Raw genomic sequence first — 115,343 nt, forward strand, 5'->3', positions numbered from 1 at the left:
CGAGATGTATCTAATGAGGCTAGTAAAATATACGAAGTCGAAGTCGTCGTCAGCATCGATATGATCGTCTGAATACGTTTCGGATTTACACGATTTCCTTTGACATTAAGGACGGAGCTTTGCGTCATGGAGCCGCCAAGTTTATGTACACTCGTAGCAGCCATGTCAGCGCCAGCATCCATAGCAGACATCGGCAGCTTCTCGTGGAAATGGATGAGCACACCATGCGCTTCATCTACAAGAACTGGCATGTTGTAGCTGTGAACCAGATCAACGATTTCTTTGAGGTTCGTACACACGCCGTAATATGTGGGATTGATGACAAGTACGGCTTTTGCATCTGGATGCTTCTCGAGAGCTCGACGAACGGAGCGGGTCGGGATGCCGTGATCAATTCCCAGATTTTTATCGCGAGCAGGCTGGATAAAGACTGGCTTTGCTCCAACGAAAATGATCGCGGCTAGTACGGATTTATGGACATTCCGCGGCACAATAATTTTGTCGCCTTCGGAACAGACGGTCATTATCATTGTCATAATCGCTCCACTGGTGCCTTGAACAGAGAAGAACGTATGATCCGCGCCAAACGCATGTGCAGCCAGCTTCTGAGCTTCTTCAATGACCCCCATCGGTTGGTGAAGATCATCTAGCGGTGCTATATTGATAAGATCGATGGACAGGGCATTGTCGCCAATGAAAGCACGAAACTCCGGGTCCATGCCGACTCCTTTTTTATGGCCAGGAATATGAAACTGAATAGGATTTCTTTCCGCATGCGCAAGCAATGCAGAGAACAGGGGTGTACGGGTATGATCCACCTGATTATCGCTTCCCTTCTATCGTGGATTGCTTGTTCTTAAGTTGCAACAAACAAAATGAGTATATCAAACTAGAGATATGATGCAAGTTAATTTTTTCAAAATAGTTTGCACAAAATGGGGTCAAACTAACACTGAGATGGATAAATAGGCAAAATAAAGGAGAAATCGGATGATTTGGATGCAAAAATGGCGGAAAAATCGGTTGTTTTCCCCATTTGTGATGGAACTGTTAATTATTATGTTTGTTGTCGAATTTGTAAAGGGTGCTTTGCTAATAACCATTTTACCGGTTTATATGACAACAGCGCTCGGAGCTTCTGCTTTTGTTATCGGATGGACGCTAGCTGCTCAATATATTGGCGATAATGTATTACGTACACCTGTTGGGTGGATTATTGATCGGCTCGGCTATCGAGTGACTATGCTAACTGGGGTTTTGTTGACGTTCCTTTCGGTTATCATTATGGCAATAACGACGCAATACATATGGATGATCGTCGGCTGTGCGCTGCTCGGATTTGGTACGGCCCCTTTATGGCCTTGTGTAATTACCGGAACGACAGAGGTAGCGGGTGATGAGGGCAAAGCAACGATCATGAGTGTGGTTTATATGGCGTGGCTGTCTGGGGTCGGACTAGGTCCCGTTGTGATTAATTTTTTCGTAGGTGAAAATAACTATGCTTTTGCCTTCAAATTGCTTATCGGCTGTATGACGTTAGTCGTCCTGGTCGCTCTCATGCTTCCACGTAAACAGAAGGTGAGCGTAACCAAGGATGCTCGGGATGAGGAGAAAGTCGCAGTCAAGTCGCATCAAGCCAGAAGGCACGCTTGGTTGCAAAGCGTATCTACCTATTTAAGCGAGGTTCGGAAATCGATGTCAGTTAGCCCGCTGATGTTTCCAGCTATGTTTGCTCAAACATTTGCACTAGGGATATTAACGCCGATTCTAACCCTTTATGCCAAGGAAGTATTGATGCTATCTTCGTTTCAGTACAGCCTATTTTTGGTCGCTGGAGGAGCGGTAACGGTTATCTTTCTGATACCAATGGGCAAAATGGTAGACCGCATTGGGATTCGTCCGTTCTTGCTCATTGGGTTTACGCTTAGCGCAGCAGCGCTGCTGCTCTTTACATTTGTGAAATCAATGGGGATGCTGTACTTCTTGGTAGCGGTACTTGGCGTGGGCTATGCGTTTATTATTCCATCATGGAATGCACTGATTGCTTCTGCAATTCCTCCTGAGAAAAGAGGGGCAGTTTGGGGGTTTTTCCTCACGATTGAAGGGTTTGGGATGATTGTCGGCCCTATTGTTTCTGGGAAGCTTTGGGATGTATATGGGTATCACGCGCCATTTTTGACGAGTGGATTTGTACTTATCGGGCTGCTTGTTCTTCAAATGTTCATTTCCATCCCCAAAAAAGGTATGGTACGATAAGGAAAAAGAAATGGTTTGGAGGCTTAACGCATCATGAACAAACAGATTGGAATCATCATGTTGTTGCTGATGACGATCTTTATCGGATTCGGAATTATCATTCCTGTGCTGCCAGAAGTTGTGAATGGAGCAGGAGCGAAGTTTCATAACGCATTACTTTTATCGGTGTATTCCGCCGCTTCCTTCTTGATGTCTCCCATCTGGGGAGGCTTATCGGATCGTATCGGCCGTAGACCAATTATCTTAATCGGACTGCTGGGATTTAGTATAAGCTTCTTGATTTTCGGCTTTGCTAATGATGAATTATGGATCATGTATGTATCCCGTATCTTAGGTGGTTTATTCTCAGGAGCGGCAACGGCATGTGCTGTTGCCTATGTCGCGGATATCACAACCGCAGAGAATCGGACGAAGGGCATGGGCATGGTAGGGATGTCAATTGGGCTTGGCTTTATCTTCGGACCAGCAGTTGGCGGGATTGTCAGCAAATGGGGAACCTACACGCCATTTTTCGTAGCTGCTGCGCTATCCTTTGCTTCGTTCCTATTCGCTGCTGCGATTCTCAAAGAATCCTTAACGGTGGACAAGCGCAGATCCTCGCAAGAAAAAGCGCCTTCGCGTTGGACCGCATTCGATGGTGCTTCTAAGTATTTGTACGTGTTATCGTTTTTCGTCTCGTTCACTTTGGCAGGACTTGAAGCAACGCTTCAGTATTATCAAATGGACAAAATCGGCGCCACGCCGTTTGACATCGGCATGATGTTCCTCGCGAGCGGCATCGTCGGTGCCTTGATCCAAGGCGGCGTCGTGCGCCGCCTGGTGAAGCAAGGTGCCGAGCAGTTCGTCATCGGCATCGGTTTATTGCTCTCAGCAGCTGGCTTCTTCCTGCTGCTCTACTCCAGCAGCGTCGTAACCGCTGCGATTTACTTATCGGTCTTCGGCGCAGGGAACGCGCTGATCAGACCGTGTGTGACGTCGCTGATTACGCAGCGCACGAAGGTTGGACAAGGCGTCGCGACAGGGCTTAGCTCCTCCATGGACAGCTTGGGCCGCATCGCGGGCCCACTCCTTGGCGGAGCGGTGTTCGCGATCGCGCATTCGCTGCCGTTCATTATCGGCGGCGTGCTCTGCCTAGCTGCAATCTTACTGCTGCAGCGTTTCATTCTGGTAGATCGCCAAACTACCGCGCAACGAGCGGTCTAGTCTAACGTAGAAAAGCTGCACATCCACTTCTCCAAAAGGAGAGGGATGTGCAGCTTTTTGTTTACAACAGCGAAGATAAACCTATTCATGCTCGTTCTACGCTGTAAGCGTGAAAAACATCGTTACAGCATAGAACAGTGCAGAACATTCCTTGAGAACTGACTCTTCGGCATATTAGCGTGGCGACAGACCATACATAATGAACTTAATCGTATAGTCGATTTCTTTCTCTTCATCCCACTCGGCATCGGGAACAAGGAGAAATCGGGTGATAAGAAATCCGATAATGGTGGAAACAATCAGCCGCATCGTTGTGGGTGTAGGGAGGTCAATGATTTGACCCTGCCCCTGGAAATGTCGAATGGCTTTATAGGCCTTTTCCAGCACTAGCACAGCAACCGTCTCTTTAAATTGCTCACGAAGCTCGTTGTGAAAGGGGATTTCGTGCATGAAAATTTTGATTATTGGAAAGTGCTTGCGGGCAAATTCCAATCGATTCACGATAATCGCGCGTAAGAAGGACTCAACACTTGGATAGTCAGCTTCTAAAACTTTAGTAAAATCTTTAACCGCGAACGGTGCAATGAGTTTGGTCATCATAGGCGCTACGATCGAGAGGAGCAGTTCTTTTTTCGTTTTGTAATGACGGAAGATCGTGCCCTCCGCTACGCCAGCCTTCTGCGCAATCTCGCTCGTAGAGGAGCCTGCAAAACCTTTCTCAGAGAAAATCTCCACAGCCGCCTGAACAATCTTAATCTGTTTATCGGTCATTTTCTCTTCTTCGTCGTTCAGACGCAGCAGCTCAGTTAACCATGGCTCGATATCGGACATTGCATTCACCTCTTTATCAGTTCCTAAACATCCATCCATTATAACTTACGGTGCTTCTTCAGTGCCACAATATTCAAGATCATAAAGACGAGTGTAAATGACACGAGTACGAGAACATCGAGCCAGATGCGGTCCCAGCCGGCGCCGCGAATCATAATATTACGCAAGGCGTCAGCTCCGTAATAGAGCGGCATCAAATGCCCAATCCAGCGAAGATAAACCGACATTGTATCCAAACTGAACAAGCCTGAGAAAAACACCTGTGGCACAATGATGAGTGGTATGAATTGAATCATTTGGAACTCATTGTTCGCGAATGCTGAAATTAGCGTTCCTAAGGAAAGGGCAGCAAGTGCAAGTAATAGCGTTATGAGCAGGACGTACCAGAAGGAACCAACCATCATGAGGCCAAGGACGCTGGTTGCAAACCAAGCAATGAGCGTTGCCTGCAAGGTGGTGAAAATCCCAAAGCCAAGGATGTACCCAACGACGATCTCCCATCGGCGTAATGGTGTAGCGAGCAATCGCTCCAAGGTGCCACCCGTACGTTCTCTTAGGAAGGACACACCAGAAAGCAAGAAGACGAAAAAGAAGACGAAAAATCCAATGAGTACCGGTCCGAAATTATCAAAGGCAGCCATATCAGCCGCGCCGTGCAAATACGTAATCGCAGGCGTAAGAACTGATGCAGTCCCAGCGGGGGAAGCACTTTGTAACGCCTTTTGAAGTAAGAATAGAACAGCTTTGTTCTTACTTGGATCACTGCCTTCCAATGTTAGTTGCGGCGTTGTTCCATTCATGACAAGTACAGCATCTAAGTGAACATTGTCCAACTCCGTTTGGGCTTCCTCAGCTGTGTATACCGTGACCTCAGCTTTCAAATCCTGTAATTTCTGAATGAGCGGGGCAGGGACATTTACAGCTCCCAGCTTAGGAACGTACGTGTTGCCATTGAAGACTAAGGACATCATGAACAAGATGAGCATGGGGGCAACAAGCATCATCATGAGTGTGCGTTTGTCGTGGAAAAATTGGCGTAAAATGCGAATGACAATGGCTCGAATTCTCATGCTCCAGCACCTCCATACACAAGGAATGCTTCTTCAATCGTAGAGGAGGAGGTTGCTTTCTTTAACTCCTCTGGCGTACCGATTGCGGTGAGACTCCCATCACGAATCATACCAAGCTGATGGCACTTGTCTGCTTCATCCATGACATGTGTGGTCAAAAGAATGGTGGTTCCCTTATGGCTCAGATTGGTTAGCTCCTGCCATATAGATTTTCGTAAGACAGGGTCAATCCCGACTGTAGGCTCATCGAGAATGAGAATGCTTGGCTCATGCAGCAAGGAAATGGCAAGTGATAAACGTCGCTTCATTCCTCCTGAATAGTTGCTGACCTGCTTCTTCATATGAGCACTTAAATCAACGAGCTCCATAACGGCCTGAATGCGCTGCTTACATTTAGCTCCTTTGAGTCCATACAGGGCTGCGAAGAATGCAAGATTCTCCTGCGCCGTTAACTCGGTATATAAGGCGTCTGATTGTGCCATATAGCCGATCTGAGAGAGCATTGCAAGCTGTGGCATCTTCTGTCCAAGTACATGCACCTGACCGGATGTAGGGGCGTCAATTCCTGCAATCAAGCGAACAAGTGTCGTCTTACCCGATCCTGATGGACCCAGCAGTCCGAAAATCTTTGCACTAGGCACAGCAAGTGTAATGTCTTTCAAAACGGTTTTCTCACCAAATTGCTTACTGACCCCTTGCACTTGAATCGATGTGTTGGACGTCATACCTGCACCTCTTTCGAAGAATTAAAGTGAGTAATCACTCATTTTGCAATCTAAACCCATCATACGACATATGTATGAGGTTGAGAAGTGAGTAATCACTCATTTTCAAAAAAAGAAGTGCAAACAAAGAGAGGCATTCGATGGAATGCCCCTCTTGTTACTTCTCACAATTACTTTTTAGCTTTCGGTTCCATTTTGTGATCTACCCATTTCTCGATAGAAGGGGTTAGTTGATCTTTGATGGATACCACTAGCTTGTCTTTGGAAATCCCTTTTGCTTGGGCAATTTCAGTTAATGATTTACCTGCATGCAGCTGCGTACGAAGCTCGTCTTTACTCATGCCGAGCGATTTTGCGAGTTTTTCGGTATCGGGTTTTAAGCCGAATTTGTGCTTACCGTGACCAGGATGGTGAGCTAATAGGTTCTTCTCATTAAGGATGAACTTTAGATGCTCGCCAAGCTTTTGCTTCATGTGATCGCCTTGATCAGCAGTTAGCTTACCGTCTTTCACGGCGGTCTCAATCTTGGTCGTCCGCAATTGCTGGAGCTTGGCTGTCAGATCAGCTTCCGAGATGCCTTTTTCTGCAGCGACTTCAACAATACTTTTACCGCTCTTCAGCGATTTGAAGAGAACTTCTTTGTCTACACCAATCACCGTGGCTGATTCTTCAATAATCGGCCATTTCCGTTTATGATGTCCACTCTGTTCCTTCTCATCAGCTTGTTGCCACCCAGCGGTTGGCTGCTCGTCGGAATCAGGATTCTGCGCGATAGCAGTCAGGCTTCCACCTAAGATACAGGTGAGTGCGATAGAGCTAATGAGAAGCTTTCTTAGTTTCGTTGTTTCCAATGGTTTCGTGGCCTCCTTCCTGTTTTATTGGGAATTACAGGACTTAGTCTGCGCAGGAAAGCCTCGTTTTAGTTGAAATTAACCTTAATTTAACATAAATTTTTCATGAAATTAGAAGGACGGCGTGTCCACAGCAAGCTTGTACAAAGGAAGCAGCTTCTGGAAGGTTTGTTCAATTAAGCTCTCCAGCTCTCCGGGGTTAGCTAATATAGGATCATCGAAGCTCAAGTTTCTACCGATGAGGAGCTCAGCCTTTTTGACATCACGGAAACGAGTTAGGGCTTCGTTCCACCCCTTGGTGTCGAGCGTAGACACAGGTGTTGTATCTTTTTTCATATGGTCAAAGGATATAAGGAAGTCGTTAGGAATTTCTGCTTGAATCTGCTTTAAATTATTCATATACGTTTTGGCGATATTGCCTTTGTTTGGAAGTTCATAGATGAGTGCAAGCCAAATGAAAACGCGGTCGTCGAAAAGACCAACTTGGAAATGGGGCACCTGTTTGTAACCACGTTTATTAGGACAGATGGCCATCCATGTGTCGACTGGCGGATTGATTTTGCGTCGTAAATGTTTGGCAATATGGAGGTGCATCTCGGTTCCAGATTGTACGGATAAGTCGGCTGTCAGCGCATCGCCAAGTGCTTTGAATTTAGGCTGAATACGCTCGCGAATCGCAGCCATTCGACCGTCTAAGCCTTCAATGGCAAAGGTGTCGAAATCGTGTTGTGTAAATCCAGTAAAACTCATTATGTAAGGTCCTCATTTCACAATCATGTTTTTCAACTATTCTAAAGCAATTTCGTACATCTCGCAATGAATCACAAGTTTCGTTGACGCCTTCCTATAGGTCATTAGATCCATATTGTCGAAATAAGCAGGGAAAATTAGGTATTTGTCGAATGTTATATTTTACAAGCATGGACAGGTACAGGAGGAATAAGGATGAAGAAGATGCCGAAATGGTCAAAAGTGGCAATCATAGGAACACTAATGGGGACTTGTTTTGGGGCAGGTGTATACGCACAGGATGTACTTCAACGAGTCGATGCGTACATTCGTAATGATTTTAAGGTCGTCGTCAATGGGCAGGCCGTTCAGCTTGCGAATCCACCATTAATTTATAATAATACGAGTTATTTGCCAGTCAAAGAATTAGGTGGCTATTTGGGAGCTGTAGTGAATTGGCAGGAGAGCACGAAAACCATATTCGTCAATCCGCGTGTAAGCCTGAGTCAAGCAACCGATTTAAATCAATCGAGTTATACGGATATCGTACTTCAATATCCATATGCGCAAGTGATGGAGTACCGAGGGGCTACCGCTCCCGTTCTTTTGAACATGGCGGATCAGACATATTACCGTTTGGCGGATCTTGAGCGGTTGGGCGTTCGTACGGATGCCTTGCGGAAGTCGAAGGAGAAATTCACAGGTCAACTCTACGTAAGTGAGACAGAATTGCGCAATGTTTGGGGGAGCCAGCCTCCGAATGTGTCCTATTCCAACTATGAGTCGGTCATCGTGACAGGTGAGACGGATCCACTTAAGTTGAAAGCCTTAAAGGCCTATGTCGAACAATACAGGTATTTTGTAATGGATTCATTGAGTTACTCGTGGAATCCTGTCATTATTGATAAATTGTCGACAGAGAATAGTTACAGTTATTTGTTGAATAATAACGGGCATTATTTCCGCACGACCCTAACGTTAACACCTATTAAGAGCGCAGGGGATGCTATTTTAGATTACATGCTTGCCAGCTCTTCAATGGAAGACATTGAGGCAGGCAAGGTTGCTAATTAGTTGACTATCACTGCTGCCTCTTTAGATAGAAAATCGCAATTTGTGTTCGATCACGCAAGGTTAGTTTACTTAAGATTTCTGTAATATAGTTTTTAATCGTACCTTCGCTCAGGAATAGCTCCTGGGCGATTTCTTTATTTGACAAGCCTTCAGCGATTTTGGCAACAACTAGTTGCTCGTTTGGTGTTAAGCCATATTCGATCAGGGGATTAGACATAGGTGGGCTTGCTACCGGAGTTGTTTGTATGAATGAAGTCAATTTCTTTGCAATCTCAGGATGAATGAGTAAATTTCCTTGATTAACTGTTTTGATACCTTGAATAATGCGGTCAGGGGAGATGTTTTTCAGCAAATAGCCACTTGCGCCATTCCGTAGAGCTTGAATGATGTAGGCATCATCATCAAATGTGGTCAGAATCAAGATTGCGATATCTGGATAGGCTTGTTTGATTTGTTTCGTTCCTTGCACGCCGTCGCAAATGGGCATTCGTATATCCATAAGGACCACATCTACTTGTTCGCCACCGTGAATACGTGCTAGAGCTTCATCCCCGTTCGTGCAAGTCCCAACTACCGTAATTTCCGGATCCAGACCAATAATTAATTGTAAGCTCTCACGAATAAATGGGTCATCGTCTGTGATTAGAACATGGATCATTCTCATTCAACCTCTCTTTTGTCAGAATCAATGTGGCGAAAAGTAGGCAAAATCGTCGTCACTGTGAACTTACCCTCATACGTAATATGCAGCCTTCCTCCGATAAGCTTACTCCGAGCTTCCATCCCGGTAAGTCCTAAGCCCTTAGCTGTGGGCCCAAAAGGAACGATACCATTGTTGGAAATCTGCATGGACACTTGGTTCGTCATATAGACCAAAGCAATTTGAACCTGCGTAGCTGACCCGTGACGTATCGCATTCGAAATCGCCTCTTGTGCATTGCGGTAAAGAATGAATTCCATACTGGGGTACAAATCATAGGGCATGCCTTGGATATCCATATCTATATGGATGCCATTCTCCTTTGGCAGTCCTTCAATCAGCTTGTGCAAGGAGTAAATCTGCATAGACTGTTCAGGAGGCTTTATTCGCCTAACGGTTGAACGGAGGAGATCCATGCTCTCACCAAGCTGGTCCCGTACGGAAGTTAGCATCTCTGTTCCTTTCGCTGGCTGAGAAGGCAGGATACTTAGCGATGCCTCCATCATCATTTTCAGACGTATGAGTTTATGTCCCAAATCATCATGGAGATCGTGTGAAATTCGGTTCCGCTCTTCCGTTTGGGCGATATGCTCGACTTTGCTTGCATAATCCATTAACTGCAGGCGCGCTTCATCTAGGGCATAATGCTGCTTGCGAAGTTGATCATAAAGGATTTCAACCTCATCTTTGTTTTGCCTCGTTTGCTGCAATTGGAAGAGTATCAAGATAAACGCCAGGGAAATGGCATTGGCAATTACATAATAGCTTAAAGGCTGTGTTTGCAAGGAAAGATTCAGGGTACCAAGCTGTAGGAGTAAGACGGGAAACCAGGTTCGCCCTGTGGTGCTTTCACTGTAGGTAATCAATGTTGAGAAGAAGGCAATAAACCATATTCCTTGATAATGATAGGTCATCCAGCCTGTGCAGCCAATTTCAATGAGGAGCATCCAAACAGAACGCGGGAAGCGTGTACGCCTCATTTCTATCATCGCAATGAAAAGTAAGACGAAGAGGGAATAGCTGTCATTCGAAGTGTACGTTTCCAAATACATGGAGGCGATCGCTGGAATCAACACGAGTAAATACCGTGTAAGTTGAAGTGATTGTGTCAAACCGATTCCCTTCCTTTTATAGGGCGTATACACGAAAGTATATCATACTTTTCAAGTGGGTTAACACGATTAGGTGACTTTTGTCACCTCAGATCATGACTTCTTCTACCTGTAGATATCCCTGCAAAGATGTAAGATAACGGTAATAAGTGATGTGGAGAAAGGGAGAGGAAGCCATGAGCTTTGTCCAATTGAAAAATGTCGTAAAGAAATATAACGATCGCATTTCCGTCGATCATTTAAATCTTACAGTTCAAGAAGGGGAGATTTTCGGTCTGTTAGGTCCTAACGGAGCAGGTAAAAGCACGACAATTAAAATGCTGAGCGGGCTGCTGAAGATCGATCAAGGCGAGGTGCTTGTGGATGGACGTTCCGTGGCCAAAGATGCCTTAGAAGTGAAGCGTAACATCGGTCTTGTACCTCAAGAATTAGCCATTTATGAAAATCTAACGGCACGCGAGAACGTCACTTTTTTCGCGAAGTTGTATGGTTTAAGAGGTAAACTGCTGAAAGACAGAGTAGAGGAATCATTATCCTTTGTTGGATTGCTGGATCGTGTGAATGATAAAGCAAGTTCTTTCTCTGGTGGGATGAAGCGAAGATTAAACATCGCTTGCGCGATTATGCACCATCCCAAGCTCATCATTATGGATGAACCTACGGTGGGGATTGATCCTCAATCGCGTAATCATATTTTAGAGTCGGTACGTGAGTTAAATCGAATGGGTTCCACGATTATCTACACTTCGCATTATATGGAGGAAGTATCGGCGATTTCATCGAGAGTCGGCATCATGGATCACGGTCATCTCATCGCTTGTGGAACGCAGGAGGAGCTTCGCAGCAAGGTTGCGCAAGATAACAAAATTATTCTGCAAGTTACCAATCTGGTTATCGAGGCTGTTAATGAGTTAAAGAAGTATCCACTGATTAAGAGTGTCATCGTAAGTGAACAAACGATTGAGTTGATTGTGGGAGCAACGCAAAGCTATTTACAAGATATTTTGTTTATTCTTTCTAAACATGGCGTTAAGATTCAAACGCTTTCACAGGTGGAGCCTGACCTAGAGGCTTTGTTCCTGTCATTGACGGGTAGAACCTTGAGAGATTAGGAGGTGATCATGATGCCAATGTGGATAATAGCGAAGTATGAAATCCAGCGGATGCTGCGGATGCGATATGTTTTCTTGATTCAACTGTTAATGCCGCTCCTACTCATCTTTATCTTAGGCTCTGCACTCTCAGGAGCATTCCAAACGGAAGATAAGACGCCTAACCCTGTGAAGGTAGACATCGTTCAAGATGATTCAGGGGTACTGCGTGAGAGCTTTCAAGGTTTTCTAGCAATGCCAGAAATAAATAAACTACTGCAAATAAACGTAATTCCAACACGGGAGGAAGCCGTAAAAAGGTTGCGAGATGGAAAATCGGAGTTTGCACTTCTTATTCCAAGCGATTTCAGCAGTCAAGTGACCACAGGGAAATCAGCTCATTGGGAAATGGTTCTTGGTCATGATTATTGGCAGAATCTAACGGCTCAAATGGTATTTCGTTCATTTCTAGATCAAGTGAATCAGAAACAGGCGATAAGTATGATTGCGAGTACGAGTACTCCGAGTGCTGAAACGAGGGTTCAAAGCAATCCTACGGATGATTCTGCTCAAAAGATGGCCTCAAGTGCGTCTTTTGTGCGGGTAGGCAAGGTAACTGGCTCCAATGCCAATTACACAGCCATGCAGTACTACGCTGCGTCGATGTTAATTATGTTTTTACTATACTCGGGAATGATCGCGGCTTTTAGCCTGCAAGGTGAGAAGGAAAACCATACGCTGTCTCGATTAAATGCCATGCCTATTCAGGAATATCAAATTTTATTGGGCAAAATACTCGGTAATATCATTATTTGCATCGGTCAAGTAGTGGTCATCGTGGGAGCTACAAAACTGTTCTATGGGGTTGACTGGGGGACGAACTTCGTGATGCTATTCCTCATTTGCATTAGCGTAATTGCTGCTTCAATGGGTATAGCCATGGTAATTATGTTCATAACTAAAACACATAAAAGCATCGCTACCTCCTTTCAAATCGTTATTATGATCATGACTTTCTTAAGTGGGGGCTTTACGCCGCTTCCTGATGGCTTCATTAAGCAGTTAGGCGCGTTTACGTTGAATTATTGGGGAATGCAAAGTATGTTTCACCTTATGCTAAGAAGCGAATCCGCTATTATCATGCATCATCTAGTGATTTTAGGTTGTATCAGTATTGGTACGTTGGGACTCGCACTGCTGCTATATCGAAAAGGGGGATATCATGAATAGCTTCACGATCGCGATGAACATGCTGCGGCGTTCACTCTTTCAGCGGAAAGGTTTTCTCCTGTATCTGGTTATTCCGGCTGCCGCGGTTTCACTTATTATCGGTGTTTTTGGCAATCAAACAGAGAATCGCGTAGACATTGCCTACCTTAATTTGGACTCGGGTTCAATCAGCACTCATATTTCACAAGAGCTAAGTGCTTTGCCAGACTATCGGTTGAAACAAGCTGATTCAGAAGCTGATCTTAAGAATGACGTGATCAAACAGAAGGTACATGCTGCGTTTATCATACCAGCTGGTTTTAGTGAAGATTTGCTATCGGGTGCTTTACCCCAACTAGAGATGTACCAGCTTAGTATGAACGAAGCAACGATCACACTCAAAATGAATTTGGATAGTATCTTATCGGGTTACCATGATGCGATTGCATTATATAGCAAGCAAGGGCTTCAAGGGGCTTCGTTGGGGGATGCAGTAGAGAAAACAATTCTGCAGATCCAAAAGCATCAAGTAAAGTCGCAAATCACGGATTACAACTTGTATACGAATCCCAATTCGCGTCTCGTCGTAGGTTTTATGTTGATTTTTATGATGTCTTTAATCAGTAGTACCGTTTCACTCGTTATGGAAGATCGCCGACTTCGCACGATGGTCAGAACCTATACAGCACCTGTGCGCTCCTATGAAATTGTATTTGGAAATTTCTTGGGCAGCTTTGTTGTAGGAACACTTCAAGTGTTGATTATCCTTTTGATTACGAGATATGTAGTTCAGTATGAATATGGACTCCCGTTCCTGTCGCAATTTATAATTTTGGAATTTTTCTTATTGGCGTGTATGGGCATTGCCAGTACAGTCGCGAGCATTGTTAGGAATGCAACAAACTTGGGCGTGGTTAACTCACTCGTCATTTCGCCAACTTGCATGTTGGGCGGATGCTTCTGGCCGATAAGTCTGATGCCGGAATGGATGCAAAAGCTGGCTAACTTCGTACCACAAAAGTGGACACTTGAGGCGATTGAACGTATGGCGTCTGGACAGTCGCTGTCACAGATGTGGATGCATATGGGGGTATTGGCCTTGTTCGCACTTATTCTAATGAGTGTTGGAGCGGCCATCCTCAAGCCGAATGAGGAAGCAATCAGTTAATTTAACAACAAGGGCAGCCCAAATTAGTCTGGGCTGCCCTTGCGTATTGGATAAGGATTAGATAACGAACGCGCTAGTGATAATAACCAACAAGATGAAAAGAACCAAGATTGCTGCAGAAGATCCATAACCGCCGCCACAGCCAACTCCACCAACACCTGCTACGCCATAACCCATATGATTCACCCTCTCTTTCTAAGACCTGTCATTGACTTTCGACATAGCATATGGAGTTATGAAGGGGAAGGAATGGGCTTTTTACTTCATCCTAAGTGATTGTGCTGGTGTCCCTAGTCAGGTGCGGATTTTGCAAGGATATGTGATATAATGCTCGAATGGACAGTGAAGGGAGAATGGTTAGAGAATGGCAGCGAACGAAATTGCAGAGTGGATGCTTAATGAATTGAAATCGGCAGGTATTTTGTATCAAAAGGATGCCGTTGACTATATTCTTAAGAATTTTGGGGAATCATTTATTTATGTGAATGACAATGGGAATCAAGCCATTTCCCAAGAGGTCAAGAAAATCTTCAAGAAATTACATGGCGGTAGAGCAGCATGGGAACGAGATGGATTTTTCTGGGGCTGGCATTAATCATAGGTTTGAATGAACATGGGCTGTAGCTGATGGCAAACAGGCATCGGCTTTTTTGTGCGCTTTCTTTTAAAAAAATATCCATAATCCAAGTTGCTAAAACATAGAATTCATAATAAGATAACTGTAAGAACACAAGTTGTCTGAATATTTAAATAAATGATTATGCACCAATTATGGAGGGGATTGCCGTGAGTAAGAGTCATGAAGTGGAGTATTGCAACCTAGAGTTACGATTTGATCGCCGGCTAATCCGGAACTTCATTAAAGCGCTCATTCAAGAAGGATATTCACTCTATTGGAATGAAAGTGAACTGCAGTTTATCATTTCTATTCGAACTGGACGCAAGCTGATTAAGCTGAAATTCGAACGAATTGGCGAGAAGTATAAGATTGTTGGCAATTATTCATTTAAAGATGAGAAGCTCGCTGAAATGATGGAGAAGCTGATCGGGGATACACGCGGTCATGCTGTTGTTAAAAGATTTAAGGATCGGCAAATTCTCATTGAGAATATTATGTTCGGAGAAATCATCCGCATGGTGGAAATTAGCGGAATTGAACATAAGGTGCTGTATCAGAAGGAGCCTGCTGTGACCGTAGAAGAAGTCATGCAAGCACTAAGATCGAAGAGGACGGATGAACGCATCCCTATTTTGCGAATGGAGCTTGATTATGAATTAGCTACGCTGCAAGATGCACTCTCGTCCGGGGATACCAAGGCCGCGATGGAAAGTAAAGTTAAACTGATCGAGCTGAGACAAGAAATGCTTCTATTGGAGATGTGAGAATGAATAGTGTGCTGGGATGAAAGAGAGCCTGTATGAACGTATACGGGACTCTCTTTTGTGTGTTTATAGGGGCTAGGAATCGATACTTGTGCACGGAAGTTGCTTCGTTTATACTTATTTCAAAAATGTTAAAGCGCTTAAACTTTTGTTTGGGCAACAGGAGATGAAGCCTTGAAAGTTAGTATTTTTGATGTTGCGAAGAAAAGTGGACTTTCCGTGGTCACGGTCTCCCGCGTAATCAATCAAGCGGGTACGGTGCGCGAGGGGAATAGGCAGAAGGTGCTGCAAGCTATGCAGGAGCTGGATTACCACCCGAATGCAGCTGCACGCAGTTTAGCAAGAGGAAAGACAGGCATTATAGGCGTAGCTGTGTCGAATCTGAATGATTCTTTCTTTGATGCGGTAGTGCAGGAAATGAACGCTCAGTTGGCAGCACGTGGCTACTTCTTAGCTTTGTCGATCTCCACGGATGTGTTCGCCTCATTCGAGAAATCATTATTTCAAGAAGATCGCGTGGATGGATTAATTGTCCTATCCCCAACCAACGAGGAGGCTTACGTAAGCGAAATTCGGAAAAAGAGGTTGCCATTTGTCTTAATTGATAACCAACAAATTCATGAAGCTGCCTCGTCGCTTATCGTAGATAACTTCAAGGGTGGATATGAAGCGACAAAACATTTGATTGAGCTAGGACATACGGAAATCGCTCATATTCGAGGCCCCAAGCCTTTTTTAAGTAGTGCTGAACGGGAACGCGGGTACATCCATGCGATGCAGGAAGCGGGATTACACGAGCTATGGATTCACCCTGGTGAGTTTAGCATAACATCGGGATATGAGATTGCAGACAGCTGGATGAAAGAAGGAAAATTGCCTTCAGCTGTTTTTGCGGCGGATGATTTCATTGCGCTGGGTTTGATGGATGCGCTAAAGAATGCAGGCTACCAAATACCAAGAGACATGTCGATCGTTGGGTTTGATGATCAAATTCTAGCTTCCGAATTTCGTCCGAATTTAACAACGGTTCGTCAGCCAGCACAAGAATTAGGGCGATCTGCGATAGACGAATTAATACGTTGGATCGACGGCAGTACAGAGACACACCAAAGAATTATACTGAACCCTGAGTTAGTTATTCGAGAAACGACAGCGAGGAAACAGTAGGGATGAATTTCAAATAATAATGCGTAGACTCCCTGAGAAGGGAGCTTTTTGTATCATAAAATGACTATTGTTAACGTGTGCATAGATGTGATATGCTTCAGATAGAGGTGATGGCATGAGCGTAACGATTAAGGATATTGCGAAGCTCGCTGGTGTATCGCATACAACCGTTTCCAGAGCGCTGAACAACAGTCCGCTCATCCAAGAGGAGACCAAGGAGCGCATTCGCATCATCGCTGAACAACTGGATTACACGCCGAATTACAATGCAAAGAGCTTAGTATTGGATCGCTCGTATAACTTGGGGCTATTCTTTACCACACTAAGCAATGGAACTTCCGCAGGCTTCTTTTATGAAGCTATTCGTGGGGTCAACTCAGTAATTAGAGATCGCTATCAACTGATTGTCAAAGGTATCGACGATTACACGAGCTTCCATTCCATTACGAAAAAAAGCTTTGATGGCATTATCATTGTCAGCCAAAGTGATGACGATCAACCCATTATTGAGCACATTGCAAACAAAGGAATTCCGCTCGTCGTATTGAATCGGCCCGTGGACACCGCCGGTGTTCTAAATGTTCTTTCCGATGAGGAGCAAGGAGCCTTTCATGCAGGTGCCTTCCTTGTGAAACAAGGTCATCAGAGAATTGCCCTGATCGAAGGGCGTAAAGGCTTTAAATCCGCACAAAATCGTAAAGATGGTTTTGAACGAGCCATGGGGCATTATGGGATCACGATTCCAACTGCTTATCGCATGCCAGGACTATACGATTTGGAAAGTGGTCATAAGGCGATGCAGCAGTTTTTGAGCCTTGATGAGAAACCTACAGCTGTTTTTTGCTGTAATGATGAGATGGCATTAGGAGCCATTAAAGCCGTGTTTGAGGCTGGTTTGCAAGTCCCTAAAGACATATCCGTGGTTGGCTTTGACGATACGGTTTTCGCGGCATATGTGACGCCTGCGTTAACAACCGTACGCAGACCGATTGAACAAATTAGCAAAGAAGGCGCACTGCGTCTCCTAGGTAATATAGAGAACAAATTGCATGCCACAGAGCAGCTGCTCTTGCGAACTGAATTAATTGTTCGTGAGTCTGTGCAAACATTACAAGCCTAAGGAAGTGGGAGAAGTCGATGAGTATTCTAAGAGAGTTGTTACAAGATATTCCGATTCCGCAAATGGTCAAGATTCGTCAGAAGTTTGATCGTACCATCTTGGAAAATCCTTTACAGGAGCTTGCTGATAAGCTCGAAAGCAGTGGTGTAATGCCGAGCATCCTTCCAGGTCAGCAAGTTGCAGTTGCTGTAGGAAGCAGAGGGATTGCTAACATCGCGGGCTTTACGAAAACAACCTTGGATGCCATTAAAGCTAGAGGTGCACATCCATTTATCGTACCGTGCATGGGCAGCCATGGCGGGGCGACCGCAGAGGGTCAGACTGAGGTGCTCCAGCACTTTGGTATAACGGAAGAAACGATGGGAGCGCCGATTCGTTCTTCGATGGACGTAGTTAAAATCGATCAACTGCCGAACGGGTTGCCGGTTTATGTAGATCGCATTGCATCAGAAGCTGATGCCATTGTTGTTATTAACCGTGTGAAGCCGCATACCGCCTTCCGCGGACGCATTGAGAGCGGCATCATGAAGATGATCGCGATCGGTCTCGGTAAGCAAAAGGGCGCTGAAGCTTGTCATCAGTTGGGCTTTAAATACATGGCTGAGAATGTGCCTGCAATGGCGAATCTAATGATTGAGAAGTTGCCGATCGTCTTCGGCGTTGCACTCGTTGAGAATGCTTACGATGAGACATGCCAGGTCGAGGTACTGCCTGCCGCGGAGATCGAAGTACGTGAGGAAGTTTTATTAGTAGAAGCGAAGTCCCGTTTGCCCAAAATTTTGTTCGATGAAATCGATGTCCTTGTGATTGATTACATTGGCAAAAATATCAGCGGTGACGGCATGGATCCCAATGTGACTGGGCGTTACCCTACGCCGTATGCACATGGCGGCCCAGAGGTGTCGAAGATGGTTGTCCTTGATTTGACGCATGAAACGAAAGGGAATGCCAACGGTGTAGGTACAGCTGATTTTACTACCCAACGTCTCGTAGATAAGACAAACCTAGAGTTCACTTATGCCAATGGTTTAACTTCTACGGTATGTGCGCCTACCAAAATTGCGACTACCTTAGAAAACGATTTCTACGCGATCAAAGCAGCTGTGAAAACTTGCAATATCTTGGATTACACAACATGCAAGCTAGTTCGTATTCAAGATACACTTCACCTAGGTGAAATTGAAATTTCAGTTAATCTCCTTGAAGCTGCTCGTCAGCATCCAGATATCGAGATTTTATCGGAGCCATTTGAGCTATCATTTGATGCAGAGGGGAATATTAGCAAATGACGGACAGTCAGAAGCCATATATCATAGCAGCCGATATTGGAACAACGAGCACCAAAACGCTTGTCATTGATCGCGACGGACGTGTCCTTGCTTCGCATTCCATCGAGTATCCGTTATTTACGCCTGCTTCAGATCGAGCAGAGCAGGATCCAGAACAAATATTTGATGCTGTGGTGCAAGGGATCGGCGCAGTCGTTCGCAAGCAAGGCATCACTCCGGAACAAGTGTTGTGCGTTTCATTCAGTTCAGCGATGCATAGTCTCATTGCCGTGGATGAGCATAATAAGCCACTCACGCTATGTATTACTTGGGCAGACAATCGAAGCAGCCAATATGCCGAGGAGTTGAAGCTCAGCGGTCTTGGACAACAGATTTATGCGAGAACAGGCACACCGATTCATCCGATGTCGCCGCTTCTGAAGCTGAAGTGGTTCAGGGACCATGAGCCTGAACTTGTTCGAAACACCCATAAATTTATTGGGATTAAAGAGTATGTGTTTGCAAAATTGTTCGGTCAATATCTCATTGACCACTCGCTGGCAAGTGCAACAGGCTTATTCAATTTAGAGCAATTAGATTGGGATGCAGGTGCACTGGATTACGCTGGCGTTACGCCTAAGCAGCTATCCACGCTAGTCCCGACGACGCATCGCGTTGAAGGATTAAGCCAAGCGAGTGCTTCTGCGATGGGCTTGTCCACGGACACGCCGTTTATTGTAGGCGCATCAGATGGTGTGCTTGCCAACCTCGGCGTGGGTGCATTCGAACCTGGCGTTGTCGCCGTTACAATCGGCACGAGCGGTGCGGTTCGCAGTGTTGTTAATAAACCGCAAACAGACCCTGAGGGGAAATTATTCTGTTACGCGTTAACAGAAAATTTCTGGGTCGTTGGTGGACCGATTAATAACGGAGGAATTGTCTTCCGCTGGGTAAGAGATCAGATCGCCACAGCGGAAGCAGAGGAAGCACGCCGCATGGGCATGGATCCTTACGATCATTTGACAGCTCTTGCTGCTGAGGTAGGGGCCGGATCAGATGGTTTACTCTTCTTGCCTTTACTATCTGGTGAACGAGCACCTTATTGGAATGCCAATGCGCGCGGTGTTTATTTCGGACTTTCGCTCAGTCATCAGAAGAAGCATATGATTCGTGCTGCCCTTGAAGGCGTCATGTTCTCCATTCAAGCCGTTGCCACATCGTTGGAACGAATGATGGGACCTGCTACGGTCATTCGCGCATCCGGCGGATTCGCTCGTTCGGAGTTTTGGCGTCAGATGATGACTGATATGCTCGGCACCGCCGTTACTGTTCCGGACTCTATTGAGAGCTCAGGGATTGGCGCAGCCTTGCTGGGACTACTCGCGATGGGCGAGATTGAAGACTTATCACATGCACACAAATGGATTCGTGTAGGCAAGGCTCACGAGGTGAATGAAAACGATTATCGCGTATATCAACAATTGACATCTATTTATACGAGCGTTTATCATCAGTTAAAAGATCAATTCGACGCGATCACCGCTTTTCAAAGTCAGCACCTACGGAGTCCTCAATTATAATTCCTAATAGACAAAGCAATATTATTCGAGAGGATGACGACAATGAACTTATTCGATCTTTCTGGGAAAACAGCAGTAATTATTGGCGGTAATAGTACACTTGGTGGCTCAATGGCCCTAGCCCTTGCTGGACATGGTGCCAAAGTAGCGATTGTCGGACGTAATCAAGAGAAGTGCGAGCAGGTTCGTGAGAGTATTGCAGCTATTGGCGGCGAAGCGAAGTCGTTTCAAGCCGATGCAACGAAACGTGAGGATTTAGAGCAAGTTCTCCAAGATGTTATTGCTTGGTCGGGCAGTGCGGATATTCTTATGAATTGTCCAGGTAAAAATAGTGCGACACCTTTCTTTGACATTTCCATGGAAGAATGGGATTCTATTATGGAGGTAAATTTGAAAAGTGTCGTGTTAGCCTGCCAAGTGTTCGGGAAATACATGGTTGAACGAGGTGAAGGCGGAAGCATTATTAATATTTCATCCGTTTCCTCGGATCCACCACTTTCTCGTGTGTTCACTTACTCCGCTTCTAAAGCAGCTGTGAATAACATCACACAGAACCTAGCTCGTGAGTTCGCTCCGAGTCGCGTACGCGTGAACGCAATTATTCCTGGCTTTTTCCCAGCAGAGCAGAATCGTAAGATTTTGTCGCCTGAACGGATCGAATCCATTATGCGTCATACGCCAATGAATCGATTTGGTGAAGCTGCAGAGCTTCAAGGTGCTGCGGTGTACCTGGCTTCAGAGAAAGCTTCAAGCTTTGTGACAGGAACAGTTTTGAGAGTAGACGGCGGTTTTGGCGCGATGACGATTTAACTATTTATATATCGGAAGGGTGTATGAGAGACATGTCTAAGCAACAAATAGGTGTTGTAGGTTTAGCAGTAATGGGGAAAAACTTAGCTTTAAACATTGAAAGCAGAGGCTTTACGGTATCCGTATTCAACCGTTCTGCTGAGAAAACGAAGGAGCTTCTTCAAGAAGCATCAGGCAAACAACTTGTTGGTACATATAGTGTTGAAGAATTCGTTCAATCCCTTGAAGTGCCGCGCAAAATTTTGATCATGGTCAAAGCTGGCGGACCTACGGATGACACAATCAACCAATTGCTTCCGCATTTGGATAAAGGCGATATTTTGATCGACGGAGGAAATGCATTCTTCCCGGACACGCAACGTCGCAACAAAGAGCTTGAAGCTCACGGTATTCGTTTTGTTGGAACGGGTGTTTCCGGCGGTGAAGAAGGCGCGCTTAAAGGGCCTGCGATCATGCCAGGCGGACAAGAAGACGCTTATAAATTGGTAGAGCCTATTCTAACAGCAATCTCAGCTAAAGTTGGCGAAGATGCTTGCTGTACGTATATCGGACCAGATGGTGCGGGTCACTATGTAAAAATGGTGCACAACGGCATCGAGTACGGAGATATGCAATTGATTTGTGAAGCTTACCAATTGTTGAAGGATGTACTTAACGTAAGCACGGAAGAGCTTCATGAGATCTTTACAGAGTGGAACAACGGGGAACTTGATAGTTACCTAATCGAAATCACACGTGATATCTTCACGAAATATGACGCTGAAACAGGTAAACCAATGGTCGACGTGATTCTAGATTCCGCTGGACAAAAGGGAACAGGAAAATGGACCAGTCAAAGTGCTCTGGACCTTGGCGTGCCGCTTTCCATCATCACAGAATCCGTATTCTCCCGTTTCATCTCTGCGATGAAGGAAGAACGCGTAGCAGCAAGCAAAGTACTCAAAGGACCTGATGCTCCAGCATTTACAGGGGACCGCAAAGCGTTTATTGAGGCTGTTCGTCAAGCTCTTTACGCCAGCAAAATTTGTTCTTATGCACAAGGCTTTGCTCAAATGAGAGCAGCTTCTGAAGAATATAAATGGGACTTGAAATACGGCAGCATCGCGATGATCTTCCGTGGTGGTTGTATCATCCGTGCTCGTTTCCTTCAAAATATCAAGGATGCGTATGATCGTAATCCTGAATTGAAAAACTTGTTGCTTGATTCTTACTTCACAGGTGTAGTAGAGAACTATCAACAATCATGGAGACAAGTCATTGCAGAAGCGGTTACTCGCGGTATCGCAGTACCTTCTTTCGCATCAGCACTTGCTTACTATGATAGCTACCGTACAGAAAGATTACCGGCTAACCTATTGCAAGCACAACGTGACTACTTCGGTGCTCATACGTTCCAACGTGTGGATAAAGAAGGATCATTCCACTACAACTGGATGGGTAACGAGTAGGCGTTAAGCCTCTTCTTGCAAGCCATAAGCGGCTTCTCTAAGCCACATCTTCAGTCGGTCAGCTTCTTGATCAAAGCCATTGCGGCGGTGGATGAGCATGAGGGAAACTTCGGCAAAATAACGGAAATTTCTTAATAAACGTGGTTGAGTAAGACCTTGCACCAGCGGGTCTTCTTCAGCCACTTTTTTCTTAATAAATTCTAGAATCCAGACGACATCCTCTTTGCATAACGTATAGCTTGGGTGCAAAATCTGCTCTAGTTTGCGCTGTGTGCGATTCGTAAAGGCAATCGTGTGGTTAGTTTTCAAAACAGTAGGGTTCAAAGCTCCATCTCTCCTTATCGGCGTGGTCTCTCTAAAATCTTGACTGTTTGTGCTAGAATTTATTCACACTACTATATGATTTTTTGATGGATTGTATTCATGCTGGAAGGGCTATGGTATGATGTTGGGAAAGTTTGTATGACTAGTATATGGGAAAAGGGGATTAGTGTGACAGTCAGAAATATTGTGCTTGTTGGATTCATGGGGACTGGGAAATCAACGGTAGGTAGGAAGCTGGCAGAGCGTTTAGGATGGAGTTTTTGTGATTCTGACGTTGTTTTAGAAGAAGTACAACAGACCAGTATTTCCGAATTATTTCGAAATCATGGAGAAGCTCATTTTCGCGCTTTGGAAACGGAAACTTTGACACGGATATTAGATAGTGAAGGACAAGTTGTCGCAACAGGAGGTGGAGCTGTCCTAGCAGCGTCCAACCGAGCTTGTATGCTGCAGTATGGATTTGTCGTCGCATTGCGTGCAACAGCAGAAACGATTATCCAAAGAGTTAGTGCAGATACGAATAGACCTCTGCTGCAAGGTAATCTGGAAGAACGCGTACATACGCTTATGGAACAAAGAAAACATGCTTATGATTTCGCGCATGTGTCCATCGATACGACGGAACTAACAGAGGATGAAATTGTAGATCGTATCATTCAATACGCAGCTCGCCACTAAAGCGAGAAGACAAGCTGAACAGCTTAGTCTTCCCACTCCAGCATGCCGCCGGTCATGTTCTTGAGTCCTTTATAGCCATTGGCTTCTAAATAACCTAGTGCGCGTCCACTGCGATTTCCACTACGACATATTAGAATAACTTCGTCGACTTGCGGGATCTCGCTTAAGCGATCTGGTAATTGACCTAATGGAATATGTATAGCGCCTTGAATCATACCTTCTGCTACTTCCTCATCTTCGCGAACGTCGATAAGTGTTAGCTTTTCACCTTGCGCGAGTCTTGCTTTGATCTCGGATGGTAGAATTGTATCCATGATGTGCCTCCATGTTTGTAATTTCGGGAGAAATCTCCTTACTTAGTATGATAGAAATATAACGCTGAGATGTCAAACGAAGCGTTACTTTATCTAGCTTTTCAACGATTGGCCTGCAAGGGAAGAAGGTTTCCAAGTTAGATTTCGTATGGTACACTGTCAATAAATCTTAGATCTCTATCATCCTGCTGATGCTTGGTTTCATGGCATTCATTTTGCTGGATATACATATAAACTACTTGCGAAGGAGTTAACAAACGACATGAAAGCCATCGTAAAACCAACCTCCCATCTTGAAGGGGAAATTAATGCGTTATCCTCCAAAAACTACACAACACGCTATTTGCTTATCGGTGCACTAGCGAATGGGACAAGTACAATCTATTATCCAGCTCATAGTGAAGATAGTGACGCCATGAGACGCTGTGTACGTGATCTAGGTGCGATTATAGAAGAAGATGACGAGAAGATTGTAATCACAGGCTTCGGTAAGAACCCTAAGCATGTGTCTGAGTTGAATGTTGGCAATGCGGGCGCTGTACTTCGCTTTTTGATGTCTACGGCTGCTTTCTGTCCGGAAGTAACTTTCGTTAATACCTATCCAGAATCATTGGGTAAACGTCCTCATGATGATTTAATTGATACTTTGCAGCAAATGGGAGTAGAAGTACAACATAATAACGGTCGTTTGCCGATAACTATTAAAGGGGGACAACCTCGGGGCGGTAAAATCGCCGTTTCTGGAAATGTGAGTTCGCAGTTCTTGAGTTCCCTGCTGTTTATGACTCCTTTACTTGAAGAAGATACTGAAATTGAAGTTCTACATGATTTGAAGTCCAAAATTATTGTGGGTCAAACGCTTGAAGTATTGGCGCAGGCAGGTATCGTCGTACATGCAAGTGAAGATTTGATGCACTATCGTATACCAGGCAGACAATCCTATGAAGCAAAAGAATATGTTATCCAAGGTGACTACCCGGGCTCTGCAGCTATCCTTGCTGCTGCTGCGGTTACGAACTCGGATGTACGTGTGCTTCGTCTAGAAGAAAACAGTAAGCAAGGCGAGAAGGCATGTGTCGATGTTCTGAAGGCAATGGGAGTCGATTTAACGCACGATAATGGTGTCGTGCATGTGCGAGGGAATCAGCGCCTAGTTGCTGGAGAATTCGATGGTGATCATTTTACAGATGCTGTTCTCGCAATGGTTGCAGCAGCTGTGTTTGCAGAAGGCACTTCGCGGTTCTACAATGTTGAGAACTTGCGGTATAAAGAGTGTGATCGTATCACAGATTATTTGAATGAGCTTCGTAAGGCTGGAGCTGATGTAGAAGAGCGTCAGAGTGAAATTATTGTTCATGGTAAGCCACAAGGTGTTGAAGGCGGCGTAGAAATTAATGCGCATTTCGATCATCGTGTGATCATGGCATTAACTGTAGTTGGTCTACGCTCTGAGAAGGGTTTAACGATTCGGGATGCCCACCACGTGGCAAAGTCTTATCCACAATATTTCGACCACCTGCGTTCGATTGGCGCACAGGTTGAGCTTGTGAGTGAGTCCTAGAATCTCAATTACAATGAATGGGTGAGTCAGCATGAGGATTATTTGGCAAGGATTGAAGGTGACGTTTGGATTATTTCTCGTAGCTGGCCTTACATTTGCAAGCAGTGTATTTGCTGTACTGCTGTATGCGAAGGCAACAGGGAAAGAACCAGCCTTATTCGCGTCTAGTCCAGTAGTCTTAGCAGTTGATAAGCCCGCCGCTACGGTAAAGGCCACCGTGAAGCCAACACCGTCACCCACGGTTGCGCAAGTAAAATCAGCGATGCTGGATGTTCCCATTTTTGAGCAACTGCCTGAGCTGCCGGCTGGCTGTGAGATCACAAGTCTCACGATGCTGCTGCAGTTCTATGGCGTGAACAAATCGAAGATGGAGTTAGTTGCTGAAATGCCGACAGATTCCACACCGGCAACGCTTGATGCCTACGGTAACATCGTTTATTGGGGCAATCCCAATTCTGGCTTCGTTGGTGACGTAACCCGCAAGAAACGAGGCTTCGGCATTTATTCGGCAGGATTGTTCCCTCTCTTGAAAACCTATATCCCTCAAGCTATTAATATAACGGGGGAAGCTTTTGAATTGTATGAGCAGCAAGTGGCCCACGGTATTCCCGTTATCGTCTGGACGACGATTGACTACAATCTACCGTACAAATGGGTAACCTGGGATACACCAATCGGTCCACTCAAGACGACATATTCGGAGCATGCGGTTGTACTTGTTGGATTTGACGAAACCAATGTTTACTTAAATGACCCATTGAGCGGTAAAAAGCATGTGCAAGTCAACAAAGCTCATTTTGTTGAAACTTGGACAGCAATGGGGAAACAAGGTCTAACCTACTTGAATAAATAGGAGAGCGATCCAAATGACATTTGAAAATCCGTCCAGGGAACATATCAAAGAAATACTTGCAAAAGCAGGGAACATTGCTGTAGTTGGCTTATCGGATAAACCAGATCGCACATCCTATATGGTTTCAGAAGCGATGCAAAGCCGTGGTTATCGGATCATCCCTGTCAACCCGAATGCCGAAGAAATTCTTGGCGAGAAATGCTATGCCTCTTTATCTGATATCCCAGAGCCTGTTGATATCGTGAACGTGTTCCGTCGTGCCGAAACAGTGGTGCCTGTGGCCGAAGAAGCGGTCAAGATTGGCGCTAAGGTGTTTTGGCTGCAATTAGAAATCGTAAATGAAGAAGCTGCACGTATTGCTAGTGATGCTGGTTTAGAAGTTATTATGGATCGTTGTATCAAAGTGGAAGATGCTATTCTGAATCCACGTAACAATTAAGGTAAGCATTGAAACCAAATAAACCGCTAATTGATCGCCTTTGCAGGCTATCGATTAGCGGTTTTCTTATCAATGGGAATTAAGCTTTCAGAACGTCATGATCGACATAGCGAGCCCCATTAAGCTCACTGATGACATTGATGGCAACCTTAGCGCCGTCACCTGCAGTAATGATCGTATGCATGCTGACACCAGCTGTGGTTCCCGCAGCCCATACACCTTTTAGGCTTGTATTGCCTTGCGCATCGCAGTCAACGATTGATTTGATTCTCGGTTCTGTTCCTGCTTTCGTCGTGATGCCAGCTGCTTCAGCTAGCTCAACGGACAAGCCAGTTGCAAGAATCACATGTTTCCCAGCATAGGTGCCAGTTTCTGTGGACACTTGGAAGCCATCATCGCTTTTAACAAGTTTTGTTGCTTGGCCATGGACGAATTCGGTTCCAAATTTTGCGGCTTGCTTTTTACCAATTTCAACTAAATCAGGTCCGGCAATAGCTTCCACACCATAATGATTCTCGATCCATGCTCGCTTCGTAACGCTTTGCTCATTGTCGATCACGAGCGTCTTCTTGCCGGCTTTTGAGGTGAAAAGTGCTGCACTTGCACCAGTAGGTCCGGCTCCAATAATAATAACATCGTAAGACATAATTGTGTTTCCTCCTTGGATCATGAAATAGGGTACAGGTAAAGTATGACAGCTTTTAAGTGACTTAGTCAACTTTTGCGTTTACTATGTAGAATAACCCGATAGGAATAGGTGATTTGCTTATTTTTTTTGACAAAAGGACGAACAAGCTTTACGATTTGATAAGAGAATCTTATGATTAAGAGGGGATACTCTTCGAATTTGCTAAGGAGGTAGCATTCGTTTGAACTGGATGGGGAACTTACAACAGCTTGGCCGCTCCTTAATGCTGCCTACCATTGCGCTTCCTATTGCTGCTGTGCTGCTTTGTCTAGGGGATTTACCTTGGGATGTCATACATGCTTCAAGCTTCGGGGATATGCTGTCATTGGCTGGAAATACAATCTTTGATTATATACCTATTATCTTCGCTGTCGGTGTGGCATTAGGCTTAACAGAAAGTGCCGGAATAGCTGGTTTATCTGCGATGCTGGGGTATTTTATGTTTACCCGACTCATCGAGCATGGGCTGGGCACGCAATTTCAATTAGGTGTTTCTGGCGGGATCTTGATTGGCTTACTGTCCGCAATCATCTATCATCGCTGCAAGGAGATCAAGCTTCCGGAATACATACAATTTTTCGGTGGACCACGGATGGTGCCGCTCGTCATGGGCCTTGCAACGCTCATCGTATCTTATGTCATGATCGGGATTGGTCCATATTTAGAGACGGTTATGAGCAAAATATCAAGCGGATTGCTTGGATTAGGCGGCTTTGGTGCTTTCATATATGGCATTGCGCATCGCCTGTTGGTACCTTCTGGTCTACATCATATTTTGAATAACTTCTTTTGGTTTCAGGTAGGAGCATATGAGACGCCAACTGGACAATACGCTTACGGTGATTTACCGCGATTTTTCGCAGGTGATCCGACAGCAGGCATGTATATGGCGGGGTTGTACCCGATTATGATGTTTGCCTTGCCGGCCATTGCATTCGCTATCATAGGCGAAGCTAGGGAGGATTTAAAGCCGAAAATCAAGGCTACATTCTTAACGGCCGCGTTGGCATCCTTCTTAACCGGTGTGACAGAACCGATTGAATTTGCCTTTCTTTTTGTGGCTCCTTATTTATTTGTTATCCATGCTATCCTTTCGGGCGTAGCGATGTGGATCGCTTATGAGTTAAATATTCACCATGGATTTTCCTATTCGGCAGGGGCTATCGACTACATCATTAACTTGCACTTGTCTACCAATGGCTTATTATTGATTCCGATAGGACTGGTCTACGGTTTACTTTATTATTTCTTATTTCGATGGGCGATACAGAAGTTCCGAATACCTACTCCCGGCAGGGAAGAAGGCTCTTCGTTAGAAGAGTGGGCAGGAGACATACCATATCGTTCGCCGTTAATTTTGCAGGCACTTGGTGGGAAAGACAATATTAAGAAGATTGAAGCCTGTATTACTCGATTGCGACTTACACTTGTTAATGATCGTTTGATGGACATCACGGCATTACGACACTTAGGAGCAGCAGGCGTCATACGTCTTGGAGGAGGCAATGTTCAAGTCGTGTTTGGAACATTTTCAGAGCTTATACGTGAAGAAATTATGAAAGTATTGCGCAAAGATATTCATGTCGTATTGTTTACTTCTCCTATGCAGGGACGTATGATCCCAATTGAAGAAGTGCCAGATCGAATCTTTGCCTCCCGACTCGTCGGGAATGGTGTTGCTTTTATTCCTGAAAAAGGCGAGTTAGTTTCCCCTGTTGCAGGTACCATCATGCATATTTATCCAACGATGCATGCGCTAGGGATTTTAACGGATGAAGGGCTTGAAGTTCTACTGCATATCGGAATCGACACGTCCAGCTTACCTGGTAAGTGCTTTAATGCGGTGGTGAAGGAAGGCGATCGTGTGGAAGCAGGACAGCTGCTAGTGAAATTTAATTATAATAAAGTCAAGAAATTCGCTTCTTCCTTAGCAACACCGATGATTATTACGAATCCAGATATTGTGAAGTCTTGGAGCTTTGCTCCGTTTAAGCCAGTTAAGAAAGGCCAAGGCTCTGTTATGTCCGTAGTCCTTAAGCCAACTAAATCCGAGGGGAGGACGAACGGATGATTAGAGGTGTAGGCGCGTCTTCGGGAATAGCGATGGGGCAAGCTTTTGTTATTCCAACTTGGGAATGGGATTTTCCAGAGAAAATGATTGATGTGACGGATTTAGCTTATGAATTCGAGCGATTATATGATGGGATTCGTCATTCCAAGGATGAGTTAGAGCTAATTAAACAAGAGATCAAAGAAGTCGTAGGACAAGAACAAGCGTATATTTTTGATGCACATTTAGCGATCTTGGAAGATCCTATTTTCATGAATGAGATTCAAGGGATTATTGAACTGCAGTATAAAGCCGCAGAAGTTGCAGTGAAAGAAGTCATTGATAAATTCGTAGGTATGTTTAATCTAATCGATGATGAATACATGAAAGAACGTGCACTGGACATTAAAGATGTTGGTAACCGTCTCTTGAAGCATTTATTAGGGGATACAAGCACAACGGTGCCGCCTATTGACCACCCTTATATTTTAGTTGCTAAGGAGCTCACACCTTCACAGCTTGCTCATCTAGACCCTACGAATGTGTTAGGACTTTTGACCATTCTTGGTGGCACGCATTCACACGTTTCGATCATGGCTAGAGCGATGTCAGTTCCTTATGTACTTGGTCTAGAAGGGAAGCTGCTTCGTCCCATTCAAAATGGGGACTTCTTGATTATTGATGGGCAAGAAGGCACTTTGTATATTAACCCGGATAAGCTCACCATCGAGCGGTATCAGGCACGTAAGAAAAACTGGCTGGAATTCAAAGAAAGCTTGCAAGAAATTGCGGATGTGGCTCCGCTGACGTTAGATAAGAGCTTGGTCAATTTGCACGCGAATATTAATTCTGTCATGGAAATTGATCAAGTGCTGCGCAATGGTGCCTCCGGAGTGGGGCTGTTCCGAACGGAATACCTATACATGGATCGGGATTCATTGCCTAGTGAAGATGAACAATTCGAAGTCTACCGTCACGCTGCGAAGCAACTTAAAGGTCGTCCCATTGTGATCCGAACACTGGATATTGGCGGTGACAAGAAGCTTGATTATATGCCGCTTGCCAAAGAAGATAATCCATTCCTAGGGTATCGGGCGATTCGTATCTCTCTGGATCGAACAGATTTATTTTTGACGCAGCTAAGAGCGATCTTACGAGCTAGTCATTATGGCAATGTGAAGATCATGTATCCGATGGTGACCTCCATTGAAGAGGTGCGCCAAGCGAAAGCACATTTGGAAAGAGCGAAGTTGGAGCTAAGTAGTCTAGGTGTGCCTTTTAACGCAAATATTGAGGTTGGGCTTACGATTGAAGTGCCAGCTGCCGCTATAATTGCGGATGTACTTGCGAGCGAAGTGAACTTTATGAGTATTGGTACGAATGATTTAGTCCAATATGTGTTGGCAGTCGATCGAATGAACGAGAATATCGCGCACTTATATAATCCTTATCATCCGGCCGTTATTCGGTTACTGAAATTGGTGATCGACGCAGGTAAGCGTGTTGGCATTCCTGTAGGCGTGTGCGGGGAAATGGCTGGAGATATCCGGGCTCTGCCGATTTGGCTAGGACTTGGTATTGAAGAGCTGAGTATATCCGTACAGACGCTCTTGCAGGTCAAACACAGGCTGCTAAGCAGCGATGCCGCGACATGCAAAGCATTAGTGGATCGCATTTTAATTTGTAAAACCAGTGACGAAATCTTAGAACTGCTTGCTCAAACCGAACAAACGGAATCCATTGTAGGAGGTAATTAGTATGGAATTAACAGGCCTGAAGGTTCTTGCTTTTGTTGATGAAGAATTTGAAGATTTAGAAATGTGGTATCCGGTCTATCGCTTGCGCGAAGCAGGAGCCATTGTAGATATCGTGGGTCCTAAAGCCAAAACCGTATACCATGGGAAATATGGTGTGCCAATTACGACAGATTATGCTTTCGATGAAGTGAAGTCTTCCGATTATATCGGACTTTACGTCCCTGGCGGATGGGCGCCTGATAAGCTCCGTCGCTATGCCGACGTTCTCAGACTGACGAAGGAGTTTCATGCGGACGTGAAACCAATCGCGCAAATTTGTCACGCAGGCTGGGTTTTAATTTCAGCGAAAATCGTGAATGGCTACACGATGACGTCAACGCCAGGAATCCGCGATGATATCGAAAATGCAGGCGCTACATGGCTCGATGAAGAAGTGGTTGTTGACCGTAATATCATTTCTGGGCGTAGACCACCAGATCTTCCGGCGTTTTCCAAACGTTTTGTAGATGAGCTTATCTCGTTCAGCAAGCAAAAGGCAAAGTAACATTTCGCTTCCAAAGGTGGCAAAAACTACTATGCATAGATCAGAAGGAAATCTGATGACATCGTAGAATAACATAGTACAAGCAACTTATGTACATGCCGCCTGTCAGTGAAGGAGTGTTAGAATGCAAAAGTATTGTAAGTGCGGACGCACGATGAACCTTCGTCTGCGCACGGTTATTTATCAAAGTAAAGTAGATATTGAGAATGTTCCTATCTATTCCTGTGAGGCCTGTGGACGGAGTGAGGTTGTGCCTCACGTTAAACCTGAACTTACCGGTCTGATCGGTAGACTGGGAAGTAAACCAGAGAAACAGCAATTCTTCTTTCATGAAGTTTCGGAGATTGCCTTTCTGCTATTGAAAGTAACAGAAAAAGAGCGTATGAATGATTCAATGGAGAAAATTGTGGAGGAACGAATCAATGAGCTATTGGACATCTTGTTGCTAGCACAATCGCTAGGTGATGAGCCATGGGCTGAGGAAATCCGTAAACGGTTATCACAAATTACTCAAAGCGCAATTTCTACTTAAAAAATGGCGGCCAATCTCGATAAGAGGTTGGCTTTTATTCTATTTGTGTCCCTTTTGAAAATAAAATGAAAATTATTTTCAAAGCATTTTCATTTTGCATTGCAAGATGGATTAATTTGTCGTATCATAAACGATAATATACTAGGTTCGCAGAATACTTGTGAAAATGGAGAGAGTAACCGTGACCGTAACCATTTATGATGTAGCGAGAGAAGCAGGCGTTTCCATGGCAACCGTATCTCGGGTCGTTAACAATAACCCGAACGTGAAGCCGCAAACCCGTAAGAAGGTTTTTGAAGCCATTGAACGATTGGGTTACCGTCCAAATGCGGTAGCAAGAGGTTTGGCAAGTAAGAAGACAACGACCGTTGGCGTTGTTATTCCTGATATATCCAATTCCATTTTTGCTGAGGTAGCACGTGGGATTGAGGATATCGCGAATATGTACCATTACAATATCATTTTGTGTAATGCGGACAAGAAGAAAGAGAAAGAAATTCGAGTAATTAACACGTTGCTCGAGAAACAAGTGGATGGACTGCTCTTTATGGGTGGTGTTGTAACAGAAGAACATATTCAGGCTTTCCGGACTTCATCCGTTCCAGTTGTACTATGTGGAACCAAGGATGAGAACCAAGCGATGGCTTCCGTCGATATCGATCATGAGATGGCTGCATTTGATGCAGTGAACGTGCTTATTGAAGCAGGACATCGCGATATAGCTATGATCTCGGGAACGTTGCAGGATCCTGCAAATGGTTTCGCAAGATATCAAGGTTATAAGCGTGCGCTTGAAACGGCTGGCATTCCAGTACGTGATGAGTATGTACGGATTGGTAACTATCGATACGAATCAAGTGTGGATGCTGTGAATTATTTCTTGGAGCTTTCACCAAAACCATCTGCGATTTTCTCTGCAACAGATGAAATGGCGATTGGGGCCATCCATACCATTCAAGATAATGGTCTTCGTGTTCCGGAAGATATCGCCGTCATCAGTGTGGATAACATCCGCATGGCTTCTATGGTAAGACCGACATTGACGACTGTAGCTCAACCGATGTATGATATCGGTGCTGTGTCGATGCGACTTCTGACCAAGCTGATGAATAAAGAATCAACGGATAATATGCAAGTTATTTTGCCGCATGAAATTATTAACCGTCATTCGGTTAAAGCTTAAATGAAAAATAAACCTCTAATCGTGTCTTTCCATTGTGGAAGCGGCGCGGTAGAGGTTTTCTCATGTAGAAGAGAGAGAGGATATTCATATGACTTGGAATAAAATTGCCTTGATCGGCGCGATGAATGAAGAAATTGAGCTGCTGGTAGCTCATATGACAGATATAAAAGAAACGGTGAAAGCCGGCATTACATTCCGAGAAGGTATTTATTTTGGTAAAGAAGTTGTGGTATGTCGCACCGGTGTGGGCAAAGTGAATGCTGCGGTTACAACGCAAATCCTGATTGATCAGTTTGGTGTTGAAGCTGTTATTTTCACTGGCGTCGCAGGTGCGCTAGATCCTGAACTGCAAATTGGCGATCTCGTTATTTCCACGGAATGTGTACAGCATGATATGGACGTGACGGCACTGGGATATCCGCGCGGCGTCATCCCTTATGCAGAGAATTCTGTCTACGTAGCGGATCGCAAACTCGTTGATCTTGCTGTAGCTTCTGGTGAGAAATTGTTTGCAGGCAAAGTAAAGCAAGGTAGAGTATTGTCAGGTGACCAATTCATTGCAAGCAGAGAAGTGGTTGCTAGCCTTTATCAAGAGCTGAATGGGGTATGCGTCGAGATGGAAGGATCATCAGTGGCTCAAGTATGTGCGATGAACAGCATTCCGTACGTCGTATTGCGCTCCATGTCCGATAAAGCGGATGGCTCTGCTCATGTGAATTTCGCGGAATTTACAGTGATCGCTTCGGAGAATTCGTATAAAATGGTTGAAGATATGGTGAAGCAGCTGTAAATTTACTTCAAATGAAAAAAGCTCAGAGCATCGCCGAATGGCGGGTTCTGAGCTTTTGTTGTTAAGAGAGTATTATTTCAAATACATCATGGCTAGTTCCTTGGTCTGCCGATTCTTTTCGGTGATCGCCTGGCGCCGTGGAATCGGCGCCCAAGCCTCAACCGGGTCGAGCCACGTCTCCACGAGTGGGACTGGGCTCTTGCCCTGCCAGGCGTCGAGCCACGCCTGGGGCAGCCTCAGCTGGGGCTCCGCCTCCAGCTGGCTCAAGATCGCCTGCTCGCTCATCACGAGCCAGAGCAGGCTCCAAGCGCGCGGTACGACACGCCAGATGTCGTACCCACCGCCCCCGAGCGCGACCCACCGACCTTCGCACCATTGGTGCGCAAGTCGATGGATGAGCTCGGGCATGGCCTTGTACACGCGCATGGAGCAGTGCACATGCGCGAGCGGGTCGAAGGCATGGGCGTCGCACCCATGCTGCGAGATAATAACGTCCGGCTGGAAGCGGGCGATCAGCTCGGTCAACACCTCGCTGAAGCATTCCAGCCAGGAGTCATCCTCGGTGTATGGCTCCACCGGGATGTTCACGCTAGTCCCGAACGCGTCGCCTTCTCCGCGTTCATTGACAGCCCCGGTGCCGGGGAATAAATATTTCCCCGTCTCATGAATGGACAGCGTGCCGACCTGCGGATCGGCGTAGAAACTCCACTGCACGCCATCGCCGTGATGCACGTCCGTGTCGATGTACAGCACCTTGGCGCCATACTTCTCTTTGGCGTAGGCGATGGCTGCTGACGCGTCATTATAGACGCAGAAGCCCGCGCCTTTGGCCTGCAGGGCGTGGTGGAGGCCTCCGCCTAAGTGCAAGGCATGCGGAGCTTGGCCAGACATAACGAGGTCTACGGCAAGGATAGATCCACCAACAACTTTTGAAGTGATGTCATGCATCCCCGGGAAGTAGGGCGTGTCGTCCGTATCGAGCCCGAACCGGGTCGCCTCACGCACCCAACGTTCGTCAGGCGCAGGTGCACTTAATGCCTTCACCGCTTCGATATAAGGGGCTGCGTGCACGCGCAGCAGATCTGCCTCTGTCGCTGGTTCAGCTGTGAGCAGAGCGCTGTCAGGGAGCGCACCAGACTTGCGCAGCAGATCGACCGTCATGATGAGACGATCCTGATTGAAGGGATGGTTATCATTAAATTTATACTGAATTTCTTGATCATCATAGATAAACACAGGATGCGTAAACTTCATATTCATTTTCCAAATTCCCCCGAATTGGCTAACAATTTCGTTTGAAGTACTGCTGCTACCTACATCTCCTGAAGCTAATACATAAAACGCTGCTGAAACCGCACCCGATCGAATTGCTCGATCGAGGAGATGGGTACTTGTTTCCCGATTCTCACCATGAGACAGTTGGCGGGATGTGAGCATATTTCAGGATCATCGGTTGCGAACCAAATCATATCGACGCTTTTCATCAGCTTCTCCATCATTTGACGATATTCCCAAACCGTTAATTTACTGGTTTCCAAATCCCAATGCCAATAATATTCCGTTGTGAAGCATATGACATTTTCCATTTGATCGCCTTCAAAAGCGAGCTGGATCATCTTTTTGCCTAAACCAATCGATCTGTAATCATCAGCGACCTCAATGGCGCCGAGTTCAATTAAGTCCTTCATATTTCCTTGCGACCATCGCTCAATTTCATCTGCGTAATGGAAAGTGACGTAACCGACAATGGTGGATCCGTCCCTTGCAAGTATGATTCGCCCTTCGGGTAACCCAGCAATCTCTATAAGGGCTTCGAGCTGTTCTTTGGGTCGACGGAATGCGTCGAGTTTCGTGTGCATCGTAAGTTCCTGCAGTTTTTCAGGTGGAACGGGGCCCTCAATAATAATCTCAGGTTGATCGGGAGCACTGCGCAAGCTTTGTGAGTGGTAAAGTTTGATATGCTGCATAACCTTGGCTCTCCTTCTAAAAAACAGCATGATGGGCGTTTCCTTTACTAAGATTCATAGTATTTTTATACCAAACTTTTGTTTGAAATCATAGCAAAACTTAAACATAGGCGAAATATTCTGAGTGTGTTATAATAGAACATGTCAAAAATCGATCACATTTTGCTCGAATTCATCAGTAAAGTGAAAGCGGTTTATTTCGTGAGGAGGGTTTTACGTTTATGGATCAAATAAAAGATGAACTCATTAAATCGGTATCCCTTAATCCAAACATGGCTAATTACGAGCAAACACATGCGACATTTGATTGGGCAGACATCGAAAAAAGCTTTTCCTGGTACGAAACAGGCAAAGTGAATATGGCATATGAGGCCATTGACCGCCATGCGGAAGGCGCGAAGAAAGATAAAATTGCTTTATATTACAGCGACAGCACGCGTGATGAAGCGATTACTTTTGGACAAATGAAAGAAAGATCCAATCAGTTCGGTAACGTACTGAGAAATTTAGGCATTGGTAAAGGCGAGAGAGTTTTCATTTTCATGCCGCGGACACCTGAGCTGTATTATTCTTTACTTGGATCCCTCAAAGTAGGAGCTGTTGTTGGGCCGCTTTTTGAAGCATTCATGGAAACAGCGGTTAGAGATCGTTTGGCGGATAGTGAAGCTATTGCCATTATCACGACTCCAAGCCAACTATCACGTGTGCCTTACAATGAGCTTCCACACTTGAAACATGTGATCCTTGTTGGGGAGAACATTGGGCTTGGCGAAGGACAAGTTGATTATCATAAAGAAATGGCGAACGCTTCCACAGAGCTTGAAATTGAATGGTTGGACCGTGAAGATGGATTAATTATTCATTATACATCCGGATCAACAGGGAAACCGAAAGGCGTTTTCCACGTTCAAAATGCGATGATTCAGCACTATTACACAGGACAAATTGTACTTGATCTTAAAGAAGATGACATCTATTGGTGTACAGCCGATCCGGGTTGGGTAACAGGAACGTCCTATGGAATCTTTGCTCCATGGTTGAATGGCGCAACGAATGTGATCCGCGGAGGACGATTTAGCCCACAAGATTGGTATAATACACTTCAGAAATATAAAGTAACGGTATGGTACAGTGCCCCAACTGCTTTCCGGATGTTGATGGGAGCTGGCGACGATGTCTCGGCTGGTTACGATTTGTCAGCGCTTCGCCACGTATTGAGTGTTGGAGAGCCGTTAAATCCAGAAGTAGTTAGATGGGGAATGAAGGTCTACAACCAACGTATTCATGATACATGGTGGATGACAGAGACAGGCGGACAGTTGATTTGTAACTATCCATCCATGACAATTAAACCAGGTTCCATGGGACGTCCAATTCCAGGTGTTGATGCGGCTATTATTGATGATGCGGGTAACGTTCTGCCTCCGAATCGGATGGGGAACCTTGCCATTAAAACACCTTGGCCATCCATGATGCGTAAAATTTGGAACAATCCTTCCAAATATGAAGAGTACTTCCGTTTGACAGGTTGGTACGTTTCCGGAGATTCCGCGTATCAAGATGAGGATGGCTACTTCTGGTTCCAAGGTCGTGTTGATGATGTTATTAACACAGCTGGCGAACGCGTTGGTCCATTTGAGGTTGAAAGCAAGCTTGTTGAGCATCCTGCTGTTGCAGAAGCAGGGGTCATTGGGAAACCGGATCCTATGCGTGGAGAAATCATTAAAGCATTTATTGCGTTGCGTGAAGGCTTTGTTGCTTCCGATGAATTGAAAGCGGAAATTTCGAAGTTCGTGAAGGAAGGGCTTTCTGCTCATGCCGCACCACGTGAAATTGAATTCAAAGACAAACTGCCAAAAACACGCAGTGGGAAGATCATGCGCCGTGTTCTTAAAGCATGGGAGTTAAACCTACCGACTGGTGACTTGTCTACCATCGAAGATTAATTAGTTCCAATGAAAAGCTTTCTCCGCACCCTGCGTGGTGCAGAGAAAGCTTTTTTGTATGAAACAAGGTGGTAAAACAAAAGAACCTGGCCGCAGCCAGGTTCTTCCTCAACTTTACTATTTATTATAAGCAATTGTGGCAGAGAATTTAGACTCGCCGGCATCATTAATGGCTGTAATTTTGTAATAGCCATTGTAAGCGGCCGCGAAGTAGTGGAACTCCGTACCATTCTCAACAGTACCTAACTTCGTATATGTGCCTTTTTCTTTGTCGCTAAAGTAAACCACGTACTGTTTGACCTTGTCTTTAGCATCATTGGCTTTCCAGGTCAGTACAAGAGAAGCTACTTCGGGCTTCGCTTTAATACCTGTTGGGGCAGCTGGCGCATCCTTCGAGACTGGTTTTCCATTACCAGTACCTGTTCCACCATTCGGTGTTCCTGGTGAAGGTTGTGTAAGATCTGGCAGTATGTTGCCATTGCTGTCGACGCCTGGAATGATCAAGGAATCTAAGGAGCTTCCGTCCGTATAGGAGGAACGGCTTGGGCTAGATTCTTTGCCCGCAACATCGACTGCTGTAACGTAGTAGCCTGTTATAGCTGTCGTTTGAAGTTGATCTACAAACTTCGCTTCGGCGCCTGCAAGCACGACTTTTCCTCCCATGAGCTGGAACTTGCCTTGACTATCCGAACGATAAATGCGATACCCTACGATATCGGCATCCGTGTTCGGTTGGAAAGTAATTGTTGACGTTTCACCAGATTTGGTTGTTACGACGTTGACTGGCGCTGGAGGTACTTTCCCATCATCAACCCTTGGATCGACTTCGGAAGGAGCATCTACGTCATAATCAGTTGGCTTATAGAAGTCGATAGGCTTTCTGCTTTTCTCAGGAAGCTTCTGCATCGCTTCATCGATTTCTTTTAATAATTGCGTGATTGATTTTTGTCGTTTAATCACGACCTTCTCTTGCACGAAATCAGCAGGTGTAGTTTCTTTAGCTACGTAATTGAGCCCATTTAACGAACTGATTTTCATTTTAACCATGACGTTATCTGTTTGTGTAGGCAAATATTTTTTGTTGAAAATATCGGTTACCAGATGTTCCGAGCCTGTCGTTAGTTCACTCGGTAGCATGCCCGATAAGCTGGAGACGGTTGCTGAAACGATACCATCTGGTTTTGCAAATGTTTTGTTCGGGAAAAGATCTGGCTTTTGCTCAATTGTTTTGTTCAAGATAAGCGCCCAGATATCTTTTGCATGGTTGGTTTGACCAGTTTTAGATGACAGTTTATTAATCGGTTGATCATAACCGATCCACACGCCTACGGTTACATCAGGGGTGAAGCCCATGAACCAAGCATCGGCATCATCCTGTGTGGAGCCTGTTTTTCCAGAGATTTCGATTTTGCCATATGATTTGAATTTTTTCATGAGATCAGTAGCCGTTCCTTGGCTAGCATTGCTAATGACGGTTTTCATCATATCCGTTATTAGGAAAGCAGTTTGCGGTGAATACACCGTTAGCGGCTTCTGCTCATGAGCATAGATGGTTTTGCCATTCGAATCTTTAATTTCACGTATTAAGTACGGAGCATTAAATACGCCTTTGTTCGGAATAGAAGTATAAGCACCAGCTAATTCCTTGACCGAGGTTCCGCGGCTTAAACCACCAATAACACCGGTTTGTGCGGCATTGTCTTCTTTGGTAAGAGACGTAATGCCTAGTTTCTTGGCGAAATCCCATGCTTGCGTGATACCAACTTTATTGAGGAACACATCGATAGCTGGGATGTTATAGGACTGATTTAAAGCTCTGCGTGCAGTCATCAAACCATGGAACTTATGATCCCAGTTCTCTGGTAGATGGAAGCCTTTCACGCCGTCTTTGAGAATGATTGGGATATCATCCACAATCGTGGCTGGTTGCAGGACACCTTTCTCGAGAGCAGGGATGTAAGCGGCAATTGGCTTCATTGTGGACCCTGGCTGTCTAAAGGCTTGCGTCGCATGATTAAGCTGCTCATCGAAGAAGTCGCGGCCTTCAATCATTCCTTTAATGGCTCCTGTTTTGGAATCAATCATGATGGCGCCGACTTGTTCGATGCCGCCTTTTTTCTCATCCGTTGGCGCGAAATTCTTTTCGTTGCTCGAAATTTCATGCATGGAGTCATAAATCGTTTTATCAATGGTGGTGTAAATTTGATACCCGCCGCGCAATAGTTGTGTATGTATGTTTTTGAGCGCTTCATTATAGGCGGTTTGGTTCGTCTTCGGATCTAGTTCAGGATGTTGAAGCTTCAATAAGATTTCGGCTGCTTCCTGTTCGGTTTCGATCATCAGATAAGGATAAGTAGTGTACGCTTTCTGTGCTGCTGCCGGCATAGAAGCTTTGAGATCAAATTTCAAGGCATCTTGATATTGATCATTCGTAATTTTATTTTCTTCCATCATCCGCTTTAATACTAATTGCTGACGAGTCACTGCTTTTTTGTAGCCTTCCTCGTCGAAAGCAGGCTTACTTGTAAACGCCGAGTATTGGGAAGGGGATTGAGGCAGTCCAGCTAAATACGCAGCTTGTGCAATATTTAATTTGTCTAATTCATCAATGTTGAACAGACCTTTGGCGGCGGCTTTAATGCCATATAGATTATAGCCAGTCGCTCCATTGCCATAAGGGATTTTGTTTAAGTAAGCAAGTAAAATTTCATCCTTCGACATGATGCGTTCCATCCGAAGTGCAAGCAGTAACTCTCTCGCTTTACGGCCATCATCGCGATCTAGTGTAAGGAAAACACGTCTAGCTAGCTGTTGTGTGATGGTACTGCCGCCGGTTTGCACTTCTTCATTCAGAAGCTTCTGTGTGACCGCACGGTAGAGTCCGCGAAAATCGATGCCGCGATGATTGTAGAAATCTTTGTCCTCAATGGAAAGGACTGCGTCTAGCAAGTTTTGCGGGATATCGGCAAGCTGTGCAAGACGTCGATCTTCTTCTGTTCGCAATTGTCCAATGACAGCATCATCATTGAAATACGCGAATCCCGTGATTGCATTCTCTTGCATTTGCTGGCGGATCGCTTCTTCACTGCGGATCGGATCTTTCTTGACAAGTGCGCTGACATATCCGAAAGCGGCGAATCCACCCAGTAGGCCAGCCAAAAAGACGCAGATGATGGCCCATTTTAAGGTAATTCCAGTTACTTTTAACGTTGTTCTAACCCAGGGACGATTCCATTTCGCGAAAAAATTGCGCATAAGTTCCAATATCCTCCTTACATGAACCCTAATAGTATACCATAATTGCACCTTTTGCGGTAATGCAGATAGGAGAAAGGTTCCTTTCTAGGTTTGACAAGCATCGGAATCCTGTGTTATAACAAGAACAAATGCGTAGATGGATCAGCAGTAGGTAGCTTGTGAATGCTTTCAGAGAGCCGGTGGATGGTGCGAACCGGTACTTGCAGGTTAGTGAATTACGGTCTTGAGCAGTAAATGGGAACCTGCAGGAATTGCCTGCACAAGTAGTATTTACCGATTAAACCTCGTTATCGGTTCTTGAGTGAAAATAGCACATCGTGCCTACGACTTATGTTATAGATGTACGTAGCTGCTGTTTTAATTAGGGTGGTACCGCGAGTCAAGTCTTCTCGTCCCTTTGGGATAAGAAGGCTTTTTTTGTTTTTCATTTCATAACAAAGGATGGTTGTACATGAGTATTTTGAAGGATTTAGAGTTTCGTGGGTTGCTGCATCAAATTACGGATAGAGAAGGTTTGGATAAAAAGCTGAGCGAAGAACGCGTTGTCCTCTATTGCGGTTTTGATCCGACAGCGGATAGCTTGCATATTGGCAGTTTGCTCCCGATTTTAACATTGAGACGTTTCCAGCTTGCTGGGCACATTCCATTAGCACTGGTTGGCGGTGGGACGGGGCTTATTGGCGATCCAAGTGGTAAGGCAAATGAGCGTACGTTGAACGGGCCTGAGGTCGTTGAAGCATGGTCACAAAGTATTAAAAATCAACTTTCTCGTTTTCTTGATTTCTCAACAGAAATTGAAAATAGCGCGGAGCTGGTGAACAATTACGACTGGTTAGGTTCTTTGAATGTCATTGAATTCCTGCGTGATGTGGGCAAAAACTTTACCGTGAACTACATGCTAGCTAAGGATTCGGTGGATTCGCGTATTACGAAAGGGATTTCGTTCACGGAATTCAGCTACATGATTCTTCAATCCTATGATTTCTTGAAGTTAAATGAAACGAAGAACTGTTCCGTACAAATTGGTGGAAGCGATCAATGGGGGAATATTACGGCAGGGCTTGAGCTTATTGGCAAATCAACCGATCGACGCGCTTTCGGTGTGACATTGCCGCTAGTTACGAAGAGTGATGGGCAGAAGTTTGGTAAAACGGAAGGCGGAGCCATTTGGCTGGATGCTACCAAAACATCACCGTACCAGTTCTACCAATTCTGGTTGGGGACAGCGGATAATGACGTGATTCGATTCTTGAAATATTTCACTTTCGAAACGCAAGAAGAAATTGAACGTCTCGAAGCTGAAGTTCTAGCTCAACCGGAGAAGAGAGAAGCTCAAAAGGTTCTAGCTCGTGAAGTGACGAAGCTTGTACATGGGGGAGAAGCGCTTGAGAGCGCACTTAACATAACAGCTGCTTTGTTCAGTGGTGACATCCAATCGCTATCGCGTACCGAGATTGAAGAAGCTTTCAAGGATGTACCTTCAACGACATTAGAACAAGATGACGTTGCGTTAATTGACCTTCTTATTTCAGTAGGTGCTGCACCGTCCAAACGCCAATCGCGTCAAGACATTGAAAGTGGTGCGGTAACGGTAAATGGTGTTAAGGTGACGGATCTTGAAGCGACTACGCAACAATTGGGTCGACTTGGCGAATCCTATCTCATTATTCGCCGCGGTAAAAAGAATTACTTCCTCGTCAAATTTGCTTAAGCTAACGTAACAAAATAACCCCCTTAGGGAAATCCCTAAGGGGGTTGCTTTTATTAACGGCTGTAGAACTCGACGATTTGTTTCTCGTCAATTTCTTGTGGAAGCTCGGAACGTTCTGGTAAACGGATGTATTTACCTTCTAGGCTTGCGTCGTTAAACTCAAGGTAAGTAGGAAGGTAGTTACGGTTAGCAAGAGCTTCTTTCACAGTGGAAAGGCCTTTGCTTCTTTCACGAAGTGAAATCACATCACCAGTGGATACGATGTAAGAAGCGATATCAACTTTTTTGCCGTTCACTGTTACGTGACCATGAGCAACGAGTTGACGTGCACCTGCACGGGAGTTGGAAAGACCAAGACGGTAAACCAAGTTGTCTAGGCGGCTTTCAAGCAATACCATGAAGTTCTCACCGGAAATACCTTTAAGTTTGGAAGCTTTGTCGAACAAGTTGCGGAATTGTTTTTCGTTCAAACCGTACATATGACGAAGTTTTTGCTTCTCGTTCAATTGTACACCGTAACCGCTCATTTTTTTGCGTTGTCCTGGGCCATGTTGACCTGGAGGGAATGGGCGTTTCAAGTCTTTACCGTTACCGCTCAAGGAAATACCAACACGACGGCTTAATTTAAATTTAGGTCCTGTATAACGTGACATTTAGGGAAAACTCCTTCTCATGACAATTAGTTTTGTAAATAGCATCTAGATGTCAGGGTGAAGACAAGTGCCCGATTTTGCTAATGAATCATCCTGTGATTCCCTGTCAAGAGAGTTCAGCCGCTGTCTTGTCAGGAGCAAAAGCAGTGAGGGTGATCACAAATGGCATTCACCGAAATCATGGTGTTACTCGACTTCTAATTTTATTAAAAACAGGAGCAAGTGTCAAGTCTCTCATCGTCCCAATGAGAGGAAAATATCGTGCAATAGACGAAAAAAAATAGTATGATAGAAGAAAGTTGTTTTAAATTTGGTACTTCAGGACTATTGTTAGTGAGTGAAGGAGAGCCTATGAGTGAACTTCGCAGTATACCAAAGCATAGTCGTGCAGAACACTTTGACGTGTTTCTTCGGCAAGGCTTTATACTTTCTGGCAACTTTTCTTACGAGGGTTTGCAGGCAAACCCAAACTTACACCAAGCATTTGAAAACTGGAATCAGCAATTCGGTCCGAATATGCTCCCTTCGCAAACGGCGCTGCTATGCGCAAATGAGCACCTGTGCGTAATCGACTCGTGTTCGAATGACACGCCTTCGATTGGCAAATACCTGGAACCAGGTATTTCGTGGCACGCTGCAGAGCGTGGAGATAATCCGCTTGCCCGCTGTGAAAGTGCAGGTCATTTACAGTTGTTAACTGGCGATGACTGGCATGTACGAGAGCTTAAAGGGTATTTAATTGCATTTACGCCAGTTTTGGACAATTATGGTAATCTTCAATTTTATTTAGGACTTTTTACCCAATCTCGTTTAAATATGGAAAACTTGGCACAATTGCTATATAGTCTTGCACTTTCCTTTCAAAGTTCCATTCAACATGTTGAGGAACGTAGGAAGTATGATCGCTTAAATAACCTTCATCATATGAAGGAAATGGAATCTAAGAAGCATGTGATTCTGTTCGAAGCTTCTAAGAAACTCCTTGCGAAGATTGATGTACATTCCGTGTTGACAGAAGTTATTGATTGTATGGGGCGGGTATACCCCAACACACGTGTTGATTTACTGCTTTCCCAAGATAATGATTCTACGAATCTATCCGTCAAGCCTTTGAATTTTCAAAGGACAGAGTCAGATATTCGAACACGAGCTTTTATGGAAGGTCAAGTCATCTTTGAACCAACCACAAGGGGCAGCGCTTCGAGTTCTGGTAACATCGCGGCACCTTTGTCAGGGAAGCAAGGCGTGTACGGCGTCCTGTACATGGAGTTTACGGATGAACTGATCGATGAGTCGGATTTGCAATTCATATCGCTGTTGGCAGACTCAGCAGGTACAGCTTTTGAAAATGCGAAGCTTTATGAACAATCGAATCTGATGATCAATGAACTGCGACTCATTAATGAAATTACCAAACAGCTTAATCAAAGTTTACGTCTAAATGAAATTTTCAATTCAGCTTCTAGTGAAATTTTAAGCATCTTCGGTGCTGATTATAGCTGTATCCTTCAAAACTCGAAGGAAAGTGATCAACTTATTGTTCAAGCGACCAACTTACCTGCTATGTTTCATGAGACATTTACACTTGATCAAGGTTTCTCAGGTCTAATCTACTCATCGAAGGAACCGATTATTATTTCCGATTATTGGAGTAATGATAAGGTAAGCTCAAGCTTGATGCAACGAACGAATTCGCGATCACTCATTGGTTCACCCATCCTTGTGAATGGGAACGTAGAGGGAGTAATTCTCATCGTGCATCGTTTGCCGAATTACTTTTCATATGACAACTATAAGCTCTTACAGGTGTTATCCAGCCATATTGGACTTGCCATGACGAACGCCTCCTTACATGCAGAGGTGAAGCGAATGGTCATTACAGATAATTTAACTGGACTCTACGCTCGGCATTATTTGGATGAACAAGTGAATCTGATGCAGAAAAAAGATTTCTGTGGATCCCTCATTGTCGTTGATATTGATAACTTCAAGAAGGTAAATGACACATATGGTCATCAAATTGGTGACAAGATCCTCATTCATGTGAGTCAGATCATTAAGTCTAGTATTCGAGAGATGGATATCGCGGCTAGATGGGGCGGAGAAGAGCTTGCTGTCTATTTGCCTCAAGTATCCAAGGATCAGGCAATTCGGATTGCTGAGCGTATTCGCAGGCGCGTGATGGACGAGACACAACCACAAGTGACGGTGTCCTGCGGGGTTTCGGATTGGAATTGGGAAGAAGATAAGATCAGTGTGGAGTCGCTCTTCTACCGAGCTGATATGGCTCTTTATCAGGCCAAGCATAACGGTCGTAATCAAATTCAAATCGGTTGACGCATAAAGGTGCTTGTCTTCGGACGAGCATTTTTTTCTTTATAGCGCAGCTAGGTGACGTGGAGAATACAATCGATTGTATCTAGTGGATCTTATTTGTCATTTCAGTGGGAATAGGGGAGGATAACGATCACCTGTTTGCTCTTCCTGAACCTGTTGTAACATGTTACAATGATTTGGTCTAAGGGAGGATGGTCGAATTTTGTCGGCATTAAAAAGTAAACGTACAGGACTGCTCATTTGTATTTTTATTGTGCTCGTTGGCTTGCTTTATTTCTTCTTTTTTAATCCTGTAGGCATCAAACTTGCACATAGTAATATGCGTCAATTGTCCGGACATTTAAGGGACATTGGCTGGCCTGGTAAAATAATTGGAATGAGCTTGATTTTCTTCCAAACGTTCTTTCCGTTTATTCCGTTTGTTCTTGTAGCGGGCACTAACGTTGCGATATTTGGGATTAAAATGGGCTTTCTTGTGAACTATGTGATGTCTTGCTTAGGCGCCGTTGCCTCTTTTTATTTTGCACGTTATTATGGACATGCTTGGGTAGAAAAGAAACTAGAGCGGTTTCCAATAGTTACGCAATTCAGCAAGCGAATGGAAAGGCACGGCTTCTTCTATGTCTTAATCGGGCGTCTCATTCCGATTCTGCCGTCTTCTGCAATTAATTTCTCCGCTGGTTTAACTCGAATGAAATTTCGGGATTTCCTTTGGGGCACCTTATTAGGGAAGTTTCCAATCGTTTTCTTGGAGTCGATGATCGCTCATGATTTATTTCATTTTCAAAGGTATAAAGGGAGATTGCTTTTGTTATTAGGCATATTGGTCCTATTAGTGTTCCTTGGAAATAGTGTGAAGAGAGCGCTCGCACCGAAGACGAAATAAAGGGCTTACATGGAGAATGCAGGAAATTTTGTAGTTGCTTTCCCTTCCTATTCCAAGTTATCATAGAGGGAGTAAGATGACCAACTCATATGCGACTATAATGGAGGAATGAAATATGCCAAGTGCTAATAATGCAGCAATTGTTGAGATTTCCCAAACAGCTAATAAATTCAGATCATCCATCGTTCTTCAATACGACAATAAGTATATCGATGTAAAAAGTATCCTTGGCTTGTTTACTACACTACTTAGCTCCAGCAACTATGATCTGCATGTTCATGGTCCAGATGCTGAAGAAGCGAAAGCAGCTATGGCTGAAGTATTCGCTAAGCATAATCTAGGTGTAAACGTCGTTCAAGATTAGTTTTCAAAGAAGAGAAGGTATTCTCAGAATCTCTGAGGGTACCTTCTCTTGTATATTACGGCAATTTCGCTTAATATAGATCATATAGGGATGACTTTGCGTATAGGGGGAAGTTGGGAATGTCTTCATCTGATTTATTGCTGGATATGAATCAAAAGGCGCTTAATCTTCTTCAAGAAGATGCAGATAAAATCGAAAAGCTGATCGAAGTACAGATGGAAAACTTGACGACGCGTCAATGTCCACTATACGAAGAGGTATTAGATACGCAAATGTACGGACTATCGAGGGAAATTGATTTTGCTATTCGCGCGGGGCTGATCTCCGAAGTGCCAGGCAAACAAATTCTCAATAAGCTTGAACGTAATCTTGCGCAGCTGTATGAAGCGTTGAACAATAAAAAGTAACCCCGAGGGGTTACTTTTTTTGTTTAGCTGCATGCAATTTATACGAGGAAGAACACAACACCAAGAATAATGTAGACGAACAAGAGAAGAAGTCCTTCATACCAGTTCGTAGATCCATCCTGTGTGATGGATTTTGTAATGAAGACGGCGACGCCGATGGCTGCGATCTCATAGGTGGTAAAGACAATGTTCATTGGCGTACCACTGATGAAGAAGCTGAGAAGGATTAGTACCGGCGCGACGAATAGGGCGATTTGTAACGAGCTTCCGATCGCGATTTCAACGGCTGCGCCCATTTTGTTTTTCATAGCCATCATGACCGCGGCACTATGCTCAGCTGCATTCCCGATAATGGCAATTAGGAATGCGCCCACAAACAGGTCGGATAGACCGAATTTATCTTTAACTTCCTCAATTGTTCCTACTAACCATTCACTTGTAAAGGCAACCATTGCAGTCGCTACGATGAGGAATAGAATTGAGGTGCCTTTGGACCATGCTGCCTCACCGTGTTCAATCGCTTCATCCGAAAGCACGCTTTTGTGAGTGACCATGGAGAAGAAGAGCCAGAGCAGATAAGCTACAATTAGGATAATAGCTACAATCATACTCATAGAGGAAGTTTCGTCAGTAGTCAAACCACGGGCAAATATCGCAGGTATGAATAGTGCGACAACACCTAGAATCATCAGTGAAGAATTATGAGAAGCCAGTTTAACGTTAAAGGACTGTTCTTTGAACTTTAGTCCGCCTGCGAATAGGCTGAGTCCAAGTACGAGTAACAAGTTCCCGATGATGGCACCAGTTAGACTGGCTTTGACAACTTCGAATAGCCCATCTCGGACTAAGAAGAAGGCAATAATGAGCTCAGCAGCATTCCCGAAGGTTGCGTTGAGGAAGCCTCCCATACGGTCTCCTGCATAATGAGCTACACTTTCTGTCGCTTTTCCTAAGAATCCAGCCACGAAAACGATGGCAACACAAGCGATGACGAATTGCAACGTTGTATTCAGGTGCATGTAATGCGTGATACCGGCTGCTACGAAAGAAACTAACAAACCTATGTAGAACAATTTTCCTTTCAATGGGAACCCTCCGACTCTAATATATTGGAACTTTTTAACTTCTTTTAATATACCTACTTTGCTTACCAAAGTAAATTAAAATGGATACAATCAGTCAGTTCTTGCTTTAAGCTTTTGTTCTTATTACAATAGATTTATACCAAGTTTAGGGAGTGATCCGTATGTCCGAAGACAATCAAACCGGCTTAATTCGAATTTCTGATGACGTAGTATCGACAATTGCAGGGCTTGCAGCCTTGGAAACAGCAGGCATAGCGGGCATGTCAGGTGGTATCTCAGAAGGCTTAGCAAAGCGTCTAAGCGGTAAAAACGTGCAGCGCGGCGTTTCTGTTGAGGTAGGACAAGTTGAAGCAGCGATCGATCTGCGAGTGATCATTAAATATGGTTCTCGAATCCAAGATGTTTGTAGGGACCTACAAGAGAACGTGCGGGAAGCCGTTGAAAATATGACCGGACTAAATGTTGTGGAAGTCAATGTGAAGGTGGAAGGCGTTGCCTTTACGGAAGAAGAAACAGAAGATCAGCTTCGAGTTAAATGAGTGCAACATAAAAAGACCCGATCGACGTTATATCATGTCGATAAGGGTCTTTTTTTATGTGTTTTTTGCGTTTTTTGTGAAGATGGTAATTCTTTCAAGGATTGTTCACGAGAAATCCCAAGGATAACTCCCATGCTGATGAGGGAGACCATCATAGACGAGCCGCCTGCTGATATGAAGGGCAGTGTCACACCTGTGAGTGGAATAGTATTCGTAACACCGCCGATATTGATAAAGGCTTGGATGGCGAACATGACCATGATCCCTACACCGGATAGCATCCCAAACATGTCTGGACAACGAACTGCAACGAGGATTCCTCGCCAAATGAAGATCAAATAGATAAGAAGGAAGAGTGAACTGCCAATGAATCCGAGCTCTTCACCAATAATTGCAAAGATGAAATCGTTATGTGCTTCCGGTAAATAGTGAAGCTTTTGAATACCTTGTCCGAATCCGGCGCCTGTTAAGCCGCCATGACCAAAGGCATACAAGGATTGTACAACTTGTAAGCCAGAGCCTTGCGGATCAGCGAAAGGATCCATAAATGACGTGATTCGATTGAGCCTAAAGTTAGAATCTGTGTCACCTAAGACTAAGTACAGTAGAATAGCTATACCAAGAACAATTGAAAGAATAGTTCCTAGATAGAAAATATGCTTGAGGTTAGAACCGCCGACCATGATGACAATGGCTGAACACGTCAAGAGAATCATACAGGATCCAAAATCGGGCTGTAAGAGGATCAAGCCGCACACGAAACCCACGATCATGATGGCAGGGAGCAATCCCTTGCGAAAGCTCCTGAATTTCTCTTCTTTATTACTAATCAGCGAAGCTAGATACATTATGACTATTAATTTGGCAAACTCCGTCGGTTGTATCCCGTATCGGCCGAGTGAGTACCAACTGCTCGCGCCATTGGCTTTACTCGTAAAGACAACGAAAATTAAGCCGAGTACAATGAAAAAGAAAGCTGGGATGACGAGCTTTTTTAACTTCGTGTAATGGACATTCATGCAAAATAACATGCCAATCGTGCCGATCCCAACAGCAACAATTTGCTTTCTCGTAAAGAACCAGGGGTCGTCCCACCGATAGGCACTTGTCATTGAGCTTGCACTGAAAACCATGACCAATCCAAAGCAGACCAATACAAAGGTTAATAAAAGCAGCAGAAAATCCGGCGTTCCTCTTCGAGGGGGATTCATGCTGGTTCCTCGCCTATTCTGCCAATAATTTTTGCAGTTGGTCTAATTTTTGCTTAGAGATTTTGAGTACATTCTCAGGAATTGGTGAGTTGTAGTCCAAGCCATGCGGGAATGTTTCTTTGCCTATGTAAGCTTCTTCTAGATATAATACAGCATAAGGAGATTCTAACTTGCCTGTTTCTACTCGTGCATTTACACGTAAGAAGTAAACAGCTTTGCTTGCTTTATCTTCCATTTTAAAATCGTAAGTAGCACGGGTGTATTCCCACTGCCAGCGAACGAAACCAAGTTTAGTTGTTACTTCGTCCAAGTGAGCCAAATCGCTTTTTAGGCCTTTTAAGCCAGTTGCTTCAATAATCAATTTTAACGCCTCCATATTGTACGTATGCATTCTTTTCTCATGATAGTATGTTTCTAAAGGTTCTGCAAGTCGATTACCCTGTGTAAATTCTAATATTTGATGGCACTTTAGAGATGAAACCATGGTTGATATTTGATAGAATAGGTTTCAAGAGAAATTTTTTAGATAAAAGTTAGTGATCGAGAACAGGAGGTGGATGTATCTTATGAACCATTTTCATGAAGATCTCCAAGCCATATATGAAGAGATGGTGGGCTGGAGACGTTATTTACATCAGAATCCTGAGCTTTCCTACCATGAATATCAGACAGCAGAATTTGTAGCGAAGCATCTGCTCAGCTGGGACATTGAAGTGCGTACAGGCGTAGGTGGAAATGGTGTCGTTGGTTTGCTGCGCGGCAGTGGCGATGGACCCACGGTTGCCCTTCGTGCAGACATGGATGCTCTTCCAATTCAGGATGAGAAGAACTGTGGGTATACATCAACTAAGAACGGGATTATGCATGCTTGTGGTCATGATGCACATACATCAACTTTGCTCGGAATTGCCAAGGTTGCCAGCCTACACCGCGCGGAGCTCAAAGGAAATCTGGTCTTTCTATTCCAGCATGCAGAAGAAATTTCTCCCGGCGGTGCTGACGCCATGATTAAAGCAGGCGCGCTGGATGGGGTAGACGCTGTATTCGGCGTTCACTTGTGGACACCATTCCCTGTGGGGCATGTATACACGCGATCTGGGGCTTTCATGGCCGCACCAGATGAATTCACCATTCGCATCCAAGGGAAGGGCGGACATGGCGGTTTGCCTCACCAAACGATCGATAGTGTATACGTTGCCTCCCAATTAGTCGTTAATTTGCAAGGCATTGTAAGCAGACAAGTTGATCCTGTTGAACCTTGTGTTGTTAGCATTGGCTCGTTCCATGGCGGCACTAGCTTTAACGTAATCGCTGAAACAAGTGTGCTTAATGGTACTGTACGAACCTTCAATCCAGAGTTAAGACAAGATGTAAGAGCACGTATTGAGAGGATTGTGCAGGCAACTTGTGACATGTCTCAAGCCACTTACGAACTGGAATATAAGCTGGGCTATCCGACAGTTATCAATGATGCCAACGAAGCAGCACGTTTCTTTCAAGTAGGCGCAGCTTTGTTTGGTGAAGAGGCCGTACACGAATCTCCTCTTATTATGGCCGGAGAAGACTTTTCCTATTATTTGCAAGAGAAGCCAGGTTGCTTCATGTTTGTAGGTGCTGGGAATGTGGAGGCAGGTATTGTGTATCCACATCATCACCCGAAGTTCGATATTGATGAAAGATCCATGCTGAATGCGGCGAAATTATTAATGTCTATGGCCTTGGATTATATGGCATGAATGCCCTCGGAGATTTGGTGAATGCTAACGTAGCAATTATTTGTTGCTTAACATGACACTAGGAGGATGATGAGTATGCCAGATAAACAAGTGAAGGACATCATGAGTAAAGATTGCGTGACGGTCACCCTACTCGATAATGTGTTCGAAATTGCCTTGAAAATGAAGCAACATGATATTGGATTCGTTGGGGTAATTGACGGGGATAAATTCATAGGCGGAGTAACAGATCGTGACCTTGTTATTCGAGGCTATGCGGAGAAGCATTCGGGGTCAACGGCGGTGGAAACCGTAATGACGAAGAATATGACAACCGTATCTCCGAATACGTCTGTTGACGAAGCCGCGGAGCTCATGGCACAGCATCAAATCAGACGGTTGCCTGTTGTCGATAATGGTAAGCTTGTCGGGATTGTGGCGATTGGCGATTTGGCTATTAGAGGCAACTTTGAAGATGAGGCTGGCGAAGCGCTAAGCCAGATTTCTCAAGAACGAACGCTTGTAGGAAGTCATTAAATAAACATATCTTTATAAAGCAGCTTTTCCCATCCGAGGGAACGCTGCTTTTTTTTCGTATATTCTCTTTACGAGGTGCATCCAAGTAAGCGATAATAATAACGAAATGATGAAGGGGGTCCGTATAGAAAAGATGAACAAGTTTGAAGATAACGCTTACATTGGACTTATCATTCTAGATTCAAACTGGCATTTTATATACGCAAACGACTATGGCGCAAGTTTATTAAATCGATCACCAGAAGAACTTCTTGGTAGAATGGCTTGGGCCGAGTTTCCTGCTGCGATACGGCATGCTACCTATAGTCATTTTCACCAAGCTCGGAGAAGTGGCAAAGAAATTGCTTTCAAAGAATATGTCAAGCCATCCAATCAATGGATTCATGTACAAGCATGTCCAGTCGGTGAGAATTTACATATTATTCTTCGTAAAACGGAAATGCTAGCGAATCATTTTACCATTGAAAATGAGCTTACTCAAAAATATACAAACTATGTTCAGGATTTAATTACACTGACTTCCGAAGATGGCATTCTACTTTATGTATCTCCCTCGATAAAAGACCTGCTAGGCTATGAACTTGAAGATATGTACGGAGCGAACATATTGGCTTTTTGTCATCCGGAGGACATAGATGGTCTGAAGAAAATTTTCATCAATGAAAACGAGTATGCAAGGAATGATCAAGGAATAATAACTTGTCGCTTTCTTCATAAAAAGGGTTGGTACGTATGGTTTGAAAACAATTTCAAGTGGTTATTGGACGCTCAAGGCAACCGCAGTCAGAAATTAGGGATCTGGCGTGATATTTCAGAACGCAAGCTTGTTGAAGAACGATTCATACAGGCGCAGCGTTTAGGTCAATTCGGCAGCTTTGAACGAGATTTGGACGAAGATTCAATTACGTGGTCGGACGAGATGTTTAGGATTCATGGTCTTGAACCTGCTTTAAGGATTGATTTGAGTAAAGCAATTGATCCCATCATGTTAGATGATCGGGAGAAGGTGGCGCTTTCAATCAAGCAAGCAGTACTGCGTGGAACGTCAGATATAGAATACAGAATTACACGTGAAGATGGGGAAGTTCGCCATTTACGATCGCAAATTGAACGAGTGGCTCTAGATGGGGGGCGCATGGCAGTTCGGGGACTGGTTCATGATATTACCATTCACAAGCGAATTGAGCATGAGCTTCTCCAAAGTAAAGCTAAATTGGAAATTGCACAAGAAATAGCAGGTTTGGGCCATTATGAGTGGGATGTCATCCATAACATGGTGTATATATCAGATGAATTGACTGCATTATTTGGTTGTAAAGATGCTGTACAACAGTCGTCTATAGAGGCACTTCATGAAAGTATTCACCCTGAAGACAGTTTGAAAATGAAGATGGCAACAAAAAAAGCTCTACATGAAGGATCTTTGGATATCATTTTTAGAGTTATCGTTAATGAGGATGTACGAATTCTGCATACCTTAGCAAGAACTACGTATGACGAGTGGGGAAGAGCCCTATGTTTATTCGGTACGGTCCAGGATATTACGGTCCAGAAACAGACAGAGGAGCTGCTCCGTAAAACGGAGAAACTACATGTTGCTGGCCAGTTGGCGGCTGGTATTGCACATGAGATACGCAATCCGCTGACGGCGCTTAAGGGCTTTGTGAAGCTGATGTGTCATGCCAATGAAGAAAGTAAACTACGCTATTATCACATTATGCAAGAAGAGTTTAATCGGATTGAGCTGATTCTAGGAGAGCTTCTGATTCTAGCCAAACCGCAAGCCGTTGCTTACATGCCTCATGATCCATTGACGATACTTGAAGAAGTGATTCAACTTTTAAATACAGAAGCAATTATGAATAATGTAGAGATTACGCTGAATGCCAAATCGATGCTTCTATCAGTCAATTGTGAGCGGAATCAAATCAAGCAGGTTTTTGTAAATGTGATCAAAAATGCGATTGAAGCAATGCCTTCTGGCGGTACTTTGAGCATCACAGCAGAGAATCAAGCTAGTGAAGTGAAATTGCAGTTTGCTGATCAAGGCCAAGGCATCTCAGAGGAAAGACTGCCGCGAATAGGTGAGCCCTTTTATACTACGAAAGAAAAAGGGACAGGTCTTGGTATGATGGTGAGTTTTACGATCATTGAAGAGCACCATGGTGTAATTCGCTATCAAAGTAAGCTTGGTGTTGGAACAACGGTCAGTATTCAATTGCCTGCATCCGAATAGTAAACTTTGTCCTCACGGCGTGTAACTGTCAAAGTTCGCAATAAGGTAGTCAATCTGCGACAAGATGCCTCCTCTTAAATATGCTAAAGTGAAAACGTGCTTAATAATTGTGAATCTGACAAGAAAAAGGTGACGTACAGTGGAGAAAGTAAGGATTGGTATCGTTGGTCTGGGGAACATGGGAACTGGACATGCCAAATATTTGGTGAAAAATGAAGTGAAGGGCGGCGTACTAACCGCTATTTGTGAACCGCGAGCAGATCGTCTAGAGTGGGCAAAAGAAAATCTAGGTGAGGGTGTTCAATTGTTCGACAACCTTGACGATTTTCTGGCTTCAGGCTTGATTGATGGGGTTTTGATCGCAACACCTCACTATGATCACCCTGAAACAGCTGTACGGGCATTCCAAGCAGGTATGCACGTTATTTGTGAGAAACCTGCAGGCGTATATACAAAGCAAGTGCGTCTAATGAACGAAGCAGCAGAAGCTTCAGGTAAAGTATTCAGCATGATGTACAATCAACGTACAAATCCTTTATATACAAAACTAAAGGATCTCGTTTCTTCTGGCGAACTAGGTGAAATTCGCAGAACGAACTGGATTATCACGAACTGGTATAGATCACAAAGCTATTACGATTCAGGCGGCTGGCGTGCAACTTGGGCTGGTGAAGGCGGCGGCGTACTCATTAATCAAGATCCGCACCAACTAGACCTTTGGCAGTGGACGATCGATATGATGCCGAAGCGTGTTCGCGCGTTCTGTTATTTCGGTAAACACCGCAATATCGAGGTCGAAGATGATGTAACGGCATTTGTTGAGTATGAAAATGGCGCTACAGGTTTATTCGTAACTACTACGGGTGAAGCGCCAGGAACGAACCGTTTCGAATTGTCCGGTGACCGTGGGAAAATCGTAATTGAAGACGGCAAATTGACGTTCTGGCGTTTACGCGTTTCAGAAAGAGAATTCAATGAAACCTACAAAGGCGGTTTCGGTTCCCCGGAATGCTGGAAATGCGAAATTCCAGTTGAAGGTAAGGAAACAGGCCACATGGGGATCACGCAGAACTTCGTTGATGCGATTCTTCATGGCACACCATTGATTGCTCCAGGAGCAGAAGGCATCAAAGGCCTAATGATTTCCAATGCGATCATGTTGTCAACATTTACTGACAACTGGGTCGATTTGCCGATTGATGAAGATCTTTTCGAGCAGCACTTGCAAGAGAAGATCAAAAATTCCAAAAACAATAAAGAGGCTGGCTCCTTTAAAACACTTGACGTCTAAGATGATGGGGGAAATTCGAAATGCAAAAGAATGATGGCATGAATTATGCGCCAAAAGGAAAACCGAACCTTGTTGTTCAAAAAGGGGAGTTTACCTTCGCGGTCGTCGCGCTGGATCATGGTCATATCTATGGCATGAGCAACGGACTTCTAGAAGCAGGTGCTGAGCTGAAATGGGTGTACGATAAAGATCCTGCGAAAGTAGCGGCATTTGTCGAAAAGTTTCCGCAGGCGCAGGTTGCTGCTTCTGAAGAGGAGATCTTTCACGACCCTGAAGTCAAGTTAATTGCTGCTGCGGCTGTACCATCTGAGCGTGGCCCATTGGGTATTCGTGCGATGGAGCATGGTAAAGACTATTTTACGGATAAAACACCCTTTACTTCCCTCGAGCAGCTTGCTGCTGCGAAGGCAGCGGTTGAAGAAACTGGACGTAAATATGCCGTCTACTATAGTGAGCGACTTCACGTAGAAAGCGCCGTTTTCGCGGGTCAGTTGATTGAAGAAGGTGCGATTGGTCGCGTGCTTCAAGTTATTGGACTAGGGCCACATCGTTTGAATGCGTCAAGCCGTCCTGATTGGTTTTTCGAGAAGGATAAATACGGCGGTATTCTGTGCGATATCGGCAGTCATCAAATCGAGCAGTTCCTCTTCTATTCGGGCTGTAAGGATGCGACGGTCGTTAGCAGTAAAGTAGCGAATTATCATGCGAAGGATTATCCGGAGCTTGAGGATTTCGGCGATGCGACACTGATTGGGGACAATGGGGCAACGAATTATTTCCGTGTAGACTGGTTGACACCAAATGGCTTGGGGACATGGGGAGACGGGCGTACATTGATTCTAGGAACAGAGGGCTATATCGAGCTACGTAAATATATTGATATTGCTCGCGATCCGCAAGGGGATCAGCTGTACCTTGTCAACCAACAAGGGGAAAAGCACTACAGTCTGCATGGACAAGTAGGCTTCCCATTCTTCGGTCAGTTGATCCTTGATTGTATCCATCGTACAGAAAACGCTATGACACAAGCGCATACGTTCAAAGCGGCTGAATTGTGCTTGATGGCTCAAGAGAAAGCTGTTCGTGTGGAGTAGGTTCACACAGCAGTTGGATGAAGTTTTTCAAAGGTACGGATAATTGCCGTTTGGCATGATAACATAATTGCACATTCAATTTAAAATTCGGGTAGTTTAGCGGTAAAATCGCTAGCTGCCCGTTTTGTGTTTCTGTGGTCACTGTCGTTCTCGGCAGTAAGCAAAGTCCGAGCCCATGCATGGCGCATTTTTTAATCGTTTCATAGTTATTGATCTCATACGTGAGCGTATACTGCACATTGTGCTTGCGCAGCATCGTTTCAAATAATTTCCGGCAACGACCTCCCGAGATGGACATTAGAATCTCGGCGCCATTCAGATCCTCTGGTACGATGGCAGATTTCGCTGCTAAGGGGTGATCTGGCGCGGCCACGATGACAAATTCCTCTTCTTGTATCGTCTTGTAAATCAAGTCAGGGTCGCTCAGCTCACGATCGACGATGAATCCTAAATCGCATTCGCCTGCCTTCAACGCGCGTGACGTATCATTTTCCATTAACTCATTTATCGTAATTGTAATGTTCGGAAAGCACTTTTTGAACGCTCCGAGGAATGGAGGCAGCATATACGAGAAGAGCGTTGTTTCGTGCGTACCGATCATGAAGCTTCCTGTCGTCTGACCAGCCACATTAATTTTGGATTCCTCAAATAGCTTCAAAATCTTCGCTGCATAGCGCAGTAAAATTTCCCCCGCAGGCGTCGGTCTCATCTTTTTATCAATGCGTTCAAAAATTTCGACCCCGTACTCAATCTCCAGCTTTTGAACCTGGGAGGTTACACTGGACTGGGCATAGCCCAATTTTTCGGAAGCCTTTGTGAAGTTTTGCCATTTCGCTACTTCGAGCAGTGTTTTATATAACGTGAGATCCATCTGCCTCCACCCCTCAATTATCACTTTTTTCGATCGAAACGATCATTTATTATAGATAACTCTGGTACTTCCTGCCATGTTAAAATCAATTCCAACCAAAGGATGGGGGGAATTACCATGTGGAACTTATACGAGATAGAGAAAAAATTTGAGGCTCATGTGAAAGATGTTGAAGCGCGCGCGAGGAAAGCACATTGGTACTCGAAAGAGGCGAAAACGAGTCTTAGCCATCGTGAAACGATCCGTTGGGTGTCTCTATTCGCCGTACTTATTATCGGGATTATCACGGTGTATGAACTCTTTTGAGATACGTTAGCATGGAGACCATGTTTAAATCAAGTACTTTCCCTTCATACTAAAGGAAAAAGGAGGGAATATGCGATTGACTATGGATCCTACAAAGCCTCTGATCGTTCAGAGTGATTTATCTATCCTCCTCGAAACGAATCATCCTGAATTTGAAAAGCTCCAGGGTAAGCTGGCTCGCTTTGCAGATCTAGTGAAAAGTCCGGAACATCTTCACACTTATCGGGTTACTCCGTTGTCTTTATGGAATGCAGCTGCAGCAGGCATGGGGTTGGAAGAGATGACAACTTGCTTGCAGCAGCATGCCAAATTCGGTGTACCATCTGCTGTTCTAAGCACGATTCGTAAATATACAAAGCGCTATGGGATTTTACGCATGCTGCATGTGGGGAAGGAACTCTTCTTGGTCAGCGAGGATACCGTCGTTTTCAAAGAAATTTGTGCCTATGATTCCTTGCAAAAATATCTTAAGGATACCCGTGGTGAACGGGCTATTGCCATATCTCCGAGCTATCGCGGGATTTTGAAGCAAGAACTGATGAAGCTGGGCTACCCGGTGGAGGATCTGGCCTCTTATCGCAGCGGCGAATTTCTGAATATTCCTTGGCGAGAGGAAGATCAGATGGATGAGCCGTTCCAGCTGCGTGATTATCAAAAGCAGGCCGTAGATGCCTTTCAGCAGGTAGGCCATGGTGGGAGCGGCGTACTGGTACTTCCTTGCGGAGCTGGTAAGACGGTAGTTGGGATCGCCGCAATGGCGAAAGCTAGCTGTGCAACACTGATCCTAACCTCGAATGTAACGTCTGTGAAGCAATGGAAGCGCGAAATATTAAGTAAGACGGGGCTAACGAGCGATCAAGTAGGTGAGTATAATGGCACCACGAAGGAGATTAGGCCTATCACTATTGCCACCTATCAAATCCTAACGCATCGCGGGAGCAAGGATGCCGATTTCTCACACTTGCGGATCTTTAGCGAGAGGGAGTGGGGCCTTATCATTTATGATGAGGTTCACCTTCTGCCTGCCCCGGTCTTTCGTGCGACTGCAGAGATACAAGCTACACGCAGGCTCGGATTAACAGCTACACTAATTAGAGAAGATGGCCTAGAAGGTGATGTTTTCTCCTTAGTCGGGCCCAAAAAGTATGACATGGCGTGGAAGCAACTAGAAACTATGGGGTGGCTGGCGAAGGTGACTTGCCAAGAAGTGCGGGTACCTCTGTCAACGGAGGATCGTGATCGTTATTGTGCCTCTGAAGCTAGGCATCAGTTCCGAATTGCAGGGGAGAATGAAGCGAAGCTGGATGTCATTGATCACTTGCTGAAGCTTCATCCGGATGAGCCGACGCTAATTATCGGTCAATACATTGATCAGCTCGAACAGATTTCAGCGCATACAGGTGCACCCATGATATGTGGCAGCATCCCGCATGAACGGCGAGAGGAGCTCTATGAGCGATTCAAAAAGGGGCAACTTCCGTTGCTCATTGTTTCTAAGGTAGCTAATTTCGCAGTCGATCTCCCAGACGCGGCGATTGCTATTCAGGTTTCGGGAAGTTATGGCTCTAGGCAGGAGGAAGCTCAGAGACTCGGTCGTATCCTCCGGCCAAAACGAAACGGTGAAAACACAGCCGTCTTTTATTCACTCGTAAGCTCGGACACCAAGGAGCAGGATTTCGCCATGAAGAGGCAGCTATTTCTTGTGGAGCAGGGCTATCAATACGAGATTACAAGCTGGAATCAAGCGGTAAATGTGGAGGTAGGTATCGAATGAAGTACGAGCACATGGAAAGGAAAATGCCGGTTTCGTTAAAGGAAGTCATTTTAAGACAACCGTGGTGTTCGGCATTTCCTTCGTCTAATCCATCATTAGGCGAGGTGCTGACGCACCCCAATCAATTAATTAAACTCTATAAGGAGCTCACACTGGATGAGAAGCATACGCTGCGTCTTGTGCTGTCAACGTTCGGTTGCGTTCCTTTTACTAGTGAGAGGTTGGAAAAGGAAGCGGTGCTCCAAATGGCTGGTGCTCAGGTAAGTTTGGGCTTATGGGGACTTCGTCGATATGGGGTCATTGTCGCTTTCCGCAAGTCATGGGGAGATCAGCTATTTATTTTACCTGAGGATGCCTTTGCGGGGTGGCAACAGGTGTTATTTCCTATACCGCTAAATTCCATAGGGGAGTCCGAAAGCCTGCTTGAGCCTCTAAGTTCAGGGGATATCGGTGAACATATGGGAGAAATGGATGATGAAGAAAGCTGCCAAACGAACCCCAGAGGATTAGCTCAGCAATTATTTCTTTTCATGGTTAGTTGCTCGCGGCAGCCAGCACTTCCCCTTACGAATAAAGGTACCTTACATAAAAAGATAATACAGAAGCTTACTGAAGATGTGAGCCTGCCTAAAAAAATTATTACAATGTCTGGACTTACTTATGCATTCACTGACGTTTATGAGGAGTCCGCCGCGTTGATGCTTGAAATGGCCTTGCGGATGGGCTTTCTTTATAAAAATGAAGCGGGTGACAGTTTCCTGATCCATCAGCGGCACTTTGAAGAATGGCTTCATGGCACCTATGAACACCAGCAATTGCAGTTGTATCGCATTTGGCGGCAGGCTTTAATTCCCGCACCAGTTTGGCTAGAGCATGGCATTGCCTTCATGGAAAGGGGGACTGCCTTGCAGTGGTATAATTTAAATGAGCTGATCCAAGCCATCCTAGCTTGTTGTTCATTCTTCCGTACAACACTTGATGAGACCGCTCTACGCCAGGAATTGCTTAATGTATGGATCAAGCCTTTGACATATTTTCATTTTATCGAAATAGCAGAAAACGAGGATGGGGTGCTATGGTTCAAATGGCACATCAACCCGCAACGTATTTTCGATGCTGTAAATCAAGACTCGCACCTCGAGCCGTCGCTCAAGCTCATGCAGGCCCCTTCGCTTTATGTTCAGCCCGATTTCGAAGTCCTGCTGCCCCCTGATGTCTCTCTTTATCTGGAGTGGAAGATTGCGGCGTTCAGTGACCTTCTGAACTCCGATCTTGTACGTACCTATCGAATAACCAAAGAAAGCTTTCAACTGGCGCTGGATCATGGGTTGAAGAGTACTGATGTGATTCAACTTTTGCAACAGAATGCCTACCACGAAGTACCAGAACAAGTGATCATTACATTACAGCAGTGGGAAGAACAGAAGGACAAGCTCTATATGGAAGAGGTTACGTTGCTTCGCTGCCAAACCACGGAGGTGGCGGAAGCTTTGCTTCGTAATGAGAAGTGCCGCAGTCTGCTTGGAGACCGCATTGGCGAAACCCATTTTATTATTTCTCGCGAGAATGTTAAACATGTGACCAAGTGTTTGGAAGCGATGGGCTTCCATCCAAATCAAAGAGCAATTCCGAATGTCTCAGCGGAAAAGGAGGATATGCTTCCAACATTTTTGGAACCATCCATAGGCCTTTGCTACTCGCGAGATACGATTCAATTATATGAAATTGATCCCTTTCTGCCGCAGCGAGAGGATATGTATCCGGATATGCAGCAAATCCCTGTGAGCTGGATTAAGGAACTCCGAGACTACCATGCCTCTACACGGAAGGATATGATTCGTAAGGCCATCGAATGGAAGAGTGTGCTTCAGTTGAGGAAGGAGGGGCGCGACTGCTTCATCATCCCTCGCATGCTACGAGAAGATCGGACAGGTTGGATTCTGGATGGTTGGGAACAATATCAGGAGATTTCTTGGGCGGGCGAGGATTGGAAGGAGATGAAGCTCATATTGCCAGGAATCAACGATGGTTGTGTGAGAGAAAAGGAAGAAACTCTTGGCGAACTGTGATATGATAGAAGTGTTATAGACTTTTTCGCGAGGAAGGATGGGGTTGTCGTAATGTTACAAACAATGGAAACAGAAACACTCGATATGTCGGCTATCCTTATGCAGGCCTACGATATGGGGGATATGATTAATTCTTCTGCGGAAGTTGCAGATTATTTATATTGGAAGACCGCGGTTGAGAACAGCAAGGAAGTTAAAGACTTGCAAGCTGTCTTTGCTAGAAAAAAAGATGCTTTTGAGGAATGCGAGCGTTTCGGGCATTACCACCCAAGTTATCACGATGCACTTGCCGCTTTGAATGACGTGCAAGAGAAGCTTCTAGCTGTTGAGGCTGTACGCAAGTACAAAGAAGCAGAAGATCGCTTGGACGACTTGTTGTTTAGCGTCTCAACGACGATTGCTCACGCCGTATCGGATTCCATTAAAGTCCCTAGTAATAATCCCTTGCCAACCGGCAAAGGCTGCAGCTCCGGTGGAAGCTGCAGTGGTAATTGCGGTTAAGCTAGGTTACAGGCAGAAATCGGGGCGGATCTGTCCGACCTCGGTTCCCTGCCAGTTGTGCACACTTGGTGTGTGGAAAGCTGCAAGCTCGCTGACCTCGGCTTCCGAGAGGTAGCCTAACTGCTTCAGCGCCTCAGTTACCGCGGGATACAAGGCACGAACATTTCCGTCTTCTACTTTTAAGACGAAGCCTATAGCTCGTTCGGGTATAGAAATCGCGAAGATGCCTTCAGCGCCCATTTTGCCTATGATTCGCCCTTTAGTTACCTCGATTAATCGCGTATCGAAGCGATCGCTTCCTGCGAGGAATTGAGGATATTTTCGCACAGCCTCGACAATTCTCTGGCAAGCGTTTGCACGCACTGTAGATAGCCCTTCAGGGCTGCCCAAACGGGCAAATGCAAGGGCGAGGCGGTTGATAGGCATACCGAACACGGGGACGCCGCAACCGTCGATACCTAGCTCTATCTGCTCCTTAGGCACATCTGACATGGCGCTCACTGCATCTAACATTAAGACTTGAACAGGATGCTCTGGGCTCATGTAGGAATCTGGTGAAGCACCAAGATGGCTGCTAAGGGATAGCATACCCGAATGTTTGCCCGAGCAATTGTTGTGCAAGGTTGAAGGGGACTCTCCCCGTTCACGCATCGCTTGTGCAGTTGGCGCGTGGTACGGTTCGTGCGCACCGCATTGCAGGTGCTTGGCATGATAACCAAGCTTGCCCAGGATACCGCGGGCCGTGTTCACATGCTCGGCTTCCCCGTTATGGGAAGCACAACACAAGGCAATTTCGGCCTCGGTCAGGCCGAAATGATCAGCGGCGCCGGATTCAATGACCGGCAGCGCTTGAATCAGCTTCGCCGTAGAACGGGCGAAGGTGAGCAGGGACGGATCGCCTGCACCGTGCAGGAGCGTTCCTTGGGCATCCACGACAGCGAGGTGGATGCGATGTATACTTTCCGTTATATTTCCGCGAGACACGCGGACAATAGTGTCTGATGGCTTCATGTTGTAAGATCACTCCATACTAGGATTATTGAAAAGAGGTTGCAATCATGATGATTGAGCGAAGCGGGTTAATCATTTGGGTGAACGATATCAAAGCCGCCAGAAATTTGGAGCGGTTCGGTTCCCTTCATTACATATCAAAGAAAATGAATTATGCAGTTCTTTATATACATGCGAGCAAATTAGAAGAGACCACACGCAGCTTGCTTAAACTGCCTTACGTCAAGAAGGTAGAGAAATCGTACCGTAATGAAATTAAAACGGAATATAGTAGTGACGTGCCTGACAAAACTAGATTTTACACGCTTTGAGGCTGTAGTGCAAAATGAAAGCTTCGTGAGAAGCTTTTTTCTTTTTTTTGACCATATGAAACGCTAATCGTGCTAGTTTGAATGACATTAGCGTAAGTTTTCTCAATTTTCCGAAAATTAGGCATAGTTTTTTGTCTTCATAAATACTTATTAATAATTTTATATATTCTTCCATGGGAAAAAAAGTTATAATACAGTAAAATATAACTTACAGAACTTCAGGGAGTAGGTATTAGGTCCCATTTAAATAGGAAAGGGGATGTGATCATGAAAGATAAGGTGATGGGGAGATGGAGTACTTACGAACCATTTTTCGTACAGCTAGGCGACAAGAAAGTGGCGGATATCGTGATCACGAATCATGCAAAGCTAAGATGGAGTGATCGTATTTCAAGCGATAACAATTCACTCGAGGAAATTTGCGCTTTTCTTTGGGAGAAGCTTAAAAATGATAGCATGGTCCCTTATTATCGGAATGAAGAAGACGTCTATCTGATTGATGATGATCTGGTGGTTGTAGCCGAATTCTCACATTTGGAGCATGAGACGGATCTGGTAGGCAATCCTCTGCACAAAATGATAATTGTTACCTTTCTAGGCAAAATGTCAGAGACCATGGAACTGCGTGATTTAAAATCGTACTATTCCTGGTTGAGACACTCTCGTCGTATGACATTGATTAAGAATAGTCGCAAGCGTCGCTAATCTTGCAATTGATCAGAGTATGTCTGGGGCAGACATACTCTTTTTTGTCGTCTTGATGGACTGTACGGGTTCGATTTCATATAATGGAGCAAAGAGAGGCGGTATACCATGGCACTTAATTTTCATCAATTACACATTTTCTATACCGTAGCGGAAAAAGGCAGTTTCTCACATGCAGCCGGTGCGTTACATATGACACAGCCTGCCGTGACGATGCAGGTACAGTCGCTTGAGGATTACTTCGGCGTGAAGCTCTTTCATCGCAGCACCAAGAAGATCGAATTATCCGAGGCGGGACGAGCACTGCTGCCTTTTGCCAAAAATAGTATTGAACTTATTCGTGACACCGACGTCGCGATGTCTAAATTTACAATGATGATCGAAGGACGGCTTCAGTTAGGCGCCAGTTTAACGATGGGGGAATATATTTTGCCTCGTCTCCTGGGACCATTCAGCAAGGATTATCCGAACATTTCCGTCTCGATGAAGGTGATGAACACGGCGCAGATCTTGGATGAGGTGCTCAGTCATCAACTCAATTTCGGTCTTGTAGAAGCTCCGATTCATCATCCGGATGTTCATACCGAACCGATTCTCAGCGACGAGCTGCGTCTAATTGTTCCGTCGGATCACCCGCTTGCGGATGTTGAGGTTGTTACTTTGGAGGAGCTGTTGAAGTATCCTTTTGTTCTGCGTGAACAGGGCTCTGGCACGAGAAGGGTCATGGAGGAAGAATTTGCGCGCTGCAACATGGATTGTTCTTCGATGAAGATCGTCATGGAGCTAGGAAGCACTGGAGCCATCAAATCAGCGGTTGAAGCGGGATTGGGTATATCTATCTTATCGCAATCTTCAGTGAAGCATGAGGTGACGCTAGGACTCTTTAAAGTGAAGAAAATCGAGAATATCGTATTTGAGCGCAGCTTCTATGCGATTTATTTAAACTCGACCTTGCTGCCTATATCGGCTGTAAGCTTTATGACTTTCTTACGACAAGAAGATTTAAGTCGTTTTCTATAAATGGAGGAAACTATGGGGAATCGAAGGGAAGCAGACTTACATTCACATACAACGGCTTCGGACGGGACGCAATCACCGAGAGCGAATGTCCAAATGGCGCTAGATGCAGGGCTAGGTGCGATAGCGATTACTGATCATGATACCATTTCAGGGGTAGCGGAAGCGCTGGAGGCAGGCTTGGAGCTTGGCATTGTCGTTGTCCCTGGGGTAGAAATATCAACGGTTGCGAATGGCCAAGATATTCATATTCTTGGTTACTATATGAACATTGAAGATGAACGATTTCTACAGCGATTGTCCTCTTTAAGGGAAACAAGGGATACTCGTAATGAGATGATTATAGCGCGGTTACAGGAGCTGGGCATCCAAATTACGATGGAGGAAGTCTTGAAAGAAGTTGCGAATGTGAAGCGCAAAGGGGACACGGTAGGGCGACCGCATATTGCTGCTGTGCTCGTGAACAAAGGCTATGTGAGTACGATCACGGAAGCTTTCGATCGCTATTTGGCCACTGGAGCTGCTGCATACGCCAATCCACCTCGTATTGAGCCTGCTACGGCGATTACTTGGATTCATGAGGCTGGAGGCAAAGCTGTGCTTGCACACCCTGGCATTTATCATGATGACGCCTTGGTTGAGGTCATTACCTCACAGGGAGTAGACGGGATTGAAGTGTATCATGCCGATCATTCTTCAGAAGATGAAGAAAGATATAGGCTTCTTGCTGAGCGCAAGGGGTTGTTGATTACCGCAGGCTCCGATTTCCATGGTGTACGTGGTGATGTTGCTTTCCACGCAGCTATCGGTTCGAAACGCATCGGAATGGATGTCGTGGAGCTTTTACAGTCATTGAAGGAGGAACGTTCATGAAGAAAATTCGGAAAGCCATTATTCCCGCGGCGGGACTAGGTACTCGTTTCTTGCCCGCAACCAAAGCGCAGCCCAAGGAAATGCTGCCCATTGTGGATAAACCAGCGATTCAATACATTGTTGAAGAAGCGATTGAGTCCGGTATTGAGGATATTATCATTGTTACAGGGCGTAACAAGCGCGCAATCGAGGATCATTTTGACAAATCCGTCGAGCTTGAGATGATGCTTGAAGAAAAAGGGAGTACCCAACTACTGGAGATTGTGAAGTCGGTATCTAACCTAGCGGATGTTCACTACATCCGTCAGAAGCAGCCGCTTGGCTTAGGTCATGCCATTCTCTGTGCGCGCAAATTTATCGGAGATGAGCCGTTCGCCGTTCTGCTTGGTGATGATATTCTCCAATCTTCTCCGCCAGGGCTTAAACAGATGATGGATATTTATGAGCAAACGGAAACCTCCGTCATTGCGGTTCAAGAGGTGCCTTGGGCCGATGTCAGTAAGTACGGTATTATCTCTCCTGCGACCAGCTACGCGAACTATCGCTTGATTGAGGATTTGGTAGAGAAGCCGGATCGTGATCAGGCGCCATCGAATTTAGCGGTAATCGGCCGTTATATTATTATGCCAGAAATCTTCCGCATACTTGAGCGTCAAGAGCCAGGTCGCGGTGGCGAAATTCAATTAACGGACGCTTTGCGTGTACTGAATAAGGAGCAACAGATGGCTGCCTATCTTATGCAAGCGAAGCGGTATGATGTAGGGGACAAGCTGGGGTATATTGAAGCTACGATTGAGCTCGCCTTACAGCGTCCGGATTTGCAAGAGCAAGTAAAGGCCTATTTACTTTCATTAATTAAGCAATGGGACGTGTAATAGCTTAGAGTAAGTTGAAAAACCTATCGAGATCTAGGATCCCGATAGGTTTTTTGGCATGTTTATTTGATCGTTACTTTCATTTGCTTGATTTCTTCCTCTTCCGGCGTTACATAAAGGGTCTTCTGATTCACGTAAATCACAAATCCGGGCTTCGAGCCGTTTGGCTTATGGACATGCTTGATCGTTGTGTAATCCACAGGAACTTGACTGGAATTTTTGGCTTGACTGAAGTAAGCGGCTAACTGCGCTGCTTCAAGCAAGGTGGTGTCACTGAATTCGCCCCGTATGACGACGTGAGAGCCAGGAATATCCTTTGTGTGCAGCCATGTATCCATGGAAGAGGCAAGGCGATTCGTCAGATATTCGTTTTGCGTATTATTTTTCCCTACATAGATAGGCACGCCCTCGCTGGATTCGTAGCAGGCTAAAGCGGGCTTATCTTTTTTCTTTTTCTTGCGCTGCTTCTTGTTGCGGTCACGCACATAACCTTGCTCCATAAGCTCATCGCGAATCTCTTCAATATCCGGCAAGGATGCGACACTCAACTGCTGGAGCAGGGTTGTGAGGTATGTAATTTCTTGATGTGTTTGGGTAATTTGCTCCTCAACGATTGCCGTGCTGTTCTTCAATTTACTGTATTTTTTAAAATAGCGCTGTGCGTTTTCCGCAGGTCCAAGGAGCGGGTCCAAGGTGATCGTGATCATAGCCTGATCCTCATCGTAGTAATTGATAGCTTGGACTTCCTTGTCGCCTTTCTTAATCGTATGTAGGGAGGCGGTTAATAGCTCACCTTGGATTCGAAATTTATCCGCATCTTTGGAGTCTTCAATCGTATCTTGGAGTTTTTCCAGTTTTTTAACATTTTTATTTACTTCATTTTGTAAAAATTTCAATAGATCGGATACACGTTGCTTAACCGTATCTCGTTCGGCCTTGTCGCCATAAAATTGTTCCAAACACGCGCTTGGCGTTGGATAAGATTTCGTCGTACCGCTGATATGCGTGAGTGGTGTCATCGCAAAGCTCAGCTTGCCGGTCGTTTCTTGCTCTACAATAACTGGTTCGTAGCGATCCTCACGTATGGCCGTCATGAGTTCGCTGAATGCTTGCCATAGTGAGGATGGGTCAGCTGCCGCTTTTCCCTTCATGCTGCGATACACAATTTCCTTGGCGATCAGCGGGCTAAGTCCGCTGAATGCTGCAACCAATTGTTGCTCAGGTTTAACTGGCGGTGCATTTTCCTCATCAGACTGCGTATCAACTAGCGCTTGCGCAAATGCTTCAGCATCGACCTCTAGTGGATTTTGCTTATCCTGCTCCGGTGGCGCCACATATTTGCTTCCTGGCATGACAACGCGATAGGAGCTAATCGCAGGTGTGACATGATGAATGCCATCTAGTATCGTTTCTGTTTCAGGGTCGAGAAGAATGATATTGCTGTGCCGCCCCATGATTTCCACAATAATATACTTGAGGGAGACATCGCCTAATTCGTCACGATGACGAATCTGGAAACGAATCACCCGTTCCATACCAATTTGCTCTACGGCCTCAATGACGCCGCTCTCGCAATACTTGCGAAGCAGCATACAGAACATGGGAGCATCCATAGGATTTATAGATACTTGTTCTGTTGTTTGAACCCGTGGATATGTAGGGTTAGCAGAAAGCAGCAGCTTCACGTTCTGCCTTTGGGTGCGAATTTGCAGTACGATGTCATTTTCGCTAGGTTGATGAATTTTATTAATGCGGCCTCCCACATACATTTGAAGCTCGTGAACAATTGCATGAAGGACGAGTCCGTCTAAAGCCATGATGCATACAACTCCATTCTTTGGGGCTAGTTGTCATTTGCGACTTATCTCGCAACCAGTTCCGTGGTTGACAACGTTGCTAATCTCTATGATGCCATACTTTTCACAAAAACTTAAGGGGCTCTGGGAAGGAAAGATGATTTCAGGGATATTTTCCTGCTTGTCTGAATACAAATACGTATAAGTGTGAGACAAGATCAAGTGGATGTAGGAGGGAGAAGGGCGGATGAGTCAGAATAAGTGGTACCAGTTGAACTCGGAGGATGTCTTGCAGTTACAGCAGGTGAATATGCAGCAAGGATTGCCCTGGGAAGAAGCTTGGAAACGACAAGCGGAGGTAGGGCGAAACGAGCTCTCAGAAGGGCAGCGTGTATCGCCAATCACACTGCTGTTGAATCAATTTAAAGATTTCATGGTGCTGGTATTATTGGGGGCTACTCTAATTTCCGGCTTGCTAGGTGAATATTTAGATGCGATTACCATCGTCGTCATTATTGTGATGAATGGGATTTTGGGTTTTACACAGGAGTTTCGAGCGGAGCGATCCTTACGTGCACTGAAAGAGCTGTCTGCGCCTAATGCGAATGTTTGGAGAGAAGGGGCTGTACATCAAATTCCGGCTCGTGATCTGGTTCCAGGTGATATTGTATTTCTGGAGAGCGGCGATAGAGTCCCAGCGGATGTCCGCTTTCTGGAGACGAATGGCGTCTATATCGAGGAGTCTGCGCTAACCGGGGAATCGATTGCCGTCAGTAAAACCACGGCTTCAATTCCTCACGAGGAAGTTCCGCTTGGTGATCAACGCAATTTGGGCTTCATGGGCACGATGGTTTCTCGGGGCACTGCGAAAGCGGTTGTTGTTCGAATTGGGATGAGCACAGAAATGGGCAAAATCGCGGATCTCATTCAAAATACCGAATCCATGGAAACCCCTTTGCAGCATCGCTTGGAGCAGTTGGGTAAAATCTTAATTATCGTTGCCATTGCCTTGACGATTCTTGTTGTTGTAGCTGGTATTATGCATGGACAACCACCATATGCGATGTTCTTGGCAGGCGTCAGCTTAGCCGTTGCTGCTATCCCGGAAGGGCTCCCAGCGATTGTTACCATTGCGCTAGCTCTCGGTGTGCAACGGATGATTAAGCGGAAAGCTATCGTTCGCAAACTGCCTTCGGTTGAAACTCTAGGTTGTGCTTCCGTTATATGCTCTGATAAAACAGGAACGCTGACGCAGAACAAAATGACAGTGACTCATTTGTGGGTTGGTGGTGATGTGCTAGAGGTAACTGGAGACGGTTATGCGCCGGTTGGTAACATACTAATGGGTGGTCAACATACGGATGTGCAGAAGCATCCTTCCCTCTCAAAGCTGCTCCATGTGTCTGCTCTTTGTAATAACGCAACCTTAATCGAAGAGAAACAAGAAACGAAGCGAAAGAAAGGCAAAGAGGGCACAGAGGGACCTGCCTCCATTTGGAATATAAAAGGGGATCCAACTGAAGGAGCCTTAGTGGTTCTTAGTGCAAAGAGTGGGATTACCCAAGTTTCGCTAAGTGAAAAATATAAACGAATCGCCGAATTCCCTTTCGATTCGGAGCGTAAACGGATGTCCGTACTGGTGTCCTCCGAGAATGGCCGCATGGCTTGTACGAAAGGGGCACCGGATGTATTGCTGCAGCATTGCAGTTACATTTTGTGGGACGGTAAGGTCATTCCATTCACTTCAACGCTGAAACAAAAGGTCATCTCAGCAAATGAAGGCATGGCCAAGTCGGCGCTGCGTGTATTGGGTATTGCTTATAAAGAGCTGAAAGCAAGTGATCGGTTTGACGATCATGAGGATGTTGAAAATGGCTTAGTCTTCGTAGGATTAACCGGTATGATTGATCCTCCGCGCAAGGAAGTGCGTGAAGCCATCTCCAAATGCCGCAAAGCGGGCATTAAGACCGTTATGATTACCGGCGATCATCAAACGACGGCTGAAGCAATTGCGAAGCAGCTTGGTATGATCCCAACCAATGGTGTCAGTATGAGCGGTCAGCAGATCGGACAGCTTTCGGATGATGAGCTCGATGCCAAAGTCAATGATACTTACGTCTATGCGCGGGTATCCCCTGAGCACAAGCTTAGAATTGTTAAATCGTTGCAACGCAATGGACACGTTGTTGCCATGACAGGTGATGGTGTCAATGATGCGCCAGCGATTAAGGCAGCGGATATCGGGATTGCTATGGGGATTACGGGAACCGATGTATCCAAAGAGGCCTCATCTTTAATTCTTAGTGATGATAATTTCTCAACGATCGTTGCGGCGATTGAAGAGGGACGCAGTATTTATGAAAATATTCGTAAATTCATTCGTTACTTGCTGGCGTCTAACGTGGGCGAGATTATGACGATGTTTATCGCCATGATGGCGGGACTTCCGCTTCCGCTCGTGCCTATTCAGATTTTGTGGGTGAATTTGGTCACAGATGGTCTGCCAGCAATGGCACTTGGTGTGGATCAGGCAGAGAAAGACTTAATGCAGCATAAGCCGCGCTCGGCGAAGGAAAGTATTTTTGCAAGACGTTTAGGCTGGAAAATTATTTCCCGAGGCATGCTCATTGGTGTATGTACATTGGGGGCTTTCTGGCTCATATTACGCGTGAACCCATCGGATGCAGATACGTTATTGAAAGCACAAAGTGTCGCATTTGCGACCCTCGTTATGGCTCAGCTCATCCATGTGTTTGATTGCCGCAGTTCAAGATCGATATTCCACCGCAATCCTTTGCAAAATAAATACTTAGTTCTTGCTGTTTTGTCATCGCTCGTTCTAATGCTCGGCGTTATGTATGTTGACGCGCTTCAACCAATCTTCAAAACCGTTCCTCTCGGCTGGAAGGACTGGATTCTCGTTCTCGTTGCAGCGGGTATTCCGACGTTCTTTATGGGCTTAGGCAGCGTGTTATCGCCAAAACGCACCAAAGGTTCAAGAGGTCCGAGCTCATCTGTGTATAATAAATCTTCTAAACCTAGCTTCAGATAAGGGACATGGAAAGAGCTGCCGTGAGGCGGCTTTTTCTCTGTCTTTTTGCAGATAAGCAAGATATGGCGATTTAGAGACTATGACGTACTGTGGGCTCGTAGGGCTATGCATGCTGACGATTTTACGCTATGATAATGGCTAAACCGCACATAGGGGTGCTTGACATGAATTTTACGAAAATGCATGGACTTGGCAATGACTTTATCGTCGTAGCCGGGGAGAAAGAGTTGCCTGCCGGGGCTGACCAGCTGGCAATTCAGCTGTGTAACCGATTTTTTAGCATCGGTGCTGACGGCGTCGTCTTTATTCTTCCTTCGGAGAAGGCTGATTTTCAAATGCGCATTATCAACTCGGATGGATCTGAGGCCGAGCAATGCGGCAACGCGATCCGCTGTGTTTCCAAATATGTGTACGACCATAAGTTAATTGATGCAACAGAAATTACGATTGAGACCATTGGTGCTGGTGTACAGAAGGTTCAAGTACATGTGAAAGATGGCAAAGTTGTGACCGCTCGTGTGGACATGGGAGAGCCTATTTTGCAAGGACTTCAGGTGCCAACGACAGTAGATGCCAACGAAGTGATCGATTACCCGATAGAGGTAGATGGCAGATCGTTTCGTTTCACAGCGGTGTCCATGGGGAACCCGCATTGTGTCATTTATGTCGAGGATGCTGTGAATTTTGACTTGGCAACATGGGGACCTAAGCTTGAAGCGCATCCTATGTTTCCACGTAAAATAAATGTCGAATTCGCAACCGTTCGCGATCGTGCTTACACGGATATGCGGGTTTGGGAGCGAGGCGCTGGGCCAACGCTTGCTTGCGGAACGGGCGCGTGTGCTACGCTAGTTTCTTCTGTGCTTAATGGTTTATCGGATCGTGAAGCGACCGTTTCACTCAAGGGTGGAGATTTGTTCATTGAGTGGCTGGAAGAGGACAATCACGTCTATATGACGGGACCTGCGGAAGAAGTGTTTGCAGGCAAACTACATGTCGGTTAGATAGGGGAAATGACGCATGAAATTGGATCTTCGTGCAGCGCTGCAGCGGGAAATTTTGACCGGTGACGGCGCTATGGGGACATACTTATATCAGATGGGATTTCCCGTCGGCATTTCATATGAAGAATTGAATTTGCTTAGACCCGAAACGGTCGCTGACGTGCACCGCCGTTATTTCGAGGCAGGTGCTCGTCTTATTGAAACGAATACGTTTTCGGCGAATCGCGAGAAGCTTTCGAAGTATGGATTGGAAGGCGACGTTGAAGCCATTAACCGTGCTGGTGTTGAGTTAGCTCGGAATGCTGTTGGAGACGATGCTTATGTGGTGGGTGCAATCGGCTCTATTCGTGCTGGTAAGCGCAAAAATGTACGGACTGCCGATGTGGAGGCGTCGCTTCGGGAGCAAATCGGCGTCCTGTTAGACTCACCTGTGGATGGGTTAATGCTGGAAACTTTCTATGATTTGGAAGAGCTGCAGCTAGCTTTGCGGATTATCCGCAGTATGAGCGGAATTCCTGTGATCTGCCAGTTTGCCAATGAAGGCACAGGCAGTACGCAAGATGGCGTACCGCTGCAAGAAGCCTTCCTTCGGTTGCGTGACGAAGGCGCTGATGTGATCGGCTTTAACTGCCGCGTCGGCCCGAACGGCATTTTGCGTTCGATGGAGAAAATCGCGCCCATTCCTGGCGTTCCGTTCTCTGCGTTTCCGAACGCAGGATTGCCCGACTACGTAGACGGGCACTATACGTATGCGGCGACGCCGAAGTACTTCGCTGAAAGCGCGCTGCGCTTTGCGGATTTGGGCGCGCGCATCATCGGCGGCTGCTGCGGCACGACGCCAGAGCACATCGCCGCTGTAGCGAAGGCGCTGCAGGGCTACGTGCCTGCTGCGCCGGGCGCAGCCCCAGCGGGAGCTGCTGCGATCGTGATCGAGCCGGCACCGGCGAAGCCTGCGCCGCCGGCGGGCATACCATCGCTGCTGGAGATCGTGAAGCAGCGCAAAACCGTCATTGTCGAGCTGGATCCTCCGAAGGATCTCGACATCGAGAAGTTCATGCAGGGGTCGAAAGCCCTGCAGGAGGCGCATGTCGACGCCATTACGATGGCCGACAATTCCCTTGCTGTGACGCGCATGAGCAACCTGGCCCTCGGCTACCTCGTGCAGGAGCGTCTGGGCGCGCGTCCGCTTATTCACATCGCGTGTCGTGACCGCAACATGATTGGGACGCAGTCCCATCTCATGGGCTTGCACGCGCTAGGGATAGACCACGTGCTGGCCGTGACCGGCGATCCCGCCAAGTTTGGCGATCTCCCCGGGTCCAGCTCTGTGTACGATCTCACCTCATTCGAAATTATTCGGATGATCAAACAGCTCAACGAAGGCATCGCCTTCTCCGGTAAACCTTTGAAACAGAAGGCTAATTTCGTAGTAGGTGCGGCGTTCAATCCAAATGTGAAGCATTTAGATAAAGCTGTTCAGCGCTTGGAGCGCAAAATTGAGGCAGGCGCAGATTATATCATGACGCAGCCCGTGTATGACGCAAAGCTCATTGAACAGATTTATGAAGCGACCAAGCATTTGCAAATTCCTATTTTCATTGGTATCGCACCGCTGGCTAGTGGTGGCAATGCGGAATACCTGCACAATGAGGTTCCCGGTATTCGATTGTCCGATGAAGTGAGGGCACGAATGGACGGGTTGAAGGGTCCTGAAGGTCGTGCGATGGGTGTGGAAATTGCCAAAGAACTATTGGATACGGCGATGCAATACTTTAATGGTATTTATTTAATGACTCCCTTTTTGGCCTATGAAATGTGCGTAGATCTGACGAACTATGTGTGGGAAAAGTCGAAAAGGCATGATTTCCACTTGTACCCACTTTCAAAATGAATTAAAATAGGGTAATGGATGTGATTAGAATGATTTGCAGTATGACCGGGTTCGGACAAGCGAATCGTTCTTTTGCGGGATACAACGTGTTTATCGATGTGAAATCGGTCAATCATAGGTATAGTGAAGTGTCGATTCGTTTGCCTAAGGAATGGGCGGCTTTCGAGGACGCTTTGAAGAAAACGGTATTGCAAGCTGTGAAGCGAGGACGTGTAGACGTCTTTATCACGGCAGAACGTGAAGCGGCTTCCCCGAAGAACGTAACGGTTAATTTTGCTTTGGCAGATGCTTATCTGGAAGCAGCTGAGCAGTTGAAGCAGCGGTATGGGATCGCGGGCCAGGTGGAGCTCAAAGATTTATTGAGACTTCCTGAGCTGATTCAAATGAAGGATGTTCGTCAAGAGCCAGATGACGAGATTGAACAGGAGCTATGCGCCTGTTTACAGGAGGCTGTCGCGCAGCTCTCCGCGATGAGACACCGCGAAGGTGAATTCTTAGAGCTGGATATTCGTGAACGGCTAGCCGAGATGAAGCGAATTCATATCGAGTTAGAAGCACTTGCTCCTCAAGTGGTTCAGGAGTATGCGACGAAGATGACAATTCGCATTCAGTCCCTCGTTCTCGATGGGATACCTGTGGATGAGCAGCGCCTAGCGACTGAGATTGCTCTCTTCGCAGATCGTTCGAATGTGGATGAGGAATTAACTCGTCTGAAGAGTCATTTTGGGCAATGTGAAGGTTTACTTTCAGACAAAGAGCCTGTTGGCCGAAAGCTGGACTTTTTGATTCAAGAAATGAATCGGGAAGTGAACACGATCGGATCCAAGTCGAATCATGCCGAGCCTACGGCGAGAGTGATTGCGATGAAAGCAGAGCTTGAGAAAATGCGGGAACAAATACAGAATATCGAGTGAAGCTTGCATGCGCTTCGCGAGGAGGAAGTCCTAGATGGCTATCAAATTAATCAATATCGGGTTCGGCAACATCGTATCGGCGAACCGAATTATCTCGATTGTGAGTCCAGAATCGGCTCCGATCAAGAGAATCATTCAAGAAGCGCGTGATCGTCACATGCTGATTGACGCTACATATGGTAGAAGAACCCGTGCCGTTATTATCACGGACAGCGATCATGTGATTTTGTCGGCAGTACAACCAGAGACGGTAGCGCATAGACTTTCGAATAAGGACGATGATCATGACGAGTAATACGAACACTCTTGAGCGTGAGAGAGGTATTCTGATTGTTTTATCCGGACCTTCTGGTGTCGGCAAAGGCACGGTTTGTGCGGCACTGCGTAAGGTTGCTCCGGATATTGTCTATTCGGTATCTGCGACAACACGTTCTCCTAGACAAGGTGAAGTAGATGGCGTTAATTATTTTTTCAAAACGCGTGAGCAGTTTCAGCAGTTAATTGAAACCGATGAAGTGCTGGAATGGGCTGAATATGTAGGGAACTTCTACGGAACGCCAAGACGTTTTGTTGAAGAAACACTGCGTTCAGGTCACGATGTTATTTTGGAGATTGAGGTGCAGGGTGCACTTCAGGTCAAACAGAAGTTTGACGAAGGTGTATTTATCTTCTTGCTGCCGCCATCTCTGGATGAGCTTGAGAATCGCATTGTAACACGGGGCACGGAAACAGACGAAGTGATTCGCAGCCGGATGTCCGTGGCCATCGATGAAATTCGTTTAATGGAACACTATGATTATGCAATTGTAAATGATCATGTGGATACCGCATGCGCTAAGATTCAAGCCATTTTAGCAGCTGAGCATTGCAAAAAAGATCGTATGTTTCCCAAAATCGTACAATGGATGGATGAGGTGAATTGAATGTTATACCCTTCAATTGATAAACTGCTTGATATCGTGGACAGCAAGTACTCCTTAGTTGTTGCAGCTTCCAAAAGAGCTAGATCCCTTCGTGATGGTGCAAAGTCCGATTTGAAAGGCCAGAAGGCCCACAAACATGTTGGTGTTGCGTTAGAAGAACTATACGGTAATTACATCGGTTACGAGAAAATTAACACAAACGAGAGCGAGAAATACGCGAAGAAATAAACAGCCTTACCCAACAACCCTCGTGGTTGTTATTTTTTTCTCATTTGGCATTTCGAAAGGGGATTCCCATGGGTGTATTGCAAGGCAAAACGATTGTGCTCGGTGTCTGTGGAGGCATTGCGGCTTATAAGGCCGCGGCGTTAACGAGTAAATTAACACAAGCTGGGGCTGTTGTGCGGGTGATTATGACACGCTCTGCGGTGCAATTCGTTGCGCCGTTAACGTTTCAAACCTTGTCGCGGCATCATGTTTTTGTCGATACCTTCGATGAGAAGGATCCCGCAGTCGTGTCTCATATCAATTTGGCGGACAGTGCGGATCTCGTGCTGATTGCCCCGGCTACGGCCAATACGATCGGCAAGCTAGCATTAGGGCTAGGCGATGACATGCTAAGCACCACATTGCTTGCAACTATGGCACCGATCTGGGTGGCGCCTGCGATGAATGTACATATGTACGCGAATCCAGCCGTACAGACGAACATGGAGACATTGCTCCGTCGCGGCGTACGTTTCATTGAGCCTGGCGAAGGGCAACTAGCCTGTGGGTATGTGGGCAAGGGGCGTCTTGCCGAGCCGGAGGAGATTTTTGCCGCGGTTGAGCGGCATTTTCAAGGGGAAGCAGGCCGCTTATCAGGTAAGCGCGTCTTAGTGACGGCCGGAGGTACGGTAGAACGTCTAGATCCCGTTCGTTATTTGACCAATGACTCTTCAGGCAAAATGGGCTATGCGATCGCGTCAGAAGCGGTTCGCATGGGAGCCAACGTGACGTTGGTATCGGGGCCCTCGGCGCTACCTGTACCCGAAGGTGTGCAACTCGTGCGGGTGCAGTCTGCGCTGGATATGCGTGAAGCGGTGATAAGCCGGCTCGCAGAAAGCCAACTCATCATTAAAGCAGCTGCAGTTGCCGATTACCGTCCGGCAGTTGTCGCCGAGCAGAAAATCAAAAAGAAAGCCGATTCCTTGACGTTGGAGCTGATTAAGAATCCCGATATTTTGCAGGAAATCGGAACGCTGAAAACAGCGAATCAATTCGTCATCGGGTTTGCCGCGGAGACAGAACGTTTGGATGAACATGCGATGGACAAGCTGAAGCGCAAAAACTGTGATCTTATCGTAGGGAACGATGTGTCTCAAGAGGGCGCTGGCTTTGGCGGGGATACAAATGTCGTTCGCTTCTATGATCAGAACGGGCTTGTACAAGCATTGCCTATACAAAGCAAGTGGGATGTTGCACGCAAGCTGCTGGAGCTTGCTGCAGAGCGAATGGCTGCGGCGGCGGGGGAATCCTGATGTACGCCAAAGTCATTGTCGATGTCCCAGCTAAGCAAACTAATCGGGCTTTCGACTATGAAGTGCCGTCTTCTCTAAGCAAGTGGGTCGAAGTCGGCAGCCGAGTAGGCGTACCTTTTGGACCTCGTGTTCTTCAAGGCTTTGTGGTTGCACTGCAAGACGAAACGGAAGTAGACGCGAAGCGCATCAAGCCGATTCAAAATGTGTTGGATCTCGTCCCGCCCTTGACGAGTGAACTTGTCAGTCTTGGACGCTGGATCAGTCGTATGTATATGTGTCATGAAGTAACTGCTCTGCAGGCGATGCTTCCTGCAGCACTTAAAGCGAAATATGAGCGTGTGATTATCGTAGGGGAAGAATCTGAGGATCAATCCTTTCTAGACATGCCAGATATTGAAGCTATTATTAGCTTTGTGAAGAGTAAAGAATCGGTTTCCATGGACGTCTTGTTGGAGCGTTTTTCGAAGGAAGGCGCTCTGATCAAAGAGCTGTTGTCAACGGGTAGGCTTGCAGAAGTGCAGCTAGTGAAGGATCGGATGAATGCCAAAAAGGCGTTAACCGTATTTCCACCAGCAGGTGGTCATGGCTTGGAAGAGGCGCTTGCCGAGCTTCCAGCCAGAGCGAACAAGCAGAAGGATGTACTTCGATATTTGATCGAGCATCCGCACACCATTCGATTGACGGAGCTGATGGAAACAGTCGAGGTCGGAGCGAGCACGGTTAAAAGCTTAGCGGATCGCGGCTGGATTGAGCTGCGCGAGGTGGAAGTGATGCGCGACCCGTATATGGGGCGTGCTTTTGAACGGACGAAGCCGCTTACTCTGACGGAGGAGCAGAGCGGCGTGTTTGCCCCTATTCGCGATGCGGTGGCTGAAGATCGACATGAAGTGTTTCTGCTGCATGGCGTGACGGGAAGCGGCAAGACAGAGGTATACCTGCAATCCATTCAGCAATGCTTGGATATGGATAAGGAAGCCATTGTGCTTGTGCCGGAAATTTCATTGACGCCGCAAATGGTGGAGCGGTTCAAAGGGCGTTTCGGCGACCTGGTTGCGGTTCTGCATAGCCGATTGTCCAATGGCGAGCGATACGATGAGTGGCGTAAAATTACACGCAAGCATGTAAAGGTCGTAATTGGCGCACGTTCGGCCATTTTTGCCCCTTTTACGAACATTGGCTTGATCATTATAGATGAAGAGCATGAATCCTCCTATAAGCAAGAAGAGAGTCCCAAATATCATACGCGTGATGTGGCTGTTCAAAGGGCGAAACAGCAAGATGCCGTAGTTGTACTGGGCTCGGCTACACCGTCTTTGGAAAGCATGGAGAAAACGAGACGGAGGAGAGATCGACCTAAATCTCTTTTTACGTTGCTGACCATGAAGGAGCGCGTTGCAAGTAGACCGATGCCGCCTGTTACGATTGTGGATATGCGTGAGGAGCTGAAAACCGGCAATCGGTCGATGTTTAGCAGATCTTTGTATAAAGCGATCGAAGAACGGTTACACAAGAAAGAACAGACGGTATTGTTGCTGAATCGACGTGGCTACGCGACATTCGTGATGTGCCGGACGTGTGGTTTCGTTTCACAGTGTCCGCATTGCGACATTTCATTGACGTATCACCAAAGCTCACGTGCGTTGCGTTGTCATTATTGCGGTTATGCGGAGCGTGAGGTGACGGAGTGTCCGAGCTGTCAATCCGAGCATATCCGTCATTTTGGCACAGGGACGCAGCGGGTTGAGGAAGAGCTTAGTAAGATTTTTCCTGGCATTAGGGTCATCCGTATGGATGTGGATACAACGACTGAAAAAGGCTCACATGAGAAATGGTTGACGATGTTTCGCGAGAAACAGGCGGATGTTCTTTTGGGGACGCAGATGGTGGCAAAAGGGTTGGATTTTCCCGATGTTACCTTAGTTGGGGTAATCGCGGCGGATACCGTGCTGAATATACCTGATTTTCGCTCCGCTGAGAGGACGTTCCAGCTCTTAACACAAGTTGCAGGTCGAGCGGGACGGCACGAGAAGCAAGGGGAAGTGTTTGTACAAACGTACACACCTGAGCATTACAGCGTGCAATATGCGAGTCATCATGATTATGTGGCTTTTGCGAACCATGAGATGGATATTCGTGCTAATTTAGGCTATCCGCCTTATCAAAGATTGATTTTAATTACGTTCTCACACGAACAAGTACCGCTCTTGGTGCGGATGGCGGAAGCCTTTGTTACAAGGTTGAAAGAGATTGCCCTCCCTTACACGAGACAGCAGGTAGATTTGTTTTCGGAAGCCGTATCGATGGATTCATCCTTTCATTTTGATGTGTTGGGACCTGTTGCATCGCCTATTTCCCGAATCAAAGATAGATATCGATTCCAATGCGTGGTAAAATATCGTGGGGAAGATTTAGCTGCAGAGATCGTAGGGAAGACAGTAGCTTGGTTTGAGGAACGCTCAGCCAAAGAAAAGCTGCTAATAAGCGTGGATGTTGACCCGCAATATTTGATGTAATACCCCCTAATCGAGACGACTTAAAGGTAGGTGCACATTCATGGCTATTCGTATTATTGTTAAAGATCCAGATCCTGTGCTGCGCGAGAAAGCAATCACAGTTACGAAATTTAATGCCAATCTGCATAAATTGCTTGATGATATGGCAGATACGATGTATGAAGCGGAAGGCGTGGGTCTTGCTGCTCCACAAATCGGTATTCTGAAGCGTGTAATCGTGATGGATTGCGGCGAAGAGCACGGCGGATTGATCGAAATGGTGAACCCAGAGATCGTCGTATCCAGCGGTGAGCAAATGGGCCCTGAAGGCTGTTTGAGCATTCCTGGTCTTCGTGGCGATGTGCTTCGTGCGATGAACGTAACGGCGAAAGGGCAAGATCGTGATGGAAATCCGATTGAAGTGACGGGCTCTGAGCTATTGGCACGTTGTATTTTCCATGAGATTGACCACTTGAATGGCGTATTGTTTACGGATCTTGCCGTCAAAACCTATACAGCCGATGAAGAGGAAGAAGAAGAGTGAACATAATTTTCATGGGCACACCGGATTTTGCAGTACCCTCCTTGCGGGCACTCTTGGAGGAAGGCTATAACGTGACTACGGTAGTCACACAGCCGGATCGGCCGAAGGGACGCAAACGCGTCCTTACGCCGACACCAGTGAAGGTAGAGGCAGAGAAGCATGGCATTCCGGTGCTTCAACCAGTGAAGCTGCGTGAAGCAGATTCCGTAGAGCAGATCCGCCAGCTTGCTCCAGATTTAATCGTAACAGCGGCTTATGGTCAAATTTTACCGAAGTCGGTGTTAGATTTGCCTAAGTATGGCTGCATCAATATTCACGCATCGCTGCTTCCGAAATATCGGGGGGGAGCGCCGATTCATCATGCTGTCATGCGAGGTGAGGCTGAAACAGGCGTTACCATCATGTATATGGCGGTTGGACTGGATACGGGAGACATGATCTCGCGTGTTGAACTTCCGATTGAGGACACGGATACAACAGGGATGTTGTTTGACAAGCTGAGTATTGCTGGGGCTGATTTGCTGAAGCGGACGCTGCCCGATCTATTGGCTGGCCAGATTGAGGCTGTTCCTCAGAATGAGGCTGATGCCATCTATTCACCTAATATTCGTAGGGAAGATGAGCTATTAGACTGGTCACGTTCTGCAACGGAGCTGTGGAATCACATTAGAGGGTTGAGCCCAGATCCTGGCGCTTACACGTTCTGGAATGGAGATGTGCTGAAGGTAAGGGCGAGCTTGAAGCCGACGCTAGCAGGCCAGGAGCGGTCTGGCGCAGCGCCAGGAACTGTGCTTAGCTGCAGCGAGCAAGGGATTGAAGTCATGACGGGAGCAGGCACATTGTGGCTAACGGAGATTCAACCTGCTGGTAAAAAGGCGATGCCTGTATCTGAATTTATTCGCGGAGCGCAAATTCCTGCGGGTACGGTACTGGGGAACGGGTAACGAGGTTTGGCTCGTTTAAAAAGGAATTACGTGTAAATCAATTAACAATGCCACGAAAAAAATGAGGTCTTTGATTTTGTCTACGACTAAACCCAAGCGTCCGCAAAACGGACATACGAATTCGCAGAGAGGCAGCAAGCCCTCTGCACCAAAATCATCCTCGGGCGCTGCGAAGAGCAGCGCTGTTAAGCGTTCTGCCCGTGATGCGGCACTGGATGTACTTATACGAGTTGAAGAAAATCAGTCTTATAGTAATCTGCTTCTGAATCAAGTATTACAAAAGCATGCGCTGGAGCGAGCGGACGCCGGTCTGGCTACTGAGCTTGTGTATGGTACGATTGGACGGCAGAATACGATCGACTTTTTCTTAGAGCGATTCGTCAGCAAAGGGCTCGCGAAGCTGGAGCCCTGGGTGAGGTGCCTGCTGCGGCTGAGCTTTTATCAGCTGCATTATTTGGACCGCATCCCTGACCATGCGGTTGTGAGCGAAGCGGTCAATATCGCAAAGCGCCGAGGCCACCAAGGCATCTCGGGCATGGTTAACGGCGTGCTGCGCGCGATCATCCGCAGCAAGGACGAGCTCACGCTGCCGGCTGCGCTCGGCGACGTAAAGCGCATCGCACTGAGCCATTCTCATCCGGAATGGCTCGTGCGCCGGTGGATCCGTCAGCTCGGCCCTGAGCTGACGGAACAGATCTGTGCGGCGAACAACGAGCCGCCGCACGTGAGCATCCGCGCGAACGCGAGGCGGCGCAGCCGCTTGGAGCTGCTGGAGCAGCTCCAAGCTAGCGGCCTCAGCGCGGAAGCGTCAGAGCTGGCCCCGGCCGGCATCCTTGTGCAGGGGGCCGGGAACATGGCGTTAGTCCCCGGCTTCCAGCAAGGGGACTTCTCGATTCAAGACGAGAGCTCGATGCTCGTCGCCGAAGCTCTTGATCCGCGTCTAGGCATGAAGGTGCTGGACTGCTGCGCCGCCCCTGGCGGCAAGACCGCCCACATCGCGGAGAAGATGGACGATGTGGGTCAGATTTGGGCTTGTGATCTGCATGAGCACAAGCAGAAATTAATCGCAGATCAAGCGGAGCGTCTGGGACTATCGTCGATTCAGACGCTCGTGATGGATGCTGCGAAGCTGGATGAGCATTTTGCGGCCGAGTCCTTCGACCGCATCCTTCTTGATGCACCTTGCTCTGGCCTTGGGGTTATTCGCCGCAAGCCGGATCTCAAATGGGCGAAGCAGGAGGCGGAGATCGAAGCGATCAGCGAAACGCAGTACGCGATTCTGAGCCGTATACACCGATTGCTCAAGCCAGGCGGTGTGCTTGTATACAGCACGTGCACGATTGAACAAGCGGAGAATGAGGGCATGGTCGAGCGCTTCCTCGCGGAACGCAGCGAGTTCGAGCTAGCTCCGCTGCCAGCGGATGTATTCACGGGTATTGACCCGGAAGCTGCTGCGTCGGGTATGGTGCAAATTTTGCCGCAGCAGTTCCATTCGGACGGTTTTTTTATCGCTCGGCTGCGTAAGCGTGACGTGTAACAGACAGGGACGTGTGTTCGTTCCTGCTTTGTGTTAAAATATTTTAAAATAGACGAAATAACAACAGGTTGTGATAAAAGTGGGTTTGAAGCCGTATGAGAAAGAGAAACCATTTGTTTATGATTTAAATTGGGATGAGTGGCAAAGTTGGGTCAAAGACAACGGGGAGTCCGCGTTCCGTGCCGGTCAAATTTTTGACTGGTTATATATTAAACGCGTTTTCAGCTTCGATGAGATGTCGAATTTACCGAAAACACTTCGTGACAAGCTGAAGGATCAGTTTGAGTTCGTTACGCTGTCCGAGATTGCCAAGTATCAATCCCAAGATGGCACGGTCAAGTTCTTGTTTGAGCTTGAAGATAAGAACGCTATCGAAACCGTTGTGATGAAGCATAATTACGGCAACAGTATTTGCGTGACAACCCAAGTTGGCTGTCGAGTTGGCTGTACATTCTGTGCATCCACCTTAGGCGGGTTGAAGCGGGATTTACGACCAGGCGAGATTGTCGCTCAGGTTGTGAAAGCGCAGAAATTGCTTGATGAGACGGGAGAGCGTATCTCCTCCATCGTGATCATGGGGATTGGTGAGCCTTTCGAAAATTATGAAGCGACCATGAATTTCCTGCGTGTCATGATTCACCCGAAAGGATTGAATATCGGGCAGCGTCACATCACGGTATCCACGAGTGGAATCGTACCGAACATTTATAAGTTCGCGGATGAGAATTTGCAAGTGAATTTGGCGATTTCGATTCATGCGCCGAATGATGCGCTGCGATCGAAGCTAATGCCTGTTAATCGCAGGTTCCCTTTCGTTGATCTCATCGAAGCTTGTAAGTACTACATTGCAAAAACGGGCAGACGGATTACGTTTGAGTATGCCCTTATGGGTGAAGTGAATGACCAGCCTGAGCATGCGGAAGAGCTGGCGCTTGTCTTGAAAGACATGCCGCTCAGCCACGTGAATCTGATTCCTGTCAACTTTGTGGCTGAACGTGATTTCAAGCGTACACCGAGAGATGATATTTTTACCTTCCAACGTATTCTGGAGAAGGGCAAAATTAATGCCACCATACGCCGTGAACAAGGTAGTGATATTGCGGCTGCCTGCGGACAATTGCGAGCGAAGCATATGGAGAGCACTAAATGAGGTGAGAGCCGGATGAAGATGGTAAGTCGTACCGATATAGGGAAAGTCCGTCAAGTCAATGAGGACCGTGCTGCCATCCACCATCAACTCAATGGTCTATCTTTGGCTATTGTTGCAGATGGGATGGGGGGGCATCAGGCTGGTGATATTGCCAGTCAAATGGCCATTGACACGATTGGAGTGCAATTGCAATCCATCCATTGGGGAATGTCGGTGGAGGCCTGTAAGCAAATACTGAGGGAAGCGATTGAGAAGGCGAATGAGGAGATTTATGCTTTTGCGTCTGATCAAGAAAAGTACCATGGAATGGGTACGACAGTCGTCGCCATTATTGCTTCACAGGAGCTTCTTATTATCGGGCATATCGGGGATAGTCGTGCGTATAAGCTGACAGGGGAATCGATCCAACAATTGACAGAAGATCATTCCTTAGTTTACGAGCTTGTTAAGAATGGGCAGCTGACGATGGAAGAAGCTGATCATCACCCAAGACGTAACTGGATTACACGAGCACTCGGCACAGAGCCTAGTGTGGAAGTGGATCTGTATGAGTACACATGGCGTCCAGACGATGTTATTCTCATTTGTTCGGATGGGTTGAGCGGGTTGGTCGATGATGCTGATATCTTGCGGATTGTTCGGGGAAATGAGCAATTGGAAGATGCGGCAGAGGCGTTAATCCAGAGCGCGCTTCGCGAAGGCGGAGATGATAATGTAACGGTCCTTTTATTTGCACATGATCAGGATTCGGACGGAAAAAGGGGTGATGGGAATTGATCGGTAAAAAGCTTGGAGGCCGCTATGAGATCTTAGAACGCATTGGCGGAGGCGGCATGGCTTTGGTCTACAAAGGGCATGATTTGCTTTTGAATCGCAAAGTGGCTGTTAAAGTGCTTCGTCAGCAGTATGTACATGATGAAGAATTCATTCGTCGTTTCCGCAGAGAAGCTCAAGCAGCCGCTTCCCTCTCTCATCCTAATGTTGTCAGTATTTATGACGTTGGGCAAGAAGAAGATGTCCATTACATCGTGATGGAATATATCGAAGGCAAGACGCTGAATGATTTAATTAAGGAAAAAGCGCCCTTACAGGTGGAAGATGCGGTTCATTATGCGAGTCAAATTGCAGATGCACTCGACCATGCCCATCATAACGAAATTATTCACCGCGATATCAAGCCGCACAATATTCTTATCGGCAAAAATGGCCGAGTGAAGGTGACGGATTTCGGTATCGCTAGAGCTGCGACATCATCTACGATCACACAAACCGGATCCGTCGTCGGTTCTGTTCACTATTTCTCGCCTGAGCATGCAAAAGGCACGAATACAGGAGAGAAATCTGATTTGTATTCACTTGGCATCGTGATGTACCAAATGCTGACGGGTCGACTTCCTTTTCTGGGGGAAAGTCCAATTTCCGTCGCCCTGAAGCATTTGCAGGAGGATGTGGAAGAACCGCGTAAAGTGAATCCGCTCATTCCGCAAAGTGTTGAGAACATTATTCTCAAGGCGATGCGCAAAAAGCCGGAAGAACGGTATCAATCTGCGAAGCTCATGATGGCGGATCTCGATACATGCTTGGCTCCGGATCGTCGGAATGAAGCGAAGGTCGCTTTCTGGGATGCTTATGGCATGGATGAAGAGCGTACGCTGGTTATGCCAGCCATTCGCGCTGATCAGCTAGCTCAATTCGATGACGACGATGATGATGATGAACCAGACAAGCCAGCTTGGCGAGAAGAGCCTGCTCCTTCGAAGGGGAAAGGCTGGATTAAGCCGCTCATCTGGATTGCTGTCTTGTTAATTGTGCTGGGCGCAATGTGGTACATGGTTGGTTATGTGAAAGAGATGTTCGCCATTGAGACCGTTGAGGTCCCGAATGTCGAGAATAAGATACTGACACAAGCGCAAGCTGAACTAACGGTTGCCAAATTAGGCTGGACGGTCGAATACGATGCGGATAGCAAACTGCCCAAAGATATGGTCATTCGTCAAGATCCCAGCGGGATGAGACTGAATGTCGGTACCAAGGTAATACTTTACGTGAGTAAAGGTATACCCAAAGTCAAAATGGACAATTTCGCAGGGCAGCCTCTTAAGGACGTCCGGTTAAAGTTGAAAGCTCTCGGGATTAAGGATGAGCAAATTACGATTACGCAAGAGACATCTGAGAATGCACCAGATATCATCTTGCAGCAGTTGCCGCTCGCAGGAGAAGAGTTCGAATTGGAGAAGGCGGCCATTGCCTTTACGGTGAGTAAAGCGAAGGAAACGTTCAAAATGCCGGATCTAGTTGGCTTGACGGAAGCCGAAGCGAAGGCTCAAATCACCAAGGCGGGATTGAAACTTGCTGTCAATGGTATTACACGTGAGAAGAGCTATAAGGTCGCTAAAGGGCGAGTTATTGCACAATTTCCTTACGAAAAAAATGCTGATGTCTCTGCAGGATCTGAAATTTCGTCGTTAGTCATTAGTGATGGATTGCCAGAGGACGCTGGACAGCTCACGGTTAGTGTACCTGTGAAGCCTACAACTGAAGGCAAAGATTCCGTGTTCAAAATTATTGTGAGCGACGCCCAGTATGAGAACTTCGAATACTTGACTGAAAAAGTATCGAAGCCGCAAAACTTGGATGTCAAAGTCATTGTTTCACCGGACAAAAAAGCCGTAATCTTGATCAAAGAAGGAGACAGCTTGGTTAACTCAATCACACGAACCTATCAAGATTATTTGGATCAAAAAAATGGGAAAACAACCATTTCTCCTAGTCCATCCCCGACTCCGAAGCAACAAAATACCGGACCAGCTATACCCGTTGGTGGGAATGGCCAAGGCCAAACTGGTGGAACAGCTTCAAAACCACCTGCTGGAGGGGCTAATTAATGCCGCAAGGACTTATTGTCAAAGCGCTTAGCGGTTACTATTATGTATTGCCTGAAGGGGTTCCACTACTGGAGGGCAATACGGTAACCTGTCGTGGAAGAGGCGTGTTCAAGAATAGAAATATAACGCCGCTTGTTGGAGATCGTGTCGTGTATGAAGCTACGGAGAACGGGGAGGGAACCGTTACGGAAATTCTTCCTCGTTCTTCAGAGCTCATTCGTCCGCCGATTGCAAATGTGAACGTGGTTGTGCTCGTTTTTTCAGTGACAGAGCCTATTCTGAATACACAGCTGCTGGACAAGTTTCTGGTGCATATCGAGAATACGGGGATTGATGTGCTGTTATGCTTCACCAAAAGCGATTTGCTGACGGTGACGGATAACAGTCCCTCTCATGCCAAGGAAATGACATCTGCGGAATTTGAGCGGATAACGAAGCTCTATGAGGGTATCGGTTATCCCTTCGTTACAACGAGTTCCAGGCTAGAAGAGGGTGTAGAGGCGATTCTACAGCATCTGGATGGCAAGGTTAGCGTATTCGCGGGGCAATCGGGCGTAGGCAAATCCTCATTGTTGAATAAAATGATCAGTGGTCTTGATTTGGAGACGAATGCCATTTCTCAGCGATTAGGAAGAGGGAAGCATACTACACGTCATGTGGAGCTGCTGCCGCTTGCTAATGGCGGTCTTGTTGCAGATACGCCGGGTTTCAGTCAGCTCGACTTCATGGAAGTCGAAGCTGAGGGCCTTTCTAGCTGTTTTAGGGAGTTCGCCGCTGTGGCAGAGGGCTGTCGCTTCAGAGGCTGTTTGCATTTGCATGAACCGGACTGTAAAGTTCGGGACGGCGTTGCCAGCGGTACGATCGCAGCTTCTCGTTATGATCATTACTTGTTATTTTTAACTGAAATCAAGGATCGGAAGAGGAGGTATTAGGCGTAATGGTATATGTAGCACCTTCTATTTTATCTGCCGATTTTGCCAAGCTTGGCGATGAGATTAAGGCAGTGGAGCAGGGCGGAGCGGACTGGATTCATGTCGACGTTATGGATGGCCATTTTGTGCCCAATATTACAATTGGTCCCCTTGTTGTTGACGCGATTCGTCCCGTCACCAAGCTGCCGCTGGATGTTCATCTGATGATTGAACAGCCGGACCGGTATATTCCTGATTTTGTGAAGGCGGGCGCGGATCTGATTTCCGTGCATGTAGAAGCGTGTACACACCTTCATCGGACGCTCGACCTTATTAAGACAAGCGGTATTAAGGCCGGTGTTGTACTGAACCCTGCTACACCCATCTCGCTCATTGAGCATGTGCTTGATGAGCAGTTGGATCTCGTGCTGATTATGACGGTGAATCCAGGCTTTGGTGGGCAGGCGTTCATCCCTGGTATGCTGAATAAAATTCGCGCGCTGCGTGAGCAGGCGAATGCGAAGGGTCTCACAGGGCTTCATATTGAAGTAGACGGCGGTATCAATGAGCTGACAGCTCGACAAGTCATAGAGGCGGGGGCTGATGTCTTAGTAGCTGGCAATGCCGTATTCGGGCAACAGGACCGTACTGAGGCCATTAGACGAATACGCGGCTAAAAGGGGACGAAGGACAATGAGATTTCTCTGGCTACTGATGTACAGCCTGCTTTGCGCGGTATTATTGACATGCTTTTCAACGATTCATGATTTCGTGAAGTATATTTTCTCGCTTGGAGCTCTCTACGTAGGGATGCGGTTCTTTCGGCGATTTGAACAAATTAGCTTCCGCATATGGTTTATCGTAATCTCGGTATTCTTCTATTTCATTTTCAGTTTAATTGTTGCATTGTACAATGAGATGGGCATAACCGCTCCATAGCCGCATACATATAGTTACAAGAGTGATGCGCTCTTGTAGCTTTTTTTGCTTTCTGGAAGCAACTGAATTGTGGGAGGAAGTAAAAATAGATGTCACTTTTTCTCCGCTCTGGGCATACACTGTTGTAATGATGTTAAGGAGCAGTCATGCACGTTGTGAAGTGTTTGCTCAAGAAGTTAGAGAGCTGGCGAAGTCTGTTTTCTGACGAAAACTCTAAGTGGATGCTTACGAAGCCAGTTTTCTGGCGAAAACTCTAAGGAGGGGTAGAGAATGAAATTCTACACAATCAAACTGCCGAGATTTTTGGGAGGATTCGTGAAAGCCGTACTTAATACATTTAGTAAAAACTAAGGTATGCCCATACTTACGTCATTCTCCCCAGGAATGCAAAAAAAGCACCGATTAAGGTGCTTTTTGTCATTCACATAAGTAAGATTAAGTATCCGCAGCTACGAATTAAACGCGAGCCACTTTTCCGGATTTCAACGCACGAGTACTTACGTAAACCCGTTTCGGTTTACCATCAACGAGGATGCGAACCTTTTGAACGTTAACTCCCCAAGTACGCTTGTTTTTATTGTTAGCGTGGGACACGTGATTTCCTGAACTAGGACTTTTACCTGTAATGAAACATTTGCGGGACATGTTTGACACCTCCTTCGGCAGTATACAAAGAAGCCTGGGTGGCAAGCCTAAGCTTGACATGACAGTATTCCTCAAATTAAATCTTGTGATACGTGATGCATCCAGCAAAAACACACTTAAACATAATAGCATAGCAAAAGGAGCCTAGTCAACGAATTACCTGCATTTTTGCCGTTTATTTATGAAGTATGTTATAGTACAATGAAGATTAGTCTTGCTAAAGCGAAACTTGAAGGAGTTGTTACATAATGCCGATTGAACTCACAACCGAGTATGGAAAAGTGTATATTACCAATGAAGTGATTTCAACTCTGGCCGGATCTGCTGCATTAGATTGCTATGGACTTGTAGGCATGGCAACAAGAAAGCAATTGAAGGATGGTATAGCTGAGCTGCTAGGTCGAGATAATTTGAGCCGCGGTGTTGAAGTTCGTAGAGAGAACGGGCGACTTGAAATTGATCTTTATATTATTGTCAGCTATGGAACCAAAATATCCGTAGTGGCAGGTAATGTCCAAACGAAAGTCAAATATATTTTGAATGACGTTGTAGGGCTGCAAGTGGACGACGTGAACATCTTTGTTCAAGGCGTTCGAGTAGCCAAATAATAGCCCGAAAATCAGGAAGGGGAATCACTTTGAGTAAGCGCTTTATTTCAATAAATGGAAATGACTTCACTGCCATGGTCTTGGCGGGTGCGGATAACCTTCGCAGGAATGTAGATAAGGTTAATGGATTGAACGTTTTCCCTGTACCCGACGGAGATACTGGCACCAACATGAATTTAACACTCACAGCAGGTTGTGAGGAACTGAAGAAGAAGCCATCTTCTCATATTGGGAAAGCAGCTGATGCATTGTCCAAAGGGTTACTGATGGGCGCAAGAGGCAATTCTGGTGTGATTTTGTCGCAATTGTTCCGCGGTTTCGCGAAGCATGTGCATGATTTAGAACATGTGAATGGCCAGCAATTCGCGGCTGCTTTGCAACAAGGCGTAGAGACTGCCTATAAGGCTGTTGTGAAGCCGGTTGAAGGTACGATTTTAACCGTATCCAAGGAAGCAGCTAAGCATGCCGTTCAGTATCGTCGCAGCAGCGATTTATTGGATCTAATGAACGAGGTGTTGAGCAAGGCGAAGGAAGCACTCGCAAAAACGCCTGATCAGCTAGCAATTCTGAAGCAAGTAGGCGTTGTGGATGCGGGGGGCCAAGGGCTCGTCTGCGTCTATGAAGGCTTTGTTACGGCGTTAAGCGGCGGTTTGGTACAAGTTGATGAGGACTTTGCTACGATGGATACCAATCTTTCGGGCGAGGTTTCGCTTCTTCCTGGTATGAATTTGGCGAAAGAAATGCACGCACATCTGCCTGCACAAGCCCATTTGGCCACAGAAGATATCGAATTCGGCTATTGTACGGAATTTATGCTGACGATTGCTCCTGGCAAGGTCAAGGGCTTTACGTTCGATGAAAGTACGTTTCGTGAGCAGCTTAGCAAGCTTGGAGATTCGCTCCTTGTCGTTGCTGATGAAGAGCTTGTGAAGGTGCATATTCACGCGGAATATCCGGGCGAGGTTATGAATCAAGCGATGAATTACGGTGCTTTAAGCCGTATCAAAATCGAAAATATGCGTGATCAGCATTCACATATATTAGAAGATATGACGCATGGATATGAAGCTCCGGCTGCCATTTCTTCCACTACTGCTATTGCCGTTGCTGCACCTGCGAAGCCGTATGGTTTCGTTGCTGTCGCACTGGGCGATGGAATTACGGATATTTTATCCAGTGTTGGCGTTGATGTCGTACTTTCAGGCGGACAAACGATGAACCCAAGTACAGAGGATATCGTGAACGCTGTGAACAGTATTGATGCAGACACGATTTATGTGCTTCCGAATAACTCGAACATTATTTTGGCCGCGCAGCAAGCAGTGGAGCTGGTCGATAATAAAACGCTTATCGTCATCCCATCGAAATCCATTCCGCAGGGACTTGCAGCTATTCTGGCTTTCCAAGAGAAGGCGGATGCACGGACGAATACGGATGCGATGAATGAATCACTGCGACGTGTAAAATCCGGTCAAGTCACCTATGCCGTGCGTGATACGAACATGGATGGTATGGATATTAAGCAAGGTCATTTCATCGGTATTCAAGATGGCCGCATTGTCTCTTCCCAACCAAGTCTGATGGACGCTTGCAAGAAGCTGCTGGAGGAAATGATCGATGAAGGCAGTGAAATCGTAACAATCCTGACGGGCGAAGATGCAACTGAAGAAGGCATGGAAGAGCTGGAAGCTTTTATTCAGTCCATGTATCCGGATTTGGAAATTGAGCTTCATCCTGGTGGACAACCCTTGTATGCCTACCTATTTTCGGTTGAATAACAGCGTACGAGCAGGTAGTTTAAATTCGTGATTGGAGTGAGCCCTGTGACAAATATTCGTATTGTAACGGATAGCACGGCCGATATTCCATTGGCTGTCAGAGAAGCGTTGAACATCGAAATGGTGCCGCTCAAAATTAATTTTGGTGAAGAACAGTATCTGGATACGGTGACGCTTCAGTCAGAGGAATTCTATCGGAAGCTGACGTCATCCTCTCACTTTCCAACAACATCAACGCCGTCACCCGGTGAGTTTCTAGCTGTCTATCAAGGTTTGCTGGAAGAGCCCGATACCGAGGTGCTCTCTATTCATTTGTCATCCGTGTTGAGTGGAACGTACAGGACGGCTGAGCTGGCATCTACGCTGCTAGAGGGCGATCAAGTCGGTAAGGTTCACCTTGTTGATTCCTGTTCTGCTTCTTATGGGATAGGGGCACTCGTTGTGGCTGCTGCGAAAGCTGCGCAAGCCGGGAAGAGCGTCGCTGAAATTACAGCGCTTGTTCAGGAGATGAGAGCGAACTTTTATATTTATTTCCTTGTTGATACTTTGGAGTTTCTTCAAAAGGGCGGACGAATTGGTAAGGCGTCGGCGCTGCTGGGTTCCTTATTGAACATTAAGCCTATTCTTTCTTTGGATAGCGCGGGTGAAGTGACCGTTGTTGATAAGGTACGTGGTAACAAAAAAGCGATAGCACGCATTCTTGAACTGTTAGCGGCGGATGTGTCTGACAAGACCATTCACACGCTGCATATTGCTCATGCTAATAATTTGGAAGGTGCGGAGCAGCTGCGGGAGGCCATTGTGCAACGGTTTGCTGTGGAGCACGTGGATTATATTACCCTAGGTCCTGTTATTGGCGCACATGCTGGACCAGGTACTATTGCAGCCTTCGTGAGTACGGTGTAAGAGATGGATTTAAATCAATGTCAAGTACGTGAAGTCCATGGAGTTGGCGCTCAAAAAGCACTTGAGCTAAACGCCATGGGCGTTTTTACGGTTATGGATTTGCTGGAGTATGTTCCGTTTCGGTACGAGGATTATACGGTTCGCGACCTAGCCAGCGTGAAGGATGGTGACCGTGTCACCGTAAAGGGCTATATTATCGGTGAGCCGGTCTTGCAGCGATATAGTGGCAAATCTCGCTTATCTTGCAAGGTGATGGTCGATGATTTCTTGTTGACAGGGGTGTGGTTTAACCGTCATTTCCTGAAAGATCGCTTGCGGCCGCAGCAGGAGATTATCCTGACTGGCAAATGGGACGCTAAGCGGCGGCAAATGAGCGTGTCCGATTCGGAGTTCCCCGGACAAGGGGATTCGAATACCGGCACGATCCAGCCGGTGTATTCGGTTGCGGGTTCGATTACGCAGAAGTGGATGCGTAAGGTTGTTCAGCAGGCGCTGACGCAGTACAGCGCTTTGATTAGTGAAGTGCTGCCGGCGGGTATTACCGGCAGGTACGGGTTTATGCCGCGCAGCAAGGCGCTGGCTGTCATCCACACGCCGAGCGGCGTGGAGGAGGGCAAGCAGGCGCGCAGGCGCATGGTGTATGAGGAGCTGTTTCTGTTCCAGCTCAAGCTCCAGGCTTACCGGGCTGTGACGCGCAGCCGCACGGACGGGTTGAAGCAGCAGGTCGATCTGCCTGCTGTACGCGCCTTCGTGCGCGCGCTGCCCTTCCAGCTGACGGAGTCGCAGAAGAAGGTCGTTGGCGAGCTCCTGCACGACATGCAGGAGCCCTACGCGATGAACCGACTGCTGCAGGGCGATGTCGGTGCGGGGAAGACGATCGTCGCGGCTATTGGGCTGTACGCGACGGTGACGGCTGGCTACCAAGGCGCGCTGATGGTGCCGACGGAGATTCTGGCTGAGCAGCATAATCGCTCGCTTAGCAGCTTGTTCGAGCCCTATGGGCTGCAGGTAGCTTTGCTGACCGGAAGCTCGACAGACCGCCAGCGACGGGATTTGCTGGCCTCTTTGCAGATGGGCTTGATTCACGTGCTGGTCGGGACGCATGCGCTGATTCAAGAGGATGTGTATTTCCGCCAGCTGGGTCTGGTTGTGACGGACGAGCAGCATCGCTTTGGGGTGAACCAGCGCAGTATTCTGCGACGCAAAGGGATGAATCCGGACGTGCTGACGATGACGGCGACGCCGATCCCGCGCACGCTGGCCATTACGGCGTTCGGCGACATGGACGTTTCAACGCTGCGCGAGCTGCCGAAGGGACGTAAGCCGATCAAGACGTACGCGGTTCAGCATGCGATGCTGGAGCGTGTGCTCGGCTTCATTCAGCGCGAGGTGGCCGCAGGTCGTCAGGCGTATATTATTTGTCCGCTCATCGAGGAGTCGGACAAGCTGGACGTGCAGAATGCGATCGACGTCCACATTCAGCTGCAGCAGCATTTCCCGCAGATGCGGATCGGTTTGCTGCATGGACGTATGAGCGCGCAAGAGAAAGAAGCGATCATGCGCGCCTTCAAGGAAGGCACCGTGGAGGCGCTCGTGTCGACTACGGTGATCGAGGTAGGCGTGGACGTGCCGAACGCCACGCTGATGGTGATCTACGACGCCGACCGCTTCGGCCTGTCGCAGCTGCACCAGCTGCGTGGCCGGGTCGGGCGGGGCGAGCACCAGTCATTCTGTGTGCTCATCGCCGACCCGAAAACGGAGGTCGGCAAGGAGCGCATGAAAGCGATGACGGAGACCACTGACGGCTTTGAGATTGCGCGGCGCGATCTGGAGCTGCGCGGGCCGGGGGATTTCTTCGGCACGAAGCAGAGCGGGCTGCCGGAGTTCCGCATCGCCGATATGATGGCGGATTTCGAAATCATGGAGCAGGCGCGAGATGATGCAGCCGAGCTTGTCAGCGACTCGTCCTTCTGGACGGGGGCTTCTTTTATGCCGCTGAGGGCGTATTTGGAGCGGGCTCATATTTTTGACAGCGAAGTGCTAGATTAGTAGCTTAGTCTGGAAGACAAGTTGACCCCTGGCGTGTTCCCTCTTAAGATAGAAGTAGCTGCACTATTTTAGGGGAACGAAGGTGTTACGGTCTTGACTTATTTTCTTGTTTATTTATTGCTGATGAATATCATTACGTTTATTGAGATGGGACATGACAAAGGGCAAGCCAAAAAAGGAGGTCGCCGTGTACCGGAAAAACGCCTGTTTCTACTCGCTGCTCTCGGTGGTGGGATAGGCGGTTGGCTCGGCATGCGGGTTTGGCGCCACAAGACGAAGCATACATCGTTCGTTGTTGGCTTTCCGCTGCTCATTGCATTAAATTGCATATGTGTAATTCTAATTGCCATGTATATGTAAGCAAAGGACAGCTGCCGAGTACGGTGGCTGTTTTTTGTTTTTGTCTTGTTTGGATGAGAGAACTCGAACTCGAACCCGAACCCGAACCCGAACCCCAATACACGTTCCCCTAAACGAAATAACTGGAAAAACTCCAGTTAATTTCCGTTAATCTCCCCGCAATTGCGCATTAGATGGAAATTATGTAGTTAAGATGGTTCTTTTTAGAATTTCTTCGAACATTCAATCTAAATACATGCGTAAAATCCAGTTATTTAATTTTTATTGAGAAATAAAGCAAATTTAGCTGTACTTTTTCCATTTAAATGCACGCAACGTTTGATGCCCAGTGGATTTTTTCCGAAATTCCCGTCTATGCCTGATCATTTTGCTGCCAAAGTTTTGTCCGATTTGAAGGCCAACAACATAGGTTTTTCTTATATAAAGCTGCTCCAGTCAAGTTTGCCTACTTTCACTCATAGGATAGGAGCATGACGGGTATCGGAGGTGCGGGTATGAGTTATCAGCAATATGGCATCGATCCTGCGCTCGTGGAGCGTGTAAAGTTCAAAATGAAAAACCCTGAGGTAAAGGAACGCATCAAAATGCTGCTGCAAGGCGTCACAAAGGCAGATTTGCAAAACACGGCGAAGGTTACGCGTTTAATTGGTCTTGCCGCGGGCATTTTCGGTGAGAAGCTTAGCGGGAATCAAACGCACCAAATTTTAACGTTTATCATCGCGCAAAAGATTGATCCTAATAACACGTTTCATCTGATTAAATTATGGTCCATGTTTCGATAGGTGCACGCTGCAAACGCCACTTGCAGAGCGGAAGATGCTCTGTTGGTGGCGTTTTTTCCTGAGAGGCTTTTCTTTCATCGCACGCTCGCCTCCCGTTGAAAATCCAATGTACAAGAGGCGGAGAGTGGAGACATGAACTCGTCCGTGGTGATTCGCACATTTGGTGAAATGGTAAAAATAGGTAAAATAATTGAAATTAACTGTAGTTCGTCCTTTTATTAGTAAAAAAATATCCAAAAAACCACTTGCATAACGAATACGTGTTCGGTATATAATATGGAAAAACGAATATATGTTCGCATATGGTGGTGAGAACATGAGTAGTGCTTCAAAGGTGGAGACAGAAGAGGATGTTCAAATGATTAAGGAATACACACTGTTGCCGATTTTACTTGACATGCTGGCAAGAGATATGGAGGAGCTTAAGGTTTATAAAGATAAAATTGTTTATAATCACATACTTTTTTACCTCAGAGAGGTTGAGATGGCTATTTATCCTGAATTACAACAGCTGAAAAGTAAGATGAAGCAGCGAGAGATTAAGGTGATTCACACGGAAATGAATGCTTTAGGCATTCAAGTAGAGTACAAGGTTCGAGGTTACATTCACCATTTCACGATGCTTCGTAGTTTGGTCAAGGCTGAGCTGATGACTATGCTGATGAATATGCGGGGGGAATTGCGATGAGTAAGGGGAACAAGGGTGGGGAACGAACGATCTTCCTGGCGGACTGTCAGAGCTTCTATGCAAGTGTAGAGAAGGCCGAACATCCAGGTCTAGAGAATAAGCCAGTTGCCGTTGCAGGAGACCCTGCGTTAAGGTCAGGCATTATTTTGGCCGCCTGCCCTGTTGCCAAAGGATATGGCGTATCAACAGCTGAAAGGCTGGGGGAAGCGCTGAAAAAGTGCCCTGAACTGATTGTTATGCGTCCGAGGATGCAGCATTACATTGATGTTTCGTTGCAAATAACCGAAATTTATCAGGAATTTACGGATCTCGTTGAAATTTTCAGTATTGACGAACAGTTTCTGGATGTAACTGGAAGTATTCCGCATTTTGGAGATGCGATGACGATAGCGACAACGATGCAGCACAAAGTGTTCAAACAAACAGGTGTTAAGATTCGCGTAGGCATTAGTTCGAATAAAATTTTAGCGAAAATAGCGACGGATATATGGGCTAAAAAGAATGCGAGCGGCATCTTCACACTGCTTCCGTCCGCAATCGAGGAATACCTGTGGGAGCAGCCCGTCAGCAAAATGTTTGGGGTTGGCTCGCGGATGACCGCTCATTTTGCCAAGTTGGGCATGTATACCATTGGCGATGTGGCACGAACGCCGCTGCCGCAGTTAAAACAGAAGTTCCGCGCACGCTTCGGAAAGCAGTCGGACATTCATGCGGAGGTGATGTGGCGGACGGCAAATGGGTTGGATGACAGTCCAGTCACACCGGGGACGTTTGATACGCCTCCGAAGTCCATCGGCCATATGATGACGCTGCCGAGGGACTATGCGGAATCGTCAGAAGTGAATACGATCCTCATGGAGCTGACGGAGGAAGTGTGCCGAGACTGTCGCCGCAAAGGCTATATGGCCTCTATTGTGACTGTCAGCTGTATGTGCAGTCCCTTTGATGCACCGACAGGCTTCTCACGTCAGATGAAAATGCCAGACCCAACGAATCATACCGGTACCGTTTTTCAAGCTGTGAAGCAGCTTTTCTATAAATTTTGGGATACGATGCCAGTTCGCCGGGCCGGGGTGATGCTGAGCCAGTTCGTGGATGATGAGACGTATCAGCTCACTCTTTTTGAAGATCAAGTCAAGGCGCGAGAACTGGAAAAAGTGACGGACAGCATTAAGGACCGGTTCGGCAATGCGGCGATTGTTCGTGCGTCCTCCCTGACGTCAGCCGGTCAAGCGCAGACTCGTTCTCTCAAAATCGGAGGTCATTATAAATGAGCAAAAAATTGCAGAATAACGGTTTGTGGGAGTCTAGCCGGATGATGCTGCCCCAACATCGAGAAGCAGCTCAAAATCAACGTCATGACAAACCGCTTCCTACGAAGCGCCCGACAGCCGATGATATTAGCATTATACGAGAATCTGTTCTGCTGCCGCTCATGCATACGATTATTATACGAAGGGCGCGTGAGGTAGAGCGTTCTTCCGAGATGCTAAGAACGCTCTATTCGAAGGTGGCTCAGGTGCTGGCCAAAAATATGCAAGCCGACTTAGCCAAAGTTAAGCGCCATATGCTGGAGAATAACATGCACGTTGCCGAGGAGGAGAAAGACGATCAGATGATCCGTTACCGATACAGGTGCCGTGAGCATGAAGATCGATTTACGATGACAAGGGACTACATGCGTGCTGAAATTGGTGCGAGAATCGGTCGATACGCCGACAGCCTGGTCACAACCATTTATGGTACAGATCCGCGTGTGAGTGTGTTAGAGACGGAAATGAAGAAGAAATCGTGAAGCTGCCCTAACTATGGGCTAGGCCTCATTCGTACAGCCTGAAGGAGAATGATTCTTCGGGCTGTACGAATTGACGTAAGCCTATCTTTTTTCCATAATGGAGAGAGGGGAATTGGATAACCGTGTGAAGGAGAAGGATGTTTACCTATGTGCGGACGCTACACGATCACTGTAACGTTAGAGGAATTGATGCTGCGTTACGATATTTACGATACTTTTATGCCGAGATATAGCCCCAAATATAATGTCGCGCCTGGACAGCAGGTGATGGCGATCGTCCATGATGGGCAGCGAAATAAGCTAGGTGAGCTGCGCTGGGGACTCATTCCAGAATGGGCCAAAGAAGAGAAGATTGGCTATCAAATGCTCAATGCGCGCTCTGAAACCCTGGCGGACAAGCCTGCCTTCCGCAAGCCCTTTGAGCGTAAGCGTTGCCTCATCCCAGCCGATTCTTTCTATGACTGGAAAGGAGCGGGCAAGCATAAGCAGCCGATGCGCATTATGCTGCGCAGCAAGGAGCTATTCAGCATGGCGGGGCTGTACGACACATGGACGTCTCCGGACGGCATCCGCATCTCTACGTGTACGGTCATTACGACGGAATCCAACGAGATGATGAAGGATATTCATGAGCGAATGCCTGTCATTTTGCCACGGGAGAAGGAAGCTGCTTGGTTAGATCGGGGTGTGAAGAATGTGGATCAGCTTCGTCCATTGCTGCAACCCTATCCTTCAGAGTTGATGATGGCGTATCCGGTATCTAATCGCGTGGGGAATGTGCGGAATGATGACGAGCTATGCATAGAGCCGATAAGTCTTTTGATTTAAAAGGTAGAGGGTAATAGAGAATAGGAGCGTCAAGAAACATGAGAAATGGTATGGTAATGAGGATCACGCTTATACTCGCTATTGTAATGTCGATCAACGGCTATATAGGCTGGCACCTCAAGGTTTTTCTATCGCATCTACTTGGTGATTCATTTCATCCAGGGTTGTATTGGCCTGTATTTTGGCTCATTGCTTTGTCCTACATAATAGGACGATTTGGAACACGGATGCTGCCTCCAACGATAACGCGGCTGCTTAACATCATCGGTTCCTACTGGTTAGCTCTCATTCAATTCGGCATTCTCGTACTGCCAGTCACTGATATCGCAATAGGTGTGCTTTATGCAGCATCGGTTTCTTCAGCGACTTATGTGCCTATTCTGGGGTGGATCGATGTAGTGATTGTACTTGTTCTACTCATATTAGGTTCTTATCTAGCGCGAACTCCGGTTGTACGCAAGCATGAGATTACGATTCCCAAGCGAGCAGGAGATTGGGAACAGCTTCGGGTCGCAATTGCCTCGGACATTCATTTGGGTGCAGTCGTCGGCAATCGGCATTTGCGCAAGCTGGTCAAGCATGTGAAGGCGATGAAGCCTGATTTGATTCTGCTGCCTGGCGATGTCATTGATGATGATATTAAACCTTTTATTCGATATCAAATGGGACAAACCATGCGAGAACTGAAGGCTCCGTTAGGCATTTATGCCGTGCTTGGCAACCATGAATACTATGGTGGACATATTCCAGCCTTCGTGGAACAAATGGAACAAATCGGCATTCGCGTGCTGATGGATGAAGTCGTTCATATCCAAGAACGCTTATATCTCGTGGGGCGTAAAGATAAATCAGCGGAACATTCCGCTGGAGGACGCAAACCGTTAGTCTCCTTGATGGAGGAGATAGATCTAGCGCAGCCGATTATTGTCATGGACCATCAACCGTACCAGTTAGACATCGCAGCGGCAGCAGGCGTCGATGTGAATCTGTCAGGTCATACACATCGTGGTCAAATAGCGCCGAATCATCTGTTCACCAGGCGGATCTTTGAACTAGATTGGGGCTATTTGCGTAAAGGGAACCTCCATGCGATAGTATCTTCAGGATTTGGCACATGGGGGCCGCCGATACGATTAGGCAGCCAATCCGAAATCATTGAACTGATCATCCATTTTACAAGTAACGATAGAGAAGAGGATTAACACCTATGCAAGAGTTAGAGAAGAAGCAAATTACCCCAGTGGAGCTGGCGGCAGCGATGATGCAGCTTACCATGAAAAGCATAGAAAATAGCTGGGACACCTTACAACCGGCTGTATTAGCATACTTGTCTCCTCCGGTGTTAACGATGGCTAAGGAGGATGAGTTGGTCAGAGAGGCCTACCTAGCTGCATTGGCGCTGGAAATCTACTGCATTCCCCATGCTTTTGAAGAGGAAACAGCACGTCTAGTTAGCATAGGGATGGGCCAAGTGATGGCTTCCGACAATTTGGCGGAGCATCGTTTATCAGAATCGATTACGCAGTACTACCTCCCGCGTTTGGCTGCTGTAGCTGAGGCAGAACCCGATGATTTGGCGCTTGAGCTTGTCCGGGAGGGAGCGAGAATCTTTTACGAGCGGATCGAGCTTCCCTTGAAGCCAGTGGATCCAGGCACAAGTTTATTATGGACGAGACTGTTCCCGTTTTTAGCTGGAATCGTTGGGAAATGGCCCATTTTAGCTACGAAATTTGAAGTGAAGACAGAGTAGTAATGGGCGTAATTGGCCTGAAGACGGAGGGGGACAGCACGAATGTCAAACAAACGAGTGCACGTATATGTTTTATCTGGATTCCTGGGGAGTGGCAAAACGACCTTACTCACCAAGGCGATCGATTATTTCACTGAAGCGGGACGCAAGCCTGCCGTGATTATGAATGAAATTGGCGAAGTGAATTTGGATGGACAATTAATAGCCAACGAGGTACCCATGTCTGAACTGCTAGGCGGATGCATTTGCTGTTCTAGTCGTGGTGATCTCGCCACAGCATTGAATGAATTAGTGACGGGGGAGCAGCCGGATTTGATTTTTGTCGAATCGACGGGGATTGCGAATCCCATGGAGATTATTGATGAGGTAACGGATGCTTCGCTTCTACTTCCGATAGAGCTTTCAGCGATAATCACGGTTGTGGATGCACCGCAGCTGCTAGAGTTGAACCGCACAAGTCGCGGAAAAACCTACCGGCTCATGCGGGATCAAATTCGTTGTGCCAACTTGCTCCTGCTCAACAAGACGGACCTGCTGCAGGAATCAGCGCTTCAAGAAGTAAATGATCTTGTACGGGAATGGAATCCGTATGCGGAATTGCATTATACCGTGTTTAGTCAGATTGATATCAAACTGATTGAAGACATTCACAAAGAAGGTTCTGGCAGGGCGCCTGTGCAGGTAGAAACGAACGACGAGGCGCAGCCGCATAACCATGAGCATCACCATTCACATAACCATGTGATGGCGTATACGCACTTTTTTGAACGGGCCGTAGATAGCAACGCGTTTGAAGAATTCGTAAGCAAACTCCCTCAGGAAGTATATCGTGCCAAAGGAATTCTAAGCTTCTCGGATACATCGAGCCGGTTCTTATTCCAATACGCGTACAGAGAAATGGATTTTGTGAAAATAACGCCAAAAGGCGATGTACCTGACGTAGCCGTCTTCATCGGAGAGAACTTCGCCAAAGATGTGATTCGCACAGAATTGCTGAAGTTAGAAGCGATGTCCGATTCCGGAGAAAACAACTAGCAGGAAATCGAAATCCTCAACACTTGTTGAGGATTTTTTCGTAGGACAGAGTTCGTCATTGTTCTACACTTGACGCAAGTGACCCATTTGCTGCACTATAATAGGAGAAGATTTCAACACAGAGGGGTAATGCACGTGAGTACGCATACGGATACGATCGATGAGATGCTAAGAGCGATGTCGCAGAAAGGCTGGCGAATTACGGAACAGCGCAGAAGCTTAGCGACCTTATTTGCAGAATCGGGTAGTTACTTATCGCCGAAGGATGTTTATGAACATATGAAAATGAAATATCCAGGTGTAAGCTTCGATACTGTGTATCGTAATCTCCGATTGTTGAGCGAGATGGGTGTTCTGGAGCAATTTCATTTGGCGGATGGCTTGAAGTTCAAAGCGAGCTGCTTGTCACACCATCATCATCACATGATTTGCGTCAGCTGTGAGAAGACTGTAACGTTTGAGTTCTGTCCAATGAAACTTGTGCAGGATTTGCCGGAAAGCTTTGAGATTCAAAGCCATCGGTTTGAAATATTTGGTTATTGTGCAGATTGCAAATCAACGATGCCTGCCGCTCAGGTGGGCGAGTAGATTGTTATTACATGCAGCATGGAAAAAAGCAGTCCCGCGGGAATCAACCCAGCGAGGCTGCTTTTTTGGCATGGAGCTATCTGCTTTTAGTGACGTGGAGCAGTTCAGGAACCGTGACGAACGTGTAGCCTGCCGCCTTGAGTTTACTAATTAACGGTCCGATAGCTTGTACCGTCCCTGATAAATCCTGGCTATCAGCCCCTCCAGAATGCTGAAGAATAATGGAGCCAGGCTTCGTCTGCTGTATGATATTGTGAAGGACTTGGTCGGAACTCAATGACTTCCAATCGAGGGAGTCGACATTCCAGTTCACAATTAAATAGTGATGATCAGCGATCCATTTAACTTGCTCCTCATTAATCGCACCGTAAGGAGGGCGGATTAACCTAGGAGAGTAGCCAATGAGTCCTTGCAAAACAGTTTCTGTACGCTCAATTTGGCTTTGAAATTTATCCACAGAGAGCTTCGGTAAATTCTCGTGACTGTACGAGTGATTGCCAATGACATGACCTTCATTCACGATTCGCTTGATGATGTCGGGATGAGTAGTAGCCATAGAACCAAGTACGAAAAAGGTTGCCTTCACTTGATTCGCTTTCAAGGCATCTAGCACTTTAGGCGTAAAACGTGTATCGGGTCCATCGTCAAAGGTTAACGCGACTTTTTTCTCTTGACTTGAGCCGCGGAGCTTGAATGTTTCTGGGTACTTAACAACGAGCTGCGAGAGTGTAAGCTTTTTCTGAGAAATTCGGATTTGACCCTGATTTTTTTGAACGGGTACAGAAGGTCTCTTGGAAGCTTCAGGTTGTGTCACTGGCTTTTTCGAGCTGATCTTAGGCTTCAAGCTTGGCGCTAAGGTGGAACTCGGTGTCAGTGTATGGCTTGGTGCTCGAGAAGGTACTGCTGATGGCATCGCAGAAGCAGAGGGCTTGCTCGTGGGTGGCAACATGCTAATTCGCTTCTTTGAATTTGCAGTATCTGTAACAAATGGGTACTCCGCTAAGTCCCTGCTAGCCTCCGTGGATGTCTGGGTGACATCTGGAGAGGCATGTTGGGCTAAGCTCTGATCTTGAAAAGGCTTTGAATAAGGCACACCGCAGCTGGTTACAAGCAGGCAAACGATGCTAAAGGACCAAAGCCGCTTGGTCATGGCAATCCCCTCCGAGCATTATGACTATGCTCTAGGTTTTGTTAGGGGGAGCGATGTTATCCAGTGCAAATAACGGAAACGGACAATCTCAGAGAAGGTCTCGTAAGATGGCTACCTAATACGTGAAACTGCTTATGAAATGATTTTCTGAAACGTAACGATATCTAGAAATTGACCCCACTTGAACCCTACCTCACGATAGTGTGCACATTGCTGGTAGCCATTTCGGGTAAACATGTGGATGCTAGCCGAATTCTCCGCACAAACCGTCGCAATTAACGAGTGGAAGCCGCGCTCTTTCGCGAAGGTTTCTATATATTGAATGGAGGCAGAGCCTACACCTTTTCCGACATACTCAGGATGAAGATAGATTGTCACTTCACCGGTCGTATCATAAGCTTGCTTTTTCTTATGGGGCATCACCTGAACATAGCCTTGTGGCTTCTCATTTTGCATAATTACATAGGTCTGATATCGCGGGTTGCCGTGAATGACACTTTCCGTGAACTCGGGTAGAGCAACAGGCTCCGTATGGAAAGAATAGGTTGTGTGAAGAACGAAATGATTGTAAATTTCCATGAGAAAGGGAATGTCGGGCGACTCTAATGGTTTAAATGTTAGGGTAGACATGATGTAGGCACCTCGCTTAGTTAAAAGACAATTTGCAATATATGTTCCACGGTCATAGTGAGATACCTGCTTACAAATGACATTTTCAAATAGACATTCCGTTCCAATCCATGTATCTTAGATATAATATCTACTAGAATTAGGGGGAGTCACAGTCACATGTCGGACAATTTAAGTTATATTCTCGTGATCGTCATTGGTGTCATCGTACTCGCTGGCCTGACTTACATGAATCTTCGCAAAATAAGCAAATCGACAGCAGATTTGACACATCTCAAGAAAAGAACGCTTCTCTGGAGTGAAATCTCCCTTGCATTGTTCGTTGTGCAATTGTTTTTCCGTGATCGGAACGGCGGATTCTTATTATTCTTCGGGATACTGACTCTGTTTACAGGGGCGCATTACGTAGGGGTCTTATACTATACACGCAAAAGAAACCGTTAAAAATGAAGAGGCTCTCCGCGTAGACCATCTACGAAGGGGAGCCTCTATTTTATTGGCAGATGCGATACGCCGATAGGGACAATCTAATCATTCCAATTCGTCGGTTTCGTCTTCGTCGGTGTTTTCCATTTCTGGTACCATTTCTTCTTCTGTTTCTGGCCCATTAATGTTCGCAACTGGAGCATAACAAGCTTAGCGCGGTCTTCATCGGCATACTTGTCACGCAGATTCTCAAATACAGGTTGATCTTTCATGGCTGACCTTCTTTTCTGACTGTAGGATGAATGTAAAATATAGGGAATGTATGTTCTTGTTTCGATTATAGCATAAAATGGAAGAGTGGATCAAGATTCGAGTTGAAATGAAAAGTGATTGCCAAGTTAGTTCCTGTAGAGTCTTTTTAAAACAAAAATAACCCCATTTATATAAGGGGGTAAGACGATAGTTATATATAAATAGAACGGGTCACACTAAGGGGTTAGAAAAATGTCCTATAAAATAATAACGGCGACTGCTTGCGCAGCCGCCTCATGGGAGAGGAGAAACCGGATGAAGAGCTTATGGGGAAACGTAAGCCTTCTCCGCGGTTGTCTACGACATTCTCTGATGTCGATAGTTCAAGCATGACCGATTTACGGTAAATTTATACATCGTATGGATAAAATTTTTGTGTCAGATTAGTGCTTGTGGTACGATAGCAAAAGAATGAACCAGCATGAAAGGGAAACGGACAGATGAGAGTGATTTCAGGCACGGCCAAAGGCAGGTCGTTAAAGGCTGTACCCGGTACAAGCACACGACCAACAACAGATAAAGTGAAGGAAGCGATCTTCAGTATGATCGGACCTTATTTTGACGGTGGGCAGGTGCTTGATCTGTTCGCCGGCACGGGCGGGCTAGGAATTGAAGCGCTGAGCCGTGGTATGGATAAGGCGGTATTTATTGATATCGAGAAGAAAAGCATCGACACGATTGGGCACAATGTAGAAGTCGCCAAAGTGAAAGATCAAGTGGAGATTTACCGTACGGATGCGGCGAGAGCATTGAAAGTACTGGCGAAGCGGGCGGAGAAGTTCCAACTTGTATTTTTAGATCCTCCCTACCGGATGAAAGGGATCACAGAGCTGATGACGACGATGGAGGAACAGTCCATAGTGGAGGCTGACGCTACAATTGTTGTCGAGCACGATGCCAAGGATATATTGCAAGAAACCATAGGTGGATTTAAGCAGTTACGTAGAGCAGACTATGGAGATACGGCTGTTACCATTTTTAAACGCGACGTAGCATCCATAGAAGTCAGCAATTGAAGGAGATGAACAGCATGATGAGGCAAGAACATGGTATTACAGTTGCGGTATATCCTGGTAGCTTTGACCCGGTTACTTATGGACATCTTGATATTATACATAGAGCAGCGAAAGTATTTGATAAGTTAATTGTAGCAGTGCTGAACAACACGTCCAAGAATGCGTTATTCACGCTGGAAGAACGAATGGAATTGCTTCGAAAAGTAACGGCAGATCTTCCTAATGTGGAGATTGACGGATTCCGGGACTTGATGGTGAACTATATGAAAGCTCGTAATGTCAGGCTTATCGTTCGTGGACTTCGGGCCGTTTCGGATTTTGAATATGAATTGCAAATGGCATCGACTAATCACAAGCTAAATCCAGATGTGGAAACGTTCTTTATGACATCGAAGCCACAGTTTTCCTATTTGAGTTCAAGCATCGTGAAGGAGATTGCCAAATTCCATGGACCTGTGGAGGATCTGGTGCCGGCAGAAGTGGAAGAGGAGTTACGCAAAAAATTCCCTCAGACCTAAAATCTAGATCGAAAGGAATTCAGGTTTAAGGTTTGGATTAGTTTGGCAAGGTTTGATTTGATTAATTCACCGTTTTCCTTTGAAAGAGGCGCAAGCCTATTGAAATGAGTAGCATGATGGTAAAAATGAAAAGGAATTGCGTTAGCATTGGTCCCCATAGGCCCCATGCCGTTTCGCCGTTCAAGGGAAAGGGTGCCGCGGCGGCCGAGTTAGTTGCTAAGTCTAAGCGGAGAAAGCTTGGCTCTGCATCTAATAGGAGCAGCTGCAATGGTTTCCATAGCAGGATTGTTGTGAATAGAGCGAGTACGGCATGCAGAGCGCGGGATTGTAAGAAAAACGTATAGCGGGCATCGGTTTTCTGATGAAAGCCAGCAACCTGTGCGTGAGCTGATAAGCCTCCCCAGCCGAGAAACGTACTAAGGAGTGCCATTTGCGGCAGAAGCGGGAGATCCTTAGCTTGGCTTAAAGCATAGGAACCAAGATGGATTTCCATCACTCCTTTGATCCATTGCGGTGTTGTATCCGTGAAGATACCCATAAAGCCAAGAAGGAATTGCGTGAGAGGACGAAGCATATCGGCAAAATGTGTGATAGAGATGACGTTAATAAGCACGGAAAATATCATCATGTAACCGCCAATCAACATCAGTGTTTGTACAGCGGAGGTTACTGCATCTCCGAGCAGCTTACCGAAAGCACGTCCATCTTCCCAATAAGCTTGGCGCATAGCCAATAGGGCTGATTTCCAAATAGAACCGACTTCTTTCTGTTTAGTTACGAGCGTTTTCATTTCGTGAGGGGAAATAGCTTGCTTGTTATGTCGCATCAAGAATCCTGTTGCGATAGCGGAAATGTAGTGAATAATGGCAAGTAGGATACCTAACTTGGCGTTGTGAAGGAATCCAATCCCGATAACCATGATAAGGAATAATGGACTGCACAAATGCGTGAGGGCAGTTAAACGCTCTGTCTCTGTTCGTGTAAGAAGGTTTTTTTCGCGCAATGATGCAGTAATTCTAGCTCCTGCTGGAAATCCTACAACAAAGCCTGATGCCAGTGCCCAACCGCTAACACCAGGTAGGCGGAAAATAACGCGCATCAGCGGTTCTAGAAGCACGCCTGTCCCTTGAATGACACCGAAGCCGATCAGGAGCTCGGTCATAATAAGGAAAGGCATTAACGCAGGAAAGACAAGCTTCCACCAAATAGTCAGCCCTTCGAGAGAAGACTGAAAAGCTTTGTCAGGAAATAGAATGACAGATATAACGACCAGTCCAGCCAAAGCTCCCAGCACCAGTGTTGTGAGTTTGGCATGGAATCTTGCATTAGGCATAGCATCACCTCGTCCATCGAACATGCTTCATTGTACGCAAGAAGACAGGCGATTAGACCAAGCTTTCATCGTGACGAGTTAGGTCAAACATCAAGTGAAAGCAACAGGAAAGGGGAACCTGTATGGATAAGGAAGAAGAGAGCACGATACGTACGTGGTCGAATGATTCATATCGATATCCGAGAAGCTCGGCAACGAGACGTTACTTAATATCTGCACTAGTAGGTATTATCATTGTATATTTGCTGTTTTTTGTGAGGCTGCCCTTTTTTGTTTTTATGCCAGGTACCGCGGAAGAAATCAAACCTATGGTGTCCATTACCAAAAGCACGGGCACAGAAAAAGGGACGCTCATGCTCACAACCGTGCGCGTAGCTGATGCTAATGTGGTGAACTATTTAGTAGGACTCGTTCATCCGTATGAGGAAATTCAGCCGAAGAAGGCAGTGCTCAAACAGGGAGAGTCCGAACAAGAGTATTCACAGCGTCAGGAATATGTCATGTTAACCTCACAAGCTAGTGCCATTCAAGCCGCTTACACCGAGGCTAAAGTCCCATTTCACATTGATCATGAGGGTGTTATGGTTCTGCAAACCGTCCCGGGTTTGTCTGGGGAGAAGGTACTTAAGCCGGGTGATGTGCTTTTGAAGGCAGGGGACAAAGAGATCAAAGTAGCGCAAGATTTACTAGACTCACTAGCAGGCAAAAAAGCAGGAGACACCATCTCAATTACGTATGCAAGGAAGAAGACTGAATTCCAGACGACATTGACGCTAGGAGCGCTGCCGCTTCAAGAAGGAGAGACGGCGCCGCGGTCAGGCATTGGTGTGGTACCAGCGGGAATGCAGTCGGTGAAAGCCGATCAAGAAGATCAGCAAGTGTCGATTAAGGCTGGTGATATTGGCGGACCTTCAGCTGGCCTCATGTTTTCTTTGGAGATATTCAATCAGCTTGTACCCGAGGATATTACGAAAGGTTATCGTATAGCAGGGACGGGAACGATAGAAGCAGATGGCACCGTAGGACCGATTGGCGGTATTCAACACAAGATTATAGCTGCGGATCGGGAGAAAGCGGACATTTTCTTTGCGCCCAAGAATATGACCTATAAAGACGGAACCAAAATCGAGAACTATTCAGATGCAGTCAAAAGAGCGAAGCAAATTAATACGAAGATGAAAATCGTAGAAATTGGAACGATGGAAGAAGCCTTAAAATATCTAGCAGCATTGCCTCCGAAATAAGTCATATCTAGTAAAAGTAATTTAATTTAAATTGACAAAAGGTATGCATAATGGATATAATAATCTTTGTTTGTTTGGGGTGATATCATGCAAATTCGATTTAGAGAGCTATCTCTGCAAGGGCAATCGGTGCCAATGAGTGAAGTTATGAATTTGACAGAACCTTTTGAGGGTCGTCAAGACATTCTTAACCATGGACCTGTTCATGCAAATCTTCATGCAAAGTATGAAGAAGGAGTAGTTAAAGTTAACGGTACGTTAACGCTAGACTTGGAGTTAAGCTGTTCCCGATGCTTAACGCACACGAACCAAACAATTAAGCTTCCTTTCAAGGAAGTTTTTATGCAAAAGCCGGAAGAAGAAGATCCAGAGCTTGACGAGGATATTCATCTGGTGGTTGGGGATAAAGTAGATTTGGAGCCTTACGTTGTAGAGAATGTAGTGGTTGGTTTACCGTACATACCACTTTGTGACGAAGCGTGCAAAGGTCTGTGTCCCGTGTGCGGAGAAAATCGCAATGCAAGGAATTGCGGCTGTAAGCAGGATAAGATTGATCCTAGACTTGCAGGTCTCGCGGACTTTTTTAACAAAGAATAAGGCAACGCCGAAATTCGTATAAGGAGGTGTTTTGAATATGGCAGTACCTCAAAGAAGAACGTCCAAAACTCGTCGCGACAAGCGCCGTACTCACTTCAAATTGGAAGTTCCAGGCATGGTGAAATGTGAACAATGTGCAGAACTGAAGCTAGCACATCACGTGTGCAAGTCTTGCGGAACTTACAAAAGCAGAGAGATCGTAAAAGCATAAGATTCGACATAGTACTTCATCCTAGGTGAGGTGCTATTTTTTTTGCTTTCTTTTTGGTTCTAAATTTAATATACTACAGTTTAGTATCTGGTAATAAGATGAGATCTCACGAGATAAGGTGGTGCTTACCATCGAACGCCTTCCTAAACGACAAAGGCAGCAGCAGCTGTTGCAAGCCATTGAAGCGAACCCCTTTATGACGGATGAGGAATTGATGCGAACGTTTGGGGTTAGTATCCAAACTGTCCGCTTGGATCGATTAGAGCTCGGTATTCCTGAACTGCGGGAACGCATGAAGCATATGGCCGTCAAAACGTATGATCCTGTGCGTTCACTTCCGATTGATGAAGTCATTGGGGAAGTCATAGACTTACAGTTGGATCAGAGCGGTATTTCGATTTTTGAAATTAAAGAAGACCATATTTTTTCCAGAACCAAAATTGCCAGAGGTCATCACATTTTCTCACAAGCCAACTCGTTGGCTGTTGCTGTCATCGACGATCCGATTGCTTTAACAGCTTCGGCTGATATCCGATTTGTACGATCAGTGAAGCTGGGAGAGAAGTGTGTCGCCAAAGCTTATGTGCGATCTGTTTCCAAAGGGAAAGCACGCGTAGAGGTGTTCACTTATGTGGGTGAAGAGACGGTGTTTCGAGGCAACTTTGTCATCTTTCATTCGAAGAAAGAGCAACATCTAGATAGGGAGGACAAGCTCCATGCGGATCGCGATTGATGCAATGGGTGGAGATCATGCGCCTAAGATCGTAGTTGAGGGTGCTCTCGCAGCGGCCAAAGAGTGGAAGGACGTACATATCATTCTAGTCGGTAACAGTGCCGCGATAGAAGCTCACCTCACAGAGAGGCCGGATAACCTAACGATCCATCATGCGGAAGAAGTCATTGAAGCCGAGGATGAGCCAGTTAAAGCAGTTCGTCGCAAGAAAGACGCTTCCATGGTTGTAGCAGGAAGACTGGTTCGGGAGAAAGAAGCCGAGGCCATGATTTCAGCAGGCAACACAGGGGCACTGATGACGACTGGATTGCTCATAGTAGGAAGAATTCCGGGAATTGAACGTCCAGCATTAGCACCTATGATTCCAACCATGGATGGCCATGGTGTGCTTGCCTTAGACTTAGGAGCGAACATGGATGCAACGCCTGAACAATTGATCCAATATGCGATTATGGGCAGCATTTATCGTTCCAAAGTACACGGTGTGGTCAAGCCTCGCGTAGGTTTGTTGAATGTAGGGACGGAATCGACCAAAGGGAATGAATTAACCAAAACAGCATATCCTTTAATGGAACAAGCTCCAATTCATTTTGTTGGCAATGTAGAGTCTTCACAGGTGCTTCGCGCTAAATGCGATGTGATCGTCTGCGACGGCTTTGCTGGAAATATTATGTTGAAATCACTGGAGGGCGCAGCGTCCGCCATATTCTCAGCATTAAAAGAAGAATTCACGAAATCCATCTTCTCGAAGCTTGCGGCAGCCGTGTTGAAGCCAGGGTTGACGCAATTCCGCAAGAAGCTGGACTATAATGAGCATGGAGCGGCGCCATTTCTAGGTATTGATGGTTTAGTACTCAAAAGTCATGGTTCATCCGATGCAAATGCCATTAAGAATGCCGTTCGACAAGCAAGAATTGCGTTACAAAATGATTTGGTTGGCACCATATCTGCCGAAATTAGCCGCGGGAAGCGAGATATAACAACATGAACTTAATACCAGTTGGGGTACTCGGAACGGGTAAATATGTACCAGAGCGTATTTTAACGAATCAAGAACTAGAAACAATGGTTGAAACGAACGATGAGTGGATCGTATCCCGGACAGGCATACGTGAGAGAAGAATTGCGGCAGAAGGACAAGCTACGTCTGATCTGTGCTATGAAGCTTCTTTGGTTGCTCTGTCGAATGCAGGGATCACGGCCGATCAACTCGATTTAATTATTGTTGCGACCATTACACCAGATATGTCATTCCCATCTACAGCATGTATTCTTCAAGAGAAACTGGGTGCTAAGAAAGCCGCAGCGTTCGACTTGTCAGCAGCTTGTTCAGGCTTTGTCTATGGACTAGCGAATGCTGCTAATTTCATTGCCACAGGTACATATAAATACGCGCTTGTCATTGGAGCAGATTGTTTGTCCAAAATTACCGATTACACAGACCGCAATACCTGCATCTTATTTGGAGACGGCGCGGGAGCTGTTGTGATTGGTGAAGTGCCTGAAGAACGAGGCTTCAAATCTTTTGAATTAGGCGCTGACGGTACTGGCGGTCCTCTACTGAAGATTGAAGGCGGCGGGTCCCGTAATCCAGCATCACAGAACTCGTTAGATCAGCGTTTGCATTACATCTATATGGCGGGCGCTGAGGTCTTCAAGTTTGCAGTTCGCATTATGGGGAATGCTGCGGATGAAGCTCTTCGTAAAGCGGGTTGGGAGAAAACAGATATCGATCTGCTAGTCCCTCACCAAGCTAACATGCGAATTATTCAATCCTCACTGAATCGCTTGGAATTGTCGGAAGACAAATGTATGATTAACTTGGACAAGTACGGTAACATGTCGGCTGCCTCCATTCCGGTTGCATTAGCAGAAGCTTCCGAGCAAGGCAGATTAAATGAAGGTGATCGACTTATCTTAGTTGGCTTTGGCGGCGGACTCACTTGGGGTGCGACAGCTTTAGTTTGGTAAGCAGCTAGATGAACTTATTTTAATGTGTGAAAATGACTGAATAAATCGTGGAAGGGGATCCTTTTCTCGTATGGGTAAAATAGCATTTGTATTTCCGGGCCAAGGCTCTCAATCCGTTGGTATGGGACAAGACCTATACAACGCGTTGCCAGCTGCCAAGGACTATTTCGACCGCGCGAATAAAGCGCTAGGATTTTCTTTGTCTGATCTGATCTTCCAAGGTCCTGAGGACCAACTGAAGATCACGTACCACACGCAGCCCGCGCTGCTCACGACAAGCATCGCTTGTCTGGAGGCGTTCAAGGCTGCTGGCATCACGCCGGACTATGTCGCAGGACATAGTCTTGGCGAGTACAGCGCGCTCGTCGCAGCCGGCGTGCTCGCGTTCGAAGACGCAGTCCGCACGGTGCGCGCACGCGGCGAGTTCATGGAGCAGGCCGTCCCAGGCGGCCTGGGTGCCATGGCAGCCGTGCTGGGAGCCGAGCGCGGAGCGCTGGCGGAGCTTTGCGCGGCTGTCACAAGCGGCGGCTCCGTCGTGGAGCTCGCCAATGTTAACTGCCCGGGACAGATTGTCGTGTCGGGCAGTAAGGAAGGCGTTGCAGCGGTTGTCGAGCGCTGCAAGGAAGCTGGCGCGAAGCGTGCCATCCCGCTTGAAGTGAGCGGACCGTTTCACTCGTCCCTCATGAAGCCAGCCTCGGAGCGCCTCGCAGAGGTGCTCGCGTCCATCGAGATGAGCGATGCTGCTGTACCCGTTGTCGCCAACGTAACAGCGCGTCCTGTGACCCAGCCGAGCGATATTCGCGGCTTGCTGGTGGAGCAGGTGTATTCCC

The 115,343-nt window shown here is 46.3% G+C and carries 115 protein-coding genes and 1 other annotated feature (2 of these 116 cut by a window edge); of the genes, 88 read left to right on the forward strand and 27 right to left on the reverse strand.

The annotated features are described in order from the left end of the window. Positions 1-818: the 5' portion of an aminotransferase class I/II-fold pyridoxal phosphate-dependent enzyme gene (locus AC58QG_RS00305; RefSeq protein WP_497359709.1), read on the reverse strand. Its footprint begins 652 nt before the window's first position; the window shows 818 of its 1,470 coding nt (coding positions 1-818); the start codon lies at positions 816-818; its stop codon lies beyond the left edge, outside the window. A gap of 172 nt (positions 819-990) precedes the next feature. Here AC58QG_RS00305 and AC58QG_RS00310 point away from each other — a divergent pair, with 172 nt between their 5' ends. After that, entirely contained in the window at positions 991-2,256 is a 1,266-nt protein-coding gene (locus AC58QG_RS00310; protein ID WP_497359711.1) for an MFS transporter, read from the forward strand. A gap of 33 nt (positions 2,257-2,289) precedes the next feature. Next, positions 2,290-3,459, forward strand: coding sequence for an MFS transporter (locus AC58QG_RS00315; RefSeq protein WP_497359713.1), 1,170 nt, complete (start codon positions 2,290-2,292; stop codon positions 3,457-3,459). Between the two features lie 174 nt (positions 3,460-3,633). On the opposite strand, the gene AC58QG_RS00320 is transcribed toward AC58QG_RS00315, so the two are convergent. The 5 genes from AC58QG_RS00320 to AC58QG_RS00340 form a co-directional block, all read right to left on the reverse strand. Beyond that, a complete protein-coding gene (locus tag AC58QG_RS00320) occupies positions 3,634-4,290 on the reverse strand; it encodes a TetR/AcrR family transcriptional regulator (protein ID WP_497359715.1) in 657 nt (218 codons plus the stop codon). A gap of 38 nt (positions 4,291-4,328) precedes the next feature. Next, positions 4,329-5,360, reverse strand: coding sequence for an ABC transporter permease (locus AC58QG_RS00325; RefSeq protein ID WP_497359717.1), 1,032 nt, complete (start codon positions 5,358-5,360; stop codon positions 4,329-4,331). Continuing rightward, the gene (locus tag AC58QG_RS00330) at positions 5,357-6,085 is read right to left on the reverse strand and encodes an ABC transporter ATP-binding protein (RefSeq protein WP_497359719.1); all 729 of its coding nucleotides are present in this window, start codon (positions 6,083-6,085) and stop codon (positions 5,357-5,359) included. Before AC58QG_RS00330 ends, AC58QG_RS00325 begins: the two co-directional genes overlap by 4 nt. Before the next feature lie 170 nt (positions 6,086-6,255). Beyond that, positions 6,256-6,936, reverse strand: a complete 681-nt coding sequence (locus AC58QG_RS00335) for a hypothetical protein (protein ID WP_497359721.1) — start codon at positions 6,934-6,936, stop codon at positions 6,256-6,258. A 111-nt stretch (positions 6,937-7,047) separates the two neighbouring features. Then, positions 7,048-7,686 (reverse strand): DUF1054 domain-containing protein, encoded by a 639-nt coding sequence (locus AC58QG_RS00340; protein ID WP_497359723.1) that lies wholly within the window; start codon positions 7,684-7,686, stop codon positions 7,048-7,050. Between the two features lie 195 nt (positions 7,687-7,881). On the opposite strand from AC58QG_RS00340, the gene AC58QG_RS00345 reads away from it, so the two are divergent. Continuing rightward, positions 7,882-8,739 carry a stalk domain-containing protein gene (locus tag AC58QG_RS00345; RefSeq protein ID WP_497359725.1) on the forward strand — a complete coding sequence of 286 codons (858 nt, stop codon included), beginning with the start codon at positions 7,882-7,884 and terminating at the stop codon, positions 8,737-8,739. A 7-nt stretch (positions 8,740-8,746) separates the two neighbouring features. Here the strand turns inward: AC58QG_RS00345 and AC58QG_RS00350 are convergent, their stop codons facing one another. Both AC58QG_RS00350 and AC58QG_RS00355 read right to left on the reverse strand, forming a co-directional pair. Further along, a complete protein-coding gene (locus tag AC58QG_RS00350; protein ID WP_497359727.1) occupies positions 8,747-9,397 on the reverse strand; it encodes a response regulator transcription factor in 651 nt (216 codons plus the stop codon). A gap of 2 nt (positions 9,398-9,399) precedes the next feature. Next, the gene (locus tag AC58QG_RS00355; RefSeq protein ID WP_497359729.1) at positions 9,400-10,551 is read right to left on the reverse strand and encodes a sensor histidine kinase; all 1,152 of its coding nucleotides are present in this window, start codon (positions 10,549-10,551) and stop codon (positions 9,400-9,402) included. Between the two features lie 176 nt (positions 10,552-10,727). Between AC58QG_RS00355 and AC58QG_RS00360 the strand changes: the two genes are divergently transcribed. The 3 genes from AC58QG_RS00360 to AC58QG_RS00370 are packed head-to-tail and all read left to right on the forward strand — an operon-like array spanning position 10,728 to position 14,019. Beyond that, a complete protein-coding gene (locus tag AC58QG_RS00360) occupies positions 10,728-11,663 on the forward strand; it encodes an ABC transporter ATP-binding protein (RefSeq protein ID WP_497359731.1) in 936 nt (311 codons plus the stop codon). Between the two features lie 9 nt (positions 11,664-11,672). Continuing rightward, complete coding sequence (locus tag AC58QG_RS00365) at positions 11,673-12,872, forward strand: ABC transporter permease (RefSeq protein ID WP_497359733.1); 1,200 nt, start codon at positions 11,673-11,675, stop codon at positions 12,870-12,872. Continuing rightward, on the forward strand, positions 12,865-14,019 hold the full coding sequence (locus AC58QG_RS00370) for an ABC transporter permease (RefSeq protein ID WP_497359735.1): 1,155 nt from the start codon (positions 12,865-12,867) through the stop codon (positions 14,017-14,019). Before AC58QG_RS00365 ends, AC58QG_RS00370 begins: the two co-directional genes overlap by 8 nt. Before the next feature lie 57 nt (positions 14,020-14,076). Here the strand turns inward: AC58QG_RS00370 and AC58QG_RS00375 are convergent, their stop codons facing one another. Further along, positions 14,077-14,196 carry a YjcZ family sporulation protein gene (locus AC58QG_RS00375; RefSeq protein WP_082595333.1) on the reverse strand — a complete coding sequence of 40 codons (120 nt, stop codon included), beginning with the start codon at positions 14,194-14,196 and terminating at the stop codon, positions 14,077-14,079. A 187-nt stretch (positions 14,197-14,383) separates the two neighbouring features. On the opposite strand from AC58QG_RS00375, the gene AC58QG_RS00380 reads away from it, so the two are divergent. The 8 genes from AC58QG_RS00380 (at position 14,384) to gnd (ending at position 22,795) form a co-directional block, all read left to right on the forward strand. Then, positions 14,384-14,614, forward strand: a complete 231-nt coding sequence (locus AC58QG_RS00380) for a DUF6953 family protein (protein WP_497359737.1) — start codon at positions 14,384-14,386, stop codon at positions 14,612-14,614. A gap of 191 nt (positions 14,615-14,805) precedes the next feature. Next, positions 14,806-15,402, forward strand: coding sequence for a YkzI domain-containing protein (locus AC58QG_RS00385; protein ID WP_056612513.1), 597 nt, complete (start codon positions 14,806-14,808; stop codon positions 15,400-15,402). Positions 15,403-15,576: 174 nt separating this feature from the next. Further along, on the forward strand, positions 15,577-16,569 hold the full coding sequence (locus AC58QG_RS00390) for a LacI family DNA-binding transcriptional regulator (protein ID WP_497359739.1): 993 nt from the start codon (positions 15,577-15,579) through the stop codon (positions 16,567-16,569). A 115-nt stretch (positions 16,570-16,684) separates the two neighbouring features. Further along, a complete protein-coding gene (locus AC58QG_RS00395) occupies positions 16,685-17,689 on the forward strand; it encodes a LacI family DNA-binding transcriptional regulator (RefSeq protein ID WP_497359741.1) in 1,005 nt (334 codons plus the stop codon). Positions 17,690-17,706: 17 nt separating this feature from the next. Then, positions 17,707-18,978: a nickel pincer cofactor-dependent isomerase, group 22 gene (locus tag AC58QG_RS00400; protein WP_497359743.1), complete on the forward strand. Its 1,272-nt coding sequence runs from the start codon at positions 17,707-17,709 to the stop codon at positions 18,976-18,978. After that, the gene (gene gntK / locus AC58QG_RS00405) at positions 18,975-20,537 is read left to right on the forward strand and encodes a gluconokinase (protein ID WP_497359745.1); all 1,563 of its coding nucleotides are present in this window, start codon (positions 18,975-18,977) and stop codon (positions 20,535-20,537) included. The genes AC58QG_RS00400 and gntK overlap by 4 nt, the downstream gene beginning before the upstream one ends. Before the next feature lie 42 nt (positions 20,538-20,579). Beyond that, the gene (locus AC58QG_RS00410) at positions 20,580-21,347 is read left to right on the forward strand and encodes an SDR family oxidoreductase (RefSeq protein ID WP_497359747.1); all 768 of its coding nucleotides are present in this window, start codon (positions 20,580-20,582) and stop codon (positions 21,345-21,347) included. Positions 21,348-21,379: 32 nt separating this feature from the next. Further along, complete coding sequence (gene gnd, locus AC58QG_RS00415; RefSeq protein WP_497359749.1) at positions 21,380-22,795, forward strand: NADP-dependent phosphogluconate dehydrogenase; 1,416 nt, start codon at positions 21,380-21,382, stop codon at positions 22,793-22,795. Positions 22,796-22,798: 3 nt separating this feature from the next. On the opposite strand, the gene AC58QG_RS00420 is transcribed toward gnd, so the two are convergent. Continuing rightward, complete coding sequence (locus tag AC58QG_RS00420) at positions 22,799-23,104, reverse strand: hypothetical protein (RefSeq protein ID WP_497359751.1); 306 nt, start codon at positions 23,102-23,104, stop codon at positions 22,799-22,801. A 153-nt stretch (positions 23,105-23,257) separates the two neighbouring features. On the opposite strand from AC58QG_RS00420, the gene AC58QG_RS00425 reads away from it, so the two are divergent. After that, complete coding sequence (locus AC58QG_RS00425) at positions 23,258-23,797, forward strand: shikimate kinase (RefSeq protein WP_497359753.1); 540 nt, start codon at positions 23,258-23,260, stop codon at positions 23,795-23,797. A 23-nt stretch (positions 23,798-23,820) separates the two neighbouring features. Here the strand turns inward: AC58QG_RS00425 and AC58QG_RS00430 are convergent, their stop codons facing one another. Continuing rightward, complete coding sequence (locus AC58QG_RS00430) at positions 23,821-24,111, reverse strand: rhodanese-like domain-containing protein (protein ID WP_497359755.1); 291 nt, start codon at positions 24,109-24,111, stop codon at positions 23,821-23,823. 262 nt (positions 24,112-24,373) lie between these two features. On the opposite strand from AC58QG_RS00430, the gene aroA reads away from it, so the two are divergent. From aroA to AC58QG_RS00445, 3 genes are read left to right on the forward strand one after another with little or no spacing between them, the layout of a single operon-like run. Beyond that, entirely contained in the window at positions 24,374-25,672 is a 1,299-nt protein-coding gene (gene aroA / locus AC58QG_RS00435) for a 3-phosphoshikimate 1-carboxyvinyltransferase (RefSeq protein ID WP_497359757.1), read from the forward strand. A gap of 31 nt (positions 25,673-25,703) precedes the next feature. Next, positions 25,704-26,525: a C39 family peptidase gene (locus AC58QG_RS00440; protein WP_497359759.1), complete on the forward strand. Its 822-nt coding sequence runs from the start codon at positions 25,704-25,706 to the stop codon at positions 26,523-26,525. Positions 26,526-26,538: 13 nt separating this feature from the next. After that, positions 26,539-26,964 carry a CoA-binding protein gene (locus AC58QG_RS00445; protein WP_497359761.1) on the forward strand — a complete coding sequence of 142 codons (426 nt, stop codon included), beginning with the start codon at positions 26,539-26,541 and terminating at the stop codon, positions 26,962-26,964. 79 nt (positions 26,965-27,043) lie between these two features. Here the strand turns inward: AC58QG_RS00445 and AC58QG_RS00450 are convergent, their stop codons facing one another. After that, positions 27,044-27,610, reverse strand: coding sequence for an NAD(P)/FAD-dependent oxidoreductase (locus AC58QG_RS00450; RefSeq protein WP_497359763.1), 567 nt, complete (start codon positions 27,608-27,610; stop codon positions 27,044-27,046). Between the two features lie 223 nt (positions 27,611-27,833). Here AC58QG_RS00450 and AC58QG_RS00455 point away from each other — a divergent pair, with 223 nt between their 5' ends. The 6 genes from AC58QG_RS00455 to AC58QG_RS00480 all read left to right on the forward strand — a co-directional run bounded on the left by AC58QG_RS00455 (position 27,834) and on the right by AC58QG_RS00480 (position 34,508). Next, the gene (locus AC58QG_RS00455; protein ID WP_497359765.1) at positions 27,834-29,723 is read left to right on the forward strand and encodes a glucose PTS transporter subunit IIA; all 1,890 of its coding nucleotides are present in this window, start codon (positions 27,834-27,836) and stop codon (positions 29,721-29,723) included. Next, positions 29,720-31,459: a phosphoenolpyruvate--protein phosphotransferase gene (gene ptsP, locus AC58QG_RS00460; RefSeq protein WP_497359767.1), complete on the forward strand. Its 1,740-nt coding sequence runs from the start codon at positions 29,720-29,722 to the stop codon at positions 31,457-31,459. Before AC58QG_RS00455 ends, ptsP begins: the two co-directional genes overlap by 4 nt. A 1-nt stretch (position 31,460) precedes the next feature. Continuing rightward, positions 31,461-32,003, forward strand: a complete 543-nt coding sequence (locus AC58QG_RS00465) for a type 1 glutamine amidotransferase domain-containing protein (protein ID WP_497359769.1) — start codon at positions 31,461-31,463, stop codon at positions 32,001-32,003. A gap of 124 nt (positions 32,004-32,127) precedes the next feature. After that, positions 32,128-32,535 (forward strand): hypothetical protein, encoded by a 408-nt coding sequence (locus AC58QG_RS00470; protein WP_497359771.1) that lies wholly within the window; start codon positions 32,128-32,130, stop codon positions 32,533-32,535. Between the two features lie 181 nt (positions 32,536-32,716). Next, positions 32,717-33,718: a catabolite control protein A gene (ccpA, locus tag AC58QG_RS00475; RefSeq protein ID WP_497359773.1), complete on the forward strand. Its 1,002-nt coding sequence runs from the start codon at positions 32,717-32,719 to the stop codon at positions 33,716-33,718. Between the two features lie 88 nt (positions 33,719-33,806). Beyond that, complete coding sequence (locus AC58QG_RS00480; RefSeq protein WP_497359775.1) at positions 33,807-34,508, forward strand: 5'-methylthioadenosine/adenosylhomocysteine nucleosidase; 702 nt, start codon at positions 33,807-33,809, stop codon at positions 34,506-34,508. 72 nt (positions 34,509-34,580) lie between these two features. Here AC58QG_RS00480 and AC58QG_RS00485 read toward each other — a convergent pair whose 3' ends face one another. Together AC58QG_RS00485 and AC58QG_RS00490 are read right to left on the reverse strand one after the other, a co-directional pair. Then, the gene (locus tag AC58QG_RS00485; protein ID WP_497359777.1) at positions 34,581-35,768 is read right to left on the reverse strand and encodes an acetoin utilization protein AcuC; all 1,188 of its coding nucleotides are present in this window, start codon (positions 35,766-35,768) and stop codon (positions 34,581-34,583) included. A 68-nt stretch (positions 35,769-35,836) separates the two neighbouring features. Continuing rightward, positions 35,837-36,475, reverse strand: coding sequence for a GNAT family N-acetyltransferase (locus AC58QG_RS00490; RefSeq protein ID WP_497359779.1), 639 nt, complete (start codon positions 36,473-36,475; stop codon positions 35,837-35,839). Positions 36,476-36,696: 221 nt separating this feature from the next. On the opposite strand from AC58QG_RS00490, the gene acsA reads away from it, so the two are divergent. Next, the gene (gene acsA / locus AC58QG_RS00495; protein WP_497359781.1) at positions 36,697-38,421 is read left to right on the forward strand and encodes an acetate--CoA ligase; all 1,725 of its coding nucleotides are present in this window, start codon (positions 36,697-36,699) and stop codon (positions 38,419-38,421) included. 117 nt (positions 38,422-38,538) lie between these two features. Here acsA and AC58QG_RS00500 read toward each other — a convergent pair whose 3' ends face one another. Beyond that, complete coding sequence (locus AC58QG_RS00500) at positions 38,539-41,676, reverse strand: transglycosylase domain-containing protein (RefSeq protein WP_497359783.1); 3,138 nt, start codon at positions 41,674-41,676, stop codon at positions 38,539-38,541. 127 nt (positions 41,677-41,803) lie between these two features. After that, positions 41,804-42,079 (forward strand) — a binding site (T-box leader). Positions 42,080-42,130: 51 nt separating this feature from the next. Between AC58QG_RS00500 and tyrS the strand changes: the two genes are divergently transcribed. Continuing rightward, the gene (gene tyrS, locus AC58QG_RS00505) at positions 42,131-43,390 is read left to right on the forward strand and encodes a tyrosine--tRNA ligase (protein WP_497359785.1); all 1,260 of its coding nucleotides are present in this window, start codon (positions 42,131-42,133) and stop codon (positions 43,388-43,390) included. Positions 43,391-43,443: 53 nt separating this feature from the next. On the opposite strand, the gene rpsD is transcribed toward tyrS, so the two are convergent. Continuing rightward, the gene (rpsD, locus tag AC58QG_RS00510; RefSeq protein WP_497359787.1) at positions 43,444-44,043 is read right to left on the reverse strand and encodes a 30S ribosomal protein S4; all 600 of its coding nucleotides are present in this window, start codon (positions 44,041-44,043) and stop codon (positions 43,444-43,446) included. A 351-nt stretch (positions 44,044-44,394) separates the two neighbouring features. On the opposite strand from rpsD, the gene AC58QG_RS00515 reads away from it, so the two are divergent. From AC58QG_RS00515 to AC58QG_RS00530, 4 genes are all read left to right on the forward strand, one after another. After that, positions 44,395-46,380: a diguanylate cyclase gene (locus AC58QG_RS00515; RefSeq protein WP_497359789.1), complete on the forward strand. Its 1,986-nt coding sequence runs from the start codon at positions 44,395-44,397 to the stop codon at positions 46,378-46,380. Between the two features lie 202 nt (positions 46,381-46,582). After that, positions 46,583-47,266 carry a TVP38/TMEM64 family protein gene (locus AC58QG_RS00520; protein WP_497359791.1) on the forward strand — a complete coding sequence of 228 codons (684 nt, stop codon included), beginning with the start codon at positions 46,583-46,585 and terminating at the stop codon, positions 47,264-47,266. A gap of 115 nt (positions 47,267-47,381) precedes the next feature. Next, positions 47,382-47,630: an HPr family phosphocarrier protein gene (locus AC58QG_RS00525; RefSeq protein ID WP_497255362.1), complete on the forward strand. Its 249-nt coding sequence runs from the start codon at positions 47,382-47,384 to the stop codon at positions 47,628-47,630. Positions 47,631-47,749: 119 nt separating this feature from the next. After that, positions 47,750-48,037, forward strand: coding sequence for an Fpa/YlaN family protein (locus AC58QG_RS00530; protein WP_497359793.1), 288 nt, complete (start codon positions 47,750-47,752; stop codon positions 48,035-48,037). A gap of 38 nt (positions 48,038-48,075) precedes the next feature. Here the strand turns inward: AC58QG_RS00530 and cax are convergent, their stop codons facing one another. Continuing rightward, the gene (cax, locus tag AC58QG_RS00535; protein WP_497359795.1) at positions 48,076-49,122 is read right to left on the reverse strand and encodes a calcium/proton exchanger; all 1,047 of its coding nucleotides are present in this window, start codon (positions 49,120-49,122) and stop codon (positions 48,076-48,078) included. 161 nt (positions 49,123-49,283) lie between these two features. Between cax and AC58QG_RS00540 the strand changes: the two genes are divergently transcribed. Further along, complete coding sequence (locus AC58QG_RS00540; protein WP_436235985.1) at positions 49,284-49,661, forward strand: Asp23/Gls24 family envelope stress response protein; 378 nt, start codon at positions 49,284-49,286, stop codon at positions 49,659-49,661. Between the two features lie 32 nt (positions 49,662-49,693). Here the strand turns inward: AC58QG_RS00540 and ftsW are convergent, their stop codons facing one another. Beyond that, complete coding sequence (gene ftsW, locus AC58QG_RS00545; protein ID WP_497359797.1) at positions 49,694-50,872, reverse strand: putative lipid II flippase FtsW; 1,179 nt, start codon at positions 50,870-50,872, stop codon at positions 49,694-49,696. Positions 50,873-50,885: 13 nt separating this feature from the next. After that, positions 50,886-51,233 carry a YugN family protein gene (locus tag AC58QG_RS00550; RefSeq protein WP_497359799.1) on the reverse strand — a complete coding sequence of 116 codons (348 nt, stop codon included), beginning with the start codon at positions 51,231-51,233 and terminating at the stop codon, positions 50,886-50,888. Positions 51,234-51,438: 205 nt separating this feature from the next. Between AC58QG_RS00550 and AC58QG_RS00555 the strand changes: the two genes are divergently transcribed. The 5 genes from AC58QG_RS00555 (at position 51,439) to AC58QG_RS00575 (ending at position 57,745) form a co-directional block, all read left to right on the forward strand. Beyond that, a complete protein-coding gene (locus AC58QG_RS00555) occupies positions 51,439-52,608 on the forward strand; it encodes a M20 family metallopeptidase (protein ID WP_497359801.1) in 1,170 nt (389 codons plus the stop codon). A gap of 75 nt (positions 52,609-52,683) precedes the next feature. Then, positions 52,684-53,124 (forward strand): CBS domain-containing protein, encoded by a 441-nt coding sequence (locus AC58QG_RS00560; protein WP_497359803.1) that lies wholly within the window; start codon positions 52,684-52,686, stop codon positions 53,122-53,124. A 133-nt stretch (positions 53,125-53,257) separates the two neighbouring features. Next, positions 53,258-55,360: a PAS domain S-box protein gene (locus AC58QG_RS00565; RefSeq protein ID WP_497359805.1), complete on the forward strand. Its 2,103-nt coding sequence runs from the start codon at positions 53,258-53,260 to the stop codon at positions 55,358-55,360. A gap of 139 nt (positions 55,361-55,499) precedes the next feature. Beyond that, positions 55,500-56,651, forward strand: coding sequence for a Gfo/Idh/MocA family protein (locus tag AC58QG_RS00570; RefSeq protein WP_497359807.1), 1,152 nt, complete (start codon positions 55,500-55,502; stop codon positions 56,649-56,651). A 20-nt stretch (positions 56,652-56,671) separates the two neighbouring features. Further along, entirely contained in the window at positions 56,672-57,745 is a 1,074-nt protein-coding gene (locus AC58QG_RS00575) for a Gfo/Idh/MocA family protein (protein ID WP_497359809.1), read from the forward strand. Here AC58QG_RS00575 and AC58QG_RS00580 read toward each other — a convergent pair. Then, positions 57,690-58,616: a LysR family transcriptional regulator gene (locus tag AC58QG_RS00580; RefSeq protein ID WP_497359811.1), complete on the reverse strand. Its 927-nt coding sequence runs from the start codon at positions 58,614-58,616 to the stop codon at positions 57,690-57,692. The two genes, AC58QG_RS00575 and AC58QG_RS00580, sit on opposite strands and share 56 nt — an antisense overlap. A gap of 117 nt (positions 58,617-58,733) precedes the next feature. Here AC58QG_RS00580 and AC58QG_RS00585 point away from each other — a divergent pair, with 117 nt between their 5' ends. From AC58QG_RS00585 to AC58QG_RS00600, 4 genes are all read left to right on the forward strand, one after another. After that, positions 58,734-58,922, forward strand: a complete 189-nt coding sequence (locus AC58QG_RS00585) for a hypothetical protein (RefSeq protein ID WP_497359813.1) — start codon at positions 58,734-58,736, stop codon at positions 58,920-58,922. A gap of 70 nt (positions 58,923-58,992) precedes the next feature. After that, entirely contained in the window at positions 58,993-60,696 is a 1,704-nt protein-coding gene (locus tag AC58QG_RS00590) for a DNA repair helicase XPB (RefSeq protein ID WP_497359814.1), read from the forward strand. Continuing rightward, complete coding sequence (locus tag AC58QG_RS00595) at positions 60,693-62,765, forward strand: helicase-associated domain-containing protein (protein WP_497359816.1); 2,073 nt, start codon at positions 60,693-60,695, stop codon at positions 62,763-62,765. The genes AC58QG_RS00590 and AC58QG_RS00595 overlap by 4 nt, the downstream gene beginning before the upstream one ends. 51 nt (positions 62,766-62,816) lie before the next feature. Then, positions 62,817-63,266, forward strand: a complete 450-nt coding sequence (locus AC58QG_RS00600) for a YlbF/YmcA family competence regulator (RefSeq protein WP_497359818.1) — start codon at positions 62,817-62,819, stop codon at positions 63,264-63,266. A 6-nt stretch (positions 63,267-63,272) separates the two neighbouring features. On the opposite strand, the gene AC58QG_RS00605 is transcribed toward AC58QG_RS00600, so the two are convergent. Further along, positions 63,273-64,277, reverse strand: a complete 1,005-nt coding sequence (locus AC58QG_RS00605) for an asparaginase (RefSeq protein WP_497359820.1) — start codon at positions 64,275-64,277, stop codon at positions 63,273-63,275. A 47-nt stretch (positions 64,278-64,324) separates the two neighbouring features. Here AC58QG_RS00605 and AC58QG_RS00610 point away from each other — a divergent pair, with 47 nt between their 5' ends. The 5 genes from AC58QG_RS00610 (at position 64,325) to galU (ending at position 68,058) form a co-directional block, all read left to right on the forward strand. Next, on the forward strand, positions 64,325-64,588 hold the full coding sequence (locus tag AC58QG_RS00610) for a YlbG family protein (protein ID WP_056612401.1): 264 nt from the start codon (positions 64,325-64,327) through the stop codon (positions 64,586-64,588). A 267-nt stretch (positions 64,589-64,855) separates the two neighbouring features. Next, positions 64,856-65,293 carry a hypothetical protein gene (locus AC58QG_RS00615; protein ID WP_056612399.1) on the forward strand — a complete coding sequence of 146 codons (438 nt, stop codon included), beginning with the start codon at positions 64,856-64,858 and terminating at the stop codon, positions 65,291-65,293. A 108-nt stretch (positions 65,294-65,401) separates the two neighbouring features. After that, positions 65,402-66,313: a selenium metabolism-associated LysR family transcriptional regulator gene (locus AC58QG_RS00620; RefSeq protein WP_497359822.1), complete on the forward strand. Its 912-nt coding sequence runs from the start codon at positions 65,402-65,404 to the stop codon at positions 66,311-66,313. 12 nt (positions 66,314-66,325) lie between these two features. Beyond that, a complete protein-coding gene (locus AC58QG_RS00625; RefSeq protein WP_497359824.1) occupies positions 66,326-67,183 on the forward strand; it encodes a PHP domain-containing protein in 858 nt (285 codons plus the stop codon). Beyond that, the gene (gene galU, locus AC58QG_RS00630; RefSeq protein ID WP_497359826.1) at positions 67,180-68,058 is read left to right on the forward strand and encodes a UTP--glucose-1-phosphate uridylyltransferase GalU; all 879 of its coding nucleotides are present in this window, start codon (positions 67,180-67,182) and stop codon (positions 68,056-68,058) included. Before AC58QG_RS00625 ends, galU begins: the two co-directional genes overlap by 4 nt. A gap of 62 nt (positions 68,059-68,120) precedes the next feature. Here the strand turns inward: galU and AC58QG_RS00635 are convergent, their stop codons facing one another. Further along, positions 68,121-69,875 carry an Rqc2 family fibronectin-binding protein gene (locus tag AC58QG_RS00635; RefSeq protein WP_497359828.1) on the reverse strand — a complete coding sequence of 585 codons (1,755 nt, stop codon included), beginning with the start codon at positions 69,873-69,875 and terminating at the stop codon, positions 68,121-68,123. A gap of 226 nt (positions 69,876-70,101) precedes the next feature. Here AC58QG_RS00635 and AC58QG_RS00640 point away from each other — a divergent pair, with 226 nt between their 5' ends. From AC58QG_RS00640 to spoVM, 19 genes are all read left to right on the forward strand, one after another. After that, entirely contained in the window at positions 70,102-72,906 is a 2,805-nt protein-coding gene (locus AC58QG_RS00640; RefSeq protein WP_497359830.1) for a calcium-translocating P-type ATPase, SERCA-type, read from the forward strand. A gap of 164 nt (positions 72,907-73,070) precedes the next feature. Beyond that, a complete protein-coding gene (dapF, locus tag AC58QG_RS00645) occupies positions 73,071-73,910 on the forward strand; it encodes a diaminopimelate epimerase (protein WP_497359832.1) in 840 nt (279 codons plus the stop codon). A gap of 16 nt (positions 73,911-73,926) precedes the next feature. Continuing rightward, a complete protein-coding gene (locus AC58QG_RS00650; protein WP_497359834.1) occupies positions 73,927-75,801 on the forward strand; it encodes a bifunctional homocysteine S-methyltransferase/methylenetetrahydrofolate reductase in 1,875 nt (624 codons plus the stop codon). A gap of 29 nt (positions 75,802-75,830) precedes the next feature. Further along, positions 75,831-76,715 (forward strand): YicC/YloC family endoribonuclease, encoded by an 885-nt coding sequence (locus tag AC58QG_RS00655; protein ID WP_497362746.1) that lies wholly within the window; start codon positions 75,831-75,833, stop codon positions 76,713-76,715. A gap of 34 nt (positions 76,716-76,749) precedes the next feature. Beyond that, positions 76,750-77,010, forward strand: coding sequence for an extracellular matrix/biofilm regulator RemA (remA, locus tag AC58QG_RS00660; protein ID WP_009672664.1), 261 nt, complete (start codon positions 76,750-76,752; stop codon positions 77,008-77,010). Beyond that, on the forward strand, positions 77,000-77,638 hold the full coding sequence (gene gmk, locus AC58QG_RS00665; protein ID WP_056612367.1) for a guanylate kinase: 639 nt from the start codon (positions 77,000-77,002) through the stop codon (positions 77,636-77,638). The genes remA and gmk overlap by 11 nt, the downstream gene beginning before the upstream one ends. Further along, positions 77,639-77,866 carry a DNA-directed RNA polymerase subunit omega gene (gene rpoZ / locus AC58QG_RS00670; protein ID WP_056612362.1) on the forward strand — a complete coding sequence of 76 codons (228 nt, stop codon included), beginning with the start codon at positions 77,639-77,641 and terminating at the stop codon, positions 77,864-77,866. 68 nt (positions 77,867-77,934) lie between these two features. Beyond that, positions 77,935-79,158, forward strand: coding sequence for a bifunctional phosphopantothenoylcysteine decarboxylase/phosphopantothenate--cysteine ligase CoaBC (coaBC, locus tag AC58QG_RS00675; protein ID WP_497359836.1), 1,224 nt, complete (start codon positions 77,935-77,937; stop codon positions 79,156-79,158). Next, positions 79,158-81,671 (forward strand): primosomal protein N', encoded by a 2,514-nt coding sequence (gene priA, locus AC58QG_RS00680; RefSeq protein ID WP_497362747.1) that lies wholly within the window; start codon positions 79,158-79,160, stop codon positions 81,669-81,671. Before coaBC ends, priA begins: the two co-directional genes overlap by 1 nt. A gap of 40 nt (positions 81,672-81,711) precedes the next feature. Then, complete coding sequence (gene def / locus AC58QG_RS00685; RefSeq protein ID WP_497359838.1) at positions 81,712-82,194, forward strand: peptide deformylase; 483 nt, start codon at positions 81,712-81,714, stop codon at positions 82,192-82,194. Between the two features lie 11 nt (positions 82,195-82,205). Next, on the forward strand, positions 82,206-83,138 hold the full coding sequence (fmt, locus tag AC58QG_RS00690) for a methionyl-tRNA formyltransferase (RefSeq protein WP_497362748.1): 933 nt from the start codon (positions 82,206-82,208) through the stop codon (positions 83,136-83,138). A gap of 76 nt (positions 83,139-83,214) precedes the next feature. Then, a complete protein-coding gene (gene rsmB, locus AC58QG_RS00695) occupies positions 83,215-84,675 on the forward strand; it encodes a 16S rRNA (cytosine(967)-C(5))-methyltransferase RsmB (protein WP_497359840.1) in 1,461 nt (486 codons plus the stop codon). A gap of 79 nt (positions 84,676-84,754) precedes the next feature. Then, on the forward strand, positions 84,755-85,825 hold the full coding sequence (gene rlmN, locus AC58QG_RS00700) for a dual-specificity RNA methyltransferase RlmN (protein ID WP_497359842.1): 1,071 nt from the start codon (positions 84,755-84,757) through the stop codon (positions 85,823-85,825). A gap of 12 nt (positions 85,826-85,837) precedes the next feature. Beyond that, the gene (locus AC58QG_RS00705) at positions 85,838-86,602 is read left to right on the forward strand and encodes a Stp1/IreP family PP2C-type Ser/Thr phosphatase (RefSeq protein ID WP_497359844.1); all 765 of its coding nucleotides are present in this window, start codon (positions 85,838-85,840) and stop codon (positions 86,600-86,602) included. Next, positions 86,599-88,710 carry a Stk1 family PASTA domain-containing Ser/Thr kinase gene (gene pknB, locus AC58QG_RS00710; protein WP_497359846.1) on the forward strand — a complete coding sequence of 704 codons (2,112 nt, stop codon included), beginning with the start codon at positions 86,599-86,601 and terminating at the stop codon, positions 88,708-88,710. The genes AC58QG_RS00705 and pknB overlap by 4 nt, the downstream gene beginning before the upstream one ends. Further along, positions 88,710-89,642 carry a ribosome small subunit-dependent GTPase A gene (gene rsgA, locus AC58QG_RS00715; protein ID WP_497359848.1) on the forward strand — a complete coding sequence of 311 codons (933 nt, stop codon included), beginning with the start codon at positions 88,710-88,712 and terminating at the stop codon, positions 89,640-89,642. Before pknB ends, rsgA begins: the two co-directional genes overlap by 1 nt. 5 nt (positions 89,643-89,647) lie before the next feature. Then, positions 89,648-90,298 (forward strand): ribulose-phosphate 3-epimerase, encoded by a 651-nt coding sequence (rpe, locus tag AC58QG_RS00720; RefSeq protein WP_497359850.1) that lies wholly within the window; start codon positions 89,648-89,650, stop codon positions 90,296-90,298. Between the two features lie 16 nt (positions 90,299-90,314). Then, a complete protein-coding gene (locus AC58QG_RS00725) occupies positions 90,315-90,560 on the forward strand; it encodes a hypothetical protein (RefSeq protein ID WP_497359852.1) in 246 nt (81 codons plus the stop codon). A gap of 270 nt (positions 90,561-90,830) precedes the next feature. After that, the gene (gene spoVM, locus AC58QG_RS00730) at positions 90,831-90,911 is read left to right on the forward strand and encodes a stage V sporulation protein SpoVM (RefSeq protein ID WP_036634233.1); all 81 of its coding nucleotides are present in this window, start codon (positions 90,831-90,833) and stop codon (positions 90,909-90,911) included. Positions 90,912-91,016: 105 nt separating this feature from the next. On the opposite strand, the gene rpmB is transcribed toward spoVM, so the two are convergent. Then, positions 91,017-91,205 (reverse strand): 50S ribosomal protein L28, encoded by a 189-nt coding sequence (rpmB, locus tag AC58QG_RS00735; RefSeq protein WP_029197753.1) that lies wholly within the window; start codon positions 91,203-91,205, stop codon positions 91,017-91,019. Positions 91,206-91,453: 248 nt separating this feature from the next. On the opposite strand from rpmB, the gene AC58QG_RS00740 reads away from it, so the two are divergent. The 14 genes from AC58QG_RS00740 to AC58QG_RS00805 all read left to right on the forward strand — a co-directional run bounded on the left by AC58QG_RS00740 (position 91,454) and on the right by AC58QG_RS00805 (position 104,372). Continuing rightward, positions 91,454-91,813: an Asp23/Gls24 family envelope stress response protein gene (locus AC58QG_RS00740; protein ID WP_310499088.1), complete on the forward strand. Its 360-nt coding sequence runs from the start codon at positions 91,454-91,456 to the stop codon at positions 91,811-91,813. A 29-nt stretch (positions 91,814-91,842) separates the two neighbouring features. Further along, positions 91,843-93,591 (forward strand): DAK2 domain-containing protein, encoded by a 1,749-nt coding sequence (locus AC58QG_RS00745; RefSeq protein WP_497359854.1) that lies wholly within the window; start codon positions 91,843-91,845, stop codon positions 93,589-93,591. 45 nt (positions 93,592-93,636) lie between these two features. Beyond that, entirely contained in the window at positions 93,637-94,497 is an 861-nt protein-coding gene (locus AC58QG_RS00750; protein WP_497359856.1) for a DegV family protein, read from the forward strand. 3 nt (positions 94,498-94,500) lie between these two features. Beyond that, the gene (recG, locus tag AC58QG_RS00755; protein WP_497359858.1) at positions 94,501-96,546 is read left to right on the forward strand and encodes an ATP-dependent DNA helicase RecG; all 2,046 of its coding nucleotides are present in this window, start codon (positions 94,501-94,503) and stop codon (positions 96,544-96,546) included. A gap of 93 nt (positions 96,547-96,639) precedes the next feature. Beyond that, positions 96,640-96,906 carry a DUF1294 domain-containing protein gene (locus AC58QG_RS00760; RefSeq protein ID WP_497359860.1) on the forward strand — a complete coding sequence of 89 codons (267 nt, stop codon included), beginning with the start codon at positions 96,640-96,642 and terminating at the stop codon, positions 96,904-96,906. A 494-nt stretch (positions 96,907-97,400) separates the two neighbouring features. Continuing rightward, positions 97,401-97,688 carry a stage VI sporulation protein F gene (locus tag AC58QG_RS00765; protein WP_497359862.1) on the forward strand — a complete coding sequence of 96 codons (288 nt, stop codon included), beginning with the start codon at positions 97,401-97,403 and terminating at the stop codon, positions 97,686-97,688. Positions 97,689-98,004: 316 nt separating this feature from the next. After that, positions 98,005-98,376 carry a YhjD family protein gene (locus AC58QG_RS00770; RefSeq protein ID WP_497359864.1) on the forward strand — a complete coding sequence of 124 codons (372 nt, stop codon included), beginning with the start codon at positions 98,005-98,007 and terminating at the stop codon, positions 98,374-98,376. Next, complete coding sequence (locus AC58QG_RS00775; protein ID WP_497359866.1) at positions 98,373-99,650, forward strand: DNA polymerase IV; 1,278 nt, start codon at positions 98,373-98,375, stop codon at positions 99,648-99,650. The genes AC58QG_RS00770 and AC58QG_RS00775 overlap by 4 nt, the downstream gene beginning before the upstream one ends. Further along, a complete protein-coding gene (locus AC58QG_RS00780; protein ID WP_497359868.1) occupies positions 99,647-100,171 on the forward strand; it encodes a YhjD family protein in 525 nt (174 codons plus the stop codon). The genes AC58QG_RS00775 and AC58QG_RS00780 overlap by 4 nt, the downstream gene beginning before the upstream one ends. Before the next feature lie 147 nt (positions 100,172-100,318). Next, on the forward strand, positions 100,319-100,999 hold the full coding sequence (locus AC58QG_RS00785) for an SOS response-associated peptidase (protein ID WP_497359870.1): 681 nt from the start codon (positions 100,319-100,321) through the stop codon (positions 100,997-100,999). A 56-nt stretch (positions 101,000-101,055) separates the two neighbouring features. Next, positions 101,056-102,201: a metallophosphoesterase gene (locus tag AC58QG_RS00790; RefSeq protein ID WP_497359872.1), complete on the forward strand. Its 1,146-nt coding sequence runs from the start codon at positions 101,056-101,058 to the stop codon at positions 102,199-102,201. Between the two features lie 5 nt (positions 102,202-102,206). Further along, entirely contained in the window at positions 102,207-102,749 is a 543-nt protein-coding gene (locus AC58QG_RS00795; RefSeq protein WP_497359874.1) for a hypothetical protein, read from the forward strand. Positions 102,750-102,791: 42 nt separating this feature from the next. Then, on the forward strand, positions 102,792-103,784 hold the full coding sequence (locus AC58QG_RS00800; RefSeq protein WP_497359876.1) for a CobW family GTP-binding protein: 993 nt from the start codon (positions 102,792-102,794) through the stop codon (positions 103,782-103,784). Between the two features lie 129 nt (positions 103,785-103,913). Beyond that, complete coding sequence (locus AC58QG_RS00805) at positions 103,914-104,372, forward strand: Fur family transcriptional regulator (protein ID WP_497359878.1); 459 nt, start codon at positions 103,914-103,916, stop codon at positions 104,370-104,372. A gap of 76 nt (positions 104,373-104,448) precedes the next feature. Here AC58QG_RS00805 and AC58QG_RS00810 read toward each other — a convergent pair whose 3' ends face one another. Both AC58QG_RS00810 and AC58QG_RS00815 read right to left on the reverse strand, forming a co-directional pair. Then, on the reverse strand, positions 104,449-105,522 hold the full coding sequence (locus AC58QG_RS00810; protein WP_497359880.1) for a polysaccharide deacetylase family protein: 1,074 nt from the start codon (positions 105,520-105,522) through the stop codon (positions 104,449-104,451). A gap of 132 nt (positions 105,523-105,654) precedes the next feature. After that, the gene (locus tag AC58QG_RS00815) at positions 105,655-106,152 is read right to left on the reverse strand and encodes a GNAT family N-acetyltransferase (RefSeq protein WP_497359882.1); all 498 of its coding nucleotides are present in this window, start codon (positions 106,150-106,152) and stop codon (positions 105,655-105,657) included. A 159-nt stretch (positions 106,153-106,311) separates the two neighbouring features. Here AC58QG_RS00815 and AC58QG_RS00820 point away from each other — a divergent pair, with 159 nt between their 5' ends. Then, positions 106,312-106,596, forward strand: coding sequence for a hypothetical protein (locus AC58QG_RS00820; RefSeq protein ID WP_497359884.1), 285 nt, complete (start codon positions 106,312-106,314; stop codon positions 106,594-106,596). An 83-nt stretch (positions 106,597-106,679) separates the two neighbouring features. Here AC58QG_RS00820 and AC58QG_RS00825 read toward each other — a convergent pair whose 3' ends face one another. Beyond that, entirely contained in the window at positions 106,680-106,850 is a 171-nt protein-coding gene (locus AC58QG_RS00825; RefSeq protein WP_157257142.1) for a hypothetical protein, read from the reverse strand. 480 nt (positions 106,851-107,330) lie between these two features. Between AC58QG_RS00825 and rsmD the strand changes: the two genes are divergently transcribed. Continuing rightward, positions 107,331-107,906, forward strand: a complete 576-nt coding sequence (rsmD, locus tag AC58QG_RS00830) for a 16S rRNA (guanine(966)-N(2))-methyltransferase RsmD (RefSeq protein WP_497359886.1) — start codon at positions 107,331-107,333, stop codon at positions 107,904-107,906. Between the two features lie 5 nt (positions 107,907-107,911). Then, the gene (gene coaD, locus AC58QG_RS00835; RefSeq protein ID WP_414813329.1) at positions 107,912-108,424 is read left to right on the forward strand and encodes a pantetheine-phosphate adenylyltransferase; all 513 of its coding nucleotides are present in this window, start codon (positions 107,912-107,914) and stop codon (positions 108,422-108,424) included. Between the two features lie 61 nt (positions 108,425-108,485). Here the strand turns inward: coaD and AC58QG_RS00840 are convergent, their stop codons facing one another. Next, entirely contained in the window at positions 108,486-109,757 is a 1,272-nt protein-coding gene (locus AC58QG_RS00840) for a nucleoside recognition domain-containing protein (protein ID WP_497359888.1), read from the reverse strand. 122 nt (positions 109,758-109,879) lie between these two features. Here AC58QG_RS00840 and AC58QG_RS00845 point away from each other — a divergent pair, with 122 nt between their 5' ends. From AC58QG_RS00845 to fabD, 7 genes are all read left to right on the forward strand, one after another. Further along, positions 109,880-111,001 carry a SepM family pheromone-processing serine protease gene (locus tag AC58QG_RS00845; protein ID WP_497359890.1) on the forward strand — a complete coding sequence of 374 codons (1,122 nt, stop codon included), beginning with the start codon at positions 109,880-109,882 and terminating at the stop codon, positions 110,999-111,001. A gap of 87 nt (positions 111,002-111,088) precedes the next feature. Next, on the forward strand, positions 111,089-111,598 hold the full coding sequence (locus tag AC58QG_RS00850; protein ID WP_497359892.1) for a YceD family protein: 510 nt from the start codon (positions 111,089-111,091) through the stop codon (positions 111,596-111,598). Positions 111,599-111,635: 37 nt separating this feature from the next. Then, positions 111,636-111,809: a 50S ribosomal protein L32 gene (rpmF, locus tag AC58QG_RS00855; RefSeq protein ID WP_056624823.1), complete on the forward strand. Its 174-nt coding sequence runs from the start codon at positions 111,636-111,638 to the stop codon at positions 111,807-111,809. Positions 111,810-111,927: 118 nt separating this feature from the next. Next, positions 111,928-112,542, forward strand: coding sequence for a transcription factor FapR (gene fapR / locus AC58QG_RS00860; RefSeq protein ID WP_164483581.1), 615 nt, complete (start codon positions 111,928-111,930; stop codon positions 112,540-112,542). Beyond that, positions 112,526-113,530 carry a phosphate acyltransferase PlsX gene (plsX, locus tag AC58QG_RS00865; RefSeq protein ID WP_497359894.1) on the forward strand — a complete coding sequence of 335 codons (1,005 nt, stop codon included), beginning with the start codon at positions 112,526-112,528 and terminating at the stop codon, positions 113,528-113,530. Before fapR ends, plsX begins: the two co-directional genes overlap by 17 nt. Further along, positions 113,527-114,513: a beta-ketoacyl-ACP synthase III gene (locus AC58QG_RS00870; protein ID WP_497286461.1), complete on the forward strand. Its 987-nt coding sequence runs from the start codon at positions 113,527-113,529 to the stop codon at positions 114,511-114,513. The genes plsX and AC58QG_RS00870 overlap by 4 nt, the downstream gene beginning before the upstream one ends. A 70-nt stretch (positions 114,514-114,583) precedes the next feature. Continuing rightward, positions 114,584-115,343: the 5' portion of an ACP S-malonyltransferase gene (gene fabD / locus AC58QG_RS00875; protein ID WP_497359896.1), read on the forward strand. The gene runs 191 nt beyond the window's last position; the window shows 760 of its 951 coding nt (coding positions 1-760); its start codon is at positions 114,584-114,586; the stop codon falls past the right edge of the window.

Source organism: Paenibacillus sp. J22P169 (assembly GCF_059691995.1).

Bases quoted from the DNA above. Each gene is read 5' to 3' on its own strand.
- AC58QG_RS00310 (WP_497359711.1), top strand. From the start codon at position 991: ATGATTTGGATGCAAAAATGGCGGAAAAATCGGTTGTTTTCCCCATTT.
- AC58QG_RS00315 (WP_497359713.1), top strand. From the start codon at position 2,290: ATGAACAAACAGATTGGAATCATCATGTTGTTGCTGATGACGATCTTT.
- AC58QG_RS00320 (WP_497359715.1), bottom strand. From the start codon at position 4,290: ATGTCCGATATCGAGCCATGGTTAACTGAGCTGCTGCGTCTGAACGAC.
- AC58QG_RS00325 (WP_497359717.1), bottom strand. From the start codon at position 5,360: ATGAGAATTCGAGCCATTGTCATTCGCATTTTACGCCAATTTTTCCAC.
- AC58QG_RS00330 (WP_497359719.1), bottom strand. From the start codon at position 6,085: ATGACGTCCAACACATCGATTCAAGTGCAAGGGGTCAGTAAGCAATTT.
- AC58QG_RS00340 (WP_497359723.1), bottom strand. From the start codon at position 7,686: ATGAGTTTTACTGGATTTACACAACACGATTTCGACACCTTTGCCATT.
- AC58QG_RS00345 (WP_497359725.1), top strand. From the start codon at position 7,882: ATGAAGAAGATGCCGAAATGGTCAAAAGTGGCAATCATAGGAACACTA.
- AC58QG_RS00350 (WP_497359727.1), bottom strand. From the start codon at position 9,397: ATGATCCATGTTCTAATCACAGACGATGACCCATTTATTCGTGAGAGC.
- AC58QG_RS00360 (WP_497359731.1), top strand. From the start codon at position 10,728: ATGAGCTTTGTCCAATTGAAAAATGTCGTAAAGAAATATAACGATCGC.
- AC58QG_RS00365 (WP_497359733.1), top strand. From the start codon at position 11,673: ATGATGCCAATGTGGATAATAGCGAAGTATGAAATCCAGCGGATGCTG.
- AC58QG_RS00370 (WP_497359735.1), top strand. From the start codon at position 12,865: ATGAATAGCTTCACGATCGCGATGAACATGCTGCGGCGTTCACTCTTT.
- AC58QG_RS00375 (WP_082595333.1), bottom strand. From the start codon at position 14,196: ATGGGTTATGGCGTAGCAGGTGTTGGTGGAGTTGGCTGTGGCGGCGGT.
- AC58QG_RS00380 (WP_497359737.1), top strand. From the start codon at position 14,384: ATGGCAGCGAACGAAATTGCAGAGTGGATGCTTAATGAATTGAAATCG.
- AC58QG_RS00395 (WP_497359741.1), top strand. From the start codon at position 16,685: ATGAGCGTAACGATTAAGGATATTGCGAAGCTCGCTGGTGTATCGCAT.
- AC58QG_RS00400 (WP_497359743.1), top strand. From the start codon at position 17,707: ATGAGTATTCTAAGAGAGTTGTTACAAGATATTCCGATTCCGCAAATG.
- gntK (WP_497359745.1), top strand. From the start codon at position 18,975: ATGACGGACAGTCAGAAGCCATATATCATAGCAGCCGATATTGGAACA.
- AC58QG_RS00410 (WP_497359747.1), top strand. From the start codon at position 20,580: ATGAACTTATTCGATCTTTCTGGGAAAACAGCAGTAATTATTGGCGGT.
- gnd (WP_497359749.1), top strand. From the start codon at position 21,380: ATGTCTAAGCAACAAATAGGTGTTGTAGGTTTAGCAGTAATGGGGAAA.
- AC58QG_RS00425 (WP_497359753.1), top strand. From the start codon at position 23,258: ATGACTAGTATATGGGAAAAGGGGATTAGTGTGACAGTCAGAAATATT.
- AC58QG_RS00430 (WP_497359755.1), bottom strand. From the start codon at position 24,111: ATGGATACAATTCTACCATCCGAGATCAAAGCAAGACTCGCGCAAGGT.
- aroA (WP_497359757.1), top strand. From the start codon at position 24,374: ATGAAAGCCATCGTAAAACCAACCTCCCATCTTGAAGGGGAAATTAAT.
- AC58QG_RS00440 (WP_497359759.1), top strand. From the start codon at position 25,704: ATGAGGATTATTTGGCAAGGATTGAAGGTGACGTTTGGATTATTTCTC.
- AC58QG_RS00445 (WP_497359761.1), top strand. From the start codon at position 26,539: ATGACATTTGAAAATCCGTCCAGGGAACATATCAAAGAAATACTTGCA.
- AC58QG_RS00450 (WP_497359763.1), bottom strand. From the start codon at position 27,610: ATGTCTTACGATGTTATTATTATTGGAGCCGGACCTACTGGTGCAAGT.
- ptsP (WP_497359767.1), top strand. From the start codon at position 29,720: ATGATTAGAGGTGTAGGCGCGTCTTCGGGAATAGCGATGGGGCAAGCT.
- AC58QG_RS00465 (WP_497359769.1), top strand. From the start codon at position 31,461: ATGGAATTAACAGGCCTGAAGGTTCTTGCTTTTGTTGATGAAGAATTT.
- AC58QG_RS00470 (WP_497359771.1), top strand. From the start codon at position 32,128: ATGCAAAAGTATTGTAAGTGCGGACGCACGATGAACCTTCGTCTGCGC.
- AC58QG_RS00480 (WP_497359775.1), top strand. From the start codon at position 33,807: ATGACTTGGAATAAAATTGCCTTGATCGGCGCGATGAATGAAGAAATT.
- AC58QG_RS00485 (WP_497359777.1), bottom strand. From the start codon at position 35,768: ATGAATATGAAGTTTACGCATCCTGTGTTTATCTATGATGATCAAGAA.
- AC58QG_RS00490 (WP_497359779.1), bottom strand. From the start codon at position 36,475: ATGCAGCATATCAAACTTTACCACTCACAAAGCTTGCGCAGTGCTCCC.
- acsA (WP_497359781.1), top strand. From the start codon at position 36,697: ATGGATCAAATAAAAGATGAACTCATTAAATCGGTATCCCTTAATCCA.
- AC58QG_RS00500 (WP_497359783.1), bottom strand. From the start codon at position 41,676: ATGCGCAATTTTTTCGCGAAATGGAATCGTCCCTGGGTTAGAACAACG.
- tyrS (WP_497359785.1), top strand. From the start codon at position 42,131: ATGAGTATTTTGAAGGATTTAGAGTTTCGTGGGTTGCTGCATCAAATT.
- rpsD (WP_497359787.1), bottom strand. From the start codon at position 44,043: ATGTCACGTTATACAGGACCTAAATTTAAATTAAGCCGTCGTGTTGGT.
- AC58QG_RS00515 (WP_497359789.1), top strand. From the start codon at position 44,395: ATGAGTGAACTTCGCAGTATACCAAAGCATAGTCGTGCAGAACACTTT.
- AC58QG_RS00525 (WP_497255362.1), top strand. From the start codon at position 47,382: ATGCCAAGTGCTAATAATGCAGCAATTGTTGAGATTTCCCAAACAGCT.
- AC58QG_RS00530 (WP_497359793.1), top strand. From the start codon at position 47,750: ATGTCTTCATCTGATTTATTGCTGGATATGAATCAAAAGGCGCTTAAT.
- AC58QG_RS00540 (WP_436235985.1), top strand. From the start codon at position 49,284: ATGTCCGAAGACAATCAAACCGGCTTAATTCGAATTTCTGATGACGTA.
- ftsW (WP_497359797.1), bottom strand. From the start codon at position 50,872: ATGAATCCCCCTCGAAGAGGAACGCCGGATTTTCTGCTGCTTTTATTA.
- AC58QG_RS00555 (WP_497359801.1), top strand. From the start codon at position 51,439: ATGAACCATTTTCATGAAGATCTCCAAGCCATATATGAAGAGATGGTG.
- AC58QG_RS00560 (WP_497359803.1), top strand. From the start codon at position 52,684: ATGCCAGATAAACAAGTGAAGGACATCATGAGTAAAGATTGCGTGACG.
- AC58QG_RS00565 (WP_497359805.1), top strand. From the start codon at position 53,258: ATGAACAAGTTTGAAGATAACGCTTACATTGGACTTATCATTCTAGAT.
- AC58QG_RS00575 (WP_497359809.1), top strand. From the start codon at position 56,672: ATGCAAAAGAATGATGGCATGAATTATGCGCCAAAAGGAAAACCGAAC.
- AC58QG_RS00580 (WP_497359811.1), bottom strand. From the start codon at position 58,616: ATGGATCTCACGTTATATAAAACACTGCTCGAAGTAGCGAAATGGCAA.
- AC58QG_RS00585 (WP_497359813.1), top strand. From the start codon at position 58,734: ATGTGGAACTTATACGAGATAGAGAAAAAATTTGAGGCTCATGTGAAA.
- AC58QG_RS00590 (WP_497359814.1), top strand. From the start codon at position 58,993: ATGCGATTGACTATGGATCCTACAAAGCCTCTGATCGTTCAGAGTGAT.
- AC58QG_RS00595 (WP_497359816.1), top strand. From the start codon at position 60,693: ATGAAGTACGAGCACATGGAAAGGAAAATGCCGGTTTCGTTAAAGGAA.
- AC58QG_RS00600 (WP_497359818.1), top strand. From the start codon at position 62,817: ATGTTACAAACAATGGAAACAGAAACACTCGATATGTCGGCTATCCTT.
- AC58QG_RS00605 (WP_497359820.1), bottom strand. From the start codon at position 64,277: ATGAAGCCATCAGACACTATTGTCCGCGTGTCTCGCGGAAATATAACG.
- AC58QG_RS00610 (WP_056612401.1), top strand. From the start codon at position 64,325: ATGATGATTGAGCGAAGCGGGTTAATCATTTGGGTGAACGATATCAAA.
- AC58QG_RS00615 (WP_056612399.1), top strand. From the start codon at position 64,856: ATGAAAGATAAGGTGATGGGGAGATGGAGTACTTACGAACCATTTTTC.
- AC58QG_RS00620 (WP_497359822.1), top strand. From the start codon at position 65,402: ATGGCACTTAATTTTCATCAATTACACATTTTCTATACCGTAGCGGAA.
- AC58QG_RS00625 (WP_497359824.1), top strand. From the start codon at position 66,326: ATGGGGAATCGAAGGGAAGCAGACTTACATTCACATACAACGGCTTCG.
- galU (WP_497359826.1), top strand. From the start codon at position 67,180: ATGAAGAAAATTCGGAAAGCCATTATTCCCGCGGCGGGACTAGGTACT.
- AC58QG_RS00635 (WP_497359828.1), bottom strand. From the start codon at position 69,875: ATGGCTTTAGACGGACTCGTCCTTCATGCAATTGTTCACGAGCTTCAA.
- AC58QG_RS00640 (WP_497359830.1), top strand. From the start codon at position 70,102: ATGAGTCAGAATAAGTGGTACCAGTTGAACTCGGAGGATGTCTTGCAG.
- dapF (WP_497359832.1), top strand. From the start codon at position 73,071: ATGAATTTTACGAAAATGCATGGACTTGGCAATGACTTTATCGTCGTA.
- AC58QG_RS00650 (WP_497359834.1), top strand. From the start codon at position 73,927: ATGAAATTGGATCTTCGTGCAGCGCTGCAGCGGGAAATTTTGACCGGT.
- AC58QG_RS00655 (WP_497362746.1), top strand. From the start codon at position 75,831: ATGATTTGCAGTATGACCGGGTTCGGACAAGCGAATCGTTCTTTTGCG.
- remA (WP_009672664.1), top strand. From the start codon at position 76,750: ATGGCTATCAAATTAATCAATATCGGGTTCGGCAACATCGTATCGGCG.
- gmk (WP_056612367.1), top strand. From the start codon at position 77,000: ATGACGAGTAATACGAACACTCTTGAGCGTGAGAGAGGTATTCTGATT.
- rpoZ (WP_056612362.1), top strand. From the start codon at position 77,639: ATGTTATACCCTTCAATTGATAAACTGCTTGATATCGTGGACAGCAAG.
- coaBC (WP_497359836.1), top strand. From the start codon at position 77,935: ATGGGTGTATTGCAAGGCAAAACGATTGTGCTCGGTGTCTGTGGAGGC.
- priA (WP_497362747.1), top strand. From the start codon at position 79,158: ATGTACGCCAAAGTCATTGTCGATGTCCCAGCTAAGCAAACTAATCGG.
- def (WP_497359838.1), top strand. From the start codon at position 81,712: ATGGCTATTCGTATTATTGTTAAAGATCCAGATCCTGTGCTGCGCGAG.
- fmt (WP_497362748.1), top strand. From the start codon at position 82,206: ATGGGCACACCGGATTTTGCAGTACCCTCCTTGCGGGCACTCTTGGAG.
- AC58QG_RS00705 (WP_497359844.1), top strand. From the start codon at position 85,838: ATGAAGATGGTAAGTCGTACCGATATAGGGAAAGTCCGTCAAGTCAAT.
- rsgA (WP_497359848.1), top strand. From the start codon at position 88,710: ATGCCGCAAGGACTTATTGTCAAAGCGCTTAGCGGTTACTATTATGTA.
- rpe (WP_497359850.1), top strand. From the start codon at position 89,648: ATGGTATATGTAGCACCTTCTATTTTATCTGCCGATTTTGCCAAGCTT.
- AC58QG_RS00725 (WP_497359852.1), top strand. From the start codon at position 90,315: ATGAGATTTCTCTGGCTACTGATGTACAGCCTGCTTTGCGCGGTATTA.
- spoVM (WP_036634233.1), top strand. From the start codon at position 90,831: ATGAAATTCTACACAATCAAACTGCCGAGATTTTTGGGAGGATTCGTG.
- rpmB (WP_029197753.1), bottom strand. From the start codon at position 91,205: ATGTCCCGCAAATGTTTCATTACAGGTAAAAGTCCTAGTTCAGGAAAT.
- AC58QG_RS00740 (WP_310499088.1), top strand. From the start codon at position 91,454: ATGCCGATTGAACTCACAACCGAGTATGGAAAAGTGTATATTACCAAT.
- recG (WP_497359858.1), top strand. From the start codon at position 94,501: ATGGATTTAAATCAATGTCAAGTACGTGAAGTCCATGGAGTTGGCGCT.
- AC58QG_RS00765 (WP_497359862.1), top strand. From the start codon at position 97,401: ATGAGTTATCAGCAATATGGCATCGATCCTGCGCTCGTGGAGCGTGTA.
- AC58QG_RS00770 (WP_497359864.1), top strand. From the start codon at position 98,005: ATGAGTAGTGCTTCAAAGGTGGAGACAGAAGAGGATGTTCAAATGATT.
- AC58QG_RS00775 (WP_497359866.1), top strand. From the start codon at position 98,373: ATGAGTAAGGGGAACAAGGGTGGGGAACGAACGATCTTCCTGGCGGAC.
- AC58QG_RS00780 (WP_497359868.1), top strand. From the start codon at position 99,647: ATGAGCAAAAAATTGCAGAATAACGGTTTGTGGGAGTCTAGCCGGATG.
- AC58QG_RS00785 (WP_497359870.1), top strand. From the start codon at position 100,319: ATGTGCGGACGCTACACGATCACTGTAACGTTAGAGGAATTGATGCTG.
- AC58QG_RS00790 (WP_497359872.1), top strand. From the start codon at position 101,056: ATGAGGATCACGCTTATACTCGCTATTGTAATGTCGATCAACGGCTAT.
- AC58QG_RS00795 (WP_497359874.1), top strand. From the start codon at position 102,207: ATGCAAGAGTTAGAGAAGAAGCAAATTACCCCAGTGGAGCTGGCGGCA.
- AC58QG_RS00800 (WP_497359876.1), top strand. From the start codon at position 102,792: ATGTCAAACAAACGAGTGCACGTATATGTTTTATCTGGATTCCTGGGG.
- AC58QG_RS00805 (WP_497359878.1), top strand. From the start codon at position 103,914: ATGCACGTGAGTACGCATACGGATACGATCGATGAGATGCTAAGAGCG.
- AC58QG_RS00810 (WP_497359880.1), bottom strand. From the start codon at position 105,522: ATGACCAAGCGGCTTTGGTCCTTTAGCATCGTTTGCCTGCTTGTAACC.
- AC58QG_RS00815 (WP_497359882.1), bottom strand. From the start codon at position 106,152: ATGTCTACCCTAACATTTAAACCATTAGAGTCGCCCGACATTCCCTTT.
- AC58QG_RS00820 (WP_497359884.1), top strand. From the start codon at position 106,312: ATGTCGGACAATTTAAGTTATATTCTCGTGATCGTCATTGGTGTCATC.
- AC58QG_RS00825 (WP_157257142.1), bottom strand. From the start codon at position 106,850: ATGAAAGATCAACCTGTATTTGAGAATCTGCGTGACAAGTATGCCGAT.
- rsmD (WP_497359886.1), top strand. From the start codon at position 107,331: ATGAGAGTGATTTCAGGCACGGCCAAAGGCAGGTCGTTAAAGGCTGTA.
- coaD (WP_414813329.1), top strand. From the start codon at position 107,912: ATGAACAGCATGATGAGGCAAGAACATGGTATTACAGTTGCGGTATAT.
- AC58QG_RS00840 (WP_497359888.1), bottom strand. From the start codon at position 109,757: ATGCCTAATGCAAGATTCCATGCCAAACTCACAACACTGGTGCTGGGA.
- AC58QG_RS00845 (WP_497359890.1), top strand. From the start codon at position 109,880: ATGGATAAGGAAGAAGAGAGCACGATACGTACGTGGTCGAATGATTCA.
- AC58QG_RS00850 (WP_497359892.1), top strand. From the start codon at position 111,089: ATGCAAATTCGATTTAGAGAGCTATCTCTGCAAGGGCAATCGGTGCCA.
- rpmF (WP_056624823.1), top strand. From the start codon at position 111,636: ATGGCAGTACCTCAAAGAAGAACGTCCAAAACTCGTCGCGACAAGCGC.
- plsX (WP_497359894.1), top strand. From the start codon at position 112,526: ATGCGGATCGCGATTGATGCAATGGGTGGAGATCATGCGCCTAAGATC.
- AC58QG_RS00870 (WP_497286461.1), top strand. From the start codon at position 113,527: ATGAACTTAATACCAGTTGGGGTACTCGGAACGGGTAAATATGTACCA.